This is a genomic window from Pseudomonas sp. TWI923 (genome assembly GCF_039673365.1).
GTDB lineage: Bacteria > Pseudomonadota > Gammaproteobacteria > Pseudomonadales > Pseudomonadaceae > Aquipseudomonas > Aquipseudomonas sichuanensis.
Map to the genome: position 1 here is coordinate 1 of NZ_JBDJLM010000001.1, position 115,343 is coordinate 115,343.

The 115,343-nt window shown below is 62.7% G+C and carries 100 protein-coding genes and 5 tRNA genes (1 of these 105 running past the window's edge); 87 read left to right on the forward strand and 18 right to left on the reverse strand.

What is annotated here, in order from left to right; translation table 11 throughout:
- Nucleotides 1-108 precede the first annotated feature (108 nt).
- A complete protein-coding gene (locus ABE459_RS00005) occupies nt 109-363 on the reverse strand; it encodes a DUF2790 domain-containing protein (RefSeq protein WP_125465032.1) in 255 nt (84 codons plus the stop codon).
- A gap of 409 nt (nt 364-772) precedes the next feature.
- On the opposite strand from ABE459_RS00005, the gene acs reads away from it, so the two are divergent.
- The 13 genes from acs to astE all read left to right on the forward strand — a co-directional run bounded on the left by acs (nt 773) and on the right by astE (nt 15,365).
- Nucleotides 773-2,734 (forward strand): acetate--CoA ligase, encoded by a 1,962-nt coding sequence (gene acs, locus ABE459_RS00010; RefSeq protein ID WP_110991923.1) that lies wholly within the window; start codon nt 773-775, stop codon nt 2,732-2,734.
- 521 nt (nt 2,735-3,255) lie between these two features.
- Nucleotides 3,256-4,041, forward strand: coding sequence for an ABC transporter substrate-binding protein (locus ABE459_RS00015; RefSeq protein WP_125465031.1), 786 nt, complete (start codon nt 3,256-3,258; stop codon nt 4,039-4,041).
- A 91-nt stretch (nt 4,042-4,132) separates the two neighbouring features.
- On the forward strand, nt 4,133-4,822 hold the full coding sequence (locus ABE459_RS00020) for an ABC transporter permease (protein ID WP_110991921.1): 690 nt from the start codon (nt 4,133-4,135) through the stop codon (nt 4,820-4,822).
- Nucleotides 4,819-5,517, forward strand: coding sequence for an ABC transporter permease (locus ABE459_RS00025; RefSeq protein ID WP_110991920.1), 699 nt, complete (start codon nt 4,819-4,821; stop codon nt 5,515-5,517). Before ABE459_RS00020 ends, ABE459_RS00025 begins: the two co-directional genes overlap by 4 nt.
- A gap of 22 nt (nt 5,518-5,539) precedes the next feature.
- Entirely contained in the window at nt 5,540-6,304 is a 765-nt protein-coding gene (locus ABE459_RS00030; RefSeq protein ID WP_110991919.1) for an ATP-binding cassette domain-containing protein, read from the forward strand.
- Nucleotides 6,305-6,406: 102 nt separating this feature from the next.
- Nucleotides 6,407-7,387, forward strand: a complete 981-nt coding sequence (argR, locus tag ABE459_RS00035) for a transcriptional regulator ArgR (protein ID WP_125465030.1) — start codon at nt 6,407-6,409, stop codon at nt 7,385-7,387.
- Nucleotides 7,388-7,730: 343 nt separating this feature from the next.
- Nucleotides 7,731-8,951, forward strand: coding sequence for an aspartate aminotransferase family protein (locus ABE459_RS00040; protein WP_258704880.1), 1,221 nt, complete (start codon nt 7,731-7,733; stop codon nt 8,949-8,951).
- A gap of 149 nt (nt 8,952-9,100) precedes the next feature.
- Nucleotides 9,101-10,120 carry an arginine/ornithine succinyltransferase subunit alpha gene (aruF, locus tag ABE459_RS00045; RefSeq protein ID WP_125465028.1) on the forward strand — a complete coding sequence of 340 codons (1,020 nt, stop codon included), beginning with the start codon at nt 9,101-9,103 and terminating at the stop codon, nt 10,118-10,120.
- A gap of 55 nt (nt 10,121-10,175) precedes the next feature.
- Nucleotides 10,176-11,204 carry an arginine N-succinyltransferase gene (astA, locus tag ABE459_RS00050; RefSeq protein ID WP_125859553.1) on the forward strand — a complete coding sequence of 343 codons (1,029 nt, stop codon included), beginning with the start codon at nt 10,176-10,178 and terminating at the stop codon, nt 11,202-11,204.
- Complete coding sequence (astD, locus tag ABE459_RS00055) at nt 11,205-12,668, forward strand: succinylglutamate-semialdehyde dehydrogenase (RefSeq protein ID WP_346647844.1); 1,464 nt, start codon at nt 11,205-11,207, stop codon at nt 12,666-12,668.
- 23 nt (nt 12,669-12,691) lie between these two features.
- Nucleotides 12,692-14,041 carry an N-succinylarginine dihydrolase gene (astB, locus tag ABE459_RS00060; RefSeq protein WP_323828421.1) on the forward strand — a complete coding sequence of 450 codons (1,350 nt, stop codon included), beginning with the start codon at nt 12,692-12,694 and terminating at the stop codon, nt 14,039-14,041.
- Nucleotides 14,042-14,056: 15 nt separating this feature from the next.
- A complete protein-coding gene (locus ABE459_RS00065; RefSeq protein WP_110991912.1) occupies nt 14,057-14,347 on the forward strand; it encodes a topoisomerase II in 291 nt (96 codons plus the stop codon).
- A gap of 10 nt (nt 14,348-14,357) precedes the next feature.
- Nucleotides 14,358-15,365, forward strand: a complete 1,008-nt coding sequence (gene astE / locus ABE459_RS00070; protein ID WP_125465023.1) for a succinylglutamate desuccinylase — start codon at nt 14,358-14,360, stop codon at nt 15,363-15,365.
- 8 nt (nt 15,366-15,373) lie between these two features.
- Here the strand turns inward: astE and ABE459_RS00075 are convergent, their stop codons facing one another.
- Nucleotides 15,374-16,549: a M91 family zinc metallopeptidase gene (locus tag ABE459_RS00075; protein WP_323828419.1), complete on the reverse strand. Its 1,176-nt coding sequence runs from the start codon at nt 16,547-16,549 to the stop codon at nt 15,374-15,376.
- Between the two features lie 378 nt (nt 16,550-16,927).
- Between ABE459_RS00075 and alaS the strand changes: the two genes are divergently transcribed.
- From alaS to mgtE, 8 genes are all read left to right on the forward strand, one after another.
- Entirely contained in the window at nt 16,928-19,552 is a 2,625-nt protein-coding gene (alaS, locus tag ABE459_RS00080) for an alanine--tRNA ligase (RefSeq protein ID WP_145964611.1), read from the forward strand.
- Nucleotides 19,553-19,635: 83 nt separating this feature from the next.
- Nucleotides 19,636-20,871, forward strand: a complete 1,236-nt coding sequence (locus ABE459_RS00085; RefSeq protein ID WP_125465020.1) for an aspartate kinase — start codon at nt 19,636-19,638, stop codon at nt 20,869-20,871.
- A 169-nt stretch (nt 20,872-21,040) separates the two neighbouring features.
- The gene (gene csrA / locus ABE459_RS00090) at nt 21,041-21,229 is read left to right on the forward strand and encodes a carbon storage regulator CsrA (protein ID WP_003254503.1); all 189 of its coding nucleotides are present in this window, start codon (nt 21,041-21,043) and stop codon (nt 21,227-21,229) included.
- A gap of 72 nt (nt 21,230-21,301) precedes the next feature.
- A tRNA-Ser gene (locus ABE459_RS00095) sits at nt 21,302-21,392 on the forward strand.
- A 48-nt stretch (nt 21,393-21,440) separates the two neighbouring features.
- Nucleotides 21,441-21,517, forward strand: a tRNA-Arg gene (locus ABE459_RS00100).
- 72 nt (nt 21,518-21,589) lie between these two features.
- Nucleotides 21,590-21,666, forward strand: a tRNA-Arg gene (locus ABE459_RS00105).
- A 71-nt stretch (nt 21,667-21,737) separates the two neighbouring features.
- Nucleotides 21,738-21,814, forward strand: a tRNA-Arg gene (locus tag ABE459_RS00110).
- Between the two features lie 376 nt (nt 21,815-22,190).
- Nucleotides 22,191-23,633, forward strand: a complete 1,443-nt coding sequence (gene mgtE / locus ABE459_RS00115) for a magnesium transporter (protein ID WP_110991908.1) — start codon at nt 22,191-22,193, stop codon at nt 23,631-23,633.
- A 65-nt stretch (nt 23,634-23,698) separates the two neighbouring features.
- Here the strand turns inward: mgtE and ABE459_RS00120 are convergent, their stop codons facing one another.
- Nucleotides 23,699-24,025, reverse strand: a complete 327-nt coding sequence (locus ABE459_RS00120) for an Arc family DNA-binding protein (RefSeq protein WP_033699552.1) — start codon at nt 24,023-24,025, stop codon at nt 23,699-23,701.
- Nucleotides 24,026-24,370: 345 nt separating this feature from the next.
- On the opposite strand from ABE459_RS00120, the gene phnN reads away from it, so the two are divergent.
- Both phnN and ABE459_RS00130 read left to right on the forward strand, forming a co-directional pair.
- Nucleotides 24,371-24,973 (forward strand): phosphonate metabolism protein/1,5-bisphosphokinase (PRPP-forming) PhnN, encoded by a 603-nt coding sequence (gene phnN / locus ABE459_RS00125; protein WP_323828386.1) that lies wholly within the window; start codon nt 24,371-24,373, stop codon nt 24,971-24,973.
- Between the two features lie 94 nt (nt 24,974-25,067).
- Nucleotides 25,068-25,144 (forward strand) — tRNA-Arg (locus tag ABE459_RS00130).
- Nucleotides 25,145-25,169: 25 nt separating this feature from the next.
- On the opposite strand, the gene ABE459_RS00135 is transcribed toward ABE459_RS00130, so the two are convergent.
- Nucleotides 25,170-26,378: a benzoate/H(+) symporter BenE family transporter gene (locus ABE459_RS00135; protein ID WP_323828384.1), complete on the reverse strand. Its 1,209-nt coding sequence runs from the start codon at nt 26,376-26,378 to the stop codon at nt 25,170-25,172.
- A gap of 146 nt (nt 26,379-26,524) precedes the next feature.
- Complete coding sequence (locus ABE459_RS00140; protein WP_323828382.1) at nt 26,525-27,043, reverse strand: hypothetical protein; 519 nt, start codon at nt 27,041-27,043, stop codon at nt 26,525-26,527.
- A gap of 270 nt (nt 27,044-27,313) precedes the next feature.
- Here ABE459_RS00140 and ABE459_RS00145 point away from each other — a divergent pair, with 270 nt between their 5' ends.
- The gene (locus tag ABE459_RS00145) at nt 27,314-28,312 is read left to right on the forward strand and encodes a diguanylate cyclase (protein ID WP_346647845.1); all 999 of its coding nucleotides are present in this window, start codon (nt 27,314-27,316) and stop codon (nt 28,310-28,312) included.
- 62 nt (nt 28,313-28,374) lie between these two features.
- Here ABE459_RS00145 and lpdA read toward each other — a convergent pair whose 3' ends face one another.
- From lpdA to ABE459_RS00165, 4 genes are read right to left on the reverse strand one after another with little or no spacing between them, the layout of a single operon-like run.
- Complete coding sequence (gene lpdA / locus ABE459_RS00150; protein ID WP_125859545.1) at nt 28,375-29,754, reverse strand: dihydrolipoyl dehydrogenase; 1,380 nt, start codon at nt 29,752-29,754, stop codon at nt 28,375-28,377.
- Nucleotides 29,755-29,756: 2 nt separating this feature from the next.
- Nucleotides 29,757-31,025, reverse strand: a complete 1,269-nt coding sequence (locus tag ABE459_RS00155; protein WP_258704873.1) for a dihydrolipoamide acetyltransferase family protein — start codon at nt 31,023-31,025, stop codon at nt 29,757-29,759.
- The gene (locus ABE459_RS00160) at nt 31,026-32,084 is read right to left on the reverse strand and encodes an alpha-ketoacid dehydrogenase subunit beta (RefSeq protein WP_110991900.1); all 1,059 of its coding nucleotides are present in this window, start codon (nt 32,082-32,084) and stop codon (nt 31,026-31,028) included.
- Nucleotide 32,085: 1 nt separating this feature from the next.
- Nucleotides 32,086-33,318 (reverse strand): 3-methyl-2-oxobutanoate dehydrogenase (2-methylpropanoyl-transferring) subunit alpha, encoded by a 1,233-nt coding sequence (locus ABE459_RS00165; RefSeq protein ID WP_125465001.1) that lies wholly within the window; start codon nt 33,316-33,318, stop codon nt 32,086-32,088.
- Nucleotides 33,319-33,515: 197 nt separating this feature from the next.
- On the opposite strand from ABE459_RS00165, the gene bkdR reads away from it, so the two are divergent.
- From bkdR to ABE459_RS00180, 3 genes are all read left to right on the forward strand, one after another.
- Nucleotides 33,516-34,004 carry a Bkd operon transcriptional regulator BkdR gene (bkdR, locus tag ABE459_RS00170; RefSeq protein ID WP_125465000.1) on the forward strand — a complete coding sequence of 163 codons (489 nt, stop codon included), beginning with the start codon at nt 33,516-33,518 and terminating at the stop codon, nt 34,002-34,004.
- 204 nt (nt 34,005-34,208) lie between these two features.
- Nucleotides 34,209-35,450, forward strand: coding sequence for a glutamine synthetase family protein (locus tag ABE459_RS00175; protein ID WP_323828559.1), 1,242 nt, complete (start codon nt 34,209-34,211; stop codon nt 35,448-35,450).
- A 129-nt stretch (nt 35,451-35,579) separates the two neighbouring features.
- On the forward strand, nt 35,580-36,923 hold the full coding sequence (locus ABE459_RS00180) for an MFS transporter (RefSeq protein WP_125464998.1): 1,344 nt from the start codon (nt 35,580-35,582) through the stop codon (nt 36,921-36,923).
- Nucleotides 36,924-37,013: 90 nt separating this feature from the next.
- Here ABE459_RS00180 and ABE459_RS00185 read toward each other — a convergent pair whose 3' ends face one another.
- From ABE459_RS00185 to flgA, 4 genes are all read right to left on the reverse strand, one after another.
- A complete protein-coding gene (locus ABE459_RS00185) occupies nt 37,014-37,757 on the reverse strand; it encodes a flagellar brake protein (protein WP_125464997.1) in 744 nt (247 codons plus the stop codon).
- Nucleotides 37,758-37,838: 81 nt separating this feature from the next.
- Nucleotides 37,839-38,306 carry a flagellar protein FlgN gene (locus tag ABE459_RS00190; protein ID WP_323828376.1) on the reverse strand — a complete coding sequence of 156 codons (468 nt, stop codon included), beginning with the start codon at nt 38,304-38,306 and terminating at the stop codon, nt 37,839-37,841.
- Between the two features lie 47 nt (nt 38,307-38,353).
- The gene (gene flgM, locus ABE459_RS00195; RefSeq protein WP_323828373.1) at nt 38,354-38,665 is read right to left on the reverse strand and encodes a flagellar biosynthesis anti-sigma factor FlgM; all 312 of its coding nucleotides are present in this window, start codon (nt 38,663-38,665) and stop codon (nt 38,354-38,356) included.
- 175 nt (nt 38,666-38,840) lie between these two features.
- On the reverse strand, nt 38,841-39,590 hold the full coding sequence (flgA, locus tag ABE459_RS00200) for a flagellar basal body P-ring formation chaperone FlgA (protein WP_323828371.1): 750 nt from the start codon (nt 39,588-39,590) through the stop codon (nt 38,841-38,843).
- Between the two features lie 63 nt (nt 39,591-39,653).
- Here flgA and ABE459_RS00205 point away from each other — a divergent pair, with 63 nt between their 5' ends.
- The 56 genes from ABE459_RS00205 to flhB all read left to right on the forward strand — a co-directional run bounded on the left by ABE459_RS00205 (nt 39,654) and on the right by flhB (nt 101,030).
- Complete coding sequence (locus tag ABE459_RS00205) at nt 39,654-40,583, forward strand: chemotaxis protein CheV (RefSeq protein ID WP_125464994.1); 930 nt, start codon at nt 39,654-39,656, stop codon at nt 40,581-40,583.
- Nucleotides 40,584-40,634: 51 nt separating this feature from the next.
- Nucleotides 40,635-41,462, forward strand: coding sequence for a protein-glutamate O-methyltransferase CheR (cheR, locus tag ABE459_RS00210; protein WP_110991891.1), 828 nt, complete (start codon nt 40,635-40,637; stop codon nt 41,460-41,462).
- A gap of 271 nt (nt 41,463-41,733) precedes the next feature.
- Nucleotides 41,734-42,141 (forward strand): flagellar basal body rod protein FlgB, encoded by a 408-nt coding sequence (flgB, locus tag ABE459_RS00215; RefSeq protein WP_125464992.1) that lies wholly within the window; start codon nt 41,734-41,736, stop codon nt 42,139-42,141.
- A gap of 2 nt (nt 42,142-42,143) precedes the next feature.
- Complete coding sequence (gene flgC / locus ABE459_RS00220) at nt 42,144-42,587, forward strand: flagellar basal body rod protein FlgC (protein WP_110991889.1); 444 nt, start codon at nt 42,144-42,146, stop codon at nt 42,585-42,587.
- 13 nt (nt 42,588-42,600) lie between these two features.
- Nucleotides 42,601-43,299 carry a flagellar hook assembly protein FlgD gene (gene flgD, locus ABE459_RS00225; protein WP_125859539.1) on the forward strand — a complete coding sequence of 233 codons (699 nt, stop codon included), beginning with the start codon at nt 42,601-42,603 and terminating at the stop codon, nt 43,297-43,299.
- 30 nt (nt 43,300-43,329) lie between these two features.
- Nucleotides 43,330-44,652, forward strand: coding sequence for a flagellar hook protein FlgE (gene flgE, locus ABE459_RS00230; RefSeq protein WP_323828369.1), 1,323 nt, complete (start codon nt 43,330-43,332; stop codon nt 44,650-44,652).
- 64 nt (nt 44,653-44,716) lie between these two features.
- Nucleotides 44,717-44,911, forward strand: a complete 195-nt coding sequence (locus ABE459_RS00235) for a hypothetical protein (RefSeq protein WP_189654485.1) — start codon at nt 44,717-44,719, stop codon at nt 44,909-44,911.
- A gap of 162 nt (nt 44,912-45,073) precedes the next feature.
- Nucleotides 45,074-45,814, forward strand: coding sequence for a flagellar basal body rod protein FlgF (locus tag ABE459_RS00240; protein WP_125464988.1), 741 nt, complete (start codon nt 45,074-45,076; stop codon nt 45,812-45,814).
- 48 nt (nt 45,815-45,862) lie between these two features.
- Nucleotides 45,863-46,648 (forward strand): flagellar basal-body rod protein FlgG, encoded by a 786-nt coding sequence (flgG, locus tag ABE459_RS00245; protein WP_125464987.1) that lies wholly within the window; start codon nt 45,863-45,865, stop codon nt 46,646-46,648.
- Nucleotides 46,649-46,727: 79 nt separating this feature from the next.
- Nucleotides 46,728-47,423 (forward strand): flagellar basal body L-ring protein FlgH, encoded by a 696-nt coding sequence (gene flgH / locus ABE459_RS00250; protein WP_125464986.1) that lies wholly within the window; start codon nt 46,728-46,730, stop codon nt 47,421-47,423.
- 6 nt (nt 47,424-47,429) lie between these two features.
- A complete protein-coding gene (locus ABE459_RS00255; protein WP_167409782.1) occupies nt 47,430-48,545 on the forward strand; it encodes a flagellar basal body P-ring protein FlgI in 1,116 nt (371 codons plus the stop codon).
- Nucleotides 48,546-48,556: 11 nt separating this feature from the next.
- On the forward strand, nt 48,557-49,732 hold the full coding sequence (gene flgJ, locus ABE459_RS00260) for a flagellar assembly peptidoglycan hydrolase FlgJ (protein ID WP_323828366.1): 1,176 nt from the start codon (nt 48,557-48,559) through the stop codon (nt 49,730-49,732).
- A 10-nt stretch (nt 49,733-49,742) separates the two neighbouring features.
- Nucleotides 49,743-51,782, forward strand: a complete 2,040-nt coding sequence (flgK, locus tag ABE459_RS00265) for a flagellar hook-associated protein FlgK (RefSeq protein ID WP_323828364.1) — start codon at nt 49,743-49,745, stop codon at nt 51,780-51,782.
- Between the two features lie 12 nt (nt 51,783-51,794).
- Entirely contained in the window at nt 51,795-53,357 is a 1,563-nt protein-coding gene (locus tag ABE459_RS00270; RefSeq protein ID WP_323828362.1) for a flagellar hook-associated protein 3, read from the forward strand.
- A gap of 269 nt (nt 53,358-53,626) precedes the next feature.
- On the forward strand, nt 53,627-54,556 hold the full coding sequence (locus ABE459_RS00275; protein ID WP_323828360.1) for a ketoacyl-ACP synthase III: 930 nt from the start codon (nt 53,627-53,629) through the stop codon (nt 54,554-54,556).
- 243 nt (nt 54,557-54,799) lie between these two features.
- Nucleotides 54,800-56,212, forward strand: a complete 1,413-nt coding sequence (locus ABE459_RS00280) for a flagellin (protein WP_323828358.1) — start codon at nt 54,800-54,802, stop codon at nt 56,210-56,212.
- 75 nt (nt 56,213-56,287) lie between these two features.
- Nucleotides 56,288-56,641, forward strand: coding sequence for a flagellar protein FlaG (locus tag ABE459_RS00285; RefSeq protein WP_110991878.1), 354 nt, complete (start codon nt 56,288-56,290; stop codon nt 56,639-56,641).
- Nucleotides 56,642-56,724: 83 nt separating this feature from the next.
- Entirely contained in the window at nt 56,725-58,110 is a 1,386-nt protein-coding gene (gene fliD, locus ABE459_RS00290) for a flagellar filament capping protein FliD (protein ID WP_110991877.1), read from the forward strand.
- A gap of 128 nt (nt 58,111-58,238) precedes the next feature.
- On the forward strand, nt 58,239-58,640 hold the full coding sequence (gene fliS / locus ABE459_RS00295; RefSeq protein ID WP_125464978.1) for a flagellar export chaperone FliS: 402 nt from the start codon (nt 58,239-58,241) through the stop codon (nt 58,638-58,640).
- 19 nt (nt 58,641-58,659) lie between these two features.
- Nucleotides 58,660-58,956: a flagellar protein FliT gene (gene fliT / locus ABE459_RS00300; RefSeq protein WP_323828356.1), complete on the forward strand. Its 297-nt coding sequence runs from the start codon at nt 58,660-58,662 to the stop codon at nt 58,954-58,956.
- Nucleotides 58,957-59,122: 166 nt separating this feature from the next.
- On the forward strand, nt 59,123-60,598 hold the full coding sequence (gene fleQ / locus ABE459_RS00305) for a transcriptional regulator FleQ (protein ID WP_323828354.1): 1,476 nt from the start codon (nt 59,123-59,125) through the stop codon (nt 60,596-60,598).
- Nucleotides 60,599-60,937: 339 nt separating this feature from the next.
- Entirely contained in the window at nt 60,938-61,708 is a 771-nt protein-coding gene (gene rfbF / locus ABE459_RS00310) for a glucose-1-phosphate cytidylyltransferase (protein ID WP_110991873.1), read from the forward strand.
- A complete protein-coding gene (rfbG, locus tag ABE459_RS00315; RefSeq protein ID WP_258704865.1) occupies nt 61,690-62,766 on the forward strand; it encodes a CDP-glucose 4,6-dehydratase in 1,077 nt (358 codons plus the stop codon). Before rfbF ends, rfbG begins: the two co-directional genes overlap by 19 nt.
- The gene (gene rfbH, locus ABE459_RS00320) at nt 62,759-64,081 is read left to right on the forward strand and encodes a lipopolysaccharide biosynthesis protein RfbH (RefSeq protein ID WP_323828352.1); all 1,323 of its coding nucleotides are present in this window, start codon (nt 62,759-62,761) and stop codon (nt 64,079-64,081) included. Before rfbG ends, rfbH begins: the two co-directional genes overlap by 8 nt.
- A complete protein-coding gene (locus ABE459_RS00325; protein WP_125861369.1) occupies nt 64,081-64,773 on the forward strand; it encodes a sugar phosphate nucleotidyltransferase in 693 nt (230 codons plus the stop codon). The genes rfbH and ABE459_RS00325 overlap by 1 nt, the downstream gene beginning before the upstream one ends.
- Nucleotides 64,770-66,134 (forward strand): CBS domain-containing protein, encoded by a 1,365-nt coding sequence (locus ABE459_RS00330; RefSeq protein ID WP_323828350.1) that lies wholly within the window; start codon nt 64,770-64,772, stop codon nt 66,132-66,134. The genes ABE459_RS00325 and ABE459_RS00330 overlap by 4 nt, the downstream gene beginning before the upstream one ends.
- A complete protein-coding gene (locus ABE459_RS00335; RefSeq protein ID WP_323828348.1) occupies nt 66,131-68,029 on the forward strand; it encodes an N-acetylneuraminate synthase family protein in 1,899 nt (632 codons plus the stop codon). Before ABE459_RS00330 ends, ABE459_RS00335 begins: the two co-directional genes overlap by 4 nt.
- Nucleotides 68,030-68,055: 26 nt before the next feature.
- On the forward strand, nt 68,056-69,861 hold the full coding sequence (locus ABE459_RS00340; RefSeq protein ID WP_323828346.1) for a thiamine pyrophosphate-binding protein: 1,806 nt from the start codon (nt 68,056-68,058) through the stop codon (nt 69,859-69,861).
- The gene (locus tag ABE459_RS00345; protein ID WP_125859527.1) at nt 69,858-70,616 is read left to right on the forward strand and encodes a TylF/MycF/NovP-related O-methyltransferase; all 759 of its coding nucleotides are present in this window, start codon (nt 69,858-69,860) and stop codon (nt 70,614-70,616) included. The genes ABE459_RS00340 and ABE459_RS00345 overlap by 4 nt, the downstream gene beginning before the upstream one ends.
- Complete coding sequence (locus ABE459_RS00350; protein ID WP_258704861.1) at nt 70,606-71,664, forward strand: FkbM family methyltransferase; 1,059 nt, start codon at nt 70,606-70,608, stop codon at nt 71,662-71,664. Before ABE459_RS00345 ends, ABE459_RS00350 begins: the two co-directional genes overlap by 11 nt.
- Nucleotides 71,665-71,734: 70 nt before the next feature.
- Nucleotides 71,735-72,715 carry a hypothetical protein gene (locus tag ABE459_RS00355; protein WP_323828344.1) on the forward strand — a complete coding sequence of 327 codons (981 nt, stop codon included), beginning with the start codon at nt 71,735-71,737 and terminating at the stop codon, nt 72,713-72,715.
- Nucleotides 72,712-73,992 carry a hypothetical protein gene (locus ABE459_RS00360; RefSeq protein ID WP_323828342.1) on the forward strand — a complete coding sequence of 427 codons (1,281 nt, stop codon included), beginning with the start codon at nt 72,712-72,714 and terminating at the stop codon, nt 73,990-73,992. Before ABE459_RS00355 ends, ABE459_RS00360 begins: the two co-directional genes overlap by 4 nt.
- The gene (locus ABE459_RS00365; RefSeq protein ID WP_323828340.1) at nt 73,992-74,906 is read left to right on the forward strand and encodes a hypothetical protein; all 915 of its coding nucleotides are present in this window, start codon (nt 73,992-73,994) and stop codon (nt 74,904-74,906) included. The genes ABE459_RS00360 and ABE459_RS00365 overlap by 1 nt, the downstream gene beginning before the upstream one ends.
- Nucleotides 74,907-74,998: 92 nt before the next feature.
- Nucleotides 74,999-76,318: an FkbM family methyltransferase gene (locus ABE459_RS00370; RefSeq protein WP_323828338.1), complete on the forward strand. Its 1,320-nt coding sequence runs from the start codon at nt 74,999-75,001 to the stop codon at nt 76,316-76,318.
- 62 nt (nt 76,319-76,380) lie between these two features.
- On the forward strand, nt 76,381-77,442 hold the full coding sequence (locus tag ABE459_RS00375) for an NAD(P)-dependent oxidoreductase (protein WP_323828336.1): 1,062 nt from the start codon (nt 76,381-76,383) through the stop codon (nt 77,440-77,442).
- Between the two features lie 49 nt (nt 77,443-77,491).
- Nucleotides 77,492-82,648, forward strand: a complete 5,157-nt coding sequence (locus ABE459_RS00380) for a glycosyltransferase (protein WP_346647849.1) — start codon at nt 77,492-77,494, stop codon at nt 82,646-82,648.
- Nucleotides 82,649-82,894: 246 nt separating this feature from the next.
- On the forward strand, nt 82,895-84,112 hold the full coding sequence (locus ABE459_RS00385) for an ATP-binding protein (protein ID WP_258704855.1): 1,218 nt from the start codon (nt 82,895-82,897) through the stop codon (nt 84,110-84,112).
- Nucleotides 84,112-85,482: a sigma-54 dependent transcriptional regulator gene (locus ABE459_RS00390; RefSeq protein WP_323828334.1), complete on the forward strand. Its 1,371-nt coding sequence runs from the start codon at nt 84,112-84,114 to the stop codon at nt 85,480-85,482. The genes ABE459_RS00385 and ABE459_RS00390 overlap by 1 nt, the downstream gene beginning before the upstream one ends.
- A gap of 106 nt (nt 85,483-85,588) precedes the next feature.
- The gene (gene fliE / locus ABE459_RS00395) at nt 85,589-85,921 is read left to right on the forward strand and encodes a flagellar hook-basal body complex protein FliE (RefSeq protein WP_125464974.1); all 333 of its coding nucleotides are present in this window, start codon (nt 85,589-85,591) and stop codon (nt 85,919-85,921) included.
- A 15-nt stretch (nt 85,922-85,936) separates the two neighbouring features.
- On the forward strand, nt 85,937-87,715 hold the full coding sequence (gene fliF / locus ABE459_RS00400) for a flagellar basal-body MS-ring/collar protein FliF (protein ID WP_125464973.1): 1,779 nt from the start codon (nt 85,937-85,939) through the stop codon (nt 87,713-87,715).
- Nucleotides 87,708-88,727 (forward strand): flagellar motor switch protein FliG, encoded by a 1,020-nt coding sequence (fliG, locus tag ABE459_RS00405; RefSeq protein WP_110991858.1) that lies wholly within the window; start codon nt 87,708-87,710, stop codon nt 88,725-88,727. Before fliF ends, fliG begins: the two co-directional genes overlap by 8 nt.
- Nucleotides 88,728-88,870: 143 nt before the next feature.
- Nucleotides 88,871-89,644, forward strand: a complete 774-nt coding sequence (fliH, locus tag ABE459_RS00410; RefSeq protein ID WP_258704853.1) for a flagellar assembly protein FliH — start codon at nt 88,871-88,873, stop codon at nt 89,642-89,644.
- Nucleotides 89,634-90,989: a flagellar protein export ATPase FliI gene (gene fliI / locus ABE459_RS00415; RefSeq protein WP_110991856.1), complete on the forward strand. Its 1,356-nt coding sequence runs from the start codon at nt 89,634-89,636 to the stop codon at nt 90,987-90,989. Before fliH ends, fliI begins: the two co-directional genes overlap by 11 nt.
- A gap of 6 nt (nt 90,990-90,995) precedes the next feature.
- Nucleotides 90,996-91,448, forward strand: a complete 453-nt coding sequence (gene fliJ, locus ABE459_RS00420; protein WP_110991855.1) for a flagellar export protein FliJ — start codon at nt 90,996-90,998, stop codon at nt 91,446-91,448.
- A 131-nt stretch (nt 91,449-91,579) separates the two neighbouring features.
- Nucleotides 91,580-91,885 carry an STAS domain-containing protein gene (locus tag ABE459_RS00425; RefSeq protein WP_110991854.1) on the forward strand — a complete coding sequence of 102 codons (306 nt, stop codon included), beginning with the start codon at nt 91,580-91,582 and terminating at the stop codon, nt 91,883-91,885.
- Between the two features lie 8 nt (nt 91,886-91,893).
- Nucleotides 91,894-93,585 (forward strand): fused response regulator/phosphatase, encoded by a 1,692-nt coding sequence (locus ABE459_RS00430; protein WP_323828332.1) that lies wholly within the window; start codon nt 91,894-91,896, stop codon nt 93,583-93,585.
- 54 nt (nt 93,586-93,639) lie between these two features.
- Nucleotides 93,640-93,987 carry an Hpt domain-containing protein gene (locus ABE459_RS00435; protein WP_110991852.1) on the forward strand — a complete coding sequence of 116 codons (348 nt, stop codon included), beginning with the start codon at nt 93,640-93,642 and terminating at the stop codon, nt 93,985-93,987.
- A gap of 72 nt (nt 93,988-94,059) precedes the next feature.
- Complete coding sequence (locus ABE459_RS00440) at nt 94,060-95,397, forward strand: flagellar hook-length control protein FliK (RefSeq protein WP_346647846.1); 1,338 nt, start codon at nt 94,060-94,062, stop codon at nt 95,395-95,397.
- A 228-nt stretch (nt 95,398-95,625) separates the two neighbouring features.
- On the forward strand, nt 95,626-96,123 hold the full coding sequence (gene fliL / locus ABE459_RS00445; protein WP_125464968.1) for a flagellar basal body-associated protein FliL: 498 nt from the start codon (nt 95,626-95,628) through the stop codon (nt 96,121-96,123).
- A gap of 10 nt (nt 96,124-96,133) precedes the next feature.
- Nucleotides 96,134-97,102 (forward strand): flagellar motor switch protein FliM, encoded by a 969-nt coding sequence (fliM, locus tag ABE459_RS00450; RefSeq protein WP_110991849.1) that lies wholly within the window; start codon nt 96,134-96,136, stop codon nt 97,100-97,102.
- Nucleotides 97,103-97,149: 47 nt separating this feature from the next.
- A complete protein-coding gene (gene fliN / locus ABE459_RS00455) occupies nt 97,150-97,608 on the forward strand; it encodes a flagellar motor switch protein FliN (protein WP_125464967.1) in 459 nt (152 codons plus the stop codon).
- Nucleotides 97,609-98,055, forward strand: coding sequence for a flagellar biosynthetic protein FliO (gene fliO, locus ABE459_RS00460; protein ID WP_323828328.1), 447 nt, complete (start codon nt 97,609-97,611; stop codon nt 98,053-98,055).
- A gap of 2 nt (nt 98,056-98,057) precedes the next feature.
- Entirely contained in the window at nt 98,058-98,810 is a 753-nt protein-coding gene (gene fliP / locus ABE459_RS00465) for a flagellar type III secretion system pore protein FliP (RefSeq protein WP_110991958.1), read from the forward strand.
- 21 nt (nt 98,811-98,831) lie between these two features.
- Nucleotides 98,832-99,101 (forward strand): flagellar biosynthesis protein FliQ, encoded by a 270-nt coding sequence (gene fliQ / locus ABE459_RS00470; RefSeq protein ID WP_110991846.1) that lies wholly within the window; start codon nt 98,832-98,834, stop codon nt 99,099-99,101.
- A gap of 7 nt (nt 99,102-99,108) precedes the next feature.
- A complete protein-coding gene (gene fliR, locus ABE459_RS00475; RefSeq protein WP_110991845.1) occupies nt 99,109-99,885 on the forward strand; it encodes a flagellar biosynthetic protein FliR in 777 nt (258 codons plus the stop codon).
- 2 nt (nt 99,886-99,887) lie between these two features.
- A complete protein-coding gene (gene flhB / locus ABE459_RS00480; RefSeq protein WP_125859515.1) occupies nt 99,888-101,030 on the forward strand; it encodes a flagellar biosynthesis protein FlhB in 1,143 nt (380 codons plus the stop codon).
- A gap of 6 nt (nt 101,031-101,036) precedes the next feature.
- Here the strand turns inward: flhB and ABE459_RS00485 are convergent, their stop codons facing one another.
- The 4 genes from ABE459_RS00485 to ABE459_RS00500 form a co-directional block, all read right to left on the reverse strand.
- A complete protein-coding gene (locus ABE459_RS00485) occupies nt 101,037-102,365 on the reverse strand; it encodes an MFS transporter (protein WP_125464964.1) in 1,329 nt (442 codons plus the stop codon).
- A gap of 44 nt (nt 102,366-102,409) precedes the next feature.
- Nucleotides 102,410-103,603, reverse strand: coding sequence for an L-2-hydroxyglutarate oxidase (lhgO, locus tag ABE459_RS00490; protein WP_323828326.1), 1,194 nt, complete (start codon nt 103,601-103,603; stop codon nt 102,410-102,412).
- Nucleotides 103,604-103,706: 103 nt separating this feature from the next.
- Nucleotides 103,707-104,417 (reverse strand): FCD domain-containing protein, encoded by a 711-nt coding sequence (locus tag ABE459_RS00495; RefSeq protein ID WP_323828324.1) that lies wholly within the window; start codon nt 104,415-104,417, stop codon nt 103,707-103,709.
- A 197-nt stretch (nt 104,418-104,614) separates the two neighbouring features.
- Nucleotides 104,615-104,968 (reverse strand): hypothetical protein, encoded by a 354-nt coding sequence (locus ABE459_RS00500; protein ID WP_125464960.1) that lies wholly within the window; start codon nt 104,966-104,968, stop codon nt 104,615-104,617.
- A gap of 342 nt (nt 104,969-105,310) precedes the next feature.
- Here ABE459_RS00500 and ABE459_RS00505 point away from each other — a divergent pair, with 342 nt between their 5' ends.
- Nucleotides 105,311-110,176: an NAD-glutamate dehydrogenase gene (locus ABE459_RS00505; protein ID WP_125464959.1), complete on the forward strand. Its 4,866-nt coding sequence runs from the start codon at nt 105,311-105,313 to the stop codon at nt 110,174-110,176.
- A 184-nt stretch (nt 110,177-110,360) separates the two neighbouring features.
- Here ABE459_RS00505 and ABE459_RS00510 read toward each other — a convergent pair whose 3' ends face one another.
- Nucleotides 110,361-111,179, reverse strand: coding sequence for a pyruvate, water dikinase regulatory protein (locus ABE459_RS00510; RefSeq protein WP_110991838.1), 819 nt, complete (start codon nt 111,177-111,179; stop codon nt 110,361-110,363).
- 181 nt (nt 111,180-111,360) lie between these two features.
- Here ABE459_RS00510 and ppsA point away from each other — a divergent pair, with 181 nt between their 5' ends.
- The 3 genes from ppsA to rraA all read left to right on the forward strand — a co-directional run.
- Nucleotides 111,361-113,736, forward strand: a complete 2,376-nt coding sequence (gene ppsA, locus ABE459_RS00515; protein WP_110991837.1) for a phosphoenolpyruvate synthase — start codon at nt 111,361-111,363, stop codon at nt 113,734-113,736.
- A 155-nt stretch (nt 113,737-113,891) separates the two neighbouring features.
- Nucleotides 113,892-114,884: an alpha/beta fold hydrolase gene (locus ABE459_RS00520; RefSeq protein ID WP_323828322.1), complete on the forward strand. Its 993-nt coding sequence runs from the start codon at nt 113,892-113,894 to the stop codon at nt 114,882-114,884.
- 194 nt (nt 114,885-115,078) lie between these two features.
- Nucleotides 115,079-115,343, forward strand: partial view of a ribonuclease E activity regulator RraA gene (rraA, locus tag ABE459_RS00525; protein WP_125464957.1) — the 5' portion only. The gene runs 227 nt beyond the window's last position; 265 of the gene's 492 nt are visible here — the first part of the coding sequence; it begins with the start codon at nt 115,079-115,081; its stop codon lies beyond the right edge, outside the window.

Below are 115,343 nucleotides of genomic sequence, written 5' to 3' on the forward strand. Positions count from 1 at the left end.
GTGGATTACTTAAATTCCGCCCAAAACCCCCCCCCCACATTAATTGTGACCCCTGGGGGGTGGGCTATTCCCCGCGAAAGGGCCCCGGTGGGGCCCCAATTCACGGGATCAGCCGTTGGAACAACCGTTACCCATCACGCGGTATTCGAGAATGTGCTTCTGGCCCTGGGAGTCCTCGTAAGTCATACGGGCCGGCACCACTTCGCAGACATTGGGCACTTCGCTCATGGAAATAACGCGGGCGATGTCCAGGTGCTGCGAATAACTGTACTGTTCAACCGGAATCTGCTCGGCATCTTTTGCCTCGCCGGCCAGTGCCGCGCCGCAAAGACTGCCAAGTACCAATACCAGTAAAGCTTTCATTTTCTATTTACCTGTCTAAGGTCGTGAGGGGGCACGCGGCGCTTGTGGCGCCGCGAGTACAACGGTTGTTCAACTATCAGGATGAGGTGCGGATCAACTTTGCCTTCGTGGGGGCTGTAACCAGAAGTTAATCGCGTTGCCGTTGCTGGCGAGTTGAATTTTAGGAGGGTGGCCGCGGCCGAAACAGAGGGGGTTTTGATAAAGTCTTTTGACAGAATCTGTAACAATCCCTTGGCGGAATGCTCCGATTTTTCTCGAGGATGGCTGTATGCCATGAGTTAGAGCGGTCGGGCCTGATGGGGCGGGCATCGGTGGGGCGCGTTACTACCAACGTCGAATGGCTTTTGCCGCTCTGGTACAGTTACAAACGGTTCCATACAAAAACAACTATTACACCGAGGTAACACAGATGAGTGCGGCTCCACTGTATCCCGTTCGTCCCGAGGTTGCGGCCACTACCCTGACCGACGAGGCCACCTACAAGGCCATGTACCAGCAGTCTGTGATCAACCCGGACGGCTTCTGGCGCGAGCAGGCCCAGCGCCTGGACTGGATCAAGCCCTTCACCAAGGTCAAGCAGACCTCGTTCGACGATCACCATGTCGATATCAAGTGGTTCGCCGACGGCACTCTGAACGTTTCCTCCAACTGCCTGGACCGCCACCTCGAAGAGCGCGGCGACCAGCTGGCGATCATCTGGGAGGGCGACGACCCTTCCGAGCACCGCAACATTACCTACCGCGAGCTTCACGAGCAGGTCTGCAAGTTCGCCAACGCCCTGCGTGGCCAGGACGTGCACCGTGGTGACGTGGTCACCATCTATATGCCGATGATTCCCGAGGCGGTGGTGGCCATGCTGGCCTGTGCCCGTATCGGCGCGATCCACTCGGTGGTGTTCGGTGGCTTCTCGCCGGAGGCCCTGGCCGGGCGCATCATCGACTGCAAGTCGAAAGTGGTGATCACCGCCGACGAGGGTGTGCGCGGCGGTCGTCGTACCCCGCTCAAGGGCAACGTCGACCTGGCCCTGACCAACCCTGAAACCAGCAGCGTGCAGAAGATCATCGTGTGCAAGCGCACCGGCGGCGACATCGCCTGGCACCAGCACCGCGACATCTGGTACGAGGACCTGATGAAGGTCGCCTCCAGCCACTGCGCGCCGAAGGAGATGGGTGCCGAAGAGGCGCTGTTCATCCTTTATACCTCTGGCTCCACCGGCAAGCCGAAGGGTGTGCTGCACACCACCGGTGGCTACCTGGTGTATGCCGCGCTGACCCATGAGCGGGTGTTCGACTACCGCCCGGGTGAGGTGTACTGGTGCACCGCCGACGTGGGCTGGGTGACTGGCCACAGCTATATCGTCTATGGCCCGCTGGCCAATGGCGCCACCACGCTGTTGTTCGAGGGTGTACCGAACTACCCGGACATCACCCGCGTGTCGAAGATCGTCGACAAGCACAAGGTCAACATCCTCTACACCGCGCCGACCGCGATCCGCGCCATGATGGCCGAGGGCGAAGCCGCCGTGGCCGGCGCCGATGGTTCCAGCCTGCGTCTGTTGGGTTCGGTGGGCGAGCCAATCAACCCGGAGGCCTGGAACTGGTACTACAAGACCGTCGGCAAGCAGCGCTGCCCGATCGTCGACACCTGGTGGCAGACGGAGACCGGTGGTGTGCTGATCAGCCCGTTGCCGGGCGCTACCGCGCTCAAGCCGGGTTCGGCGACTCGCCCATTCTTCGGCGTGGTGCCAGCCCTGGTGGACAACCTGGGCAACCTGATCGATGGCGCGGCCGAAGGCAATCTGGTGATTCTCGATTCGTGGCCGGGCCAGTCGCGTTCGCTGTATGGCGACCACGACCGCTTTGTCGACACCTACTTCAAAACCTTCCGTGGCATGTACTTCACCGGTGACGGCGCCCGTCGCGACGAGGACGGCTACTACTGGATCACCGGCCGTGTGGATGACGTGCTGAACGTGTCCGGCCACCGCATGGGCACTGCCGAGATCGAAAGCGCAATGGTTGCCCACCCGAAAGTGGCCGAGGCTGCGGTGGTGGGTGTGCCGCACGACATCAAGGGGCAGGGCATCTATGTCTATGTCACCCTCAACGCTGGCGAGGAATCGAGCGAGCAACTGCGCCTGGAGCTGAAGAACTGGGTGCGCAAGGAGATCGGCCCGATCGCTTCGCCGGACGTGATCCAGTGGGCGCCGGGGCTGCCGAAAACCCGCTCGGGCAAGATCATGCGCCGCATCCTGCGCAAGATTGCCACGGCCGAGTACGACGCGCTGGGTGATATCTCCACCCTGGCCGACCCGGGTGTGGTGCAGCACCTGATCGATACCCACAAGGCGATGAGCCTGGCTTCGGCCTGATCTGCCTGATCGCGGGCTTGCCCCGCGATTGCCTCCCATCAAAGCAAACCCCGCCGGGCAACCGGCGGGGTTTTTGCTTTACTGAATGGACTGTTACCCGACATTCATCGGTAACCGTGCCTGTAGGTGGTTTCGCACAGAAATGGGGCTTGAGGAAACAATCTGTGGCCTATCGCGGTGCGATCTTTCAGCCATTTCATGCACCGTGGCACGCTGCACTTGCCGGAATACAAGGGTTTGCCAATAATAGGCGCGCTTATTGCTTTGGATATAGGTTATTTCTCTTTTGCTCTTGCATAATCAGCGAGAGCTGTCAATATCGCCCGCCGCGGTTTCAAGCGCTTCTGTAACTAGTTGTCGCTTTGAAGAAATATCGACTACCGGGCTGTCGCTAAAATGCCACTCACTCGCTCGTGGTCTGCGACCTTGGTCGAAACCTGCGCGGCTCGCGTTGTACCCATTCGCATATCGGGCAGCCGTTACACCTGCCTTGTATTGCCCCGTACCGATGGAGTTACCTGATGAAGAAGCTTGCACTGCTTGGCGCCCTGGCGCTTTCCGTGTTTTCCCTGGTATCGCAGGCCGATGAGAAGCCGTTGAAGATCGGTATCGAGGCCGCCTACCCACCCTTCGCCTTCAAGCAACCCGACGGCAGCATCGCCGGCTTCGACTACGACATCGGCAACGCCCTGTGCGAAGAGATGAAAGCCAAGTGCACCTGGGTCGAGCAGGAATTCGATGGCCTGATCCCGGCGCTGAAAGTGCGCAAGATCGACGCCATCCTGTCGTCCATGTCGATCACTGACGATCGCAAGAAGTCGGTTGACTTCACCAAACGCTACTACCTCACCCCGGCTCGCCTGGTGATGAAGGAAGGTACGGCCGTCAGCGAAAGCCTGGACGAGCTCAAGGGCAAGAAAATCGGTGTGCAGCGCGGTTCGATTCACGACCGCTTCGCCAAGGAAGTCCTGGCTGCGAAAGGCGCCACCGTCGTGCCTTACGGCACCCAGAACGAAATCTACCTGGACGTCGCGGCCGGTCGCCTCGACGGCACCGTGGCCGATGCCACCCTGCTCGAAGACGGCTTCCTGAAAACCGACGCTGGCAAGGGCTTCGCCTTCGTCGGCCCGGCATTCACCGACTCCAAGTACTTCGGTGACGGTATCGGTATCGCCGTGCGCAAGGGCGACAAGGAAAACGCCGACCGTCTCAATGCGGCCATCGACGCTATCCGCAAGAACGGCAAGTACAAAGAGATCGAGAAGAAGTACTTCAACTTCGACATCTACGGCCCTGACGCTCAGTAAGACGTAGGGTTTCACCTGTGCAATGGTGCAAACAGCAGAATCTCTGAGGTTTGCACCATTTTTCATTCCCAAGCCCTGAGGAATTGCAATCATGTTGAAAGGCTATGGGGCAGTCATCCTCGATGGGGCGTGGCTGACGCTGCAGCTCGCCCTTTCGTCGATGGCCCTGGCCATCGTCCTCGGCCTGATCGGTGTGGCGCTGCGCTTGTCGCCGGTGCGCTGGTTGGCCTGGCTGGGTGACCTTTATTCCACGGTGATCCGTGGTATCCCTGACCTGGTGTTGATCCTGCTGATCTTCTACGGCGGCCAGGACCTGCTCAATCGGCTGGCACCGCTGCTGGGCTATGACGACTACATCGACCTGAACCCGCTGGTGGCCGGTATCGGTACCCTGGGCTTCATCTTCGGGGCCTACCTGTCGGAAACCTTCCGCGGCGCCTTCCTGGGCATCCCCAAGGGGCAGGCCGAGGCCGGTGCGGCGTATGGCATGAGCAACCTGCAGGTGTTCTTCCGCATCATGGTGCCGCAGATGATCCGTCTGGCGATCCCGGGTTTCACCAACAACTGGCTGGTGCTGACCAAGGCGACCGCGCTGATTTCGGTGGTCGGCCTGCAGGACATGATGTTCAAGGCCAAGCAGGCGGCCGATGCCACCCGCGAACCCTTCACCTTCTTCCTGGCGGTGGCGGCGCTGTACCTGGTATTGACCAGTGTCTCGCTGCTGGCGCTGAAGTACCTCGAGAAGCGCTACTCGGTTGGCGTCAAGGTGGTTGAACTATGATCTTTGACTACAACGTCATCTGGGAAGCCATGCCGCTGTACCTGGGCGGCCTGTTGACCACGCTGAAGCTGCTGGCGCTGTCGCTGCTGTTCGGCCTGCTGGCGGCCATCCCGCTGGGCTTGATGCGGGTTTCGAAACAACCGGTGGTGAACATGACCGCCTGGCTGTACACCTACGTCATTCGCGGCACGCCGATGCTGGTGCAGCTGTTCCTGATCTACTACGGCCTGGCCCAGTTCGAGGCGGTGCGCGAGAGCTTCCTGTGGCCATGGCTGTCCAGTGCGACCTTCTGCGCCTGCCTGGCGTTCGCCATCAACACCAGCGCCTACACCGCCGAGATCATCGCCGGCAGCCTCAAGGCCACGCCCCATGGCGAGATCGAGGCCGCCAAGGCGATCGGCATGTCGCGCTTCAAGATGTACCGTCGCATCCTGCTGCCGTCGGCGCTGCGCCGGGCGTTGCCGCAGTACAGCAACGAGGTGATCATGATGCTGCAGACCACCAGCCTGGCGTCGATCGTCACCCTGATCGACATCACCGGTGCTGCGCGCACGGTCAATGCCCAGTATTACCTGCCTTTCGAGGCCTACATCACGGCGGGCGTGTTCTACCTGTGCCTGACCTTCATCCTGGTGCGCCTGTTCAAGATGGCCGAACGCCGCTGGCTCGGCTACCTGGCGCCGCGCAAGCACTGACCGCTCTGTGAGAACCGACAGCATGTACAAACTTCAAATCCAAGACCTGCACAAGCGCTACGGCAGCCACGAGGTGCTCAAGGGCATCTCCCTCGAAGCCAAGGCAGGCGACGTGATCAGCATCATCGGCTCCAGTGGCTCGGGCAAATCGACCTTCCTGCGTTGCATCAACATGCTCGAGCAGCCCCATGCCGGGCGGATCCTGCTCAACAATGAAGAGCTCAAGCTGGTGGCCGGCAAGGACGGCGCGCTCAAGGCCGCCGACCCGAAACAGTTGCAGCGCATGCGTTCGCGGCTGTCGATGGTGTTCCAGCACTTCAACCTGTGGTCGCACATGACTGCGTTGGAGAACGTCATCGAGGCCCCGGTGCACGTGCTGGGGGTGAACAAGAAGGAAGCGCTGGAAAAGGCCGAGCACTACCTGAACAAGGTCGGTGTCGCTCATCGCAAGGACGCATTCCCCGGGCACATGTCCGGCGGCGAGCAGCAGCGTGTGGCCATCGCCCGCGCCCTGGCCATGGAACCCGAGGTCATGCTGTTCGACGAGCCGACCTCGGCATTGGACCCTGAGCTGGTGGGCGATGTGCTCAAGGTGATGCAGTCGCTGGCCCAGGAAGGCCGCACCATGGTGGTGGTCACCCACGAGATGGGCTTTGCCCGGGAAGTCTCCAACCAGCTGGTGTTCCTGCACAAAGGCCTGGTGGAAGAGCGCGGCTGCCCGCGTGAAGTGCTGGTCAATCCGCAGTCCGAGCGACTCAAGCAGTTCCTCTCCGGCAGCCTGAAGTAAAGGCTGCACTTTGCACCATAATGGGGCATGCTGCGCAACGCGCGCGGCATGCCTTGGCGCCACGAGCGCGAACCTTCCCCTCCAGGTTTCGGACCACGCCCTATGACCACCCAGCGAATCGGATTTCTCATCTGGCCCAGCACCAAGCCGCTGACCCTGGCGTTGGCCGACGAGGTGTTGCAGGTGGCCCAGCGGGTGCATCCGGAGGTGGTCTACGAGCTGGTCTATTTGCAGGCCGAAGCCGGGCAGGAGGGCGCCTGGCGCCTGCCGGGCGAGGCCTGGAACGGCCGCCTGGAAGGTTGCCAGAAGTTGTTCCTGCTGGCCGACGAACCGCCGGCTGCGATCAGCTCGGCGCTGTCGGCTGCGCTCAAGCAGCTGGCGCGTAGTGGCTGCATGGTCGGTGGCCTGTCCGCCGGGGTCTATCCGCTGGCGGCGATGGGGCTGCTCGATGGTTACCGCGCTGCGGTGCACTGGCGCTGGCAGGACGATTTTGCCGAGCGGTTCCCCAAGGTGATCGCCACCAGCCACCTGTTCGACTGGGATCGGGACCGCCTGACCGCCTGTGGCGGCATGGCGGTGACCGACCTGTTGCTGGCGGTGCTGGCGCGTGACCACGGCGCCGAACTGGCCGGTGCGGTCTCCGAAGAGTTGGTGGTCGAACGCATTCGTGAAGGGGGGGAGCGCCAGCGTATTCCGCTGCAGAACCGCCTGGGTTCCAGCCATCCGAAGCTCACCCAGGCGGTGCTGCTGATGGAGGCCAATATCGAAGAGCCGCTGACCACCGACGAGATTGCCCAGCATGTGTGCGTGTCCCGTCGCCAGTTGGAGCGGATCTTCAAGCAGTACCTCAACAGGGTGCCCAGCCAGTATTACCTGGAGCTGCGCCTGAACAAGGCGCGTCAGATGCTGATGCAGACCAGCAAGTCGATCATCCAGATTGGCCTGTCATGCGGGTTCTCCTCCGGGCCGCATTTCTCCAGTGCGTACCGCAACTTCTTTGGCGCCACGCCGCGTGAAGACCGCAACCAGCGGCGCAGCAGCAGCCCGTTCGAACTCAGCTCGGCGCCGGCCGAAAAGGGCTGATTTCTGTATTGCCTGTGTCGGCGCCTTCGCGGGTAAACCCGCTCCCACAGGGATCGCACAGGCTTCGAATGCTGCGCAGGCTCCGTGGGAGCGGGTTTACCCGCGAAAGGGCCGGCGCAGGTGAGTCGCCTTTGTTGATGTGAACACCCGTTCACCCATTCCCCCTCTGCCGTTACACTGCGCGATTGCGACACTGTTTGTCGCATTGCCGAAAACCTGCTGAAAACAGGGTTTTGCGCTGTAACAAGTTGTCGCCTGGCAGCAAGGACAGGCGCCGATCAGTCCTTACAATCCCCCCATCGCTCGCCACTTCCAGGCCAGCGTTCCTCTTCAGGAGACTCAGATGTCCGTTGAGCAAGCCCCGGTGCAACGTGCCGATTTCGACCAGGTCATGGTTCCCAACTATTCTCCGGCGGCCTTCATTCCTGTGCGAGGCGAGGGCTCCCGAGTCTGGGACCAGTCGGGTCGCGAACTGATCGACTTCGCCGGCGGTATCGCCGTCAACGCCCTGGGCCACTGCCATCCGGCGCTGGTCAAGGCGCTGACCGAACAGGCCAACACCCTCTGGCACGTCTCCAACGTATTCACCAACGAGCCGGCCCTGCGCCTGGCGCACAAGCTGGTGGACGCGACCTTTGCCGAGCGTGCGTTCTTCTGCAACTCCGGCGCCGAAGCCAACGAGGCCGCCTTCAAGCTGGCCCGTCGCGTCGCCCATGACCGTTTCGGCCCGGAAAAGCACGAAATCATCGCCACGGTTAACAGCTTCCACGGCCGTACCCTGTTCACTGTCAGCGTCGGTGGCCAGCCCAAGTACTCCGACGGCTTTGGCCCGAAGATCACCGGCATCAGCCACGTGGCCTACAACGACCTGGACGCGCTGAAGGCGCAGATTTCCGACAAGACCTGCGCCGTGGTGATCGAGCCGATCCAGGGCGAGAGCGGCGTGGTTCCGGCCGACAAGGCGTACCTGGAAGGCGCCCGCAAGCTGTGTGAAGAACACAATGCTCTGCTGATCTTCGACGAAGTGCAGACCGGCGTCGGCCGCACCGGCTCGCTGTATGCCTACCAGCATTACGGCGTCACCCCGGACATCCTCACCAGCGCCAAGAGCCTGGGCGGCGGCTTCCCGATCGGCGCCATGCTGACCACCAGCGAGATTGCCAAGCACCTGGCCGTCGGCACCCACGGCACCACCTACGGCGGCAACCCGCTGGGCTGCGCCGTCGCCTGTGCAGTGCTGGACGTGATCAACACCCCGCAAACGCTGGCGGGCATCAAGGCCAAGCACGAGCGCTTCAAGACCCGCCTGGAAAAGATCGGCCAGCAATCCGGCCTGTTCACCCAGGTGCGTGGCGTCGGGCTGTTGCTCGGCTGCGTGCTCAGCGACGCCTGGAAAGGCAAGGCCAAGGACATCCTCAACGCCGCCGAGAAGGAAGGCCTGATGGTGCTGCAGGCGGGCCCCGACGTGGTGCGCTTCGCCCCGAGCCTGGTGGTCGAGGATGCCGACATCGACGAAGGCCTGGATCGCTTCGAGCGTGCCGTGGCCAAACTGACTCAGGGCTGATCGCCCGGTAGTCCCTTCGCCCGCCCCGATCACGATCGGGGCGGGCGAATCCTGAATTTCAATGCGGGCACCTGCTTGCAGGTAGTGGCGCGTGCCCGCTGTTTTCCCGTGCCGATTGATCGGCGCGCTTTCCCGAAAGGAGTGACACCATGCTGGTGATGCGCCCCGCGCAAATGGCTGATCTGAACGAAGTGCAGCGCATGGCTGCCGACAGCCCCATTGGTGTCACCTCGCTGCCGGACGATGCCGGCCGCCTGGGCGACAAGATCGCCGCCTCGGAAACCTCCTTTGCCGCTGAAGTGAGCTTCAATGGCGAAGAGAGCTACTTCTTCGTGCTCGAAGACAGCGCCACCGGCAAGCTGGTCGGCTGCTCGGCCATCGTCGCCTCTGCCGGCTACTCCGAGCCGTTCTACAGCTTTCGCAACGAGACCTTCGTGCATGCCTCGCGCGAGCTGAAGATCCACAACAAGATCCACGTCCTGTCGCTGTGCCACGACCTCACCGGCAACAGCCTGCTGACCAGCTTCTATGTGCTGCCGGAGCTGGTCAACAGCGCCTTCGCCGAACTCAACTCCCGTGGTCGCCTGCTGTTCATGGCCGCACACCCGGAGCGCTTCGCCGAGTCGGTGGTGACCGAAATCGTCGGCTACAGCGACGAGCAGGGCGAGTCGCCGTTCTGGGATGCCATCGGGCGCAACTTCTTCGACCTCAACTACGCCGACGCCGAGCGCCTGTGCGGCCTGAAGAGCCGTACCTTCCTGGCCGAGCTGATGCCGCACTACCCGATCTATGTGCCGCTGCTCCACGATGAGGCCCAGGAAGCGATGGGCCAGGTGCATCCGCGTGCGCAGATCACCTTCGACATCCTCATGCGTGAGGGCTTCGAGACCGAGCACTACATCGACATCTTCGACGGCGGCCCGACCCTGCATGCCCGTGCTTCGGGTATCCGTTCGATCGCCCAGAGCCGTGTGGTGCCGGTCAAGCTTGACGAAGCGCCGGTCAAGGGCGGTCGCCCGTACCTGGTGTGCAACGGCCAGTTGCAGGATTACCGCGCGGTGCTGCTGGAGCTGGACTGGGTGCCGGGCAAGCCAGTCTGCCTGAACAGCGAAGCCGCCGATGCCCTGGGCGTCGGCGAGGGCGCCAGCGTGCGCCTGGTAGCGGTCTGATAAGCCGGAACAGAGAGTTTCGCGGCGGGCACAGACCGCCGCACAAGGAGATAGCATGATCGTTCGTCCTGTACGCAGCAGCGATTTACCCGCGCTGATCGAATTGGCCCGCAGCACCGGCACCACCGGGCTGACCACGCTCCCGGCCAACGAAGAGCGCCTCGGCCAGCGTGTCGGCTGGGCCGAGAAGAGCTTCCGCGGTGAAGCCGAGCGCGGCGACACCGACTACCTGTTCGTGCTGGAGAACGACGAAGGCCTGGTGGTCGGCATCAGTGCCATCGCCGGCGCCGTCGGTTTGCGTGAGCCCTGGTACAACTACCGGGTAGGGCTGACCGTCAGCGCCTCGCAGGAGCTGGGCATCTATCGCGAGATCCCCACGCTGTTCCTGGCCAACGACCTGACCGGCAACTCCGAACTGTGCTCGTTGTTCCTGCGCAGCGACTATCGCAGCGGCCTCAACGGCCGGCTGCTGTCCAAGGCGCGGATGCTATTCATCGCCGAGTTCCCGCAGCTGTTCGGCAACAAGATCATCGCCGAGATGCGCGGCATGTCCGATGAGTCCGGGCGCTCGCCGTTCTGGGAAAGCCTGGGCCGGCACTTCTTCAAGATGGAGTTCAGCCAGGCCGACTACCTCACCGGGGTGGGCAACAAGTCGTTCATCGCCGAACTGATGCCCAAGTTCCCGCTGTACACCTGCTTCCTGTCGCAGGCTGCGCGCGACGTGATCGGCCGGGTGCACGCCGACACCGAGCCGGCGCTGGCCATGCTCAAGCGCGAAGGCTTCAACTACCAGGGTTATGTCGACATCTTCGACGCAGGCCCGGCCATCGAGTGCGAAACCTCGAAGATCCGTGCGGTGCGTGAAAGCGAAACCCTGGTGCTGGCTGTCGGCACGCCGGGTGACGACGCCACCCCTTACATCATTCACAACCGCAAGCGCGAAGACTGCCGCATCACTGCCGCGCCGGCGCGCCTTGCCGCAGGCACCCTGGTGGTCGATCCGCTGACCGCCAAGCGCCTGCGCCTGGGCGCCGGCGACAATGTGCGCGCGGTGCCGCTGTCCGCCGGCCGGGAGGCTCAGTAAATGACCACGCATTACATCGCAGGCAAATGGCAGGCTGGCCAGGGCGAAGCCTTGCAGTCACTCAACCCCGTCACCCAGGCGGTGGTCTGGGCCGGACAGGGCGCCGATGCCGCTCAAGTTGCAGCGGCAGTGGAGGCGGCGCGCCAAGCGTTCCCGAACTGGGCGCAGCTGAGCCTGGACGCGCGTATCGCTGTGCTCGAGGCGTTCGCCGAAAAGCTCAAGGCCCGTGCCGATGAGCTGGCGCGGTGCATTGGTGAAGAAACCGGCAAGCCCTTGTGGGAGTCGGCCACCGAAGTCACCAGCATGGTCAACAAGGTGGCGATCTCGGTGCAGAGCTACCGCGAACGTACCGGTGAAAAGAGCGGCCCACTGGCCGACGCCACGGCCGTGCTGCGCCACAAGCCCCATGGTGTGGTGGCAGTGTTCGGCCCGTACAACTTCCCCGGCCACCTGCCCAACGGCCACATCGTCCCGGCCTTGCTGGCGGGCAACTGCGTGGTCTTCAAGCCAAGTGAACTGACCCCCAAGGTTGCCGAGTTGACGGTGCAGTGCTGGATTGAAGCCGGGCTGCCTGCCGGTGTGCTCAATCTGGTGCAAGGTGCCCGCGAAACCGGCGTGGCGCTGGCTGCCAACCCGGGTATCGATGGCCTGTTCTTCACCGGCTCCAGCCGCACCGGCAACCTGTTGCACCAGCAGTTCGCCGGGCGCCCGGACAAGATCCTGGCCCTGGAGATGGGCGGCAACAACCCGCTGGTGGTGGACGAGGTCAAGGACCTGGACGCCGCTGTGTACACCATCATTCAGTCGGCGTTCATTTCCGCCGGCCAGCGTTGCACCTGTGCCCGGCGCCTGCTGGTGCCCCAGGGCGCCTGGGGCGACCAACTGCTCGCGCGCCTGGTCGAGGTCAGCCGCAGCATCAGTGTCGGCGCTTTCGACCAGCAGCCTGCACCTTTCATGGGCTCGGTGATTTCGCTGCAAGCCGCCCGCGCGCTGGTCGCGGCCCAGGCTGATCTGCTCGACAAGGGCGCGGTGGCGCTGCTGGAGATGACCCAGCCACAGGCCAGTGCGGCATTGCTGACCCCGGGCATCATCGATGTCACTGCCGTGACCGGTCGCCCGGACGAAGAGTTCTTCGGCCCGCTGCTGCAGGTGATCCGCTACAGCGATTTCGACGCGGCGATCAATGAGGCCAACAACACCCAGTACGGCCTGGCCGCCGGGTTGCTGTCGGACTCCAATGCCCGTTACCAGCACTTCTGGCTGCGCAGCCGCGCCGGTATCGTCAACTGGAACAAGCAGCTGACCGGTGCCGCCAGCAGCGCGCCGTTCGGTGGTGTGGGTGCCAGCGGCAACCACCGCGCCAGCGCTTACTACGCGGCCGACTATTGCGCCTACCCCGTGGCTTCGCTGGAGACCGCGAGCCTTGCACTGCCGGCGACCCTGACGCCGGGCGTCACCCTATAACAACAGGTCTCGGAGCCTTGCCGATGAAATCCTACGAAGTGAATTTTGATGGCCTGGTGGGGCCGACCCACAACTACGGTGGCCTGTCCTACGGCAACGTGGCGTCACAAAGCAACAGCCAGCAGGGCTCCAACCCGCGCGAAGCGGCGCGCCAGGGCCTGGCCAAGATGAAGGCGCTGATGGAGATGGGCTTCCAGCAAGGCGTGCTGGCGCCGCAGGAGCGCCCGGATGTGGCGGCCCTGCGCAGCCTGGGTTTCACCGGCAGCGACGCTGAGGTGATCCACCGCGCGGCGAAAGACGCCATGCCGTTGCTGGTCGCCAGTTGCTCGGCCTCGAGCATGTGGGTGGCCAACGCCGCCACGGTCAGCCCCAGCGCCGACACCGCCGACGGCCGCGTGCACTTCACTGCCGCCAACCTCAACTGCAAATACCACCGCAGCATCGAACACCCGACCACCAGCCGTGTGCTGGGGGCCATGTTCAATGACGACAAGCACTTCGCCCACCATGCCGCGCTGCCGGCGGTGGCGCAGTTCGGTGACGAAGGCGCGGCCAACCACACGCGGTTCTGCCGAGATTACGGCGATGCCGGCGTCGAGTTCTTCGTCTATGGCCGCAGCGCGTTCGACAGCCGCTATCCGGCGCCGCAGAAGTACCCGGCGCGCCAGACCCTGGAAGCTTCGCAGGCGGTCGCCCGGCTGCACGGCCTGCGCGACGATGGCGTGGTCTACGCTCAACAGAACCCGGCGGTGATCGATCAGGGCGTGTTCCACAACGATGTGATCTCGGTGGGCAACGGCGAGGTGCTGTTCTACCACGAGGACGCCTTCCTCGAGACCGACGCCGTGCTCGGCCAACTGCAGGCTAAACTGGCCGGCAAGGGTGGCCAGTTCCAGGCCATCTGCGTGCCGCGCGCGGCGGTGACGGTGGAGGACGCGGTGCGTTCCTACCTGTTCAACAGCCAGCTGCTCAGCCGCGCAGACGGTTCCATGCTGCTGGTGGTGCCGGAAGAGTGCCGCAATAACGAACGCGTCTGGGCGTATCTGGGGCAATTGACCAGCCAGGGCGGCCCGGTGAAGGAGGTCAAGGTGTTCGACCTCAAGCAGAGCATGCAGAACGGTGGTGGCCCGGCTTGCCTGCGTTTGCGCGTGGCCTTGAAGGAAACGGAACTGGCGGCGGTCAATCCAGGCGTTATCATGACGGCCTCGCTGTACGACACCTTGGTGCAGTGGGTCGACAAGCACTACCGCGATCGCCTTGGCGAGGCGGACCTGGCCGACCCGCAACTGCTGATCGAATGTCGTACGGCATTGGATGAGCTGACCCAGATCATGAAGCTGGGCTCGGTGTATCCGTTCCAACGCCAACCTTGATAGAGAGAAATTGCAATGTCCGACGCCCTGCGCCTGATCCTGGAAGATGAAGACGGCACCCAGCTGGAAACCTCCTGCACGCGCTTTGCCGTGGTCTGGCAAGGCAAGGAAGTGTGGATCCAGCAGGATGGCCGCGGCCAGCTGCTGATCGGTGTCGATGTCGACGAGAACGACACCGAGTACGCCAACCTGCTGTTGCGTCCGATGGCCACCAACCTGGTCAGCCTGCAACTGGAAATGGAACCGGCAGAGGTCGGTGATGACGACGATCACGTCCATGGCCCGGACTGCGGCCACCACCACTAAGGAAGTGCCTATGCTCGCCCTCGGTAAACTGCTTGAGCTGACCCTGACCGATCACGAACCGGCCGAGAAGACCCAAGTGACACCCAAGGGCGCGCGTTTGCGCTGGCTGGGGGAGGGCGCACTGGAAGTGCGTCCGCCCGAAGGCGATGACAGCGGGCTGGATCTGCTGCTCTCGGCCGGGATTCACGGCAACGAGACGGCGCCCATCGAACTGCTCGAGCGACTGCTGCATGGCGTGGCCAATGGCAAGATCAAGCCCCGTGCGCGGGTGCTGTTCCTGTTCGGCAACCCGGCGGCGATCCGCAAGGGCGAGCGCTTCATCGAGCAGGACATCAACCGTCTGTTCAATGGCCGTCATGAGCTTTCCAGCGGCTTCGAGGCATTGCGCGCCGCTGAGCTCGAGCAGTTTGCCCGGGTGTTCTTCAGCAAGCCAGAGCGCACCCGCCTGCATTACGACCTGCATACCGCGATCCGCGGTTCCAAGATCGAGCAGTTCGCCTTGTATCCCTACAAGGAGGGACGCACCCATTCTCGGCGTGAACTGGCGCGCCTGGCTGCGGCAGGGATGGAGGCAGTGCTGCTGCAGAGCAAGTCTTCGATTACCTTCAGTGCCTTCACCTATGAGCAACTGGAGGCCGAGGCCTTCACCCTCGAACTGGGCAAGGCGCGGCCGTTTGGGCAGAACGAAGGCGTCAATCTCGACAAGCTAGAAGAGCGCCTCATCCAGATCATCGAAGGTACCGAGCCTGAGACCGGCGACTCGCTCGACGGCCTGAAGCTGTTCAGTGTCGCCCGCGAGATCATCAAGCACAGTGACAGCTTCCACCTGCATCTGCCGGCAGACATCGAGAACTTCTCCGAGTTGAGCAAGGGCTACCTGCTGGCCGAGGACCTGGCCGAAACGCGCTGGGTCGTCGAAGAGGAGGGCGCGCGGATCATCTTCCCCAACCCGAAGGTCAAGAATGGCCTGCGGGCGGGGATAGTGATCGTTCCGGACAATGGCCAGCGCCTGGCCTGATATCGCCATCAGTAATGCGTGCGGGCCGCCAAGCCCAGCTCCTGGCGCAAGGCGTTTTCGTTGAAGGGATAAGGGTTGCTGGCGGTCGCAGGTGTCTGCGGGTCGTCATCGAAGTCGAATGGCGGTTCGCCGCTGTCCAGCCCGACGGCCTGCTGCTCCGTGTCGCCCATCAGGGTGCCGGTGGCGAAATTCCAGGCATGGCACAGCTCGTGATAGAGGATGATCAGCGAAGGGGCGCCGGTTATGTGGGTCAGCGGGTTGTAAAAGACATTGATATTCAGCGCTGGTGTGCCACGCATGCCGCTCGCGATTCTGGGGGCGGCCTGGCCGTGGCTGAACTCGGCCATGGCGTTGTCCAGGGCTGGATGATGGGTGATGACGATCCTGGCGTGCCTGGCCACCAGGTCCTCCATCAGCGTCGAACCTGTCAGCGTGGCCCGGAGCATCTTGAGCTGGCGGGTGACCTTCTCGACGTAGCGGTAATCGCCCCTGACCTGGAATGTCTGGGCGTGGTCTTCCGGCAGCGGGGTGTTCCATGCCTCGAACATCAGGGGGGCATCCCGGCCGCCCAAGGCATTGATGCTCCCGGGGTGGCCATACATGCGATCGTCCAAGGGGCCGTTGCTCACGGCGTTGAGGCCGCTCATCGCCTCGATGATCGCCCGCCCTCCTTCTATCCATACGGTATCGTCGCCATCTCCGGCGTAGATTGAGCTGTGGGTTGCGTTGCTGCTGATGTTGTCGTTGCCCGCGCCGCCCTCGATCTCCACCTCCTTCAGGTCTTCGGCGACCACTAGGTCATCGCCAGGGCCTGCGTCGACTACGGCGATGCCTGCGCGGTCAGGCCCGCTCGATCCTTCGAGATGCACATCGTCATCGCCGCCCTGCGTTTCAATGACCACGTGAGTCTGCAGACCGGTAAACGTCACCTTGTCGTTGCCGTCGCCAGTGCGTACATGCAGCGGCCAATGCGCTGGAACGGCCAGCTCATAGAGCGTGTGGGCGATCTGCACGCTGATCCCGGTGGCGGTGCCGTGAACGTGCAGTTCGGCACCCCAGTGCAGTGTTTCGATCAGCAGCGACGCCTGGCGCGTTTCGATCGACAGTTGCGGATCGTGGTAGGGCAGGGGGTAGGATTGGCGTGGTAAAGAGGCGTGTGTAATCCAGACGTTTTGCACAGACATGGCCTGCTTCCGTGAGTTTGAAAGGGGCCACAGGCTAGTCTGCCGTCAGGGCGGGCAAGCGGTAAATCTTTAGTGTCTTCGACTCCGGTGCGCGTCTGCTCGATGGCGGTTTTTGGATCCATTCTTGAATGAACGCGATTTAATGAATTTTCCCGGCGAAATTGCCAGGCTCGCGCAGCAATTGGCTTGCCATCAGCGAAACCCTGGCTTTAGCATCGCGGTCATGCCGTTTCCAACTGCTTTAGTCTGATAAACCGCCTTATCGACGGTTTCTATCGCACAAACACACTGCACCCAGACTGCAGGACCGATATAATGCGGCCCTTTGCCGTCGTTTCGTCGATTCGACGTGTGGCCGCCGTTTCCGTGGAAGAACCTATGAAAAGCGCAGAAATCCGTGAAGCCTTCCTCCGCTTCTTCGAAGAGCAGGGACATACTCGCGTTGCCTCCAGCTCGCTGATCCCGGGCAATGACCCGACCCTGCTGTTCACCAACGCCGGCATGAACCAGTTCAAGGACTGCTTCCTCGGCCAGGAAAAGCGCGCATATACCCGCGCTGTCAGCAGCCAGAAGTGCGTACGCGCCGGCGGCAAGCACAACGACCTGGAAAACGTCGGCTATACCGCCCGTCACCACACTTTCTTCGAGATGCTGGGTAACTTCAGCTTCGGCGACTATTTCAAGCGCGATGCAATCACCTTCGCCTGGACTTTCCTGACTTCGGACAAGTGGCTGAACCTGCCGAAGGAAAAACTGTGGGTCACCGTCTACGCCAGCGACGACGAGGCCTACGACATCTGGACCAAGGAAGTCGGCGTGCCGGCCGAGCGCATGGTGCGCATCGGTGACAACAAGGGCGCCCCGTACGCCTCGGACAACTTCTGGACCATGGGCGACACCGGCCCGTGCGGCCCGTGCACCGAGATCTTCTACGACCACGGCGCCGACATCTGGGGCGGCCCACCCGGCTCGCCGGAAGAAGACGGCGACCGCTATATCGAGATCTGGAACAACGTCTTCATGCAGTTCAACCGCACCGCCGACGGCGTCCTGCACCCGCTGCCTGCGCCGTCGGTGGACACCGGCATGGGCCTGGAGCGTATCAGTGCGGTGATGCAGCATGTGCACTCGAACTACCAGATCGACCTGTTCCAGAGCCTGTTGGCCGCAGCTGCCAAGGCCATCGGTTGCAGCAACGACGAGCAACCTTCGCTGAAAGTAGTCGCTGACCACATCCGTTCCTGCGGTTTCCTGATCGCCGACGGTGTGCTGCCGTCGAACGAAGGTCGTGGTTACGTGCTGCGCCGCATCATTCGTCGCGCCTGCCGCCACGGCAACAAGCTGGGCGCCACCGGCAGCTTCTTCCACAAGATCGTTGCCGCGCTGGTCGCCGAGATGGGCGAAGCCTTCCCTGAGCTGAAAAGCCAGCAGGCGCACATCGAGCGGGTGCTCAAGACCGAAGAAGAGCAGTTCGCCAAGACCCTGGAGCAGGGCCTGCGCATCCTCGAGCAGGACCTGGCCCAGTTGCAGGGCAAGGTTGTACCGGGCGACGTGGTGTTCAAGTTGTACGACACCTACGGCTTCCCCATGGACCTCACCGCCGACATCGCCCGCGAGCGCGAACTGACCATCGACGAGGCCGGCTTCGAGCGTGAAATGGAGGCCCAGCGTGAGCGTGCCCGCTCCGCCAGCGCCTTTGGCATGGACTACAACAGCCTGGTCAAGGTCGATACCGCCACTGACTTCCTCGGCTACGATGCCACCGAAGGCCAGGGCAAGGTCATTGCCCTGTACAAGGATGGCCAGGCGGTCGAGCAGTTGGGCGAAGGCGAAGAGGGCGTGGTGATCCTGGATCGCACCCCGTTCTACGCCGAGTCGGGCGGCCAGGTGGGTGACTGCGGTTACCTGCAGGCTGGCGCCGCGCGTTTTGATGTGCGCGACACCACCAAGACCGGTGGCGCCTTCCTGCACCACGGTGTGGTTGCCAGCGGTGCACTGACCGTTGGCGCCGCCGTCGACGCGCGTGTCGATGCCGATGTCCAGCACGCTACCTCGCTGAACCACTCCGCCACCCACCTGCTGCACGAAGCGCTGCGCCAGGTGCTGGGCGAACACGTACAGCAGAAGGGCTCGCTGGTCGACAGCCAGCGCCTGCGTTTCGACTTCAGCCACTTCGAGGCGGTCAAGCCTGAGCAGATCAAGGCGCTGGAAGATATCGTCAACCGTGAAGTGCGCCGCAACACCGAGGTGCAGACCGAGCTGACCGACATCGAGACCGCCAAGGCCAAGGGCGCCATGGCGTTGTTCGGTGAGAAGTATGGCGACACCGTGCGCGTGCTGAGCATGGGCGGTGACTTCTCCGTCGAACTGTGCGGTGGCATCCACGCCAAACGCACGGGCGACATCAGCCTGTTCAAGATCATCAGCGAAGGCGGCGTGGCCTCTGGCGTGCGCCGTATCGAAGCGGTCACCGGTGCCGCCGCGCTGGCTTACCTGAATGCTGCCGAAGAGCAGGTCAAGGAAGCTGCGCAACTGGTCAAGGGTAACCGCGACAACCTGATCGACAAGCTGTCGGCTGTGCTCGAGCGCAACCGTCAGCTGGAAAAGCAGCTTGAACAGCTGCAGGCCAAGGCCGCCAGCGCCGCCGGGGACGATCTCTCCAATGCGGCCGTTGAGGTCAAGGGCGCCAAGGTGCTCGCCGCTCGCCTGGATGGGCAGGATGGCAAGGCCTTGCTGGCGCTCGTCGATCAGCTGAAGAACAAGCTCGGCCATGCAGTGATCCTGCTGGGCAGCGAGCATGAGGGCAAGGTCGTGCTGGTGGCTGGCGTGACCAAGGACCTCTCCGGCCAACTCAAGGCTGGCGATCTGATGAAGCAAGCCGCTGCGGCGGTGGGTGGCAAGGGTGGTGGTCGCCCGGACATGGCCCAGGGTGGTGGCGTCGATGTCGCCGCGCTGGACAATGCCTTGGCCCTGGCTGTGCCGTTCGCCGAGCAGGGACTTTGAGATGAGGCGACCGCCGGTCTAGTCGGCGGCCGCTTCATGTTGGATTGTTTTTTGGGGCCCCTTGGGGCTGAGGCACCTTTGAAATGGCGTTGATCGTACAGAAATTTGGCGGCACCTCTGTCGGTTCCATCGAGCGGATCGAGCAGGTAGCCGACAAGGTCAAGAAATTCCGTGAGCAAGGCACTGACCTGGTGGTGGTGCTGTCGGCCATGAGTGGCGAAACCAATCGCCTGATCGACCTGGCCAAGCAGATTACCGACAAGCCAGAGCCTCGCGAGCTGGACGTGATTGTTTCGACCGGTGAGCAGGTCACCATCGGCCTGTTGACCATGGCGTTGATGAAGCGTGGCGTGCCTGCGGTGTCGTACACCGGCAACCAGGTGCGCATCCTCACCGACAGCGCGCACAACAAGGCGCGCATCCTGCAGATCGACGACCAGAAGATCCGCGCCGACCTCAAGGCCGGCCGCGTGGTCGTGGTTGCAGGTTTCCAGGGCGTTGACGAGCACGGCAACATCACCACGCTCGGCCGTGGTGGCTCCGACACCACCGGTGTGGCACTCGCAGCGGCCTTGAAGGCCGACGAATGCCAGATCTACACCGATGTCGATGGCGTCTACACCACCGACCCGCGTGTGGTGCCCCAGGCCCAGCGCCTGGAGAAGATCACCTTCGAGGAGATGCTGGAAATGGCCAGCCTCGGCTCCAAGGTGCTGCAGATCCGTTCGGTGGAGTTCGCCGGCAAGTACAACGTCCCGCTGCGCGTGCTGCACAGCTTCAAGGAGGGTCCGGGTACCCTCATTACCATTGATGAAGAGGAATCCATGGAACAGCCAATCATTTCCGGTATCGCCTTCAACCGTGATGAGGCCAAGCTGACCATTCGTGGCGTCCCGGACACCCCAGGCGTTGCCTTCAAGATCCTCGGCCCGATCAGTGCGGCGAACATCGAAGTCGACATGATCGTGCAGAACGTTTCGCACGATAACACCACCGACTTCACCTTCACCGTGCACCGCAACGAGTACGAAAAGGCGTTGAGCGTGCTGGAGAACACCGCCCGTGAGATCGGTGCGCGTGAAGTGGTTGGTGATACCAAGATCGCCAAGGTATCGATCGTTGGCGTTGGCATGCGTTCGCACGCGGGTGTTGCCAGCCGCATGTTCGAAGCCCTGGCCAAGGAGAGCATCAACATCCAGATGATCTCCACCTCCGAGATCAAGGTCTCGGTAGTGATCGAAGAGAAGTACCTGGAGCTGGCCGTTCGCGCGCTGCACACCGCGTTCGAGCTCGATGCCCCTGCCCGACAGGGCGAGTAAGGCGTTGCCTGAGAGGGCGCGGCTTGCCGCGCCCTTCGTGTTTCTGGCTGCCGGTCGCACCCTTGTCCAGGTGCTGCTGGTAGTTGGTCCGGGCCAGTGCCGTCGTCCCCGGCCGGGCCCTGCTTAATCAAAGACTGTTGTCCCTGAAGTTACATGTGAGGAGAAAACTATGCTGATTCTGACTCGTCGGTGCGCCGAGAGCCTGATCATTGGTGACGGTGAGATCACCGTGACGGTCCTGGGTGTCAAAGGCAACCAGGTGCGTATCGGCGTGAGCGCGCCAAAAGAAGTGGCCGTTCACCGCGAGGAAATCTACCTGCGGATCAAGAAAGAGAAGGACGAGGAGCCAAGCCTTTAATTTTTTTGAAGTTTTTTTCAAAAAAAGGGTTGCAAACGAGGAAGGGTGTGTTTAATATTCGCCTCGTGTTGCGGTGAGGTGGCCGAGTGGCCGAAGGCGCTCCCCTGCTAAGGGAGTATACCTCATAAGGGTATCGGGGGTTCGAATCCCCCCTTCACCGCCATTATTTGCCTAGAGCGCTTCTAGCGATCTGAATGGCACAGCAAGACACGGACTCATAGCTCAGCTGGATAGAGTACTCGGCTACGAACCGAGCGGTCGCAGGTTCGAATCCTGCTGAGTCCGCCACTTTTGAAGTGGTTTTGCTTGCAAAGGCACTTCAACAAGCCAGTGGTGATCTGGTCTAAAAATACCAACTACGGACTCATAGCTCAGCTGGATAGAGTACTCGGCTACGAACCGAGCGGTCGGAGGTTCGAATCCTCCTGAGTCCGCCACTTATTGAAGTGGCTTTGCTTGCAAGGCGATTTCAAAGCCAGTGGTAATCTGGCATAAAACTACCAACCACGGACTCATAGCTCAGCTGGATAGAGTACTCGGCTACGAACCGAGCGGTCGGAGGTTCGAATCCTCCTGAGTCCGCCATACCTGAAAAGCCCGCTTATTAAAGCGGGCTTTTTCTTTTTCGGCATTCACTGATTCTGTCTACGCGCGACTAGACTCACGTTGATAGCCCGATCCCGAACAGCCCTTATGTGCATGTGATTTTTGTGAGCCTCAGGCCGTCGCACTGTTGGCTTCGAGTGTTGTCACAGCTTTATTGCGCAAACGATTGTTCTGGCCAAAATTTTAAGCGATCCGACAGCTGACACCGTGTATGATTGCGCCCGTCAGCCCCGCCGGGGCTTGTGGAATACCACCATGGACTTACCCAGTAGTTACTTCCTAACACGCTTCATGCAGCAAGATCTGATCGATTGATTCTCCCGGCGTGCTCCGCTGCTGGGGGTGGAGTTCGCCTATGACCGAAGTAGAAGTAAAGAAAGCTCAAGACAGCCTGCAGGATCGCCTTGCCCAGGTGATCGAACTGCTGCAGCGCCAGCGCGTGGTTGAGGACCTGACGCACCGTCAGGAAGGTCATCACCACGACCTCGTGGAAAACCTCGTCCACCGGCAGAACCTCGTCGAACTGCAGCGCAAGCTCGATGACCTGCACCTCGCCGACATTGCCTACATCCTCGAAGCCTTGCCGCTGGAAGATCGCCTGACGGTCTGGCAGCTGGTGCGCTCTGATCGTGATGGCGACATCCTGCTGGAGGTTTCCGACGCCGTCCGCCAGTCCCTGATCGCCGACATGGACGATCACGAACTGCTCGCCGCCGCCAAGGAAATGGACGCCGACGAACTCGCCGACCTGGCGCCGGAGCTGCCGCGTGACGTCGTCCATGAGTTGATGGAAAGCCTCGACGCCCAGCAACGTGAGCGCGTGCGTTCGGCGCTGAGCTATGACGAGGAGCAAGTTGGGGCACTGATGGACTTCGAGATGGTGACCATCCGCGAAGACGTCAGCCTGGAAGTGGTACTGCGCTACCTGCGTCGGCTCAAAGAGCTGCCGGGGCACACCGACAAGCTGTTCGTGGTCGACTACGACGGTATGCTCAAGGGTGTGCTGCCCATCAAGCGGTTGCTGGTCAACGACCCGGACAAGAAAGTCGCGGAGGTCATGGCCAATGACCCGGTGGTTTTCCACCCCGAGGAAGATGCCTATGACGCAGCCCTGGCATTCGAGCGTTACGACCTGGTGTCCGCGCCGGTGGTGGACAAGAACGAGCGCCTGATCGGCCGACTGACCATTGATGAAATGGTCGACCTGATCCGTGAGGAGAGCGAGAGCGAAGTGCTCAACATGGCAGGTCTGCGCGAAGAGGAAGACATCTTCGCCTCGGTCTGGCGCTCGCTGCGCAACCGTTGGGCCTGGCTGGCCATCAACCTGATAACGGCCTTCCTGGCGTCCCGGGTGATCGGTCTGTTCGAAGGCTCGATCGAGAAGCTGGTGGCCCTGGCCGCGCTTATGCCGATCGTTGCCGGTATCGGTGGTAACTCAGGTAACCAGACCATCACCATGATCGTGCGCGCGATGGCGCTGGATCAGGTGTCGCCGGGCAATACCAGTCGCCTCATGCGCAAGGAGTTGGCGGTTTCACTGCTCAACGGCCTGATATGGGGTGGGGTGATCGGCGCAGTAGCATTCATGCTCTACGGCAGTTGGTCATTGGGCCTGGTGATGACGGCGGCCATGACCCTCAACCTGTTGCTGGCGGCCCTGATGGGGGTCTTGATTCCGATGACGCTGACCCGCCTGGGTCGCGATCCGGCCATGGGCTCCAGCGTGATGATCACTGCTGTGACTGACAGCGGCGGTTTCTTCATTTTCCTGGGATTGGCAACGCTGTTCCTGCTCTGATTGGTGGGACAGCGGCAACAAAAAAGCCAGCTTGCGCTGGCTTTTTTGTGTGTCGATGCTTTGTGTCAGGACGCGTCAGCAGCCATTTCCACATCGTGTGCGATCAACGCAACCAGTGCGTTCTGCTGGCGATGGGACAGTTGGCGGAAGCGTTGCAGCAGTTCGCGCTCGTGCAGGCTGAGCTCTGGGCTGTCCAGGCGCATGCTCAGTTCGTCGCCCAGCGCGCCTTCCTGGATAAGGCTCTGTTCCAGGCGCGCGATGATCTCGGAGTTCATGCTGCGGTGATGGTTGCGCGCTACCTCGGCAATGCGCTCACGCATTCCGTCTGGCAGGCGGACGACGAACTTGTCAGCGGTGCGGCTCGAATAAATAGCCTGTTTCAATGGGCGCATATAAATTGACCGGTTGTTCTGGTTCAGGGGAAGCGGTTCGCAAATTGGCCGCACGGTGGAAGTACGACCGCGGCGACGACAAAATGTTCAACCGTAATGTGGTTTCGGGTTTTCATCTTGCCTCATGTCGCCGATTCCTTGGCGTCAATTCTGTGACAAATAGTGGCTCCGGTACAGGCTTTTTGCCAGTACCAATTATCAGAAATGAGTACTGGTTTGAAAAGATTCACATTGACGCAGAATGCAGTTGCGTCAGACCTTTGTCGTCAAAATCTGGTAACTGGCAGCAAAGGTTAGGGAAAAACCCTAGAATGCGCAGGTTCCCACACCTTGAGCATAGTGGCTATGCAATATGACGCAAGCGACGCACCGTCCTCAAGAGGGCGGTTGATATTCCTGATGGGACCATCGGGATCGGGCAAAGATTCCCTTATTGATGCCGCGCGAGAGCGGCTTGCCAAGTACGGTGTGGACGTTGCCCGAAGGGTCATAACCCGTTCCGCCGAGGCCAAAGGGGAGAGTGCGCTGGGAGTGACCCTCGAGCGCTTCGAGGCCATGCGTGCTGCGGGCGAGTTTGCCCTGTGCTGGGCGGCCAATGGCCTGTGCTATGGCATTCCTGCCCAGGTGGAGGAGCGCCTCGCCGCCGGCCGTTCGGTGCTGGTGAACGGCTCGCGGGGGTACTTGGACGAGGCCCGGCAACGCTACCCGGATTTGCTGGCGGTCGGCCTGACCGTACTACCTGGCGTACTGCGCAAGCGCTTGATTGCTCGCGGTCGGGAAAGCGCCGAGGAAATCGAACAACGCCTGGCCCGTGGCGCCCGGCTGCAGGCCTACGATCCCTCGGTGCATGTGCTGGATAACTCGGCAGCGCTCGATGTCGCCGTCGAGGCGCTGTTCGGGGTGCTGCGTCAGGAGGGTGTCATCGGCCAGGCGCAGGGAAACGACTGACGTGCAAAATGCCCGATAGAAACATGACAAATGCCGATGCGCTGGGTAACATGCTCGCCGTCCCTGCCGTGCAACGTCCGTTGCCGGCCCCTGTGTCTCAGTAGCTCAATTGGATAGAGCATCCCCCTCCTAAGGGGAAGGTTGGCAGTTCGAACCTGCCCTGGGACGCCATACACACCCTCCTTTACCAACCAACTCAACGTTGTTCGCCGACGCGCGCTCCTGTGTGGGCGGTTTGCGGTCGGGTGTAACCGAGCGCGAAGAAGGCGACCAGGCCGAAGATCAGCCCCCAGAACGCGGCGCCCAGGCCAAGGAAGCTCATGCCAGAGGCCGTGACCAGGAACGTGATCAACGCAGGCTCACGCTGCTTTTCATCGGCCATAGCACCGGTCAGCCCGGTTGCGATGGCGCCGAACAGCGCCAGGCCGGCGAGGGCGGCGATCATTTCCCGGGGCAGGGCGGCGAACACCGAGGCCAGGGTGGCGCCGAAGGTGCCCATCAGCAGATAGAAGGCGCCACAGGCAATGCCGGCGATATAGCGTTTGTCGGGGTTCTCGTGGGCCTCGCGGCCGGTGCAGATGGCTGCGGTGATCGCTGCCAGGTTGACCCCGTGGCAGGCGAACGGTGCCAGTAGCAGCGAGCCGATGGCGGTCACCGAGACGATTGGGCGCGCGGCGGTCTGGTAACCGGCGGTACGCAGCACGGCGATACCCGGCACTGACTGGCCTGTGAGTGACACCAGCGCCAGCGGCAGGCCAATATTGACGATGGCGTTCCAGCTCCACTGCGGCGCGGTCCAGAGCGGGACGGCCAGCTCCAGCACCAGTGCGCCGGTATTGAGTTGGCCCATGCTGGTGGCGAGCCCGCAGCCAACCACCAGCACCGAGAGGATGGCGTAGCGGGGCGACAGGCGCTTGAACAGCAGGTATGCCGCGAGCATCGAGAGGACCAGCAAGGGTTGCAGGCGTATGGAGCTGAACAGCTCGGCACCGAAGCGGAACAGGATGCCGGCGAGCATGGCGGCGGCAATCGACTTGGGCAGGCGGCGCATCAGTTTGTCGAACGCGCCGCTCAGTGCGATCACGGCGATCAGCAGCGAAGCAACGATGTAGGCCCCCACTGCCTGCGCCAGTGACACCGTCGGCAGCATCGATACCAGCAGCGCCGCGCCGGGTGTCGACCACGCGGTGATCACCGGCACTCGCAGTTTCCAGCTCAGCAGCAAGCCGGTCAGGCCACTGCCGATGGAGATCGCCCAGATCCACGAGGCGGTCGCCTCATTGCTGAGCTGGGCCTGATGGGCGGCCTGGAACACGATGATCAACGGGCCGGCGTAGGAGATGATCACTGCGATCAGGCCGGCGACCAGCGCCGAAAGCGAGAAGTCTTGTCTGAGTCTGTCCATGACGAATTGCTGATTCCCTGTAGCAAGGCGATTGAGGAGGGCTGGATTGAATCCCGATACTTGCCCGCTGTCGAGTGCTGCGGGGGCGCCAAGGGCAGCCTGCGCAGCCTCGAGAGGCGTGGCCCTGGGGAGGCCACGCGCCTGGCTTAGAACTCGATAGCCTTGAGCTCGTCGCTTTGCTGCGCGCCCTGCGCCTGCTGGTCGAGCTTGGCCAAGGCCTTGGACTCGGCATCATCCTGCATTCGCTGAGCGATCTGCTCATCGATCAGCGCTTTCTTTTCCGGTGGCAGCGCGTCGTACTCCTCCTCGGTCAGGCCTAGCTCCTGGAGGTATTTCTCCTTGATCTTCTCCGCCGGCGACTTGTCCATGTAGTCGCGGAACTCCTGCAGAGCATCGCTGGGCTGCTGCTTGTCGACGCTGGCCTGTTGGCGTGCGGCGACGTCCGGGTTCTGCAGCATGACCATGAGCTTGGCAAAGGCCTCCTTGCGGTTGTCTTCGCTGTTCTGCTGCGAGGTGCTGCCCTGGCTGTTCTGCTGTGCGGTGGTGCCGCTGGCGGCGGCGATCGGCTGGAACGGCAGCGCCTGTGCCAGCGCCTGTTCGTTGCCGGTGCGGTTGTATGTTTGCACTGCGGGCTGCCAAGGCATCCCGCTGACTGAAGTGAGCATGTCTCCTCCTTGAATGTTTCGCCCCTGCGACATATCCGCAGAAGTGTTGTTGGATGTACCGACGCATTCGCGGGTAAATCGCTCCCACAGGGGCAAAAGCTGTGCCAGCGCGCCAACTCGTCGAAATAGCCCGCCCGGGCTATTCCGGCAGCGCTGTACTGGGCATATGCTTGCCCCCCAGAGGAACAGGATTGCCGACTGCGGCAATCACGATGAACATCCGCAGCACCGTGACCGGGGCGCAGTTGCCGGATACCAAGGAGAGCGTCCATGAGTCAGGCACCAAGGCCGGTACCGGCCGGTTTCAGCGAGCAGCAACTTCACACTTTGTTCGACCTGATCAGCGATGGCATCTGGGACTGGGATGCCAACACCGGCTACGTCTACCGCAACCCAGGCTGGTACGCGATGCTGGGTTACGTCAGCCACTCGATGGCCAATTCCGTCCTGGCCTGGGAGAGCGTGATTCACCCGGAAGACTTCCCCCGGGTGATGGCCCACTTCGAGGCCTACATCAACCAGCGCAATGAGCGCTACCGTATCGAGTACCGCTGCCGCTGCCAGGACGGCAGCTACCTGTGGATCGAGGACAGCGGCCACATCATCGCCCGTAACGAGGATGGCTCGGTGGCACGCATGCTCGGAGCCCATCGCAACATCGATGCCGGCAAGCGCCTGGTCGCCGAACTGGAGCAACGCAATCAGTCGCTGGAAAGCCAGGTGGCCGAGCGCACTCGCGAGTTGTCCTGGGTCAACCAGCAGTTGCAGCGTCAGCTCGACGAGAACCGTGAGCTGGCCGAGCGTGATGCGTTGACCCGTACCGCCAATCGCTATCGGCTGGAAAAGACCCTGGAGCAGGAATGCGAGCGCGCCCGTCGCTACCGCCAGCCCCTGGCGGTCATCGCCATGGACCTGGATGACTTCAAGCCGATCAATGACCTGCACGGTCACGCCCGTGGCGATGCTGCGCTGGTCGAGGTGACCAAGTGCATCCGCGAGTGCCTGCGCGCCCAGGACCTGCTGGCGCGTTGGGGCGGGGATGAGTTCGTGGTGGTCCTGCCGCAGACGACCCTGGAGGAAGCACGCGAAGCCGCGCGCCGGATACGCCAGGCCGTGGCGTCCATCGCACCGGTGGGCGATTGCCAGCTGACCATGAGCTACGGCGTGGTGCAATGGCAGGGCGGGGAGGATCAACGCGCCGTGCTGGCCCGTGCCGACAAGGCGCTGTACCGGGCCAAGGCGGCCGGCAAGAACGCCATCGTCGAATAAAAAAATGCCCGCAGCGCCTGGTAACGCTGCGGGCCAAATCGGCTATCGCCGCTTCAGTGTCTCTAGATGTGCAGTGCGTGGCCAAGGGCGCGCAGCGCCGCTTCCTGCACGGCTTCACCCAGTGTCGGGTGGGCGTGGATGGTGCCGGCGATATCTTCAAGTCGAGCGCCCATCTCCAGTGACTGGGCAAAGGCGGTGGACAGCTCGGACACCGCCACCCCCACTGCTTGCCAGCCGATGATCAGGTGATTGTCGCGGCGCGCCACCACCCGCACGAAGCCGCTCTTCGACTCCAGGCTCATGGCCCGGCCGTTGGCGGCAAACGGGAATTGCGCAACGATGCAGTCCACGCCCTGTTGGCTGGCCTGTTCCGGCGTAGTGCCGGCCACCACCACTTCCGGGTCGGTGAAGCACACGGCGGCGATTGCGCTGGGCTCGAAGCGTCGCGCCTTGCCGGCGATGATTTCCGCCACCATCTCGCCCTGGGCCATGGCCCGGTGCGCCAGCATCGGCTCGCCGGCCACGTCGCCGATGGCCCAGACGTTGCGCATGCTGGTCTGGCAGCGCTCGTCGATGGCGATGGCCGCACCGTTCATCTTCAGGTCCAGGCTTTCCAGGCCAAAGCCCTGGGTACGTGGGCGACGACCCACGGCCACCAATACCTGGTCGGCCTCCAGGCGCAGTTGTGCGCCCTGGCCATCGCGCGCCAGCAGGCAGCCGTCGGAATAGCCTTCGACGCTGTGGCCCAGGTGAAGCGCGATGCCCAGCTTCTTGAGCGAATCGGCCACCGGTGCGGTGAGCTCGGCGTCGTAGGTGGGCAGGATGCGTTCACGGGCTTCCACCACGCTGACCTTGGCGCCCAGCTTGCGGTAGGCGATGCCCAGCTCCAGGCCGATATAGCCGCCGCCGACCACCACCAGGTGCTGCGGCAGGGCCTTGGGCGCAAGGGCTTCGGTGGACGAGATGATCGGCCCGCCGATCGGCAGCATCGGCAGTTCCACGCTGTTCGAGCCGGTGGCCAGCAACAGGTGTTCGCACTGGATGCGTTGGCCGTCTACCTCGACGCTCTTGCCATCGAGGATCTTTGCCCAGCCGTGGATCACTTTCACGCCGTGTTTTTTCAGCAGGGCGGCGACGCCACTGGTGAGGCGGTCGACGATGCCGTCCTTCCACTCGACGCTGCGGCTGATGTCCAGGCGTGGCGAAGATACGCTGATGCCCAGTGCCGACGGTTCGGTGTAGCGGCTGGTCTGGTGGAACTGTTCGGCCACATGGATCAGCGCCTTGGACGGGATGCAGCCGATGTTCAGGCAGGTGCCGCCCAGCGCCTGGCCTTCGACCAGCACGGTGGGGATGCCCAGTTGCCCGGCGCGGATGGCGGCCACATAGCCGCCAGGGCCGCCACCGATGATCAGCAGGGTGGTGTCGATGATCGGTTGCATGGTCACTCCACGAACAGGCAGGCAGGTTGTTCCAGCAGGCCGCGCACGGCCTGGATGAACAGTGCGGCATCCATGCCGTCGACCACGCGATGGTCGAACGAGCTGGACAGGTTCATCATCTTGCGCACGACGATCTGGCCATCGATCACCACCGGCCGTTCGACCATGCGGTTGACGCCGACGATCGCCACTTCCGGGGTGTTGACCACTGGCGTGCTGACAATGCCGCCCAGCGCGCCGAGGCTGGTCAGGGTAATGGTCGAGCCGGACAGTTCTTCACGGGTGGCTTTGTTGTTGCGTGCGGCATGGGCCACGCGGGCGATCTCGCTGGCGTTGCTCCACAGGCTGCCGGCTTCGGCATGGCGCAGCACCGGTACCATCAGGCCATTGTCGCCCTGGGTGGCGATGCCCACATGCACCGCACCGTGGCGGGTGATGACCTGGGCCTCGTCGTCGTAGGTGGCGTTGATCTGCGGGAAGTCGCGCAGGGCGACCACCATGGCGCGCACCAGGAACGGCAGCAGGGTCAGCTTGCCACGGCTGTCGCCGTGCTTGGCGTTGAGTTGCTGGCGCAGGGCTTCGAGCGCAGTGACGTCGATTTCCTCGACATAGCTGAAGTGGGCGACGCGACGTTTGGCGTCCTGCATGCGCTGGGCGATCTTGCGGCGCAGGCCGATCACCGGCACCTGTTCGCTGTCGGTGCGTTTGCCGTAACCGCCCGGTGCTTGGCCGCTGGTGCTCTGTGGCTTGCTGATGAAGGCGTCGAGGTCCTCATGCAGGATGCGCCCGGCAGGGCCGCTGCCATGCACGTAACGCAACTCGATACCGGCATCCAGCGCGCGTTTGCGCACGGCGGGCGAGGCCAGTGGTTTCTCGTGCGCTTCGCGCGGCACGATCGGTGCTGCGGTGTGGCCCGCTGCAAGCTGAGGCGCTGCTTCGACGCGGGGCTCGGGCTTGGCTTCGGTCTTCACTGGCGCGGCAGGCGCCTCCACCGGCTTGCTTTGTGGCGTATCGACATGGTTGCCGCTGCCTTCGACTTCGATGCGGATCAGCTCGCTGCCGACCGCCATCACTTCACCCGGCTGGCCGCCCAGGGCCAGCACCTTGCCGCTGACCGGCGAAGGGATTTCCACGGTGGCCTTGTCGGTCATGACATCGGCCACCACCTGGTCTTCGGCGATCATGTCGCCGACCTTGACGAACCACTCGACCAACTCGACCTGCGCGATGCCTTCACCGATATCCGGCATCTTGATGACGTGCGTGCCCATTCAGACCTCCATGACCCGTTTCAATGCCGCGCCTACCCGTGAAGGGCCAGGGAAGTAGGCCCATTCCTGTGCGTGGGGGTAGGGGGTGTCCCAACCGGTGACGCGCTCGATCGGCGCTTCGAGGTGATGGAAGCAATGCTCCTGAACCAGCGATACCAGTTCGGCACCGAAGCCGCAGGTGCGGGTCGCTTCGTGCACGACCACGCAGCGGCCGGTCTTTTTCACCGACTCGACGATGGTCTCCAGGTCCAGCGGCCAGAGGCTGCGCAGGTCGATGACTTCGGCGTCGACGCCGGTTTCTTCAGCGGCCACTTGCGACACGTACACGGTGGTGCCGTAGGTCAGCACGGTGACGTCGTTGCCTGGGCGGGTGATCGCTGCCTTGTCCAGCGGCACGGTGTAATAGCCATCCGGTACGCTGCTGTGCGGGTGCTTGGCCCAGGGGGTAACCGGGCGGTCGTGGTGGCCGTCGAACGGGCCGTTGTACAGGCGCTTGGGCTCGAGGAAGATCACCGGGTCATCGCACTCGATCGAGGCGATCAGCAGGCCCTTGGCGTCATAGGGGTTGGACGGCATGACGGTGCGCAGGCCGCACACCTGGGTGAACATCGCTTCCGGGCTCTGGCTGTGGGTCTGGCCGCCATAGATGCCGCCGCCGCAGGGCATGCGCAGGGTCAGCGGCGAAATGAACTCGCCGGCCGAGCGATAGCGCAGGCGCGCCATCTCCGAGACGATCTGGTCTGAGGCCGGATAGAAGTAGTCGGCGAACTGGATCTCGACCACCGGGCGCAGGCCATAGGCGCCCATGCCCACGGCGGTGCCGACGATGCCGCTTTCGGAGATCGGCGCATCGAACACCCGCGACTTGCCGTACTTGGTCTGCAGGCCCTCGGTGCAGCGGAACACGCCGCCGAAGTAGCCAACGTCCTGGCCGTAGACCACCACGTTGTCGTCGCGCTCGAGCATGACATCCATGGCCGAGCGCAGGGCCTGGATCATGGTCATGGTGGTGGTGGACATGGCGTTTTCCAGGTCAATGCTGTTGTTGTGATCGTTCATCTCAGACCCCCAGTTCCTGGCGCTGACGGCGCAGGTGGTCGGGCATTTCCTTGTACACGTCCTCGAACATCGAGGCCGCGCTGGGGATATGGCCATTGCTCAGGGTGCCGAACTGCTCGGCGTCCTTCTGCGCCTTGATCACCTCGGCCTCCAGCTGTGCGCTGACCGCCTGGTGCTCCTCTTCGGACCAGTGCCCGGCCTTGATCAGGTGCTGCTTGAGGCGGGCGATCGGGTCGCCCAGCGGGAAGTGGCTCCAGTCGTCCGCAGGGCGGTACTTGGACGGGTCGTCCGACGTGGAGTGCGGGCCTGCGCGGTAGGTGACCCATTCGATCAGCGTTGGGCCCAGGCCGCGGCGGGCGCGTTCGGCGGCCCAGCGCGAGGCCGCGTAGACGGCGATGAAGTCGTTGCCATCGACCCGCAGCGAAGCGATGCCGCATCCGACGCCACGGCCGGCGAAGGTGGTCGACTCGCCACCGGCGATGGCCTGGAAGGTCGAGATCGCCCACTGGTTGTTGACCACGTTGAGGATGACCGGGGCGCGGTACACATGGGCGAAGGTCAGCGCGGTGTGGAAGTCGGACTCGGCGGTGGCGCCGTCGCCGATCCAGGCCGAGGCGATCTTGGTGTCGCCCTTGATCGCCGAGGCCATGGCCCAGCCGACCGCCTGGACGAACTGGGTGGCGAGGTTGCCGCTGATGGTGAAGAAGCCGGCTTCGCGTACCGAGTACATGATCGGCAGCTGGCGGCCCTTGAGCGGGTCACGGGTGTTGGACAGCAGTTGGCAGATCATCTCCACCAGCGACACGTCGCGGGCCATCAGGATGCTCTGCTGGCGGTAGGTGGGGAAGCACATGTCGGTGCGGTTCAGGGCCAGCGCCTGGCCGCTGCCGATGGCTTCCTCGCCCAGGCTCTGCATGTAGAAGGACATTTTCTTCTGGCGCTGGGCCACGACCATGCGGCTGTCGAAGATGCGCGTCTTGAGCATGGCGCGCATGCCTTGGCGCAGCACTTGCGCGTCGATGCCCTCGGCCCATGGGCCAACGGCGTCGCCGTGCTCGTTGAGCACGCGGACCAGGCTGCCGGAAAGGTCGGCAGTGTCGGCAGGTTCTACATCGATGGGCGGTTTACGGACTTGACCCGCGTCGTTCAGGCGCAGGTAGGAGAAATCGGTCTGGCAGCCTGGCCGGCCTGTAGGCTCGGGCACATGCAGACGCAGGGGGGCGTACTCGTTCATGCTTTTTACGCTCGCTCGGCTGTTGTTTTTGTGAGCTTTGAAGCGGTCGCCGCTGAGTGCCGGCTTGTGACTGGCAGGTCAGCGTCTGTTACATCATAGGGGGACGGCAGGAGAATTTTTCTCTCATGTTCATTGCCTTTGTCCGACGGTGGAGATAAACATTCCGTACAAACACAAAAACCAGGTGAATTTGTCTCATGCGTAAACTGGATCGCACGGATATCGGCATTCTCAACAGCCTTCAGGAAAACGCGCGGATCACCAACGCCGAATTGGCGCGCTCGGTCAATCTGTCCCCCACCCCCTGTTTCAACCGGGTCAAGGCCATGGAAGAGCTGGGGGTGATCCGTCAGCAAGTCACCCTGTTGTCGCCCGAGGCGCTGGGGCTGGACGTCAACGTGTTCATCCATGTCAGCCTGGAGAAGCAGGTGGAGCAGTCGCTGCACCGTTTCGAAGAAGAGATCGCCGAGCGCCCCGAGGTGATGGAGTGCTACCTGATGACCGGCGACCCGGATTACCTGCTGCGGGTGCTGCTGCCCAGCATCCAGGCGCTGGAGCGTTTTCTCGATTACCTGACCCGCTTGCCGGGGGTGGCCAACATCCGCTCCAGCTTTGCCCTCAAGCAGGTGCGCTACAAGACTGCGCTGCCGTTGCCGGCCAATGGCATGACCTTGCGTGAACACTAGCGGCGCACGCATTGCCCATCTGCTTGAAGTTTCCAACGGCCCAAGCCAATGTTGCGCCCGGTGCCATTCCCGGCACGCCCATACCCCAAGAAGGACAGCGTCATGACGACCGAAGGCCCGTACAACCAGGCAGAGCACCTGAAGGGTATCGACGAGATCGAGTGCGTTACCCCCGACTTCAACGGCGTGGCTCGCGGCAAGGTCATGACCGCCGAAGGCTTCCTCGAAGGCCGGCGCCTGCAGATGGCGCGTGGGGTGCTGCTGCAATGCATCATGGGTGGCTACCCGGCGGCGAAATACTATGGCAGCGACGACAGCGACCTGGCGCTGGTGGCCGACCTTGCGCAAATCCATCGCCTGCCCTGGAGTGACGAGCCTCGAGCGCTGGCCATCTGCGACGCGGTCGAACTCGACGGCACGCCGTCGCGGCTGTCGAGCCGCGGCCAGCTCAAGACGGTGATTGCCCGCTACGCCGAGCATGGCCTGGCGCCGGTGGTGGCGACCGAGCTCGAATTCTTCGTGTTCGCCCCCAACAGCGACCCGCAGCAGCCGTTCCAGCCGCCGCTGGGCAAGGATGGCCGCCGGGAGATGGGCCATTCGGCATTCAGCGTCAGCTCCAACAACGGCCTGCGGCCGTTCTTCAGCGAGGTGTACCGGTGCATGGCGGCGCTGGGCCTGCCGCGCGACACCTTCATGCACGAGATGGGTGTCAGCCAGTTCGAGATCAACCTGTTGCATGGCGACCCGCTGCTGCTGGCCGATCAGACCTTCCTGTTCAAGCACCTGCTCAAGGAAGTGGCGCTGCGCCATGGCCTGACCGTGGTGTGCATGGCCAAGCCGCTGGCGCATACGCCCGGCAGTTCGATGCACATTCACCAGAGCCTGGTGGACATCGCCAATGGGCGAAACGTGTTCAGCGATGAGCAAGGCAGGGCGACCGACACCTTCCATCATTTCATTGGTGGCCTGCAGGCCTGTCTGGCCGACTTCACCGCGCTGTTCGCGCCCAACGTCAATTCGTACCAGCGCTTGTGCCACCCCTACGCTTCGCCGAACAACGCCTGCTGGTCGCACGACAACCGCGCCGCGGGCCTGCGCATTCCGGCCAGCTCGCCAGTGGCGCGGCGGGTGGAAAATCGCTTGCCCGGCGCCGACGCCAACCCTTACCTGGCTATTGCCGCCAGCCTTGCCGCCGGCCTGCATGGCATCGAGCAGCAGATCGCCCCCACGCCCGCGATCCAGGGCGAATTCGAAGTGCCCGAGCACCTGAGCCTGCCCTGCACCCTGCATGCAGCGCTGCAACGCCTCAAGCACAGTGCGCTGGCCCATGAGCTGTTCGGCAACGAGTTCATCGAAGGCTATATCGCCACCAAGACCCTCGAACTGAGCGACTTCCTCGACGAGATCACGCCCTGGGAGCGGCGGGTGCTGGCGGCGCAGGCCTGAGCGCGACGCAAGCTGTAACGGGCCCGCCGTTGGCGATCTTTTTCGCCTGCGGGGGCCTGCGTCGCGGCGGATTTGCTTTTATGCTTGCCTGCAACCCACCGCCACCTGCGCCAGGAGCCCACGGGACGTATGCGAAATATCTGGAAGCCGTTTCAGTCGTTGTACTTCGCTGCCTTGATGATGCTGATCGGCTCGGGCCTGCTCAGTACCTACCTGGCCTTGCGCCTCGCCGCCGATCACGTCGACAGCCTGTGGATCGGCGCGCTGATGGCGGCCAACTATTTCGGCCTGGCGGTAGGCGGCAAGGTCGGCCACCGGCTGATTGGCCGGGTCGGGCATATTCGTGCCTATGCCACCTGTGCCGGTATCGTCTGTGCGGCGGTGCTCGGGCATGGCCTGACCAGCTGGCTACCGGCCTGGATCGGGCTGCGGATGATCGTCGGCCTGGGGATGATGTGTCAGTACATGGTCATCGAAAGTTGGCTCAACGAGCAGGCCGATGCCAAGCATCGAGGCGCGGTGTTCAGCGGCTACATGATCGCTTCTTATCTGGGGCTGGTGCTGGGCCAGCTGATTCTCGTGGTGCACCCGCAGTTGGGGCCGGAGCTGCTGATGCTGGTAGCCATGTGCTTCGCGCTGTGCCTGGTGCCCGTGGCCATGACCCGGCGCATCCACCCCGCACCCTTGCGTCCGGCACCGATGGAGCCGAAGTTCTTCATCAAACGGGTGCCGCAATCGCTCTCCACCGTGCTGGGTTCAGGGCTGATCGTTGGTTCGTTCTATGGCCTGGCGCCGCTTTATGCCACCAGTCAGGGCATGTCCACCGAGCAGATCGGCCTGTTCATGGGTAGCTGCATCCTGGCCGGCCTGGTAGTGCAGTGGCCGCTGGGCTGGCTGTCCGACCGCTATGACCGCGCGGTGTTGATCCGCAGCGTGGCAATCGGCCTGGCGCTGGCCTCGGCGCCCCTGGCGATCCTGCCGGGTGTGCCGCTGGAGCTGTTGTTCGGTATCGGCTTCGTGATCTCGCTGCTGCAGTTCTGCCTGTATCCACTGGCCGTGGCGTTTTCCAACGACCATGTGGAAAGCGAACGGCGGGTATCGCTGACCGCCATGTTGCTGGTGACCTACGGGGTGGGTGCCTGTATCGGGCCGCTGGCGGCCGGGGTGCTGATGAAGCTGCTGGGCCCGCAGATGCTGTATGCGTTCTTCGTGTTCTTTGCGCTGGTGCTTGTCTGGCGTATCCGGCCCAAGGCGGTTACCGGGCTGCACCAGGTACAGGATGCGCCGCTGGGGCACGTGGCCATGCCGGCGGCCGGTTCGCCACTGTCGGCGGCCCTTGACCCACGGGTCGATGAGCAGACCGTGCAGGAGGTGATGCAGACACCGGTGGCGGCAGAGGATACCGAAGCGGATGAGAAGGGCGTCGAGCCGTCTGTGCAGCCTGGCGCCGAGGTCGACAAGTCGGTCAGTTGAGTTGTGGCGGCCGACCTTCGTTTCGGTCGGTCGCTGCGCTGCAAACAAAAACGCCACCCTGTGGGTGGCGTTTGCATGTCTGATGGTTGATCAGTAGTCGTCTTTGTCGAAGCGTCGTGCTTCGCGCTGCAACTGATACACGAAACTCTCGATCTTGCGCTGTGCCTGGCCGTTGAGGTTGTGGAAGCGTACGCCGGCGAAGGTGGTGTTGATGCGCTCTTCGAAGTGCAGGTGGCGCAGTTCGACCATGGTGTCGGCCAGGCCCAGGGGGTTGGCGGCCTTGAAGCGTTCGTACACCTGGCCCAGTTGCAGGCGCTCCTCGACGTTGCCTTCAAAGCGCAATTTGCAGCCGGTGGCAGAGATGTCCAGCAGCTTGCCGCGCAGTGCGCCGTTACCTTTCAAGTGGGTGCCGTCGAGGACGATGTCGACCAGCTGCGACAGCTTGAGTGCAGCACGGAAGGCGCTGCGGCGCTGATGGTAAGTGACTTCGGCGGGCAGCGGGCCGCGGTAGCAGCGGTGGCCGTCGATCTCGGTGATGGTCAGCGGTGTGTCGCACTCCCAGGCGATGCGTACGCCGTCATGGAAGCCTTCGACGCGGAACGGTTCGCCGTTCTCGATGTACTTCTCGCCATCGCGGGGGATCATTTCATCCAGGGCCAGAACGCCGTTGTCGCGGTCGATGTGCACCACATAGCTCTGGAACCGCTGGCTGCGCTCATGGAAGCTGATGATCAGCGGGTCGTGGCTCTCCAGCAGCTGGCGCAGGTTGGCCGCGATTTCCAAAGGGGTAGTGAGCACCTTTGGTGGCTGGGGGGCATCGGTTTCATTGAACACGGGTTCTCAATCTCCAGGCAAAAACGACACACGCAAGTTACGGCATTTTGCCAGTATGCTCCGTGCCTTGAACAGGGAAAATCACACTTGGCTGAGCGCCCGGGGCTTGGCCATCGGCGAGGTGGTGCCACGGCTGTCGTACAGCGAAGGAGAATCGCCGCCCATGAGGATGCTGACCTGGTTGGCCGTGGCGCGCTGCTGTATCTGGATGACCTGGCCATTGGTCTCGTTGGCCTTCTGGCAGGCATCCATCAATGCGCTGAGCGCATCGAGCCGTTGCAGCAGGGCCTCGCCATTGGGCGACTGTGCGGCCAGGGCCTGCACGCCTGCGCGATCGGTGCTGAGGCCGATGTCGCGCAGCAACTGGCTGCGTCGGCGACCCTGCTGCTCGAGCAAGATGATCAACGACTGCTTGCGGGCCAGGATCTGTTCCAGTAGCGGCATGTCCCGCCCGTGCAGGGCGACCGTCTCGCTCTGGAGCAGGTCGAGCAATTCCTGCGTTGGCGCGATGTCGTTTTCGATCAGTTGCAGCAGAGTGATGTCGTGCATGGCTAACTCTTGGCGTGTTGCGTCCTTGAAGTCAGCGCACCTGGAGGTTAGCGCTGGGCTTCGAAATCAAGCAGTTTACTGGCGACACGGTCGGCGTCGACCTTGTAGCTGCCGTCCGCGATCGCTTGTTTCAACTCGGCCACGCGGGCGCTGTTGACGGTCGGCTGGTCGCGCAGGCTGTCGCTGATCTTCTGCAGCTGCTGGGCTTCTGGGCTGAAATGTACCGCTTCCCCGCTGGCATTGGCGTTGGGCGCTACGCTGTTGGCGTCGGTTTTGTCGACGTTGCCAGGCGCGGCATTGCCGCGAACGCCCCCCGTGCTGGGCGGAGAATTATTCACACGACTGAAGTCGATGACCATGATCAAAACCTCTGGGTATTTGTACGCATACCCTGTTTTCGGCCAGCCCGAAAAAAACTTTAGGCAGGAATGCGGTGCTGTCTGGCAGCACGCTTGCGCACCCGATTTGTGACACAGTTTAGGGGGAGCGGTTCCCTGCCGCCAGCCTTCTGTCGTGATCCGGCGGTGAATATTGCTACATGGCCACCTCGACCTGCCCGGGCCCTGTGACCCGCGCTTTCACCACGCGCTTGGAGTTCAGGTTGCGCACCCGGATCTGTTCCTGCAGGCCGCCTTTGCTCAGGGCTTCGCCTGGCATGCGCACGCTGAGGGTGCCGCTGCGCGCGACAATCACCACGTGATCGCCTTTACGCACCACCTCCGCCTGTTCCAGGTGTTGCTGGGTCAGTACCTGGTCAACCACCGTGGGGCGCAGCAGCTTCATGCCCACTGCCTGGTCCATTTGCGTCAGGTAGCCTGGGCCCAGCGTGCCGACATCGCGTTCGCGCAGGGCAATATCGCCTTCGCCGACCACGCTTTCGCGCTTGAGCGGCCGGGTCATCACCACCACATCGCGCAGCAGCCGTACCTGGGCGGGCACGAAGATCGTCCACGGAGCCGCGCTGTCGCAACGCACCTTCACTGTGACCCGGCCCAGCGGGGTCGGGCTTTCCAGTGATGCGTCAAGTTGCTGGCTGCACAGCGGCATGCGCAGGCGCGGGTCGAGCCTGTTGACCTGGATCTCGTAGCGGCCACCGGTCTGGGTGGTCGCCAGATAATCTTCCACGGTGAATTCAAGAAACCCTTGGGTGACACCGATAAGCTGTTCAGGCAAGGTGAATGCATCCGCCTGGACGCGAACACTGGATGCCATGAGGCACAGGGCTGCCAGTGAACCGGTCAGCAGGCGCGTCAGTCGTCGGGAAAATGTCGTTTTCGTATACATGGCGCTCAAAAAAGCAAAGCCCGTGCCGATTCGGTATACAGGCAATCGTTGGAGGGGTCCGGCATGGCTGGAGTGATGGATTCGGTCAACCAGCGCACGCAGCTGGTGGGGCAGAATCGCCTGGAGCTGTTGTTGTTTCGCCTCAATGGCGACCAGCTCTACGGCATCAATGTGTTCAAGGTCCGGGAGGTGCTGCAGTGCCCGGAACTGACAGTGCTGCCGAAGTCTCATCCGGTGGTGCGTGGGGTGGCCAACATTCGCGGGGCGACCATCCCGATCCTGGACCTGTCGATGGCAACGGGGTTGCCGGGGTTGAAGGAAGACACGCGTAACAGCTTTGTGATCATCACCGAGTACAACACCAAGACCCAGGGTTTTTTGGTGCACTCGGTCGAGCGCATCGTCAACATGAACTGGGAAGAGATCCATCCGCCACCCAAGGGGACCGGGCGCGATCACTACCTGACCGCGGTCACCCGGGTCGACAATCGCATGGTCGAGATCATCGACGTGGAAAAGGTGCTGGCGGAAGTGGCGCCGTCGTCCGAATCGGTGTCCGAGGGTGTGATCGATGCCGAGGTGCAGGACAAGGCCGTGCTGCTGCGGGTGCTGACCGTCGATGATTCGTCGGTGGCGCGCAAGCAGGTCAGCCGCTGTCTGCAGACTGTCGGGGTTGAGGTGGTGGCGCTCAATGATGGTCGCCAGGCGCTGGATTACCTGCGCAAGCTGGTCGATGAGGGCAAGCGGCCGGAGGAGGAATTCCTCATGATGATCTCGGATATCGAGATGCCGGAAATGGACGGCTACACCCTGACGGCCGAGATCCGCAGCGATCCACGCATGCAAAAGCTGCACATCGTCCTGCATACTTCGCTGTCCGGGGTCTTCAACCAGGCCATGGTCAAGAAGGTCGGGGCCGATGATTTCCTGGCCAAGTTCAGGCCGGACGACCTTGCCCAGCGGGTAGTCGACCGGATCAAGGCGACGCATTGAAACGGCCGGGGCCAGTCCCCGGCGCTAGCGATTTAGAAAGAGGCGGCACCATTGTCTACGGGTAATTTGGATTTCGAACAGTTCCGGGTCTTCCTGGAGAAAGCCTGTGGCATCCTGCTGGGCGAGAATAAGCAGTACCTGGTCTCCAGCCGTCTCAACAAGCTGATGGAGCAGCAGGGCATCAAGTCGTTGGGTGAGCTGGTGCAGCGTATCCAGGCACAGCCGCGGGGTGGTTTGCGCGAGCAGGTGGTCGATGCCATGACCACCAACGAAACCCTGTGGTTTCGTGATACCTACCCCTTCGAGGTGCTCAAGAACAAGGTCATCCCCGAGTTCATCAAGGGCAACCCGGGCCAGCGCCTGCGCATCTGGTCGGCGGCCTGCTCGTCGGGGCAGGAGCCGTACTCCATCTCCATGGCCATCGACGAGTTCGAGCGCAGCAACCTTGGCCAGCTGAAGATGGGCGCGCAGATCGTTGCCACTGACCTGTCCGGCTCGATGCTCAACAACTGCAAGACCGGCGAATACGACAGCCTGGCCATCGCCCGCGGCCTGTCGCAGGAGCGCCTGCAGCGTTACTTCGACCCCAAGGGGCCGGGGCGCTGGGCGGTCAAGGCGCCGATCCGCAGCCGCGTCGAGTTCCGCTCGTACAACCTGCTGGACAGCTATGCGCCCTTGGGCAAGTTCGACATCGTGTTCTGCCGCAACGTGCTGATCTACTTCTCGGCCCAGGTCAAGAAGGACATTCTGCTGCGTATCCATGGCACGCTGAAGCCCGGTGGCTATCTGTTCCTTGGCGCATCCGAGGCGCTCAACGGTTTGCCGGACCACTATCAGATGGTCCAGTGCAGCCCGGGCATCATCTATCAGGCCAAGTAACGCCTGAGGCTGCAAGTGAAGGCCGGTGTCGTGAGACACCGGCCTTTTTCATGGGCGATTCAAATGACGTCAATTTTTTGGTTTGCCGCTTTTGCCGGGTGGCAATTGCCGCTTGCCTGCTGCGCGGCGGAAGCGATTTGCCGCTTTTCTGGCAATGGCGGCAGGTCGAAAAGCCCCGGGGCCCAGTGAATGCGGGGCTTTGCAAAGCTGGCACAGGCCTTGCTAAAGCTTAGCCAACGAAATTCTGGTCACCTATGAAGGTTTCCCTGATATGAGCATCAGCTTCGACAAGGCGCTTGGCATACACGAAAAGGCATTGGGCTTCCGCGCCCAGCGTGCCGAAGTGCTGGCCAACAACATCGCCAACGCCGATACGCCGAACTACAAGGCGCGTGACATGGACTTCTCGTCCGTGCTCGCCGCCGAGGCCGACAAGCAGCAGAAAGGGCGCATCGCCCTGGACCGCACCAACAATCGGCATATCGAGGCCGAAGGGCTGGCAATGGCCGACGACACCTTGCAGTACCGTACCCCGATGCAGCCGTCGATCGACCAGAACACTGTCGATGCCCAGATCGAACAATCGAACTACACAGAGAACGCGATCGGCTTCCAGGCCAGCTTCACGTTGCTCAACAGTAAATTCAAAGGGCTGGTTTCGGCCCTGCGCGGAGAGTGACCATGTCCCTTGCCAGTGTTTTCAATATCGCCGGTAGCGGCATGAGCGCGCAGAACACGCGCCTGAACACCGTTGCCTCGAACATCGCCAACGCCGAGACCGTCTCCTCGAGCATCGACCAGACCTACCGTGCACGCCACCCGGTGTTCGCCACCACCTTCCAGAACGCGCAGGCCGGCACCAGCCAGTCGCTGTTCGAAGACCAGGGCGAGGCCGGGCAGGGCGTGCAGGTCAAGGGCATCATCGAGGACCAGAGCAACCTTGAGGCGCGCTACGAGCCGAACCATCCGGCGGCCAACAAGGACGGCTACGTCTACTACCCGAATGTGAATGTGGTCGAGGAGATGGCCGACATGATCTCCGCCAGCCGCGCGTTCCAGACCAACGCCGAGCTGATGAACACCGCCAAGAACATGATGCAGAAGGTGCTGACCCTGGGTCAGTAAGCACGGAGCCGCCATGACCACAACCAATACCAGTAACGAAGTCGGTAGTTCCTACCTGAAATCGTTGCAGAAGCCCGACAGCAAGAACAGCAGCACCACCGGTCAGGCCGGCAGTGCGCTGGGCAAGGATGCGTTCCTGCAGCTGCTGGTCACGCAGATGAAAAACCAGAACCCGCTCGATCCGCAGGAGAACGGTGAGTTCGTCGCGCAGTTGGCGCAGTTCAGCAGCCTGGAAGGTATCCAGTCGCTGAACGATTCGGTCAACGGGATCCTGACCGGTATTGGCTCGTCCCAGGCGCTGCAGGCCACCTCGCTGGTCGGTCGCTCGGTGATCGTGCAGACCGACAAGGCCGTGGTGGACACCACCGCCAGCTTCAATGGCCAGGTCGTGGTGCCGCAGAGCATCAGCGATGGCAAGGTCAGCATCAAGGACAAGGACGGTAACGTCGTCAAGACCATCCAGCTGGGTTCGCAAAAAGCCGGTACCGCCGACTTCATCTGGGATGGCACCAATGAGAAGGGCGAGAAAGTCGCCCCGGGCACTTACACCTTCACGGCTGAGACCACGGTCGAGGGCAAGGCCAAGACGCTGTCCACCTTGCTCCCGGCAAGGGTCAACAGTGTCAGCTTCCAGAACGGCAGCGAGATGATGCTGGACCTGGCCGGCATCGGCAAGATCGGCATCTCCAAAGTCACCAGCATCGGAATCTAACGCCGCAGAATCGGCACAAGGAGCGAGTCAATGTCTTTCAATATCGGCCTTAGCGGTCTCTACGCGGCGAACAAGGCTCTGAACGTTACCGGCAACAACATTGCCAACGTCGCCACCACCGGTTTCAAATCGTCGCGCGCCGAGTTCGCCGACCAGTATTCGCAGTCGATCCGCGGTACCTCCGGCGGCAAGACCCAAGTCGGCAGCGGCGTGAAAACCATGGCCGTTTCGCAGATGTTCAACCCGGGCAACATCAATGGCACCGGCCAGGCGCTGGACATGGCCATCGACGGCAACGGTTTCTTCGCCCTGAGCGACAACGGTTCGCGCATCTATACCCGTGCCGGCGCCTTCTACAGCGACAAGGACGGCTACGTCGTCAACTCCAGCGGTGCCAACCTGCAGGGTTATGCGGTGGACGCCAACGGCAAGGTCGTCAAGGGTGTGCTGACCGATCTGAAAATCGACACTTCGAACCTGAAGCCCAACCCGACCGGTCGTGTCTCCGAGACCGTCAACCTCAACTCCAGCGCCACCGCGCCGAGCGTTGCAGTGTTCGATCCGGCCAACGTCAACAGCTACAACTACACCTTCAACACCGATGTCTATGACAGCCAGGGCAACGCGCACCAGCTCAACCAGTACTTCGTCAAGGATGCCGGCACCAACTCCTGGACCATGTACACCACCATCGACGGTCGTAACCCGGCCGACCCGACCTTGACCACGCCGCTGGTCAACAAGCTGCCGTTCAATACCGACGGCACCTTGAATACCGGAGCCATGACGGCAGGTCCGGTAGCCGGCGGCCTGACCATTGGTGCCGACAAGACCTTCCAGCTCACCGGTTGGGTGCCGGCGGAGAAGACTGCGGCGGGCGCCTGGGTTGCCAACGGCGCCACCGCGCGCCCGGGTGGCGTCACCCTCGATATGCTGGCTACCACCCAGTACAACTCGGCGTCGGCCACCACCGCCAAGAGCCAGGACGGCTATGCCACCGGTGAGCTCGCCGGCCTGACCGTCGACCAGAGCGGCAACCTGTTCGCCAACTTCACCAACGGCCAGGATAAGGTCATTGGCCAGGTGGCGATCGCCAACTTCGCCAACCTGCAAGGCCTGACTCCGGTGGGCGGCACGGCCTGGAAAGAGTCCTACGCTTCGGGTGTGCCGATCATCGGCGAGCCGGATACCGGCACCCTGGGCCGCATTGCCGGCAGCTCCCTGGAAGACTCCAACGTCGACCTGACCGGCGAGCTGGTCAACCTGATCAAGGCGCAGAGCAACTACCAGGCCAACGCCAAGACCATTTCCACTGAAAGCACCATCATGCAGACCATCATCCAGATGACCTGATGATCGTGGTTGGGCAAAGCCCCTGCTTGCAGGGGCTTTTTCATATCTGGCGGAGGGTGATGCCATGAGGACAGTGTCGAGGATTGTTGGGGTGCTGCTGGCGCTGCTGGTTGCGTCCTCGCTGCAGGCCGCGCCGGCGCCCTGGTACCAGTGGCAAAGCCTGGCGACCGGGCGCTACCTGTGTTCGGCAACCAACCCGGGCGATGGCTGGAAGCTGCACTCGGGGCCCTACAACAATGGGGCATGCCGTAATGACTGATTCGGCGCTTGCCGCCAGCGGCAAACATTCGCCGACAAACTGACGCTCAGCAGGCCTGCGCGGCCTTGAAAGCCCCGTATTGAAAGGCTTTGTCAGTGTGGTTCGATAATTGCTTAAGCCTTGCCAACGACAGCGCGGCAAGGTTCGCGCAGAGGAGATGCTGTGGACAAGATGCTTTATGTGGCCATGACCGGTGCCAGTCAGAACGCGCTGGCGCAGAAGGCCCATGCCAACAACCTGGCGAACGTTTCCACCAATGGTTTCCAGCGTGACCTGGAGCAGGCGCGTTCCATGCCGGTGTTCGGTGACAGCTTTCCGGCGCGAGCCTTCGCCATGAGCGAGCGCCCGGCCACCGACTTCAGCGGTGGTGCCCTGGTCGAGACCGGGCGTGACCTGGACGTGGCGGTCAGTGGTCAGGGTTTCATTGCCGTGCAGGCGCCCGATGGCAGCGAAGCCTATGTGCGTACCGGCAGCCTGAACATTGACGCCCTCGGTATCCTGCGTGCCGGCAATGGTATGCCGGTGATCGGCAACGGCGGCCCGATCGCGGTCCCGCCCGAGCAGAAGGTCGAAGTCGGTGATGACGGCACCATCAGCATTCGCGCCATGGGTGAAGACCCGCGGGCGCTGGCGCAGGTCGACCGGATCAAGCTGGTCAACCCGGACATCAAGGGCCTGACCAAGGGGCTCGACGGCATGATCCACACGGCCAACGGCCAGCCCGCCAATGCCGACGTCAACGTTCGCGTGGTTTCGGGGTTCCTTGAGTCGAGCAACGTCAATGCGGTCGAGGAAATGACCTCGGTGCTGGCTCTGTCCCGCCAGTTCGAACTGCACGTCAAGATGATGAACGCGGCCAAGGAAGGCGACGAAGCCATGGCTCGGGTTTTGCAAATCGGCTAATCACATTTGAACGGGTGCCGTAAAACAGGCGCACGAGGAGAACACTAGATGCTTCCGGCTCTTTGGGTCGCTAAAACCGGCCTGTCCGCCCAGGACACCAACCTCACGGTCATTTCCAACAACCTGGCCAACGTCTCGACCACGGGCTTCAAGCGCGACCGCGCCGAGTTCCAGGACCTGCTGTACCAGATCAAGCGCCAGCCTGGCGCGCAGTCCACCCAGGACAGCGAGCTGCCTTCGGGCCTGCAGGTCGGTACCGGTGTGCGCATCGTCGGCACCCAGAAGAGCTTCACCGCCGGCAGCCTGCAAACCACCGAGAACCCGCTGGACATGGCGGTCGATGGCCGTGGTTTCTTCCAGATCCTGCAGCCCGACGGCACCGTGTCGTACACCCGTGACGGCACCTTCCACCTGAACTCCGACGGCCAGATCGTCACCGCCAACGGTTTCGCTCTGGAACCGGCCATCGTCGTGCCGCCGGACGCCCAGACCTTCACCGTTGGCCGCGACGGCACCGTGTCGATCACCACGGTCGGCAACCCGGCAGCGCAGATCATCGGCAACATCCAGACCGCCGATTTCATCAACCCGGCTGGCCTGCAGGCGATCGGCGGCAACCTGTTCCTCGAGACCGCCGCCAGCGGCGCGCCGCAGGTCGGCACCCCGGGCCTGAACGGTTTCGGCACCACCCAGCAACAGACCCTGGAAAACTCCAACGTCAGCACCGTCGAGGAGTTGGTCAACATGATCACCACCCAGCGTGCTTACGAGATGAACTCCAAGGTCATCTCGACGGCCGACAAGATGCTGTCGTTCGTCACCCAGCAGCTGTAAGCCCTGATGGCCCGCCGGGTGCGGGCCATTGACCATTCGCTCGCTGTAGCAGCGCCCGTTACACCATGAGGTAAGCGTCATGAATCGTCTGTTGTCCGTTTTCGCCCTTGGGGGGGCGGTGTTGCTGGCCGGTTGCGTCGCGCCGACGCCCAAGCCAAACGACCCGTACTATGCGCCGGTGTTGCCGCGCACCCCGTTGCCGGCGGCGGCCAACAACGGCTCGATCTACCAGGCCGGCTTCGAGCAGGGCCTGTATACCGATCGCAAGGCGTTCCGGGTCGGTGACATCATCACCATCACCCTCAACGAGCGCACCTCGGCGAGCAAGAATGCCGGCTCGCAGATCCAGAAGAACAGCAAGGCCGATATCGGCCTGACCTCGTTGTTCGGCACCATCCCCAATACCAACAACCCGCTGGGCAGCGGCGACCTCACCCTCGAGGCCGGTTACAGCGGTGATCGCACCACCAAGGGCGACAGCAAGGCGACCCAGGGCAACACCCTGACCGGCTCGATCACCGTCACCGTTGCTGAAGTGCTGCCCAACGGCATCATCGCCGTGCGTGGCGAAAAGTGGATGACCCTGAACACCGGTGAAGAGCTGGTGCGTATTGCCGGCCTGGTGCGTGCCGATGACATCGCCACGGACAACACCGTGCCGTCCACTCGCGTGGCCGACGCGCGCATCACCTATTCGGGTACCGGCTCGTTCGCCGATGCCAGCCAGCCCGGTTGGCTGGACCGTTTCTTCATCAGCCCGCTCTGGCCCTTCTGAGTACGGATGACCATGTTCAACGCTAGGCGGTTGATTGCCGCGACACTTCTTCTGTCCTGTGCGTTCGGCGCCCACGCCGAGCGCTTGAAGGACATCGCCAGTATTTCCGGCGTGCGTGCCAACCAGCTGATCGGTTACGGTCTGGTGGTGGGGCTCAACGGTACGGGCGACCAGACCACCCAGACCCCGTTCACCCTGCAGACCTTCAACAACATGTTGTCGCAGTTCGGCATCAAGGTGCCGCCGGGTTCGGGCAACGTGCAGTTGAAGAACGTTGCCGCGGTGTCGGTGCATGCCGACCTGCCGGCTTTCGCCAAGCCCGGCCAGGTGGTCGACATCACCGTGTCGTCGATCGGTAACTCCAAGAGCCTGCGCGGCGGCAGCCTGCTGATGACCCCGCTCAAGGGTATCGACGGCAACGTCTACGCCATCGCCCAGGGCAACCTGGTGGTCGGTGGTTTCGACGCCGAAGGTCGCGATGGCTCGAAGATCACCGTCAACGTCCCGTCGGCTGGCCGCATTCCGGGCGGTGCGAGCGTCGAGCGCGCAGTGCCGAGCGGTTTCAACCAGGGCAACAGCCTTACGCTGAACCTCAACCGGCCCGACTTCACCACGGCCAAACGCATCGTCGACAAGGTCAACGAGCTGCTCGGCCCAGGGGTTGCCCAGGCCCTGGACGGTGGCTCGGTGCGGGTGACCGCGCCGATGGACCCGAGCCAGCGTGTCGACTACCTGTCGATCCTGGAAAACCTCGAGATCGACCCAGGCCAGGCCGTGGCCAAGGTCATCATCAACTCGCGTACCGGCACCATCGTGATTGGCCAGAACGTCAAGGTGTCGCCGGCGGCGGTTACCCACGGCAGCCTGACCGTGACCATCACCGAAGACCCGATCGTCAGCCAGCCGGGGCCGTTCTCCAATGGCGAGACGGCCGTCGTGCCACGCTCGCGGGTCAATGCCCAGCAGGAAGCCAAGCCGATGTTCAAGTTCGGCCCGGGTACCACCCTGGATGAAATCGTCCGTGCGGTGAACCAGGTCGGCGCGGCGCCAAGCGACCTGATGGCCATCCTTGAAGCCCTGAAACAGGCCGGCGCGTTGCAGGCCGACCTGATCGTGATCTGAGGACGCCTGGGATGAATCCGAAAAGCCAGGTTTCCGGCCATGTCGACAGCGGTGCCTACACCGACCTCAATCGCCTGAGCTCGCTCAAGCGCGGTGATCGCGACAGCGAGGGCAACATCCGCAAGGTGGCCCAGGAATTCGAGTCGTTGTTCGTCAGCGAGATGCTCAAGGCCTCGCGCAAGGCCAGTGATGTGCTGGCCGACGAAGAAAACCCGATGAACAGCGATACGACCAAGCAGTACCGTGACATGTACGACCAGCAGCTGGCCGTGAGCATGTCCCGCGAAGGGGGCGGCATCGGCCTGCAGGATGTGCTGGTGCGCCAGCTGAGCAAGCGCAAGGCCAGCACGGTCAATACCAGCCCGTTCCCGCGTATCGATGGGCCGGCCCCGGCGCTGTGGGGTGGCCGGGTGGGCGAGCCTGCGCGGGCCGAACAGCCGGCTGCCGGGCGCAACGATGTGGCGGCCCTCAACTCGCGGCGCCTGGCCTTGCCAGGCAAGCTCACCGACCGCCTGCTGGCCGGTATCGTGCCTTCCTCGGCCACTGGCGATGCGGCCCAGAATGCGCCGTCGCTGGCCGGTGTCGCCCGCGGCGACTGGCAGCCGGCGCGGACCTATGCCGCACCCGCCGAGGGCATGCGTATCGTCGGGCGTGCGGTGGCTCAGCCACCGTTGGCGCCCAACAAGGCCTTTGGCAACAGCGATGCCTTCGTCAGCACCATGCTGCCGATGGCCGAGCAGGCGGCCAAGCGCATTGGTATCGATCCGCGTTACCTGGTGGCCCAGGCGGCGCTGGAAACCGGTTGGGGCAAGTCGGTCATGCGCAACCCTGACGGCAGCAGCAGCCACAACTTGTTCGGCATCAAAGCCACCGGCAATTGGCAGGGTGGCGAGGCGCGGGCGATCACCAGCGAGTTCCGTGGCGGTCAGTTCGTCAAGGAGACTGCGGCATTCCGCTCGTACGACTCGTACCAGGACAGCTTCCACGACCTGGTCAGCCTGTTGCAGAACAACAGTCGCTATAAAGATGCGGTCGGTGCAGCCGATAACCCAGAACAGTTTGCAAGAGAGCTGCAGAAGGCCGGTTACGCAACCGACCCGGACTATGCCCGCAAGATCATCAGCATTGCCCGGCAACTGCAGCCCACCCAGCAATACGCCATGGCTGGCACTACCACGAATCTATAAGGATTGAACCATGTCTCTGATCTCGATCGGGCTGTCCGGCCTGAGTGCCAGCCAGGCGGCGCTGTCGGTCACCAGTAACAACATCGCCAACGCTGCGACCTCCGGCTACTCGCGCCAGCAGACCGTCCAGGTCTCGGGGCCCTCGCACAACATCGGCTCGGGTTTCATCGGTACCGGTACTCAGCTTGCGGATGTGCGCCGGGTCTACAACGCCTACCTGGACAACCAGCTGCGTACCGCGACCTCGCTGAGCACCGATGCGGCCACCTACCTTGATCAGATCGGCAGTGTCGACAAACTGCTGGGCGACAGCAGCACCGGTATCAGCTCGGTGCTGACCGCATTCTTCTCGGCCCTGCAGACCGCTGCGGCCAAGCCCGGTGACGTGGCGTCCCGCCAGTTGCTGCTGACCCAGGCGCAAACCCTGAGCAACCGTTTCAATTCCATCTCCAGCGAATTGAACAAACAGAACGAGAGCATCAACAGCCAGCTCGATACCCTTGCCGGCCAGGTCAACAAGCTCACCTCGAACATTGCCGACCTGAACAAGCAGATCACCCAGCTGTCGGCGTCCGGCGCCACGCCGAACACCCTGCTGGATGCGCGCAGCGAAGCGGTGCGCCAGCTCAACGAGCTGGTGGGTGTCACCGTGCAGGAGCGTGACGGCAACTACGACGTGTACCTGGGTACCGGCCAGTCGCTGGTCACCGGCAATCGGGCCAACACCCTGACCGCCGGGCCGAGCGCCGCCGACAAGAGCCAGTACAGCCTGCAGGTCAACTACCCGACCTTCTCGTCGGATGTCACCTCGGTCATCACCGGCGGGCAGATCGGCGGCCTGTTGCGCTATCGCCAGGACGTGCTCAACCCGTCGATGAACGAACTGGGGCGTGTGGCCCTGGTGGTGACCGACAGCATCAACAGCCAGCTGGGGCAGGGCCTGGATGCCAACGGCCAGTTCGGCAGCGCGCTGTTCTCCAGCATCAACAGTGCCGCGGCGATCAGCCAGCGCAGCCTGGGTGCCACCGGCAACAGCGCTGGTTCCGGCAACCTGGACGTAACCATTGCCAACAGCAGCCTGCTGACCACCCACGACTACCAAGTCACCTTCACCAGTGGCACCCAGTACAGCGTGCGTCGCTCCGACGGCACCGACATGGGCAGCTTCGACCTGAGCACCACGCCACCGCCGGTCATCGACGGCTTCACCCTGAAGCTCAACGGTGGCGGCCTGGCGGCTGGTGACAGTTTCAAGGTGATCCCCACCCGCGCGGCGGCGGGCTCGATCAGCACCACCCTCACCGATGCCAACAAGCTGGCGTTCGCCGGGCCGATCAATGCCACCATCGGCAGCGGCAACGACGGAACCGGCACCATCAGCCAACCGAATCTGGGGACCAGGCTGGATATCTACGGCGGTGCCGACACCGCGTTGATCCAGGATTCGATCAAGCACTCGATGCCGGTACGCATGGTGTTCAGTGCGGCCAGCGGCGGCACCCAGGGCTACACCCTGTTCGATGCCAAGGGCAACAGCATCGGTACCGGCACCATCGTGCCCGGCCAGGAAAACAAGCTGACCATCAACGTGCCGATGGTCGATGCGGCCGGGGCGCCCATTCTCGACGGTAGCGGCAACCCGCGCTCGTTCAGCCTGGAGACCTCGGTCGGCGGCAGCCCGGCGGAGGATGACTCGTTCAGCATGGGCTTCAACGTCAACGGCAAGTCCGATAACCGCAATGCCCAATCGTTGCTCGACCTGCAGACCAAAGCCACGGTCGGTGTCGATTCCGGTGGCGGTAGCAGCTTCACCTCGGCCTATGCCTCGATGGTGGAACGGGTCGGTGCCAAGGCCAACCAGGCCGAAATCGATACCACGGCAACCAAGGCCGTGTACGACTCGGCCAAGGAAGCCCGCAACGGGGTTTCCGGTGTCAACCTGGACGATGAGGCGGCCAGCCTGATCAAGTTCCAGCATTACTACACCGCATCTTCACAGATCATCAAGGCGGCGCAGGAAACCTTCGCCACCCTGATCAACGCATTGTAAGGAGTAGCCATCGTGCGTATTTCCACCGCTCAGTTCTATGAGTCGAGCGCTACCAGCTACACCAGCAACTTTGCCAACCTGATGAAGGTCAAGCAGCAGATCGACTCCGGCGTGCGCATCCAGTCCGCTGGTGACGACCCGGTCGGCGCCGCACGCCTGCTGTTGCTGCAGCAGCAACAGGCCCTGCTCAAGCAGTACGACGGCAACATGACCACGGTGAATAACTCGCTGCTGCAGGAAGAAAGCGTGCTGGCCACCATCAACGACGCCATGCAGCGCGCCAGCGACCTGGCCATTCGTGCAGGCGGCGCCGGGATCAGTGCGGCCGACCGCACCTCCATCAGCAGCGAGCTCAAGGAGATCGAGGCGAACATCTTCGGCCTGCTCAACTCGCGCGATGCCAACGGCGACTACATGTTCGGTGGCACCAAGACCTCGTCGCCGCCCTATGTGCGCAATGCCGACGGCAGCTACAGCTACCAGGGTGACCAAACCCAGCTGAGCCTGCAGGTGTCCGACACCCTGAAACTGGCGACCAACGACACCGGCTTCAGCATCTTCGATTCGGCCAAGAACAAGAGCCGTACCGAGTCCGCCCTGGTGGCGCCGCCGGTCGATGATGGCCGCGTCGCGGTCTCGCCGGGCCTGCTGACCTCGAGCAGTGCGTACAACAGCAACTTCAACGCCGGCCAGCCGTACAAGGTCACCTTCACCAGTGGCACCCAGTACACCGTGACCGATGCCCTGGGTAACGACATCACTGCCGAAACCCCGACCAACGGCACCTTCGACAGCAAGGCCGAGGGCGGTAACCGCATCGCGTTCCGGGGTGTCGAGTTCGAGATCAGCGTCACGCTGCAGGAAGGTGATGACCCCAATGCTGCCGTCGCCGGCCATGAGTTCTCCTTGCAGGCGCGTCCCGACACCCTGACCACCGTCCGTGGCGCCGGTAACCCTTCGAGCGCGCAGATCACCAGCGGTGCGGTGACCGACCCGACGGCCTACCGCAGCACGTTCCCCGACAGCGGTGCGCTCATCAAGTTTACCGGCGCCAACACTTACGAGCTCTATGCGCAGCCCCTGACCGCCGACAGCAAGGTAGTGGCCAGTGGCACCTTTACCGCGCCGGCGCTGACAGTGGCGGGCGTTACCTACCAGGTGTCCGGCACGCCGCAGGCGGGTGACCAGTTTGCGGTCAATGCCAACACCCACCAGAACCAGAGCGTGCTGGAGACCATCAGCCAGCTGCGTACCGCGCTGGATGCGCCGGGCACTGGTGATGCGGCGAATACCGCGCTGAAGAACTCCATCGCTTCGGCGGTCGCCAACCTGGCCAGTGCGCGCGAGCAGGTCGATATCACCCGCGGCTCCATTGGTGCGCGTGGTAACTCGCTCGATATCCAGCGCCAGGAAAACACCAGCCTGACCACCGCCAACAAGGCGACCCAGGACGCCATCGGCAACACCGACATGGCCGATGCGTCGATCATGCTGGCACTGCACCAGGCCATGCTGCAGGCTTCGCAGCTGAGCTTCACGCAGATCTCCAAGCTGAGCCTGTTCAACCAGATGTAACTGAGCGGGTAGCCAAAAGCCCTGGCCAGCCCCGTGCTGCCGGGGCTTTTTTGTGCCTGGCGCACGGCGCTGAGCGGCAGTTGGCAATAAATGAGTGTGACCAATGAGTCAAATCGCGCATCTTCCCTGTATTCTATGCGGCAGCTGCTGCAGCAATTTGTTACCGGTTCGCCAGTGACCTGCCCGAAGTCGGCTTGTCACGGATCCGGTAGTGGGCGCCCTCAATTCACCGAGTGGCGGTCTTTGCCTGTTTTCATTGGGAAGCCAGAATGATTGGCATCAAAAGCATCGCGAGTTACGTGCCCACCGCTGGCCTGGACAACTACGTCCAGGGTGCGAAGTTCGGCAAGGACGAAGAGTTCATGTTCGGCAAGATCGGCGCGTCGTTCCTGCCGCGCAAGGCCGAAGAGCAAGAAACCTCCGACCTGTGCGTCGAGGCCGCCCGTGCCTTGTTCGCCAGCAACCCCGAGCTCGATCCGCAGTCGATCGATGTGTTGATCGTGGTCACCCAGAACGGTGACGAAGAGGGGCTGCCGCACACCGCGGCCATCGTCCAGCACAAGCTGGGCCTGTCCACCCGGGTGGCGGCGTTCGACGTTTCGCTGGGCTGCTCCGGCTACGTCTATGGCCTGTACGCGATCAAGGGCTTCATGCAGGCGGCGGGGTTGAAGAACGGCCTGCTGATCACCGCCGACCCGTATTCGAAGATCGTCGACCCGGAAGACCGCAACACCACCATGCTGTTCGGCGATGCCGCCACCGCCACCTGGATGGGTGAGGGCGCGGTATGGCAACTGGGTGAGGCGCGTTTCGGTACCGACGGTTCCGGTGCCGAGCACCTGAAGGTCACCAACGGCAATTTCTTCATGAACGGCCGCCAGGTGTTCAACTTCGCCCTGGTCAAGGTGCCGGCGCACCTGCATGAGCTGCTCGATGCCAGCGGCCTGCAGTCGGCCGATATCGATGCCTTCTGCATCCATCAGGGCAGCGCGGCGATCGTTGATGCGGTGGCGCGACGCTTTGAAGAGCAGCACCCGGAGAAGTTCGTCAAGGACATGCTCGAAACCGGCAATACAGTGTCCTCCAGCGTGCCGCTGCTGCTGCAGAAGCACATGCTCGACAGCAGCTGGAAGCGCGTGGCCATCAGTGGCTTTGGCGTGGGCCTGTCGTGGGGCTCGGCGATTCTCTATCGCGGCTGATCCGGCACGGTCAAAAAAAGCGCCTGGCGTATTCCGTCAGGCGCTTTTTTTTGCCTTCGAATACCTGTTGAAAAGCCATAAGCCCCTGATTTCGTAGGGGTGGCAGCGTGATGGCATTTTTTTTTTGCAAATGCCCTCAAGCAACCCCCGCAAACGACGATAAACATTACGAAGGTTCTCTAGGCCATACCCGGCGGATGCCAGGGCCGGAAGCCGCAGTACCCATCCAACGAGGATTTCGTCATGGCTTTAACTGTAAACACCAACATTGCTTCGGTTACTACTCAGGTTAACCTGAACAAGGCCAGCAACGCTCAGACCACTTCGATGCAGCGCCTGTCTTCCGGCCTGCGCATCAACAGCGCCAAAGACGATGCTGCCGGCCTGCAGATCGCCAACCGTCTGACCAGCCAGATCAACGGCCTGGGTCAGGCAGTTAAGAACGCCAACGACGGTATCTCGATCGCCCAGACCGCCGAAGGCGCGATGCAGGCTTCGACCGACATCCTGCAAAAAATGCGTACCCTGGCTCTGTCCTCGGCTACTGGCTCCCTGAGCGCCGATGACCGTAAGTCGAACAACGACGAATACCAGGCTCTGACTTCCGAGCTGAACCGTATCTCCGCTACCACCACTTTCGGTGGCCAGAAGCTGCTGGACGGCTCGTACGGCACCAAGGCCATCCAGGTCGGCGCCAACGCCAACGAAACCATCAACCTGAGCCTGGAAAACGTTGCTGCCAGCAACATCGGTTCGCAGCAGGTCAAGTCCACCGCCATCGCCCCGAGCGCGAGCGGCCTGGCTGCTGGCAGCCTGTCCGTTACCGGTAACGGCCAAACCGCCACTGTCGCCTACGCTGCTGGTGCCTCCGCCAAGCAGATCGCCAGCGACCTGAACGGCTCGATCGGTGGTCTGACCGCATCCGCCAGCACCGAACTGCAACTGGACGTAACCGGCGCTACTCCGGCCAACTTCAAGCTGTCTGTCGGTTCCAGCGGCACTGTTGACTTCGTAGGCGTGACTGACAAGGCCGGCCTGGCCGACCAGCTGAAATCCAACGCTGCCAAGCTGGGTATCAGCGTCAACTACGACGAAGTCAAGAAAACCCTGAGCATCAAGTCGGACACCGGTGAGAACATCAGCTTCTCGGGTGCTGACGCCAACGCCCAGGCCAACATCTCGATCGCTGCCAAAGACGGCTCCGGCGCTTACGCTACTCCTGCTGCTCTGGGTGCTGCCGCCGTTGTTGTCACTGGTCAGGTTTCGCTGGACTCGGCCAAAGGCTTCTCGCTGGGCGGCGCTACTGCTCTGTTCGGTGCTGCAACCGTTACCTCGACCAAGACCACCATCTCGCAAACCGACGTCACCGACGCCACCAAGGCTCAGAACGCCCTGGCCGTTATCGACAAGGCCATTGGTTCGATCGACAGCGTCCGTTCGGGCCTGGGTGCTACCCAGAACCGTCTGACCACCACCGTCGACAACCTGCAGAACATCCAGAAGAACTCCACCGCTGCCCGTTCCACCGTGCAGGACGTGGACTTCGCTTCGGAAACTGCAGAGCTGACCAAGCAGCAGACCCTGCAGCAGGCTTCGACTGCGATCCTGTCGCAGGCTAACCAGCTGCCATCCTCGGTCCTGAAACTGCTCCAGTAATTCAGGCGCCTGAGTAAGAGGTGGAAGGGCGCGTTTACGTGCCCTTTCACCTTTTTGACATGAGGAGTTCGAAGCATGGACATGAGTGTCAAGTTGAACCAGATGTACCCTTCGATGCCGCCCCAGGCAGCAGCGACGGCCAAGGACCCGCTGGTGGCACCTGCCAAGGTGCAGGAGGCTGCGCCTTCTGAAGACAAGCCGCACACCCGCGAGGACCTGGAGAAAGCAGTGGGCGATATCCGCGATTTCGTCCAGTCGAGCCAGCGCAAGCTGGACTTCTCCATCGATGATTCAACCGGCCAGGTAGTGGTCAAGGTCATCGCCACCGAATCCGGTGACGTGATCCGCCAGCTCCCGTCGGAAACCGCGCTGAAGCTGGCACAAAGCCTCAGCGAAGCTGGCAGCCTGCTGTTCGACGGCAAGGCATAGGCTGGCATGATTTTTGTTGCTGTCGGTCATTTGATGGATTTATCCGCCAAGGATCCGGCAGCTACTGAACAAGGAGAGCAATGATGGCAGGTACAACAGTCAGCGGTATCGGATCGGGCATCGATACCCAGGCGATTGTGAAGTCTCTGGTGGACGCGCAAAAGGCGCCGAAGCAGACACAGATCAATACCCAGACACTGAAGGCAACCACCACGTTGTCCTCTATCGGCAAGATCCAGGCAGCGCTGGATGCCTTCCGTGGCGCCCTGACCAGCATGACTACCGGCAACAGCTTCGGTGGCCTGAGCCTGAAGTCCTCGGATGAAAAGGTTGCGACCATCACCGCAGGGGCGGGCGCAGCCAACGGCTCCTTCAACCTGGTGGTGACCCAGCTGGCGTCGGCTTCCAAGGTCTCCACCAAGGTGTATGCCGGTGGCGCGACCAGCGTGGTCAACGCCGGTACCAGTACGACCAAGTTGACCATCACCCAGAACGGCAAGGCTCACGACGTCAGCATTCCCCCAGGGGCAACGCTGCAAGATGTGCGTGAGAACATCAACAGCCAGTACGGCACGGCGGGCTTCAGTGCCAACATCCTGACCGATGCCTCGGGTTCGCGCCTGGTCATTACGTCCACCAAGATGGGCGAGGGCTCCGAGATCACGCTGGGCGGGAACTCAGGTGTCGACGTCGGGTATACCGAGGTGGATAAGCCCAAGAACGCCGAATATACGCTCGATGGCATTGCCATGAAGTCCAAGAGCAATGACATCACCGATGCGGTGAGTGGGCTGAACATCAAGCTGGTAGGCACGTCGCCGGAAGATACCAAAGGCAATATCACGCCAACCACGCTTTCCCTGACCACCAGTTCCATTGCATTGAAATCGGGTCTCAAGGGCTTCATCGACACCTACAACGCATTGATCAAAGTGGTCAACGCGGAGACCAGGGTCACCAAGAATGCCGATGGCACCGTGACTGCGGCAGCCCTTACCGGTGATGCATCCATGCGTGCGCTGATGACTTCCATCCGTGAAGAAATGAATGCGCTGTCCGGCAACGGCACCCTGAAGTCGCTTGCTGCGTTTGGCGTCACGACCGCCCAGGACGGCGGTGCGCTGAGCCTGGACGACAAGAAGTGGGATAAAGCCGCTGCCACCAACGCCGCTGACCTTACCAGCATCTTCAACGGCAAGGACGGCTTGATTGCGCGCCTGCAGAGCGTCACCGAGCCCTACGCCAAGGCCGCCACCGGCACCCTGGCCGAGCGCAGCAAGACCCTGACCGAAAGCCTGACCAAGCTCAAGTCCGAACAAGACACCTTGGACACGCGCATGGAGGCCTTGCAAAAGAGCCTGCAGGACAAGTACAACAACATGGACACCCTGGTCACCCAGTTGCGCCAGCAGCAGAACAACGTGCTGGGCACGCTCAACGCCCTGAACAACGCCAAGAGCGACAAGTAATCAGTGATTGATGCGAATGGCCGGGCCTGATGCCCGGCCTTTTTGCACCGGCCGGTAAAGTTTTGACCTTCCGGCCCGATACAGGGACTATCGAACCTTAAGTTTTTTGCCCGTTACGAGGTCGCAAGATGAATCCCATGAGAGCCCTTCGTCAGTACCAGAAGGTCAATTCCCATGCCCAGATTTCCGAAGCCACACCCCATCGCCTGGTGCAGATGCTGATGGAAGGTGGGCTCGATCGCATGGCTCAGGCCAAGGGCGCGCTGGCCCGTGGCGACATCGCCGAGAAAGGCCTGATGCTGGGCAAGGCGATCGACATCATCATCGGCCTGAGCGACGGCCTGGATGCGCAGAAGAGCCACGATCCGGCCTATATCGAGCAGCTGTCCAGCCTGTACGCCTATATGACCAACCGCTTGATGCAGGCCAACATCGACAACGATCCGGCGATCATCGACGAAGTTGCGCAACTGCTGATCACCGTCAAGAGTGGTTGGGATGCCATCGCCGACGCACAGCAGGCCGGCTGAGCCGGTGGGAGAGAGCAAGGTGAATTGCGAGCTGCAACGATTCGACGAAACCCGTGAAGCGCTGCTCGCCGCGTTGGGCGCGCGCGACTGGGACGCGATCAGCAGGCTCGATGAGAGCTGCCGTGGCTGTATCGACGACATGCTTAAGGCGCCGGAGCTCGACGAAGCGGTGGTCAAGGCGCGTCTTGAAGACTTGCTGCACGTCTACCGCGAACTGCTCGACGTTACAATGGGCGAGCGGCAGGCCATCGCCGATGAAATGACGCAGATCAATCAAGCAAAGAATGCGTCGAAGGTTTACCATTTGTTCAGTTAAGATGCACCGAACTGGGGAAAAGGCGCCATAAATTTGACTATGCAGGCCTTTTTGACTTAACTAGTGGCTGTTTTCGAAATTCAGACGTCCGAACACTGACCATTCAGTCGGGATGATGTCGCGCACGCCCGCCGGGCGCCGATATGACTAGGGAAGTTGCTATTGCATGTGGCGTGAAACCAAGATTCTCCTGATCGATGACGACAGCGCTCGCCGCCGCGATCTGGCGGTGGTCCTGAACTTTCTCGGCGAAGAAAACCTCCCGTGCTCCAGTGATGACTGGCAGCAGACGGTCGAGTCTCTTGCCTCCAGCCGCGAAGTACTGTGCGTGCTGATCGGGGCGGTGAAAGCGCCGGCCAGTGTGCTGGGGCTACTTAAGACAGTGGCAGCGTGGGATGAGTTCCTTCCGGTGCTGTTGTTGGGCGAAATTTCTTCCGCCGAGTTCCCCGAGGAACTGCGCCGTCGCGTGCTGTCCAACCTCGAGATGCCGCCGAGCTACAGCCAGGTACTCGACTCGCTGCACCGCGCCCAGGTGTACCGCGAGATGTACGACCAGGCCCGCGAGCGCGGCCGCCAGCGCGAGCCCAACCTGTTCCGCAGCCTGGTAGGCACCAGCCGTGCTATCCAGCATGTGCGGCAGATGATGCAGCAGGTGGCCGATACCGACGCCAGCGTGCTCATCCTCGGCGAGTCCGGCACCGGCAAGGAGGTGGTGGCGCGTAACCTGCACTACCACTCCAAGCGCCGTGAAGCACCCTTTGTGCCGGTCAACTGCGGGGCGATTCCGGCAGAGCTGCTCGAAAGCGAACTGTTCGGCCACGAGAAAGGCGCCTTCACCGGGGCCATCACCAGCCGTGCCGGGCGTTTCGAGCTGGCCAACGGCGGTACGCTGTTCCTCGACGAAATCGGCGACATGCCGCTGCCCATGCAGGTCAAGCTGTTGCGGGTACTGCAGGAGCGCACCTTCGAGCGCGTGGGCAGCAACAAGACGCAAAGCATCGATGTGCGCATCATTGCCGCAACCCACAAGAATCTCGAGAACATGATCGAGGACGGGACCTTCCGCGAGGACCTGTACTACCGCCTCAACGTGTTCCCCATCGAGATGGCACCGCTGCGTGAGCGCGTCGAAGACATCCCGCTGCTGATGAACGAACTGATCTCGCGCATGGAGCACGAGAAGCGCGGTTCGATCCGTTTCAACTCCGCCTCGATCATGTCGCTGTGCCGACATGGCTGGCCGGGCAACGTGCGCGAGCTGGCCAACCTGGTGGAGCGCATGGCGATCATGCATCCATATGGGGTGATCGGCGTGTCGGAGCTGCCCAAGAAGTTCCGCTATGTCGACGACGAAGACGAGCAGTTGGTGGACAGCCTGCGCAGCGACCTCGAAGAGCGCGTGGCCATCAACGGCCATACGCCGAACTTCGCCAACCACGCCATGCTGCCGCCAGAAGGGCTGGACCTCAAGGACTACCTTGGCAGCCTGGAGCAGGGTCTGATCCAGCAGGCACTGGACGATGCCAACGGTATCGTTGCGCGTGCGGCTGAACGTTTGCGTATTCGTCGTACCACCCTGGTCGAGAAAATGCGCAAGTACGGCATGAGCCGCCAGGGCGGCGAGGACCAGGCGGAGGATTGACGCCCGGTCTTGCGCCTGTACCAGTCACTTCACGGGCATGCCCGCGAAGTGACTGGTACAGGTAGCCTGCATCCCCATCTGTGCCACGGTTATCGCTTTACTGCTGGCAGCAATCGATTCTGTGACGGAAGGCCGTGCGAGAGAGCGCGATGCCCCTGGCTGTGCCGCGCGCGCTGAGTCGCCGGACCTGCGTTGGCATTCATCAAAAAGTCCGCAGGGACAAAGCCGACTCCATAGCGTCCGCCTTCGTAAAGCAGGCATGCGTTTTGCTTTGGCTAGCATAAAGGGCCAGGGGACAGTTTTTTGTCACCCCTCCGACCAATGCGGACCAACAGCATAATGAAAGCAGTCATTCTGGCCGGTGGGCTGGGCACACGCATCAGCGAAGAATCCCACCTGCGCCCCAAGCCGATGATCGAGATAGGCGGCAAACCGATCATCTGGCACATCATGAAGATCTACTCGCATTACGGTATCAACGACTTCGTCATTTGCCTGGGCTACAAGGGGTACGTGATCAAGGAGTATTTCGCCAACTACTTCCTGCACATGTCGGACGTGACCTTCGACATGGCGCAAAACCGCATGGACATCCACAACCGCCATGCCGAACCTTGGCGGGTGACGCTGGTGGATACCGGCGAAAACACCGCCACCGGTGGCCGCCTCAAGCGCGTCCGTGAGTACGTTGGCGATGAAACCTTTTGCCTGACTTACGGCGACGGTGTATCCGACGTCGACCTTCCCCGACTGATCGACTTCCACCGGCAGCACGGCAAGCTGGCCACGGTTACCGCCGTGCAGCCGCCGGGGCGTTACGGCGCGTTGGATGTGCAGGGCGAACAGGTACGCGGCTTCCAGGAAAAACCGCTGGGCGACGGTGGCTGGATCAATGGCGGCTTCTTCGTGCTCGAGCCGGCCGTGCTCGATTACATCGCCGGCGATGGCACCACCTGGGAAAACGAGCCCATGCGTCGTCTGGCCGAGGACGGCCAGCTGATGAGCCACCTGCACCGTGGCTTCTGGCAACCGATGGATACCCTGCGTGATCGCATGCTGCTCGAAGCACACTGGAAGAACGGCGAAGCCGCATGGCAGCTATGGCGCTGAATCCTGCATTCTGGGCGGGGCGCCGAGTTCTGCTGACCGGGCATACCGGCTTCAAGGGCGGTTGGCTGGCCGTATGGTTGCGTCAGTTGGGCGCCGAACTGCGCGGCTTCGCCTTGCCTGCCGCAACCACGCCATCGCTGTGGCAAGTTGCGCAGCTGCAGCAGCAGGTACCCGGCGATTTCGCCGATATCCGTGATGCCTCGGCCCTGGCCCGAGCGCTGCAGGATTTTCAGCCCGAACTGGTGCTGCATCTGGCGGCTCAGCCACTGGTGCGTGAATCCTATCGTGCGCCTGCGGACACCTACGCAACCAATGTCATGGGTACGCTCAACCTGCTCGAAGCGGTGCGGGCCACGCCGTCCGTGCGTGGCGTGCTGGTGGTGACCACGGACAAGTGCTACGAGAACCGCGAGTGGCCCTGGCCCTACCGGGAGCAGGATGCCCTGGGCGGCTTCGATCCCTATAGCAGCAGCAAGGCCTGTGTCGAGCTGCTGTGCGCGAGTTACCGCGACTCTTTCCTGCGTTCCTCTGGCGTTGCCCTGGGCACTGCGCGCGCAGGCAACGTGCTGGGGGGCGGGGACTGGTCTGCCGACCGCTTGTTGCCGGACATCTTTCGCGCCTGGCAGGACGGTCAAGAGGTGACCTTGCGTTATCCCGATGCGACGCGGCCCTGGCAGCACGTGCTCGACCCGCTGATGGGCTATCTGCAGCTGGCGCAGGGCTTGCTCACTGACGCCGAGCAGCATGCCGCAGCCTGGAACTTTGGCCCTGACAGCGCAGGGCTGGCCACCGTCGGCGAAATCGTCGAACGCCTTGCCGACCGTTGGCCAGGCGAGGCTCGCTGGTCGGTTGCCAGCGATGCCCAGCCGCACGAAGCCGGTCTGCTGGCCCTGGACTCCAGCAAGGCCCGGCAGAGGCTTGGCTGGGCGCCGCGCTGGTCGCTGGATGACACCCTGAGACATACCCTGGACTGGCATCTGGCCTGGCGCGCAGGGCGTGATATGAACATCGTTACCCGCGAGCAGCTCGCGGTTCACCAAGGCGGAACCCATGAGTGACAGTACGGCGCAGCAGTTGCGCCAACAGATTGCCGAACTGGTCGGGCGCTACGCCGAGCTGCAGATGGCGCCCAAACCCTTCGTGGCCGGGCAGAGCAGCGTTCCGCCAGCCGGCAAGGTGATCGGTGCGGGCGAACTGCAGGCCATGACCGAGGCCGTGCTGGATGGCTGGCTGACCACCGGGCGCTTCAACGAGGCGTTCGAAAAGCGCCTGGGCAAGTACCTGGGGCGCCGCTGCGTACTCACCACCAACTCCGGCTCGTCGGCCAACCTGCTGGCGTTTTCCGCCCTGACCTCGCCACGTCTCGGCGACCGGGCGATCAAGCCTGGCGACGAGGTGATCGGCGTTGCCGCCGGTTTCCCGACCACCGTCAACCCTATCCTGCAGTTCGGCGCGGTACCGGTGTTCGTCGATGTCGAGATGGGCACCTACAACATCAACCCGGCGCTGATCGAAGCGGCCATCGGCCCGAAGACCAAGGCCATCATGCTGGCCCATACCTTGGGCAACCCCTTCGACCTGAGTGTGATCCGCGCCCTGTGCGACAAGTACGGCCTGTGGCTGATCGAAGACTGCTGCGATGCCCTGGGTTCCACTTACCAGGGGCGCATGGTCGGCACCTTTGGTGATATCGGCACCCTCAGCTTCTACCCTGCGCATCACATCACCATGGGCGAGGGCGGAGCGGTGTTCACCGACTCCCCGTTGCTCAAACGCATCATTGAGTCGTTCCGCGACTGGGGCCGCGATTGCTACTGCCCCCCGGGCGAGGACAACACCTGTGGCAAGCGCTTCTGCTGGCAACTGGGTAGCTTGCCGGAAGGCTACGACCACAAGTACACCTACTCGCACCTGGGCTACAACCTGAAGATCACCGACATGCAGGCCGCATGCGCCCTGGCGCAGATGGATCGGGTCGATGATTTCGTTGCCGCGCGCAAGCGCAACTTCGCCTGGCTCAGCGAGCGCCTGGCCGGTTGTGCGGACAAATTGATCCTGCCGCAGGCCACTCACGAAAGTGATCCTTCCTGGTTCGGCTATCCGCTCACCCTGCGCGACGGCTGTGGGGTAAAGCGCGTCGAGCTGTTGCGCTACCTGGACGAGCAGGCTGTGGGTACACGCCTGCTGTTCGCTGGCAATCTGACCCGCCAGCCCTACATGCAGGGGCAGCAATATCGGGTTGCCGGCGAACTGCCGGTAACCGACAAAATCATGAGCGACACGTTCTGGATCGGCCTCTGGCCGGGCTTGAGCGATGACCATCTGGAGCATGCGGCGCGCAGTCTCGAAACCTTCCTGCAGAGGCTGTGCTGATGCGCGCCTATGTCCTGTGTGGTGGTTTCGGTACACGCCTGCGCAGCGTCACGGACGCGCAGAAGGCCCTGGTGCCCGTTCACGGTGAGCCCTTTCTGGCGCGCGTATTGAGCCAGTTGGCCCGTGCCGGCATCAGCGAAGGCGTACTGTGCGCGCATTACCGCGCCGAGCAGGTGGCCGAGCAGCTTGCCGAGTTGTCTCGCCATGCGGGTCTGCCACTGTCGCTGGTGGTGGAGCAGAGCCCACTGGGCACGGGCGGCGCACTGCTCAACGCGTTGCGCGAGCAACCAGCTCAAGGGCGGTATCTGGTACTCAACGCCGACACCTTTGTCGACGCGCAAGGTTATCGGCAGATGATGTTGAGCGAAGGCAATGCCGTGCTGGCAGCGCGGGTCGATGACCGCGGCCGTTATGGCAGCCTGGCGCTCAATGCCACGGGGCACCTGGCTGGCTTGCAGGAAAAAGGCCTGCAGGGGCCCGGCCTGATCAACGCGGGGGTTTATGCCTTCACCGCGCCGGCCTTCGCCGCCACGCCCGTTGGCGCCTGCTCCATGGAGCACGATCTGTTGCCCGAGTTGCTCCAGCGCGAGGCCGTTTCCGTTGTCGATTACAGCGGGCGCTTCATTGATATCGGCACGCCAGAATCGCTCGCGCGCTACACCGACGAATTTTTTCCGGATACATCGCTATGAGCCTGCTGGTGCAGACCCTGAGCATAGGCGAACGCCAGAGCATTCTTGATGCGGTCAAGTGCATCGAGGCCGGCGCCTTGCAGATCGCCTTCGTGGTGGCCGACGATCAGCGTTTGCTGGGTGTGGTCACCAACGGTGACGTACGTCGCCACCTGCTGCAGGGCGGCCAGACCGACCTGCCGGTAACCACCTGCATGAACAGCCATTACCGCGCTGTTCAGGCCGATGCATCGCGCGAGGAGTTGCTCAAGGCATTCGACCTTGGTTTCAACGCCATCCCGGCCGTGGACGAGCAAGGGCGCCTGGTCGAGGTCTACACCCGCCTGATGGCGGCCAGCCCGGAAGTGCCGGTGCTGGCACGGGCCCGTGCGCCGGTACGCATGAGCTTCTGCGGCGGCGGTGCCGACCTGACCTATTTCTTCATCGACCACCCGGCCGCGGTGCTCAGCTGTACCGTCGGCCTGTATGCCCATGCCACCCTGGTTCCCCGGGGCGACCGTGGCATCCGCATCTTCTCCGAGGACCTGGGGCGCGAGGAGGACTACGACTCCCTGGCCGACCTGCTGGCCGCCAGTGAAAAAAGCCTGTTGGCGACCATCGTTTCGGTGATCAAGCCGCAATACGGCTTCGACCTCTACCTGCGTTCGGACTTTCCGGTGGGCTCTGGGCTGGGCGGCTCCTCCGCGGCCACCACGGCCACCATCGCGGTATTCAACGAACTGCGCCAGGATCGCTGGAGCACCTACGAGATCGCCGAACTGGCGTTCCAGGCCGAGCGCCTGTGCTTCGGCATCGCCGGTGGCTGGCAGGACCAGTACGCCTCGGCCTTCGGCGGCTTCAACCTGATCGAATTCGAGAACCAGCGCAACCTGGTGCACCCGATTCGCCTGGAAGAGGCGATCCGCAATGAGCTGGAGTCCTGCCTGGTGTTGTGCGACACCGGCATCTCCCACGACTCCGGTCGCCTGCATGATCTGCAGCGCGAGGAGATGCAGGCCGAGGCCTCGCAAACCGACCTGCTCCATGCCAGCGTGGCGCTGTGCCGGCGCATGCACCGCTATCTGATTCGCGGCGAGCTGCGCGATTTCGGCCTGTGCCTGGACGAAGCCTGGCGCCTGAAAAAGCGTTTTTCCTCGGCCATCAGCCATGGGCGCCTCGATGAAATCTACGCCGCTGCACTGGCGGCCGGCGCGCTCGGCGGCAAGCTGCTCGGCGCCGGCGGCGGTGGCTTCTTCCTGTTCTACGTACAACCCCAGCATCGCCAGCGGGTGGTGCATGCGGTGCGCGCACTGGGCTGCCAGACTCAAGGCTTCCGCTTCGAGTCCTGCGGTGTTACTTCCTGGCGGACGAAAATCCAATGACCCCGATTATTCTCGACGGCATCGCCCTGGGTGGCGAGCGCGTCTATGTCATCGCCGAAGCCGGCAACAACCACAACGGCTCGCTGGCATTGGCCAAACAACTGGTGGATGCCGCCATTGCGGCGGGCGCCGACTGCGTCAAGTTCCAGTTGCGCAACCGCGAGGCGCTGTACCGGCGCAAGGCCGATGGCTCGCGCGCCGAAGACCTCGGCGTGGAGTACATCCAGGACCTGCTGGACAAAGTCGAGCTGAGCCTCGACGAGCACCGCCAGCTGCGTGCCTACTGCGCGCAACAGGGCATCACCTACCTGTGTACCCCCTGGGATGAACCCAGTGTCGATGCCCTGGCAGCGTTCGACGTAGCGGCGCTGAAAATCGCCTCGGCGGACCTGAGCAACCCCTACCTGATCGCCAAGGCCGCCAGCCTGGGCAAGCCGCTGATCCTGTCCACCGGCATGTCCTTCGAGCACGAAATCATCCGTGCCATCGAACAGCTCAATGCCCTGGGCACGCCCTTCGCGCTGCTGCACTGCAACAGCGCCTATCCGGCGCCGGAAGGGGATATCCAGCTTGGCTACCTGCGCCGCCTGCAGGAGTTGCACGGCCTGATCGGCTATTCCGGGCATGAGCGCGGTATCGCCATTACCCTCGGTGCCGTGGCCCTGGGTGCCAAGCTTGTGGAGCGCCACATTACCCTGGACCGCAACATGGAAGGCCCGGATCACCTGGCCAGCCTGGAGCCTACCGAATTCCGCCAACTGGTGGACGGCATTCGCCAACTGGAACTGGCGCTGCCATGGCAAGGCCCTGGCCGTCATGCCAGCCAGGGGGAACTGCTGAACCGCGAGAACCTCGGCAAGAGCGTGATCGCCGCACGCGAGATCCCCCGTGGTGCAGTCCTGGAGCCGGGCATGCTGCGTATCGCCAGCCCCGGCCAGGGCTTGGCGCCGTACCGGCTGCCGGAGCTGCTGGGCAAGCCCGCCCAGCGCGACATCGCCCAGGGCGATTTCTTGTTCGAGAGCGACCTGCAGGAACAACCCGCCGAGCAGAAACTGGCGTTCGACATGCCGATTCGTTGGGGTGTGCCGGTGCGCTATCACGACTTCCTCGATTACCGTCGGCGCATCGAGCCGGACCTGTTCGAGTTCCACCTGTCCTACCGCGACCTCAGCCTGAAACCGCAGCCCTTCCTGGCCCAGGTGGAATGCTCGCGCCTGGTGGTGCACGCCCCGGAGCTGTTCGAGAACAGCGAACTGCTGGACCTGGTGGCGGACGACCCGGCCTATCGCCGGCGCTCCATCGACAACCTGCAGCGCGTGGTCGATGCCACCCTGCAGATCGGCGAGTTCTTCCCCGCCGCCGATGCCCGGCTGATCGTCGCCAACATCGGTGGTTTTTCTGCCGATGCGCCACGCCCGCTGGCCATGCGCCCCGAGCTCTACGAGCGTTTCCATGAGGCCTGCCGCCAGGTGGATTTCGCCGGCACGGAGCTGATCCCGCAGAACATGGCGCCGTTCCCCTGGCACTTCGGCGGCCAGCGCCACCAGAACATTTTCATGATGCCCGACGAACTGGCGGCCCAGGCCCGCGAGCACCGCCTGCGCTTGTGCCTGGACCTGTCGCACCTGCAGATGACCTGCTTCCACTTCGGCCTCGACTTCCAGGCCGCACTGGCGCTGCTGCTGCCGCACTCGGCGCACCTGCACGTGGCCGACGCCAAGGGCACCAACGGCGAAGGCGTGCTGATGGGCACCGGCGACATCGACTGGCCGGCCAGCTGGGCACAGATTCGCCAACATCCCGAGGTCAGCTTCATTCCTGAAGTCTGGCAAGGGCACAAGGATCATGGTGCCGGCTTCTGGTCGGCACTGCAGTATTTGACGCGGCTTGCTTAAGCGCCGGTTTCGAGGGGGAATTCAAGGTGACACAGACTATCCGTGTAGCGGACTACATCATGGAGCGCCTGGCGCGTCTGGGCGTGGGGCAGGTCTACTTCCTGCCAGGCGGCGGTGCCATGCACCTCAACGACGCGTTGGGGCGCCACCCTGAACTCGAGCCGGTGCTGTGCCTGCACGAGCAGGCGGCGGCGATTGCCGCTGAAGCCGCCGGCAAGCTCACCGGTGGGCCGGCGGCGTGCATGACCACCTGTGGCCCGGGGGCGACCAATACGGTTACCGCAGTGCTCGGTGCCTGGCTGGACTCGACACCGGTGTTCTTCGTGTCCGGCCAGGTCAAAAGTGCTGACCTCAAAGCCGGCACTGGCCTGCGCATGCTTGGCGTGCAGGAAGCCGACATCGTTTCGATTGTCGAGCCGATTACCAAGGCGGCGGTCACCCTGACCGATCCCGAGGCGGTAGCCGAGGTCTTCGACCAGCTTGAACATGCCGCGCTCAGCGGCCGTCGTGGCCCGGTATGGCTGGATGTACCGCTGGACGTGCAGGCCGCCCGGATTGACCCGGCGACCTTGCGCCGGGCGCAGTTGCCTGCGGCCAGCGAGCAAGCGGACATCAGCGCGGCGGTTGCGCAAACCCTGAGTTTGCTGCGCCAAGCCAAACGCCCAGGCATCATCGCCGGAAGCGGCATTCGCATGGCAGGTGCGGTTGACGCATTCAACCAGTTGATCGAAGCCGCAGGCGTACCGGTCATGCCGACCTGGCTGGCCATGGACATCATCGAAGACGAGCATCCACTTTACGGTGGCCGTCCCGGCTCCATTGCACCGCGCTGGGCCAACTTTGCGCTGCAGAACTGCGACCTGCTGATTGTCCTTGGCTCGCGCCTGGACATGGCGTTGACCGCTTACAACCATGCTCACTTCGCGCCCTATGCGAAGAAAGTCGTGGTGGATATCGACCCTGCGGAAATCGCCAAGCTGCAGATGCCCATCGAGGTTTCGGTAGTCTCCGACGTCAAACCCTTCATCGAAGCCTTGGCTGAGCAAATCGGCCGTGATCGCCTGCCGTCCTACGCTGACTGGCTGGCGCGCATCGCGCAGTGGCGCGAACAGTACCCACTGCTGCAGAGCGAGCACGCCGACGACAGCCAGGGCGTGAGCATGTACTACTTCACTGACCAGCTGTCCTCGCTGCTCAATGAAGGTGACGTGATCGCGCCGGGCAGTTCGGGCTTCGCTTCCGAATTGTTCCTGCTCAATCTGCGCCTCAAGAAGGGCCAGCGTTGCTTCCACAACCGTGGCACGGGCTCGATGGGCTTCGGCATTCCGTCGGCAATCGGCGCGTGCCTGGCCTCTGGGCGCCAGCCGACCGTCTGTGTTGAGGGTGACGGTGGCTTGCAGTTGAACATCCAGGAGCTGGCGACCCTGGCCGCGCACAAGCTGCCGGTCAAATGCTTTGTCATCAACAATCAGGGCTATGCCTCGATTCGTGCATCGCAAAGTGCGCACTTCAACCTGCTGGTCGGTGCCGATGCCACCAGCGGCCTGCAACTGCCGGACCTGGCCCAGCTGACCAGTGCGTATGGCGTGGGTTACGCGCGCATCGAGTCGCATGCCAACCTGCAGGCCAACCTGCAGGCTGTGCTGGAGCGCGATGGTCCGGTGATCATCGAGGTGCTGGTCCAGGTCGAAGAGCCACGGATTCCGCGGGTCATGACTCGCATGGATGAAAATGGCAAGCCGGTAACCGGTGCCCTGGAAGACCTGTATCCGTTCCTCAGCCGCGAAGAGCTGGCGCAGCAGATGGCCGTTTCGCTGGATGCCGGGGCATGAAAGTGTGGCTCAAGCGCCGCTTGACCGGGTTGTGCTACGGCTACCTGCGTAGCCAGCGCGATTGGGCGCATGAAAAATCGCCGCGGGTGCGTCATGCCCGCGTGCTGCCCATGGCCAGCCACGCGCCCTGGGTCAATGACAGCGCATTTCTGAACACGTACGAGAGCGTGCGTCAGCACACGCTGGTCGACATCATGCGCTTGTACGAGCTGTGGACGCTGGCGCGTCAGCTTGAGCGCGTCGAGGGTGATTTCCTCGAGGTTGGCGTGTGGCGCGGTGGCTCGGGGTGCTTGCTGGCAACGGCCGGTCAGCGTGAGGGGCGCAGGGTGTTCCTGGCTGATACGTTCACTGGCGTAGTCAAGGCCGGGGCGCGCGACACCCAGTACAGCGGCGGCGAGCATGCCGACACCGATGTTGATCTGGTCCTGGAGTTGGCCAAGCGTTGCCAAGTGCAAGACAGCGTGCGCGTGCTGGTCGGCATGTTCCCAGAGCGCAATGCCGAGCAGGTCAGTGACAGGCTGGCGTTACTGCATATCGATGTGGACGTTTTCGAGTCCGCCCGCGATGTATTGCTTTGGGCTGCCCCCAGGCTTGTGCGCGGCGCCGTGGTGGTGTTCGACGATTACGGGTTCTACGGCTGCGAAGGGGTAACGCGCATGGTCGATGAGTTCGTCGCGCAGAACAGCGGGTATCGCTTCCTGCATAACCTCAACGGGCATGCCGTGCTGATCAAGGTAGCGGATCATGGCGAATGAGTTCGGCTACGACCACCTGCTGATCTACGGGGGCAGGCTCGCCGGGCGGCGTGTACGGGACTACCTGGCTGCTCGTGGGCAGCGCGTGGATGCTTTTCTCGATCGCGATGAAAGCCTGGGTGAAGTGGACGGTGTGCCGGTCTTCAGCGCTCAGGGCTGGGCTGCCAGGCATGACCCGGCCAAAGCCTGTGTGTTGATCGGTGTATTCAACGCCCATGTGGATACCAAGACCATTTTCGATGATCTGGAGGCGTTGGGGTTTGGCCGTCTGGTCAGCCTGGTCGAGTTCGTACGCCTTTATCCAGAAGACCAGCCATTTCGTTACTGGCTGGTTGCCCCCGCATTCTATGAACAGCATGCACCGCGTATTGCAGCGTTGCGCGCTGCGCTTGAGGATGAAGCCAGCAAACAGTTGTTGGACGCTATAGTCGAGTACCGCACCCTGGGTGATCCGCGTTGCCTTCCTGCGGTTACCGGCCAGCAGTATTTCCCGGCAGACCTGCCGCGCTTGCCGGAACCACTGCGATTTATCGATTGCGGTGCCTACGTCGGCGACACGGTTGAGGAATTGCTGGCTGCCGGGTTCGCCTTCACCAGCCTTGCGACATTCGAACCGGATCTGGATAACTACCGCCAGCTGACGGCTCAGCTTGGCAAGGTGCCGGGTGCGATCCACTTTCCTTGCGGCGTGTCCGACAGCAACCGCTTGAGCGGATATGACCCCAGCCTGGGGGCGGGTGGTCACCTGGTCGAGTCTGGCGGCAATCCGGTGTGCTGTGTGCGCCTGGATGATGCCTTGCCGGGATTTGCGCCGAACTTCCTCAAGATGGATATCGAAGGCGAAGAGCCGGCAGCGCTACGCGGCGCGCAGGCGCTGCTGCGTGCACATCGCCCGCACCTGGCCATCAGCATCTACCACCGTGCGGAGCACCTCTGGGAAATAGCCGAGCAGTTGCAAGGCTATGAGTTGGGCTACCGCTTCTACCTGCGCTGTCACTCGCCCAGTACCTTTGATGCAGTGCTCTACGCGGTACCTGGAAAACCGTGAGCAGCATCTCTGCTTTTTCATCAGCGAAATGCCTGGCGGTCGCTTTGCAAGGAAATTGGACGTGCGGTCAATGAATAAACCTTCGACGATAGACGAGCCAGTCGTTATCTACGGTGGCGGTCAGATAGGTGTTGGTTTTTGCCGGCGCTTGATGCAAAGCGGCGTGAATGTGCGCGCCATCATCGATCGCAACCCGCAAGGCGTAACGAATGCGCCGGTCCCGGTGATGACGGTGGAGGCGTGCATTCAAAGCACTGGCAATGCGCTGGTGTTCGTGGCGATAGGCAATGGCCTTGCCCACCCGGCCATTGCACGTGCCTTGCACAGCGTCGGCTACGACAGGTTATTGCACCTGCCCGTGTTTCTTCGTGGGGAAAGGGCGGCGGCCATGACGCAGGCATGGAACGCATTTTATTCGGGTGATTATGCAGTGCCGTTCTGCAGTTTTGACGAACTGTATACCGTACGTGCCGGCGACTACCTGTTGAGCGCGTTTTCAGATTATGTGACTGCCATCGTGCACAAGGACTATGTCTACACCGTAAGGCGATCCTACGAAGGCATCGAGCACGATTACGCTGATTACTTCAAATGGCAAGGCCAGGAGCAGGACGTTATCGACAAGGCGACCAATGTCCGGCTGGATGATCCGGCGGTCAAGGCGCTACTGCCTTGTGATGAACTGTTTACCCAAGAGCAATTGGATTTCTATCGCGCGAAAACCTTCTTCGATATGGGGCACTATTATCGCGAGGCTGCGTCGGTCGCGGTGTTTGATGGCGCCTTGCATCGCTTCAATATCCTCGATGGCTCTCATCGTGCTTTCTATCTGGAGCGTCAGGGCTTCGATGGCATTCCGCTGAAAATGAAGCGAGCGGAGTGGGACGCTTATTTCAGAGAGCACCAGGCGCAGGCGCTGATGGATTACTGCAGGCAGTTGCAGTCGCTCCCGGCTGTCGTCAAGCATCCTGCGTTCATGTCGTTCCCGGTACTCGAGCGTGAGCCAGACGCTGAGTTCCTGCGCCTGCTCGAAGGGGTATGCCCGCTATGATGCTGACGTCTGATACGCCGGTAGTTCTGTACGGTGCCGCCCATCGTGGAACGATGGTCTCGCGCTATCTGAAGGGGCGCTGCAATGTTATCGGCTTTATTGACAAGCGTGCTGCCGAGATAACCCATCATGAGGGGCTGCCGGTCAGCCGTGTCGCCGATGCAGACAAAGCGGCACTCGTTATCGTCTGCGTAAACAATATTTTCGAGCACGAAAGCATTGCACTGAGTTTGGCGGCAGAGGGTTTCGAGCGGGTTGTCTTTTGCCCGGTAAACGGCTCCAACATGGCGTGGCGATCCGCTGAAGAGCGGGCGCAGATGGCAAGTGTTCACAACGCTATCATCGACGAGCAGCTGACCTTGCCCGTCGAAGTTCCCGCGTTGCATGGGCTGTTTCGTCCGGAGTACAAGGATGATGCGCTGATCAGTGCCGAAGACGGTGAGGTGCTGGCGTGGATACCCGCCTGGTTGGTCTGTGCACGGCGAAACGGTAATGGGCTGTTCAAGGACAGCCCGGTGTTTACCCTGTTCCCCTACCTGGAGCTGTTCAAGTGGTTCGATGGCGAGGCTGACGCAACCCCGAACCATTACATGGACCTCTACTGTCGCAACGCGGCTGATCAATTCGGCATCGCGCAGACAGACGCGTGGGTGGAAAACGTGCTTAGCAGCCGTAGGCAGGTGTATGAGCGCATGCGGCAAACCGAGTCGGTCGATCCCTTGTTCTTTGTGAATCATGCGGTCAACGCGGATTGGAACAGTGATGAAAGTCACTTCAACATGGACAGCGGCAAGCACCGTGCAGCGTTCCTGATCCATCGCAAGCGATCACTGGTTCCGCTCAAGCTGGACAATGCGGACTATGAGGCATACCTCAATCGGCCTGCGTTGAAAGCACTGATCGATTGCATGCTGCGCTCAAATATCACCGAGCTGCCTTATCCGGTGATGCATGCGTACTTTCTGAGAGTTCCCTATCGGGCAGACAGTGCTTTTTATGAGACGTTGCTGAAGTCATGCCGCGCCCTCGTGCTGAAAAATTTCAGTGAGACCGGCAGGGTTAGCCTCAGCGGCGTTCGACTACGGGCAGAAAGCGCTGATCTTGAGCCATTGGCGCAAGCGTTTGCCGTGCTGGGGTGTTCAGTTCAGCACGGTTATCAAGAAAGCGAGTTTGATCGCGCTGTCCGGGATTTGTATCGCATTTCCGATCGCTTCGCACGGGCGGGCAGTGTGCCACAGGCGTGTGATTTTGTACTGGATGAGTGGGTGGCTCGATAATGCGTGCGCAACTAATTGATGTGTGTTCGAAGCCTGATTTGCAGCAGCAGGTGGACGATGTCATTGAGCGAATGGAGCGGCACTGTCCGGTGCGCATCTTGTGCTACTCGCTGATGGGCTCCATTCCTCTTGGTATGGGCAATGCGTCGTCTGATTATGATTTGCTGGCATTTTACCAGCCACTGAAGGCCATAAGCTCGGATCAGTACGACGTCATCAATAATAAAACCCCTCTGCTGGGGGCGGCGCATATTGCCGGGCAGGTGAATTTGCTGCTGGCTGATAGTGAGTTGTGTTCCTTGAAGTTTGTGGATATGCCTGAGGCGGTTTTCGCTCAGGACTACCCTCATCACCTGAATTCACTGACAGTTCATGATCGTGCGTTTGATATCTCGGTGGTGCCTGGTAACACCTCACCCAAGGTGGCCTCGATTTTTTCCGATATGTTTTATTACGGTGGCGGTGTGCTGACCGATCGGCTGGGTACCGTTCGAGATAATTTTTCGGAGATGAAGCACTTTCTGCGCGTCTATGATTTTTGCAAACGCCGGTTTGTAACAACGTATGGACGGCTTCAGTACTACCTTGTCGAGCCAGGCAATGTCAGGCTGCGTACCTATTTGCAAAGCATCAACGATATATTGGCGATTGAGTATGCGCTCGATCGTCTCGATGTGCCGCCGGCTGATGTTTCGGTGATGTTGAATTATCTTGATGATGCGCAGGTGCTGGATATTGCCCGGCGCTATGTCGAGATTAACAGTAGCGCCACGATTGCAAAGGAAAAGCTACTGCTCGATCCAAACCCGATCTTGAATCAATGGATTGCCGAGAGGCTGGAGCGTATAAGGCCGCGCTTGGTGGATTTGTACCCGCAACGCGCCCATGCACTTTTCAACGTCGTTATTGATTGACAAGGGCGAGCGCATTTTTTCAGGTGCTTGGTTTGATTTTTGTTGCAGGATGGCAGCCCCTGGCCGTTCTGATCTGTTAGGCAGGTAATAAGATGAATGCTGGCTTGTCCTTGTGCGGTGCCGATTTTTCCAAGATGCAGAAAGGTGGCATCTATTCCTTCGCACTTGCGTCAGGCCAGCGTGTGCCGGTTTGCTGGTCGGATGCGCTTCTGCGTGATGCTCAAGACCATATCGTGGTCAGGCAGCCATCAAGGCTGCAGGCGCTATCGCGCCTTGATGACTACCCCAATATCAAGCGCTTGCTGGACTCGCAGGCCGGCCTGGCCGATTTGGCGGCGTTCAAGCGCCAGGCATGCGACTGGCTGAATGAGGGGTTCTATATCTTTGGCGCCTTCAAGGTCGGTTTGCGCTTGGCACGTCACGCGCAATTGCTGAATCTTGAGGTCAAAGGATTTATCGACAATGACCGCGCCAAGGACGGAGGTTCATTGGAAGGGCTTTCGATCTCTCATCCTTCCAGTCTTTCACTTGAGAACGCCGTCGTCGTTATTGCCAGTGGCCGGCATGGCAACGCCATTTCCAGGCAATTGAGCCAGGTGCCGGGGATTCGCCTGGTCAACATGCATGAGTTTCTGTACGCACTTGATGGCCCGGGGCCGGGCTTGGGTAGCGAGCAATTTTCAAGTTTTGTCGAAGCGCCGTTGCGTGACCCTTGGCGCTTCATCTCTGCGTTCCTGTGCCTGGACGATGAGCCGTCACGCCAGGTTTTTGATGCGTTGATCGGCATGCGAATTCGCCTGTCGATCGCCTGTGCAGAACAGGCCAAGTCGCCTTGGGATGAAGAGTATTTCGACAAGGTATTTGTACGGCCAGAACAAGCGGCGCGCTTTGTCGACGCCGGTGCAGCAGCGGGCGATACCCTGCATCGCCTGGAGAAACATTTTGGGCCGGTCGAGCAGGCTTGGCTGTTCGAGCCCGAATTACCGGCGTACTACGAAGCGCTCAAGAGTGTCGCCAATCGCCCTGATGTCTGGCTGTTCAACATGGGGCTGGACGAAGTGCCCAGCCGAGCGGTCTATCAGCCTGAGTTGACCTATGACATTGCCGGCGAGTTGAGCAGTGATGTGCCCGCAAACATCACCTCTTTCATACAGGGCGTGCCGCTGGATGCCGTGGTGCCGGGCAAAGTTGGCTTGTTCAAGCTCGACATCGAGGGCATGGAAGCCTCTGCCTTGCGGGGGGCGCGTACGATCATCGAGCGCGACAAGCCCGTGTTGGCTGTCTGTGCCTACCATCGTTCCGACGATTATTGGTGCTTGATGGATGAAGTGCAGTCCATCCGCGGTGACTACAGAGTGGGCATGCGTCTATACGCGGACATCCTGGAAGACATCACCTTGTATTTCTATTAGGGCAGTGGGCTGCGGCGGCATTTCCACCCCTCGTTTCAGATATCCATGAGTCCCTGACGCCCATGCCTAGTTTTTCCTTGCAATCACCCATTATCAGCAGCGCGTTGCAGGCCATTCCCTCCACCTTGGGTTTGCACAAGGCGCTGGCTGGGCAGCATGTGTTGGTCACCGGCGGTACAGGTTTTTTTGGCTTGTGGTTGTTGGCGTTGTTTCAACAACTGAACCAGCAAGGCGCAGGGGTGACGGTCACGGTACTGTCACGCAACCCATCGCGTTTTCTCGATGCACAGCCCGGTTACCGTGATTGCGCCTGGCTGCATTGGGTCAGTGGTGACGTGCGTGAGCTGCAGGGCGTTGCGGGGCAGCCTGTGAGCCTGATCATTCATGCGGCAACCGAGACGTCCTCGGCGGCTCATGGCAAGCCGTTGGAAATCTTCGACACCATCGTCACCGGTGCGCGCCGGGTATTCGACTTGGCGGTGCGTACTCAGGCCCGCGTGCTCCTGACAGGCTCGGGTGCACAGTATGGGGCTTTGCGGGCAGGTGCAGATCAGGGCCCCGGGGTCGCCGAAGGCTTCACTGGCGCTTGTGCCAGCAACAGCGCAGGGAGTGCCTATGCCGAAGGTAAGCGGGCACAGGAAACCTTGGGCGCGATTTATGCACAGACTCACGGCATTGACGTAATCATGGCGCGTTGCTTTGCCTTTTCCGGGCCAGGCCTGCCGCTCGATGGCCATTTTGCCATTGGCAACTTTGTTCGTGATGCCCTGTGTGCGGATCAGGTCGTGATCCGCTCTTGTGGCACCGCAGTCCGCAGTTACTTGCACGGTGCAGATTTGGCCGCCTGGCTGCTGGCGTTGCTGGTGAACGGCAAAGCCGGCGAAGCCTACAACGTGGGCTCCGATCAGGCGATCAGCATTGCTGATCTGGCACATCGCGTTGTCGCGCGAGTGGCACCAGGAAAACAGGTGTTGATCATGGGGCGTACCGAGGGTACGGCTCCTTCGTTTTATGTACCGGATATCAACCAGGCCCGCGGGGTGGGGCTGGATGTCTGGACCACCCTGGATCAGTCGATCGACAGCATGGCTGTCTGGGCGAAATCCATGGGTTATGGCATTTGAATTTCAACGAGGCTGCGTGTGAGCGAGGCCGTTAAAGAGGGGATGCGTGATGGATTGGGCCTCAATTGCAGGCGGTAGTTGCCAGGGTGCGCCTTGGCGAGTGGGTATCGCCGGGGTTCAGCTGGGGCAGGAGCAAAAGCCATTCCTCATCAGCGATGAGCAATGGCAGAAGCTGCAGGCCCTGTTTCCTCTCGGCCCGTTGCAGGCCTATGGCAACGGCAACGGCCTTGTCTTCGAACGAATTGCTGCATCGGACGTCGCCGGTCACCATGACAGTGTGCTGCTGATCGAGCTGGCTTATGCAGGTACGGGGGAGCTGACTTTATCCTCCGGTACGCGTCGCTATCTGATGCGGCTAGAGAGCTCGGTGGATGACGCGCAGTTGTGCGAGCAGTTCGACAGAGTCTTTTTACCTGCCAAAGAGGCTTTCACAGGCCAGCACCTGGTGCGACTCAATCAGCCGCTGGAACTGCCGCTTGCTGAATTGGACCCGCGCCCTGCTTTCAACGGTAAGGCCTGTGTGCTTGGGCGCGACGATATCGAGTTGCAGCGGGCGCACTTCGCGCTTTGCGATCATGAGCCTGAATTAGCTGATTGGTTGTCCCCTCAGTGGCAGTCTTGCCTGTTGTCGGGCACCGTGCCTGTGCATACCGCAGCCACTTCGCTGCCAGAGTGGTTTCCGCGTGATTGCTATGTAGACGGCAGTGCATTTAGCAATAGGGCAGACTTGTTCGCCTACCTAGATGGCATGGCATGGGCGGAATACGAGGCACTGGCGAGTCGCCTGCGCTCGTTTCTCATGCAGGGCAGTGCTCGGCCGGATGAGCGAATTTATCCTTACACCGTCGATTTCTGGATCAATGCGCTGACGTCGGGCATTGCGCTGGACGCCTCTGAGGTGCGTGGTGTTGCGCCGTTGCTGAGCGTCGTTATTCCGGCCTACAACTATGGTCGGTATTTGGGGCAGGCGGTACGGTCTGTATTGGATCAGGGTGTCGAGGGTATTGAAGTCCTGGTTGTGGACAATGCTTCGACGGACAACACGCAATCGGTCATGGCCGAGTTTTCGTCTGATGCGCGGGTGCGCTATATGCGCAACCGACGAAATTTCGGGGCCGGCAACAGTTCTCAGAATGGCTTTTGGGTCGCCAAGGGCAAATACATAGTCTTGTTCATGGCCGACGACTATATGAATCCCGGTCATGTCATGCGCCTGCTCCCCATTCTGGAAAGCAATGCGAAGCATGCCCTGGGTTACAGCCCAATCTGTTGGGTTGATGAGCAGGGCGATGCCGTAGAAGGGCCTAGCCACCCCGGCCATCGCAGCGAAGATTACAGTGGCGGGCGTAATGAAGTTGCGGACCTTCTGATTTACGACAGCTATATCACCCCCTCTGCGGCCATCATTCGCCGGGACGCTTTTTTCAAGGCGTGGCGCCGTGATGTCAGAATTCGTGGATCGGGTGACTGGCAGCTCATGGTTCAGCTTGGGGAGTTGTTCCCTGACTTCGTCTTCACCACCGTGCCGGGTGTGAGCTATCGCGTTCATGCGGCGCAGCACTCCCATGAGTTCTATGTTTCCTCGGCACCGCTGGAAGGGCATACCTGTATTCTCGAGGGCGTATTCGAACGGGGCAACGAGGGGCGCCTGCAAGGCTATGAGCGTGAGGTTGCCGCGCATCTCAAGCGCAGGCTGACGCTTTATCCGCGCGAGCAGGGGACTGCGTTGGGCAAACGGGTACGGCAGCTGTGCGGGCGTCTGGAAGCCTTGGCTGAAGACGCTGAGCGAGCGATGTTCTCCATCATTGTCACCACCTTCAACCGTCCCGAACTGCTCAGGGATGCGCTGAACAGTATTGGCCGGCAGTCCTTCAAGGACTTCGAAGTCATCCTGGTCAATGACAACGGCACCCCGGTCGAATCGCTGCTGACTGAGTACGATTTTCCTGTCACCTATATCCGCCAAGGCCGTAACCGCGGCCCAGCCGCTGCCCGTAATAGCGCCTTGCGATTAGCCCGTGGCCGGTATGTCGTCTATCTGGACGATGACGACCTGTATCTGCCTGACCACCTTGAAACATTGGCTACAGCCCTGGCTGAGCACCCCGACACCGTGGTTTATACGGATGCAGTGTTCGTTGAGGAAACGATAGCGGCGGGCAAGCGCAGCGAGGTGGCGCGTGAGCAACGCTATCCCCACGAGGCGTACTCCAGGGAGCGTTTGCTGGTTAACAACTACATCCCGGTCAACACCTTTGCCTGCCCACGTGTGCTTGCCCTTGCGGTGGGCGACTTCGACGAATCGCTGGCAGGTTTGGAGGATTGGGATTTCCTCATGCGCTTGAGCGCTCGCAGCGCATTCCACCATATTCATTGCGAGACAGTGGAAGTGCGCATGCGCCGGGATGTCAGTGCACCTGCACGGCGTTCGGAACAGGCACTCAAAGATTACCCCGCGCTTTACCGCGAGTTGTATGCACGCCATTGCGACAACGGTAGCGAAGAAATCAAGCGCGGGCGCCAGCAAATGCTGGAGCATTTGAGTGGAAAGCCCAAGGCAGCGACACTGCAGGACTGGCTGGACGAACGCGTTCCGGATGCCATGCAGAGCCGTGTGATCGAACATCGTCTGCAAGCGCATCAGGGCGGTCCGGTGATCGGGGTCATCGTGCTGGACGCTGATGGCCGCTTGGATGCATTGAATGCCTCCGTGCAAAGCCTGAGTCGCGATAACTGCCTCTATGCCACAGTGAAAATCATCGCGTTGACAGCAGGGGAGGCACCCTCGACCGGGCTGCAGAACGAACTGCATTGCCTGCGTCTGACTGATGCCAGTCTGAGCGATCAGCTCAACCAGGTGGTTCAGGCAGGTGAGTTCGACTGGTTCATGCTGGTAGAGGCGGGGAGTGAGTTCACTGCGAGCGGCTTGCTGATTGCCGCGCTTGATCTGTTGGCAGCGCCAGGCTGTCGGGCAGTTTACGGTGATGAAGCGCTGCGTGCCGGTGGCGCGGAAATTGGCGCTGCGCTGCGTCCTGATCTGAATCTTGATCTGCTGCTAAGTCTGCCGGCCAGCATGTCGCGCCACTGGCTGTTCAACCGTCAGGTGTGGTTGGAGATGGGTGGCTTCCGTCAGGAGGCGGGCCAGGCTATCGAACTGGATTACATCCTGCGCCTGATCGAGTCGGCCGGTTTCGAGGGGCTGGGGCATATCAGCGAACCGTTGTTGATCAGCAATGCCCCGTCGCTACGCGACTGCCCGGATGAGCGCGGGGTGATCCTGCGTCATCTGCATGCGCGCGGTTTTGCCCAGGCTCGCGTCGAGTCTCGTTTGCCCGGGCGTTATGACCTCGACTACGGCGCCTCCGGCGACGTATCGGTCAGCATCCTGATCCTGCTCCAGGGCAACAGCCCGGAGCGGGCGCAGCGTTGCATGGAAACCATTCTGGAGAAGAGCACCCATCGCAACTACGAGGTGCTTCTGCTGGCGTCGAATGATGCCGGCCCTGCGGTGAACGGCTGGCTCGACGGCGTTGCCCAGCTCGGTGTCGATAGCATTCGTTGCATACGTTTCCCTGCCGGGACGGCACCGGCGCGCATGCGCAACCAGGCCGCCGCGCAGGCCCGTGGTGACTTCCTGCTGTGGCTGGACGAAGGCGCTGCCGTACTCGATAGCGATTGGTTGCAGCAGATGCTCAACCACGGCATGCGCCAAGAAGTCGGCGTAGTGGGGGCCAAGCTGGTAGCGGGGGAGGCGACCATCAGCCATGCCGGTTTCGTGCTCGGCCTGAACGGCCCGGTTGGCGAAGCCTTTGCCGGTCAGCCGATGGATGCTCCTGGCTATATGCAGCGCCTGCAGATCGACCAGAACTATGTGGCGGTGAGCGGCAAGTGCCTGCTGGTGAACAAAGGCCTGTTCCAGGAGCTGGGCGGTTTCGACGAGACGCCTGAGCTGCAGCGTTGGACCGATGTCGACCTGTGCCTGCGTCTGCACCGTGCCGGCTACCTGAACGTCTGGACGCCGCGTGTGCAGATGCTGCTCAGCGAGGATGCCGCAACGCCGGCCAGCGCCGAGGAAGAAGACGCCTTGTATGCCCGCTGGCTACCTGCACTGGCGCGAGATCCGTTCTACAACCCGAACTTCTCGCTGTCGTGCGCCAATGGCTTCGGCCTGGAGTGCGCCGAGCTGAGCTGGCGACCGTTGTCGTCCTGGAAGCCGCTGCCGACGATCCTGGCCCATGCGGCGGATGAAGGCGGGTGTGGCAATTACCGGGTGATCCAGCCGCTCGATGCGCTCAAGCGCGAGGGGCTGGCCGAGGGGCAGCTGTCCTGGGCTCACCTGACGCCAGCTGAACTTGAGCGTTTCCAGCCGGACAGTATCGTGCTGCAGCGCCAGATCGGCGACCAGCAGATTGAGCACATGCGCCGGATGCACGCGTTTTCAGGGGCGTTCAAGGTCTTCGAGCTGGACGACTATTTGCCTAACCTGCCGCTGAAGAGCGTGCACAGGGCGGACATGCCCAAGGATATTCTGCGCGCCCTGCGCCGTGGCCTGGCGTATGTGGACCGCTTCGTCGTCTCTACGCAGCCGCTGGCCGAGGCCTTCGCTGGTCTGCATGGCGACATCCGGGTGGTGCACAACACCTTGGATGGCCGTTTCTGGAAAGGCCTCGAAGCCCAGCGCCGGCAGTCGCGCAAGCCGCGTGTCGGCTGGGCGGGTGGGGCGAGCCACTCCGGCGACCTGGAAGTGATCGCCGACGTAGTCAAGGAATTGGCCAACGAGGTGGAGTGGGTGTTCTTCGGCATGTGCCCGGATAAGTTGCGGCCCTATATCCATGAGTTCCACGAGAGTGTTTCGCTTGAGAATTACCCGCAGACGCTGGCCAGAATGAATCTGGACCTGGCCCTGGCGCCCGTGGAGCAGAACCTGTTCAACGAGTGCAAGAGCAACCTGCGCCTGCTGGAGTACGGCGCCTGTGGTTTCCCGGTTATCGCCAGCGACCTGCGTTGCTACCAGGGATACAACGACTTGCCAGTGACTTTGGTGAAGAACCGTTTCCGTAGCTGGGTTGAGGCCATCCGCATGCACATCAGCGATCTGGACGCCACGGCCAAGGCGGGCGATGCACTGCGCAATGCAGTGCTGAGTGGCTGGATGCTCGAAGGCGATAACCTGAGCAATTGGCACAAGGCCTGGCTGGCGGACTGAACCCGGCTTGAGGCCCTCGCCCTTTCCGGCGAGGGCCTGGCGGTGAGCCTGTTCCGGCCTCTTCGCGGGTAAATCGCATCGGCGCACCGCCGCTCCCACAAGGACAACGCAGTACTCGCATGTGGGAGCGGGTTTACCCGCGAAGAGGCCGGCGCAGTCTCCGCAAATCCCTATCTCCGGCACGGCTATTGCTTTACCGCTGGCAACATACCGTTTTTATGACGGTTAGCCACGCGAGAGAGCACGATGCCCCAGGCCGCCCACGTAACCCGAGCCCCCGATCAGCAGGGGCGGACCCCGGTCGAGCAGGACAGCCGCCAGGGTATCGAGCAAGCCTTTGCCCTGTTCAATCAGGTGTCCAGCCAGCTGAGCCAGTCCTACAGCATGCTTGAAGCCCGGGTCAGTGAACTCAAGGGCGAACTGGCCGTGGTCAGCGCCCAGCGCATCGACGAACTCAGTGAAAAGGAACGCCTGGCCAACCGCCTGCAGAACTTGCTGGACCTGTTGCCCGGCGGGGTGATCGTGATCGATGGCCAGGGCCTGGTGCGCGATGCCAACCCGGCCGCCTGCGAGCTGCTCGGCGAGCCACTGATCGGCCAGTTGTGGCGCCAGGTGATCGCCCGGAGCTTTGCCCCGCGCAAGGACGACGGCCATGAAGTCTCGCTGCGCGACGGCCGCCGCCTGTCGATCGCTACCCGCTCGCTGGATGCCGAACCCGGCCAGTTGGTGCTGCTCAATGACCTGACTGAAACCCGTCGCCTGCAAGACCAGCTGGCTCGCCACGAACGCCTGTCGTCACTGGGGCGCATGGTCGCCTCGCTGGCCCATCAGATCCGTACGCCGCTGTCGGCGGCCATGCTTTACGCCAGCCACCTGGCCGATAGCGAGCAAGACCTCAGCGCGCAAACCCGCCAGCGCTTCGCGGGCAGCCTGAAGGAACGGCTGCACGAACTGGAACACCAGGTGCGCGACATGCTGGTGTTCGCCCGTGGCGAGCTGCCGCTGGGTGACAGGGTCACACCTAAAGCGCTGTTCCAGGCCCTGCAGCAGGCGGCGCAGGCCCATGTGCAAGGGCATGCGGTGCGCTGGCAGTGCGACAGCCACCTGGGCGAGTTGCTGTGCAACCGTGACACCCTGGTCGGCGCCTTGCTCAACCTGATCGAAAACGCCCTGCAGGCCAGCCAGGAGCCGGCGCGTCTGAAGGTGCATCTGTACCGTCGCGAGCAGTCGCTGCACCTGTGCGTCAGTGATGCAGGCTGCGGTATCGACGCCGAGTTGCTGACGCGCCTGGGCGAGCCGTTCCTGACCACCAAAGCCGCTGGCACCGGGCTTGGCCTGGCGGTGGTCAAGGCCGTGGTGCGTGCCCATCAGGGGCGTTTGCAACTGCGTTCGAAGGTGGGCCGTGGTACCTGCGTGCGGGTGGAGCTGCCGTTGATCGACGGGCAACTGGCGGAGGCCTTGTGATGGCAATCAAGGTGCTGCTGGTCGAGGATGATCGCGTCCTGCGACAGGCGCTGTGCGACACCCTGGAAATCGGCGGCTTCGCCTACCAGGCCGTGGGCAGTGGCGAAGAGGCGTTGGAGGCGGTGCTCAAAGAGGTGTTCAGCCTGGTTGTCAGCGATGTGAACATGCCGGGTATGGACGGGCACCAGTTGTTGGCCAGGCTGCGCCGCCAGCAACCACAGTTGCCCGTGTTGCTGATGACTGCGCATGCTGCCGTGGAGCGGGCCGTCGAAGCGATGCGCCAGGGCGCATCCGATTACCTGGTCAAGCCGTTCGAGCCCAAGGCGTTGCTCAACCTGGTCGAGCGGCATGCTGCCGGGCGTGTGGTTGATGATGAAGGCCCGGTGGCATGCGAGCCGGCCAGCCGACAGTTGCTGGAGTTGGCGGCGCGGGTTGCGCGCAGCGACTCGACCGTGCTGATCTCGGGCGAGTCCGGCACTGGCAAGGAAGTGCTGGCACGCTACATCCACCGGCAGTCGCCACGGGCACAGGCGCCGTTCGTGGCGATCAACTGCGCGGCCATCCCCGACAACATGCTCGAGGCCACGCTGTTCGGTCATGAAAAGGGTGCCTTCACCGGCGCCATCGCTGCCCAGGCCGGAAAGTTCGAGCAGGCCGAAGGCGGCACCTTGCTGCTGGATGAAGTTTCGGAAATGCCGCTGGCGTTGCAGGCCAAGCTGCTGCGCGTGTTGCAGGAGCGCGAGGTCGAACGCGTTGGCGGGCGCAAGCCCATCGCCCTGGATATCCGCATTCTCGCCACGACCAACCGTGATCTGGCAGGGGAGGTGGCGGCGGGGCGCTTCCGCGAAGACCTCTACTATCGCCTGTCGGTATTCCCCATGGCCTGGCAGGCCCTGCGCGAGCGCCCAGCCGATATCGTGCCGCTGGCCGAGCGCCTGCTGGCGCGCCATGCCCGCAAGATGTGCCATGCCCAGGTGCGCTTGTCCGCCCAGGCGCAGGCTAGCCTGCAGGCCTATGCCTGGCCGGGTAACGTGCGTGAGCTGGACAACGCGATTCAGCGCGCACTGATTCTGCAGCAGGGCGGCGTGATCGAGGCGGCGGATTTCTGTCTGGCTGGCGCCATTCCGTTGTCGCCTTCGAGCGAGGCCACTATTGCGCCATCATGCCTGGATTCAGGCGCCGAGGCGGGTGGACTGGAGGGCGACATGCGCCGTCACGAATTCCAGATGATCATCGACACCTTGCGCGCCGAGCGCGGGCGTCGCAAGGAGGCCGCCGAACGTCTGGGCATCAGCCCGCGTACGCTGCGCTACAAGCTGGCGCAGATGCGTGACGCCGGGTTCGATGTCGAGGCCAGCCTGTTCGGCTGAAGCGTTGTTTTGAATCGTTTGCGGGCTGGCTGGCACTGCTCTTGCTAGTTTCAGCCCATTCGCTGCATGAGTGTCAAAAAAATGCGGCCGCCGGAGAGAGAAGTCCATGACCCAAGGTGTTGAATTCAATCGTCTGATGCTGGACATGCGCGCCATGCAGGCCGATGCCATGTCCATGCCCAAAGCGGCTGCCGCCCCTGAGCTGGCGCCTGGGCAAAGCACTTTTGCCGACATGCTCGGCCAGGCCATTGGCAAGGTGAGCGAGACCCAGCAGGCCTCCACTCAACTGTCCAACGCCTTCGAAATCGGCAAGAGCGGCGTCGACCTGACCGATGTGATGATCGCCTCGCAGAAGGCCTCCGTGTCGTTCCAGGCGCTGACCCAAGTGCGTAACAAGCTGGTGCAAGCGTACCAGGACATCATGCAGATGCCGGTTTAAGGCGAGAGTTGATTCATGGCCGAAGCAGTCGTCGATAACGCCCCCGCAAAAAGCGGCCCGCCAGCAGCCAAGCCGCCGCTGTTCGGCCTGTCGTTCCTGGAAAACATCTCGCAGATGCCCATGCTGCGTCAGATCGGCCTGCTGGTCGGCCTGGCCGCCAGCGTGGCCATCGGCTTCGCCGTGGTGCTCTGGTCGCAGCAGCCGGACTACCGGCCGCTGTACGGCAGCCTGGCGGGCATGGACACCAAGCAGGTCATGGACACCCTGGCCTCTGCCGATATCCCCTACACCGTGGAGCCGAATTCCGGCGCGCTGTTGGTCAAGGCCGACGATCTCTCCCGTGCGCGCCTGAAGCTTGCCGCCGCCGGCGTGGCGCCAAGCGATGGCAACGTCGGCTTCGAGCTGCTCGACAAGGACCAGGGCCTGGGTACCAGCCAGTTCATGGAGGCCACCCGCTACCGCCGTGGCCTTGAAGGCGAACTGGCGCGCACCGTGTCCAGCCTCAACAACGTCAAGGCTGCCCGCGTGCACCTGGCCATCCCGAAAAGCTCGGTGTTCGTGCGTGACGAGCGCAAGCCAAGCGCTTCGGTGCTGGTCGAACTGTATCCGGGGCGCGCCCTGGAGGCCGGCCAGGTAATGGCCATCGTCAACCTGGTGGCCACCAGCGTTCCTGAACTGGACAAGTCCCAGGTGACCGTGGTCGACCAGAAGGGCAACCTGCTCTCCGACCAGTTGCAGGACACCGCGCTGACCATGGCCGGCAAGCAGTTCGACTACAGCCGCCGCATGGAAGGCATGCTCACCCAGCGCGTGCACAACATCCTGCTGCCGGTACTGGGCAACGACCGCTACAAGGCCGAAGTGTCTGCCGACATCGACTTCAGCGCCGTCGAGTCCACCTCCGAGCAGTTCAACCCTGATCAGCCGGCGCTGCGCAGCGAGCAGTCGGTCAACGAACAGCGCGCCAGCAGCCAGGGCCCGCAAGGCGTGCCGGGTGCGCTGAGCAACCAGCCGCCGGCCGGCGCCAGTGCGCCTGAGAATGCCAAAACTGCTGCAACCCCCGCCGGTGCCGTCCAGCCCGGGCAGCCGCTGGTGGATTCCAACGGCCAGCAGATCATGGACCCGGCCACCGGCCAGCCGATGCTGGCGCCGTACCCGTCCGACAAGCGCCAACAGTCGACCAAGAACTTCGAGCTGGACCGTTCCATCAGCCACACCCGTCAGCAGCAGGGTCGTCTGACCCGCCTGTCGGTGGCGGTGGTGGTGGACGACCAGGCCAAGATCGACGCCGCCAGCGGCGAGATGACCCGCACGCCCTGGGGCGCTGAAGACCTGGCGCGCTTCACCCGCCTGGTGCAGGACGCGGTGGGCTTCGATGCCAGCCGTGGCGACAGTGTCACCGTGATCAACGTGCCGTTCGCCGCCGACCGTGGCGACGAACTGGTGGACATTCCGTTCTACTCGCAGCCCTGGTTCTGGGACATCGTCAAGCAGGTGCTGGGCGTGGTGTTCATCCTGATCCTGGTGTTCGGCGTGCTGCGTCCGGTGCTCAACAACATTACCGGTGGCGGCAAGCAGGCTGCCACAGACAGCGACATGGAGCTGGGCGGCATGATCGGTCTGGATGGCGAACTGGCCAACGACCGCGTCAGCCTGGGTGGCCCGACAAGCATTCTGTTGCCGAGCCCTAGCGAGGGTTACGAGGCACAGCTCAACGCAATCAAAGGCCTGGTGGCCGAAGACCCGGGCCGCGTGGCCCAGGTCGTGAAAGAGTGGATCAACGCCGATGAGTGACAACCGAGCCGTTACCGCCAAGCTGAGCCGCGTCGACAAGGCGGCCATCCTCCTGCTGTCGCTCGGCGAGACCGACGCCGCGCAGGTCCTGCGCCACATGGGGCCAAAGGAAGTGCAGCGGGTCGGTGTGGCCATGGCGCAAATGGGCAATGTGCACCGCGAGCAGGTCGAGCAGGTGATGAGCGAGTTCGTCGAGATCGTCGGCGACCAGACCAGCCTGGGCGTGGGCTCCGATGGCTACATTCGCAAGATGCTCAACCAGGCACTGGGTGAGGACAAGGCCAATGGCCTGATCGACCGCATCCTGCTCGGTGGCAACACCAGCGGCCTGGACAGCCTCAAGTGGATGGAGCCGCGTGCCGTGGCCGACGTCATCCGCTTCGAGCACCCGCAGATCCAGGCCATCGTGGTCGCCTACCTCGACCCCGACCAGGCCGGCGAAGTGCTGAGCAACTTCGACCACAAGGTGCGCCTCGACATCGTCCTGCGCGTATCGTCGCTCAACACCGTGCAGCCTGCGGCGCTCAAAGAGCTCAACCAGATTCTCGAGAAGCAGTTCTCTGGCAACTCCAACGCTGCCCGCACCACCTTGGGCGGCATCAAGCGTGCCGCCGACATCATGAACTTCCTCGACAGTTCGGTGGAAGGTGCGCTGATGGATGCGATCCGCGAGATCGACAGCGACCTGTCGGAGCAGATCGAAGACCTGATGTTCGTCTTCAACAACCTGGCCGATGTCGACGACCGGGGTATCCAGGCGCTGTTGCGCGAGGTGTCCTCGGATGTGCTGGTGGTATCGCTCAAGGGCGCCGACGAGCGGGTCAAGGACAAGGTGTTCAAGAACATGTCCAAGCGCGCCTCGGAACTGCTGCGCGACGACTTGGAGGCCAAAGGGCCGGTACGGGTCAGCGACGTGGAGACCGCGCAGAAGGAAATCCTCACCATCGCCCGACGCATGGCCGAGGCCGGCGAGATCGTGCTGGGCGGCAAGGGTGCCGAGGAAATGATCTAAGCCACCGACTGGCGCCGCCCCTGTGGGAGCGGGCTTGCCCCGCGAGGCGTCCGAGCCGGCGAAAGAGATTGCCAGGGCGGGCACAATCGCGGGTCAAGCCCGCTCCCACAGGGACCTGTTAAGGTTTTCGAGAAGCTCACAGCATGTCCACCACCGAACACCCCAGCGAACTGATCCGCGCCCGCGACCTCGAGGGCGTCGACGTCTGGGCGCTGCCCAGCTTCGATCCTGAGCCCGAACCCGAGCCTGAGCCCGAACCGGAAGTCATCGAGGAAGAAGTCGAGGAAGTGCCGCTGGAGGAAGTCCAGCCGCTCACCCTCGAAGAGCTCGAGGCCATCCGCCAGGAGGCCTACAACGAAGGCTTCGCCACTGGCGAGCGCGAAGGCTTCCACAGCACCCAGCTCAAGGTTCGCCAGGAAGCCGAAGTGGCCCTGGCCGCCAAGCTGGCCAGCCTGGAACAGGTCATGCTGCACCTGCTCGACCCGATCGCCGAGCAGGACACCCAGATCGAAAAAGGCCTGGTGCAACTGGTCGCGAACATTACCCGCCAGGTCATCGGCCGTGAATTGCGCAGTGATTCCAGCCAGGTCACCCATGTCCTGCGTGAGGCCCTCAAGCTGTTGCCGATGGGCGCCGACAACATCCGTATCCACCTCAACCCCCAGGACTTCGAACTGGCCAAGGCCCTGCGCGAGCGCCACGAAGAAAACTGGAAGCTGCTGGAAGACGAGGCCCTGCTGCCTGGCGGCTGCCGCATCGAAACGGCGCACAGCCGCATCGATGCAACCATGGAAACGCGGATCGAGAAGGCCGTGGCGCAGTTGTTCGACCAGTCCCATGACCAGTTCCTGCACCCGGCGGCGCCGGACATCGCGGTCGAACTGGATGTGTCGGCGGGTGGCAACGATGCGCCTTGATCGCACCAGCTTCGGCAAGCGCCTGGCCGGTTACAACGATGCGGTGCGGTTGCCCGACCAGCCGGTGGTCGAAGGCCGCCTGCTGCGTATGGTCGGCCTGACGCTCGAGGCGGAAGGCTTGCGCGCCGCCGTCGGTAGCCGCTGCCTGGTGATCAACGACGACAGCTATCACCCGGTGCGGGTGGAGGCTGAAGTCATGGGTTTTGCCGGTAGCAAGGTGTTCCTGATGCCGGTTGGCAGCATCGTCGGGCTCGCCCCCGGCGCGCGCGTGGTGCCGCTGGACGACGGCGGCCGCCTGCCCATGGGCATGAGCATGCTCGGGCGGGTGCTCGACGGCGCCGGGCGGGCGCTGGATGGCAAAGGCGGCATGAAGGCCGAAGACTGGGTGCCGATGGACGGGCCGGTGATCAACCCGCTCAATCGCGACCCTATCAGCCGGCCGCTGGATGTCGGCATTCGCAGTATCAATGGCCTGCTCACCGTCGGCCGCGGCCAGCGCCTGGGGCTGTTCGCCGGTACCGGTGTGGGTAAGTCGGTGCTGCTGGGGATGATGACCCGCTTCACCGAGGCCGAGATCATCGTGGTCGGGCTGATTGGTGAGCGGGGTCGCGAGGTGAAGGAGTTCATCGAGCACATCCTCGGCGAAGAGGGGCTCAAGCGCTCGGTGGTGGTGGCCTCGCCAGCGGACGATGCGCCCTTGATGCGTCTGCGCGCGGCGATGTACTGCACGCGCATTGCCGAGTACTTCCGCGACAAGGGCAAGAACGTCCTGCTGCTGATGGACTCGCTGACCCGTTTTGCCCAGGCGCAGCGCGAAATCGCCCTGGCCATCGGCGAGCCGCCGGCCACCCGTGGGTATCCGCCGTCGGTGTTCGCCAAGCTGCCCAAGCTGGTGGAGCGTGCCGGTAATGGCGAGGCGGGCGGTGGTTCGATCACCGCGTTCTACACCGTGCTCTCCGAAGGCGACGACCAGCAGGACCCGATCGCCGACTCGGCGCGCGGTGTGCTCGACGGTCACTTCGTGCTGTCCCGGCGCCTGGCCGAGGAAGGTCACTACCCGGCCATCGACATCGAAGCTTCGATCAGTCGGGTCATGCCCCAGGTGGTCGACGCCGATCACCTGCGCCAGGCGCAGAAATTCAAGCAGTTGTGGTCGCGCCTGTCGCAGAGCCGTGACCTGATCAGCGTGGGGGCCTATGTCGCCGGTGGCGATCCGGAGACGGATCTGGCCATTGCGCTGCAGCCCAAACTGGTGGACTTCCTGCGCCAGGGCCTGCAGGAGAACGTCGGCATGGCGCAGAGCCGCGACCAACTGGGCGCGATCTTCGTGCCGCCGGCAGGCTGATAGGCCATGGCTCAGCCCGGTCGAGCAGCGCGCCTTGCGCCCGTCGTGGATATGGCCGAGGAGGCCGAGCGCAAGGCTGCCCAGCGCCTGGGGCATTTCCAGCAGCAAGTGGTGCAGGCGCAGGCCAGGCTCGATGAGCTGGCGCAGTTTCGTGAGGGCTATCAGGCGCAGTGGATAACCCGGGGCGGGCAGGGGGTGGACGGCAACTGGCTGCTCAATTACCAGCGCTTTCTCGGCCAGCTGGAAACCGCCATGACCCAGCAGCGCCAGAGCCTGAATTGGCACCAGAACAACCTCAACAACGCCCGCAACATCTGGCAGCAGGCCTATGCGCGGGTCGAAGGGTTGCGCAAGTTGGTCCAGCGCTATATCGATGAGGCCCGTCGGGCGGAAGATAAGCGCGAACAGCGGCTGCTCGACGAGCTGTCCCAGCGCTTGCCGCGGCACGGGCCGCTTTAGCTGCAGGCTTCAAGCGCCATTGCCGGCCAGAGCCAGGCCCTGCACGCCACGCTCTTTGTGGTTTGCAGCATGGGGCTGTGGCTGCTAAACCTTCAGGAGCCGCATTCGCCATCATCGAAGGAATCGCTCGCATGGCAGTCGAAACCGATTTTTCACAGGAAGGGAAAAAGCTGACGATCAAGGTCAAGGGTCGCTTCGATTTCGGTAAGCATCAGGAATTCAGGGATGCTTACGAGCGTCAGCGCCTGCGACCGGAGACAGTGGTCGTCGACTTGAAGGATGCCACCTATCTGGACAGTTCGGCGTTGGGCATGCTGCTGTTGCTGCGTGACCACGTGGGCGGGGACGATTCGGATATCCGAGTGGTCCATGCCAGCCCGGATGTGCGCAAGATTCTGGCCATCTCCAACTTCGACAAGCTGTTCGATATCGGTTGATCGCGGCCATGCCTGCCGAACAGGCGTTGACCGTACTGGTCGCCGAGGACGGTGCCGCAGATCGCATGCTGCTGGCGCAGATCGTGCGGCGCCAGGGGCATGAGGTGTTCACCGCCGAAAACGGTGAGCAGGCCGTGGCGCTGTTTGCCGAGCGCCGGCCGCAACTGGTATTGCTCGATGCCTTGATGCCGGTGATGGATGGCTTCGAGGCCGCGCGCCAGATCAAGGCACTGGCCGGCGAGGCATTGGTGCCGATCATCTTCCTGACCTCGCTCAACGAGGAGCAGGCGTTGGTGCGCTGCCTGGAAGCCGGTGGCGACGACTTCATGGCCAAGCCCTATAGCGCGGTGATTCTTGCCGCCAAGATACGTGCGATGGACCGCCTGCGTCGCCTGCAGGCCACGGTCCTGGCGCAGCGTGACGAAATAGCCCGGCATCACCATTACCTGCTCAACGAGCAGCGTGTGGCCAAGGCTGTGTTCGACAAGGTCGCCCATTCCGGTTGCCTCAGTGCATCGAACATCCGTTACCTGCAGTCTCCCTACGCGCTGTTCAATGGCGACCTGTTGCTGGCGGCGTTCACCCCGTCCGGCGACATGCATGTGCTGCTCGGCGACTTCACCGGCCATGGCCTGCCGGCGGCGGTCGGCGCCATGCCCCTGGCGGAGGTGTTCTACGGCATGACCGCCAAGGGCTACGGGCTGGTCGAGACGCTGCGGGAAATGAACGCCAAGCTCAAGCGTATCCTGCCGGTGGACATGTTCTGTTGTGCGCTGCTGCTAAACCTGAGTTTTCAGCGCGGTACCGTGGAAGTGTGGAATGGCGGCATGCCCGATGGCTACCAGCTGTCCGCCCGGGGCGAGGTGCTGGCGGTGCTGCCTTCGCAGCATCTGCCGCTGGGGATCCTTGCCCCGGAGAAATTCGACGACACCACGCAGGTGATGCCCCTTGCCGTAGGCGAACGCTTGCTGCTGCTGTCCGATGGCGTGGTCGACAGTGGTGACGGGCAGGAGCGCCTGTTCGGCGTGCAGCGGCTGCTCGAGGTGTTGGCAGCCAATCGGCAGCCGGCACACTTGCTCGATGAGGTCATGGGCGCGCTGCAGGCCTTTGGCGGGCAGTCGCGGGATGACATCAGCCTGTGCGACATTCGCATGCTGGCGCCAGACCAGCCCGTGCCGCAGGCCATGGTCTATTCGGATAGCGGGCGCTCGAGCCCGCTGGAATGGTCGTTGAACTTCGAGTTGCGCGGTGAAAGCCTGAGGCGCTTCAACCCGGTGCCTTACCTGGTGCAGCTCTTGCTGGAAATCCACGGCCTGAGGCCGAGCAGCGGTAAGCTGCACAGCGTGCTCAGCGAGTTGTACTCCAACGCGCTGGAGCACGGTGTGCTGGGGCTCGACTCGCGGCTCAAGTGCGACTCGCAGGGTTTTGCCGAGTACTATCGCCAGCGCAGTCAGCGCTTGGCCGAACAGTTGCAGGGTTTCGTCGGTATCAGCCTGCGGGTGGAACCGCGCAGTGAAGGTGGTCGTCTGATGATCGAGGTCCGCGACAGTGGCGCAGGGTTCGATGTGGCCAAAGTGCTTGCCCGTTCACCGCACCAGCAGGGCTTGAGTGGCCGTGGTCTGAGCCTGGTGACCCGCCTGGGGCACCGCGCCCGGTGGCTGGAAGGCGGGCGATTGGCGCGGGTGGAGTTCGATTGGTGAGCCCGGGATTCTCCCGGGCTTGGATGCGACAAGGCTTGATCAGGGAGTGAGCAAGTGGTGGACATGCATATCGATCACAAGGTGCTGCGTGACCTGCGTGAGGTCATGGAGGGGGGCTACCTGCAGTTGCTGGAAACCTTCCTTGAAGACTCCGAGCGGCGCCTGAGCCAGTTGCACAAGGCCAAGGATGCCGCCGAGCTGGGCTTGGCGGCGCACAGCTTCAAGGGCAGCAGCAGCAACATGGGGGCTGTCGAGTTGGCGCGGCTTTGCCAGCAACTGGAGGAGCGCGCACGGCAGGTTCCGTTGTATGGCATAGAAGACCTGATCAACCGTATCGACCAGGAGTATCAGGCCGTCGAGCTGTTCTATCGCAGTGAAAGCCAACGTATTTCAACTGACTGAGGGTGTCCTGGCGCGAGTTTTGCGTGTCTTTGCCCATTCGATTTTTTGAGTTTCGGCGCGGAGACCTTTTCTATGCCTGTCGCACCCAATCCATTGTTGCAAACCGGCCTTGCGAGCAGCGCCTCGCGCCCGTCCGCCAGTGTGGCGGACAAATCGCCCAAGGCGGCGGATAGCCGTGGTGCCGGCTTCGATCAGGTGATGTCCAGGCAGGGTCGCGACAGCGTGCCAGCCCGTGACGACAAGGCCAGCCAAGGCCCTGCGCAAGCAACCTCCAGCAATAAGCCGGGGGCGGTTGCCGGCGGCAAGAAAGAGGCTGGCGCCTCGAAAGACCTTGCCGATGACGGCAATAACTTGCCAGCGGCCCTGCCTGATGGCAGCGCGACTGCTGATAGCACTGCTACCGCCGATACGACGATCATCGATGCCAGCCTGGTCGCAGGCCAGGTCACCGATGCCCAGACGGGCGCCCAATTGATCCAGGCCCAGGCCGAGGTGGTCGCGCCGGTGTTGCAGGCAGCCATGCAGCCATCACCGCAGCCAGCGCCGCCCGTGACCGAGGCAAAGGTGTCGGCACCGGTTGCCGAGTTCGACCCTGATGCCGACCCGCTCGCCGACATGCCGGCCCTGCGCCTGGCGCTGGAGCAGAGCGCCAAGGCCCAGGGGACGACCTCGGCCCATGCCAGCAGTGCACGCGCCGAGACGAGTCAGCAACCTGCCGAGCCTGACCCGATTGCCGTCAATACCTTGGCGAATGTGGTCGGCAAGGCGGAGGCCGAGCCTGGCCATGCCGAGCAGGGCGACAAGGCATTCGCCGGGCTGCTTGATAGCGGCCTCAAGGACCTCAAGGGCGCCAGCAGCGACACGCGGGTGGATGACTTTGCCGATCGCCTGGCCAACCTCACCCAGGCCGCCACCGCCAAGACCGCCAATGCCGTGCCGGTAACCCCCAGCCCGCTGCAACAGCCGCTGGCGATGAACCAGGGTGCCTGGACCGAGGGCCTGGTGAACCGCGTCATGTACCTGTCCAGCCAGAACCTCAAGTCGGCGGATATCCAGCTTGAGCCCGCCGAACTTGGCCGCCTCGACATCCGGGTCAATGTGGCGGCGGATCAGCCCACGCAGATCCACTTCGTCAGTGGCCATGCCGGCGTGCGCGAAGCCCTCGACAGCCAGGTCCACCGCCTGCGTGAACTGTTCACCCAGCAGGGCCTGGCCCAGCCCGACGTGAGTGTCGCTGACCAGTCCCGTGGCCAGCAGCAACAGCAGGCCCAGCAGGACGCTTCGAACCTGTCCGGCGTGGCGGCCCGCCGTGCCGCTGCCGCAGGCGAGGGTGGTGAACTGGCTGATGCCGGCCAGCCGGTGGAGCAGCAGGTAGTGGTGGGCGACAGCGCGGTCGACTACTACGCCTGATGCTTTGCACACCCCCTGTAGGAGCGGCCTTGTGTCGCGAACGGGCCGCAAAGCGGCCCCGGGATCTCAGTAGTGATGCATGAGTGCCGGAGGCCGCGCCGCGGCCTTTTCGCGACACAAGGCCGCTCCTACAAGGGGCGTGCGGCATGCTCCTGACAAATCTGGCATAACACTTGCTCAAGCCACGTCATCCTTCTTTGAAACCTCGATGGACGACGGATTATTGGCATGGCGAAGAGCGACGCAGTGAAAGACCCCGCCACTAAAGGCAAACTCAAGCTGATCCTGCTGCTGGTGCTGGCCCTGCTGCTGGCAGTCGGCCTGTCGGTGGGCGCCACCTGGTTCTTCATGAACAAGGGCGAATCCGCTCCGGCGCCGGACCCAGCCCTGGCCAACGTCAAGCCGGCGGCTATCTACGAGCCGCTGGCGCCGGCCTTCGTGGTCAACTTCAACCAGAACGGCCGCCAGCGCTACATGCAGGTGAGCATCACCATGCAGGGCCGCAGCCAGGCCGACCTGGACGCGCTCAAGGTGCACATGCCGGTGATCCGCAACAACCTGGTCATGATGTTCTCCGGGCAGGGTTTCGACACCCTCGCCAGCAGCCCGGTAGGCCAGGAGATGCTGCGCCAGAAAGCCACCGCGGTGGTTCAGGAAGTGGCGCAGAAAGAAGTCGGCAGGCCGGTCGTCGACCAGCTGTTGTTCACCAATTTCGTATTGCAGTAGGAGCACATAGATGGCCGTGCAGGACCTGCTGTCCCAGGATGAAATCGACGCCTTGTTGCATGGGGTGGACGATGGTCTGGTACAAACCGAAAGTGCCGGCGAGCCCGGCAGCATCAAGAGTTACGACCTGACCAGTCAGGACCGTATCGTCCGGGGGCGCATGCCGACCCTGGAAATGATCAACGAACGTTTCGCCCGCTATACCCGCATCAGCATGTTCAACCTGCTGCGCCGCTCCGCCGACGTGGCGGTGGGTGGCGTGCAGGTCATGAAGTTCGGCGAGTACGTGCATTCGCTGTACGTGCCCACCAGCCTCAACCTGGTCAAGATCAAGCCGTTGCGCGGTACCGCGCTGTTCATCCTCGACGCCAAGCTGGTGTTCAAGCTGGTGGACAACTTCTTCGGCGGCGACGGCCGCCACGCCAAGATCGAGGGCCGTGAGTTCACCCCCACCGAGCTGCGCGTGGTGCGCATGGTGCTGGACCAGTGCTTTATCGACCTCAAGGAAGCCTGGCAGGCGATCATGCCGGTCAACTTCGAGTACATCAACTCCGAGGTCAACCCGGCCATGGCCAACATCGTCGGCCCCAGCGAGGCGGTGGTGGTATCGACCTTCCACATCGAACTGGACGGCGGCGGCGGCGACCTGCACGTGACCATGCCGTACTCGATGATCGAGCCGGTGCGCGAGATGCTCGACGCAGGTTTCCAGTCCGACCTGGACGACCAGGACGAACGCTGGGTCAAGGCCCTGCGCGAGGACGTACTGGACGTGGCCGTGCCGGTGTCGGCCACCGTTGCCCGTCGCCAGCTCAAGCTGCGCGACATCCTGCACATGCAGCCTGGCGATGTGATTCCGGTGGAGCTGCCGGAGCATCTGGTGTTGCGCGCCAATGGCGTGCCAGCGTTCAAGGCGCGGTTGGGTTCGCACAAGGGCACCCTGTCGCTGCAGATCATCGACCCGATCGAGCGCCGCTGACGGCGGGCCGGTCGCTTTAAACGTATTGAAAGGTTGTCGAGGAAATCATGGCTAACGAAAACGAGATCAACTCCCCAGAGGAACAGGCGCTGGCCGATGAGTGGGCTGCAGCGCTCGAGGAAACCGGCGATGCCGGCCAGGCGGACATCGATGCACTGCTCGGTGGCGACAGCGGCGCCAGCAACCGCCTGCCGATGGAAGAGTTCGCAAGCTCCCCCAAGCCCAACGAGCACGTCAGCCTCGAAGGCCCGAACCTGGACGTGATCCTGGACATCCCGGTGAGTATCTCCATGGAAGTGGGCAGCACCGAGATCAACATCCGCAACCTGCTGCAGCTCAACCAGGGTTCGGTGATCGAACTCGACCGCCTGGCTGGCGAGCCGCTGGACGTGCTGGTCAACGGCACCCTGATCGCCCACGGCGAGGTGGTGGTGGTCAACGAGAAGTTCGGCATCCGCCTGACTGACGTGATCAGCCCCAGCGAACGTATCAAGAAGCTGCGCTGAGTGAAGGCCATGGTGCGGGCCGTTTCGGCCCTGGCGGCGCTGCTGGCCAGTGAAGCGGTGATCGCCGCCGGCGAAACGGCTGCGGCACCCACCGCGGTACCGGGCGGCCTGGGGGCGCAATTGGCGCAGATGGTCTTCGGCCTGCTGCTGGTGGTGGGCCTGATCTTCTTCCTGGCCTGGCTGCTGCGGCGCATGCAAGGCAGCGCGCAGCGCGGTGCCCAGGTGATCGAGATCGTCGGCAGCCGCGCCATCGGCCCGCGCGACCGGTTGCTGCTGGTGCAGGTCGGCAAGGAGCAGATTCTCATCGGCCATACGCCGGGCAGCATCGAAGCCCTGCATGTCATGGCCGAGCCTGTCGAGGTGCCCACAGCGGCACGCCAGGCCACGCCGGAGTTCGCCCAGCGGCTGCTCGAGCTGATGGGCAAGGATCAGAAGGACAAGAAGTGATGATGGGCGCCCTGCGCATGCTGTTCACCCTGGCGCTGCTGCTGGCTGCGCCATTGGCCCTGGCCGCCGACCCTTTGTCGATACCGGCCATCACCCTGTCCAGCGGGGCGGACGGGCAGCAGGAGTACTCGGTCAGCCTGCAGATCCTGCTGATCATGACGGCGCTGAGCTTCATCCCGGCGTTCGTCATCCTGATGACCAGCTTCACCCGCATCATCATCGTCTTCTCCATCCTGCGTCAGGCGCTGGGCTTGCAGCAGACCCCGTCCAACCAGGTGCTCACCGGCATGGCGCTGTTCCTGACCATGTTCATCATGGCGCCGGTGTTCGACCGGGTGAACAAGGACGCCCTGCAGCCGTACCTGGCCGAGCAGATGACCGCCCAGCAGGCGATCGACAAGGCCCAGGGGCCGCTGAAGGACTTCATGCTGGCGCAAACCCGGCAGAGCGACCTCGACCTGTTCATGCGCCTGTCCAAGCGCACCGATATCGCCGGCCCCGACCAGGTGCCGCTGACCATCCTGGTGCCGGCCTTCGTCACCTCGGAGCTCAAGACCGCGTTCCAGATCGGCTTCATGATCTTCATCCCATTCCTGATCATCGACATGGTGGTCGCCAGTGTGCTGATGGCCATGGGTATGATGATGCTGTCGCCACTGATCATTTCGCTGCCGTTCAAGATCATGCTGTTCGTGCTGGTCGATGGCTGGGCGCTGATCATGGGTACCCTGGCCGGCAGTTTCGGCGGTGTCTGACACCCACAAGGAGAGCCTGACATGACGCCAGAAGTCGCAGTCGACCTGTTTCGTGACGCGTTGTGGCTGACCACGCTGATGGTGGCGGTGCTGGTGGTGCCGAGCCTGCTGGTCGGCCTGGTGGTGGCGATGTTCCAGGCCGCCACCCAGATCAATGAACAGACCCTGAGCTTCCTGCCACGCCTGCTGGTGATGCTGATCACGCTGATCGTCGCCGGGCCCTGGCTGGTGCAGAAATTCATGGAATACATCACCGGGCTGTACACCAACATCCCGCACCTGATCGGTTGACGCCGCCATGCTGGAGTTGACCAACGCGCAGATCGGCACCTGGGTCGCCACCTTCATCCTGCCGCTGTTCAGGGTGACGGCGGTGCTGATGACCATGCCGATCTTCGGCACCAAGATGCTGCCGGCCCGGGTTCGCCTTTACGCGGCCGTGGCAATCACCGTGGTGATCGTGCCGGCCCTGCCGCCCATCCCCGAATTCGAACCGCTTAGCCTGCGCGGCCTGCTGCTGTGCGCCGAGCAGGTTATCGTCGGGGCGTTGTTCGGTTTCTCCTTGCAGCTGTTGTTCCAGGCCTTCGTGATTGCCGGGCAGATCGTCGCGGTGCAGATGGGCATGGCCTTCGCGTCGATGGTCGACCCGGCCAACGGCGTCAACGTCACGGTGATCAGCCAGTTCCTGACCATGCTGGTGAGCGTGCTGTTCCTGTTGATGAACGGGCATCTGGTGGTGTTCGAGGTGCTGACCGAGAGTTTCACCACGCTGCCGGTGGGCAGCGCCCTGGTGGTCAATCACTTCTGGGAGATGGCCGGGCGCCTGAGCTGGGTGATGGGCGCCGCATTGCTGCTGATCCTGCCGGCGATCGCCGCGTTGCTGGTGGTAAACATCGCCTTTGGCGTGATGACCCGTGCCGCACCCCAGTTGAACATCTTTTCCATCGGTTTCCCGCTCACCCTGGTGCTGGGCATGGGCATCTTCTGGGTCGGCCTGGCCGACATTCTTTCTCACTACCAGGCACTGGCCAGCGAAGCGCTGCAGTGGCTGCGTGAACTGGCACGGGCGCGCTGAGCATGGCCGAAAGCGAGAGCGGGCAGGACAAGACAGAGGAACCCACCGAAAAGCGCAAAAAAGACGCGCGGGAAAAGGGTGAGATCGCCCGTTCCAAGGAGCTGAACACGGTTGCCGTGACCCTGGCGGGAGCGGGCGGCATTCTGGCCTTCGGCGGCAGTCTGGCCGAAAGCCTGATGAACCTGATGCGCATGAACTTCACCCTGACCCGCGAAGTGATCGTGGATGAGCGCAGCATGGGGGCGTTCCTGCTGGCATCGGGCAAGATGGCCATCTGGTCGGTGCAGCCGATCCTGATCCTGCTGTTCGTCATTTCGTTCGTCGCGCCCATCGCCCTGGGCGGTTTCCTGTTCTCCGGCAGCCTGATGCAACCCAAATTCAGCCGCTTGAACCCGCTGTCGGGGATCAAGCGCATGTTCTCGATGAATTCGCTGACCGAGCTGCTCAAGGCCCTTGCCAAGTTCATCATGATCCTGGTGGTGGCGCTGGTGGTGCTGGTCAGTGACCGTGAGGCGCTGCTGGCCATCGGCAAGATGCCGATGGAGATGGCGATCATCCAGGCGCTCCAGGTGGTCGGTTGGAGTGCCTTGTGGATGGCCGCGGGGTTGCTGCTGATCGCCGGGCTCGACGTGCCGTACCAGCTTTGGCAGTCGCACAAGAAGCTGAAGATGACCAAGCAGGAAGTGACCGACGAGTACAAGAACTCCGAGGGCAAGCCCGAGGTCAAGCAGCGCATACGCCAGCTGCAGCGCGAGATGTCGCAGCGGCGCATGATGGCGGCGGTGCCCGATGCCGACGTGATCATCACCAACCCGACCCACTATGCCGTGGCCTTGCAGTACGACCCGGAAAAAGGCAGTGCGGCGCCGCTGCTGCTGGCCAAGGGCACTGACTTCATGGCCTTGAAGATTCGCGAGATCGGCGTCGAACACAAGGTGCAGATCCTCGAATCGCCGGCCCTGGCGCGGGCGATCTACTACTCCACGGAAATCGAGCAGGAAATCCCCGCCGGGTTGTACATGGCGGTGGCGCAGGTGCTGGCGTACGTGTTCCAGATTCGCCAGTACCGCGCCGGCAGGGGCAAGCCGCCGGAGCCGTTGAAGAAGGACCTGCCCATCCCCGACGACCTGCGGCGCGACAGCTGAGCCCGCTCAGTTCTTGGTGCGTGAGTGCCGCCAGCCTTGATCGAAGAAGGCGGCGACCACCACCAATGCACCGGCCACTGCAAGCATCAGCGCCACGCCATCCGTCGAGTGAGTGGCCGAGCTTGCCACCAGCGCCAGCCCGCCCAGTGGGGCCAGGCCGCCCGCTACTGCGGTACCGACCTCACGCCCGGTGCCAAAACCCGAAGAGCGCGTCTGGGTCGGGAACTGGCGGCTGAGGAACGAGCCCTGGGGTGCGAACATCATCGGCGCCAGGATGCCGGTGCCGACGGCGATGGCCACATAGATCAGCATCGGCTCGCCGGTCGACAGCAAGCGCAGGAAGGGGTAGGCGAACAGCGCCGACAGCAGCCCGCCGAGCATCAGCACGGTCTTGCTGCTCCACTTGTCGCACAGCCAGCCGAAGAACGGCACGGCAAAGATCGCCACCAGGCTGGCCAGGGTCACCGACAGGGAAGTGACGTGCGCCTCGACGCCCTTGAACTGGGTGAGATAGGCCAGCGAGAACGTCTTGAAGATGTAGCTCAGCGCGTTGTAGCCGATAGCGACGAAGAACACCACGGCCAGGCCCTTGAGGTCGTTCTTGAACAGCAGTTTCAGGGGCGAGACTTTGGGTTTGTCATCGGCGTGGTCGAGTTCCTTGAAGTCCGGAGTCTCGGGGATGCTCTTGCGCACCCACAGGCCTACCGCTACCAGGGCGATGCTGGCGATGAAGGGGATGCGCCAGCCACCGGCAAGCAGGAATTCATTGCCGTTCATGGTCAGCAGGTAGACGGTCAGTGACGACAGCAACAGGCCCAGGTTCAGCCCCAGCGCCGGCCAGGCACCCTGGCTGCCGCGCTTGCCTTCGCTGGCATGTTCATAGGAGGTCACCGCCGCGCCGGACAGTTCGGCGCCGGCGCCCAGGCCCTGGATGATGCGGATCACCACCAGTAGGATCGGTGCCCAGATACCGATGGTGGCGTAGCCGGGGATCAGGCCGATGAGCATGGTGCACACGCCCATCATGCAGAAGGTGATCACCAGCACGTGCTTGCGCCCGAAGCGGTCGCCCAGGTAGCCGAACAGCACGCCGCCGAAGGGGCGGGCGATGAAGCCGATGGCGAAGGTGGAGAACGCCAGCAGCGAGGCCACCGCCGGGTTGCTCGGGTCGAAGAAGATCTTCGAAAAGACGATCGCCGCCATGGTGGCGTAGAGATAAAAGTCGTACCACTCCAGCATCGAGCCGAAGATGGTCGCCGCTGCCACCTTGCGCAGGCGTTTGCGTTGCTGTTCGGGTGTCTCGCTTGCGGCCGGGGCCGCCTCGTGTACCGACATGGGGGTTTCCTTATTGTCTTTGTAATGGGGTGTGCAGCGGTGAATCAGCGGGCCTTGAGGATCTTCTCGGCGATCATCTGGCCAATCGGGATGGCCGAGGTGGCAGCCGGCGACGGGGCATTGCAGACATGCACCATGCGCGGGGTCTCGGCGAACAGGAAGTCATGCACCAGGGTGCCGTCGCGCATCACGGCCTGGGCGCGGATGCCGGCTTCATAGGGCAGCAGGTCTTCGACCTGCAGGGACGGGCAATACTTGCGGCACTGTTCCAGGTAGCCACGCTTGAACAGCGAGTTCTTCATCTCGGCGGTGCCGGAACCGAGGTTGTTCCAGATGGTTTTCCAGAACCCCGGGAAGCGCGCGTACTCCGCGACATCGCGCCAGTTCACCGAGAACTTTTGGTAGTTCTCCCGGCCAAAGCCCAGCACCGCGTTGGGGCCGACGGTGACGCTGCCATCGATCATTCGCGTCAGGTGCACCCCCAGGAACGGCAGCTCCGGGTCGGGGATCGGGTAGATAAGATGGTTGACGATCTGGTTCTTGCTCGCCGGCAAGCGGTAGTACTCGCCGCGGAAGGGGATGATCTGGTGCTCGATCTTCACCCCGGCCAGGCGTGCCAGGCGGTCGGACTGCAGGCCGGCGCAGGCCACCAGTTGGCGGGCGTGCCAGGTATTGCCGTCGCTGCTGATGCTGACGTGCTCGGCATGCTCCTGGATCGCGCGCACCGGGGTGGACAGGTGCAGCTCGCCACCGGCCTGGCGAATCACCTTGGCCATGGCATTGCACACCTGCTTGTAATCGACGATGCCGGTGGCGTCGAGGAACAGCGCACCTTTGCCGACGATATTCGGCTCACGCTGGCGCAGCTCGGCGGCGTCCAGGCGTTCGACCTTCAAACCGTTCTGTTGCGAACGCTCGTAGAGCGCCTGCATGCGCTGCATTTCCAGGTCGTTGGAGGCTACCAGCAGCTTGCCGCAGACTTCGAAGGCGATGCCGTGCTCGCGGCAAAAGTCTTTGGTGGCCTGGGCGCCGCGTTTGCACAGGTCAGCCTTGAGACTACCGGGTGCGTAGTAGATGCCTGCGTGGATCACGCCACTGTTGTGGCCTGTCTGGTGACGGCCGAGGCTGGCTTCCTTTTCCAGGACCAGCAGTGAGGCCCCTGGGCGCTGTTGCAGCAGGGCCATGGCGGTAGCGAGGCCGACGATGCCGCCGCCGATGATGCAGTAGTCGTAAGTCATGCAGGATTACCTTGGTGTTCTTGTCGGTGGATCTGCTTATCAGGTTGTCAGACTAAGTAATGCGCGAGAAAACCTCGCGGGAATGCGATGAGGTTCTCCGGGTTCAGTCGAGGGTGGGTAGGTCGAGTTTCAGGCGCTTGGCCGAAGCCCGCAGGTGTGCTTCGGCACAAGCGGCGGCGGCTTGGCGGTCGCCAGCGTAGATGGCTTGGTACAGTGCCCGGTGCTCACTCAGGGCATCGGCCGAGCCGCCTACCGAGTGTGCGGCGGAGTTTTCCCAGGCGGTGCGACGTGCGGCGGCCAGCTGGCCCCCGAGAAAATCATGGAAGGCCACGAAGTAGTCATTCTTGCTGGCCTCGGCGATAGCGCGATGGAAGGCCACGTCGGCGGCAGAGGCGGTGGCGAAATCGCTGCGCTGGTCTTCCATGGTGCCCAGGGCGAAGGCCATGCGGTTCAGGTCATCGGCATCACGGCGGCGCGCGGCGATGGCGGCGGCCTGGGTTTCTATCCACAGGCGCATCTCGAACATCTGCACCAGGTCCGGTTTGCGCCCTTGGCTGTCGGGGAAGCGGAATACCGTGCCGTGCGGCGTCTGCGAGATATACGAGCCGAGCCCGCGGCGGGCGATCAGCACGCCATCGGCCTTGAGCTGTGCCACGGCCTCACGTACCACCGAGCGGCTGACGTTCAGCTGTTCAGCCAGTTGCTGTTCGGTGGGCAGGCGCGATTCGGCGGCCAGGCGGCCGGCATCGATCTCGCCGCGGATGGCGCTGACGACCCGTTCGACCAGGGTGTCGGGGCGCTGGAGTTCTAGCATGGAGGAGGAGCCAATTGATCAGGTTGTCAGACAATGCCCGTTCCGAGGGTTCCCTGTCAACGGAGGCGCTGCTGGCAAAGTCGCCTGTTGCAACCTCTTCGCGGGTAAACCCGCTCCCACAGGCTTACTGCAAGCCCCGAGGGCGGCACTGCACCTGTGGGAGCGGGTTTACCCGCGAAGAGGCCGGCGAACCACCTTCACAGTTCGTTGTTGAATGTCCCGGTACCTTCAAGGATGTTGCGCAATGTCAGCGCCACTTCCTCCATATCACTGCCTTGCGAAGTCAGGATGATCTCCAGCGCTTCATCGCCCTTGAGCGCATCGCGGTCCCCCGCAGCCACCTCGATCAGCAAGCGTTCGGCACTCAGCGTCACCTTCAGCCCGTCCAGGGTCGACGGCTCGTCATCCAGGGTCAGGTCGACCGTGTCCTCGTCCGGGTAACGGGTCAGCAGGAACATCTGGCCCTTGTCGCTGTGGCAGCACAGGGTCGCCATGTTGTCTTCCTCGTCGTCACAAGGGGTGGCGAAGAGCAGGGCGGTTTTCAATTGCATGGGCGGCTCGGGTCGGTAGTCAAAGGCGCAAGCTTCAGCTTCAAGGTTCGGCAGGTCAAGCGCGGCGGCGCAAATCTCGGATTTTGCTGATTGCGGCGCGAAGCTTGCAGCCCGAGGCTTGCTGCCGGTCATTGACCGAATATGTCGCAGCGCTGCAAGCCGGAGTGACCGTTCAGTCGTTAAGCTCCCCAGTCGATGGGTTCCCGTAAAGGCACAGCCACCGGGCAGTCGCTTTTGCAGGTACCCAACGCTTCCGTCTTGCCACGGGTTGGCTATGGTTGATCCGTACAAGGCGCACGCACGCGACGCTTCACCTATAAAAGCCCAAGCGGAGTACCACAGATGGCGTTCTTCACCGCAGCCAGCAAAGCCGACTTCCAGCATCAACTGCAAGCGGCCCTGGCGCAGCACATCAGCGAACAGTCCCTGCCACAAGTTGCACTGTTCGCCGACCAGTTCTTCGGCATCATCTCTCTGGACGAACTCACTCAGCGGCGGCTTTCCGACCTCGCCGGCTGCACGCTTTCCGCCTGGCGCATCATCGAGCGCTTCGACCCCGAACACCCGCAGGTGCGGGTCTACAACCCTGATTACGAACGCCACGGCTGGCAATCCACCCACACCGTGGTCGAGGTGCTGCACCACGACCTGCCGTTCCTGGTCGACTCGGTGCGTACCGAACTCAACCGCCGCGGCTACAGCATCCACACCCTGCAGACCACCGTGCTCAGCGCACGCCGAGGCAGCAAGGGCGAACTGGTCGAGCTGCTGCCCAAGGGCACCCAGGGCGAGGGCGTCAGCCACGAATCGCTGATGTACCTGGAGATCGACCGCTGCTCCAACAGCGCCGAGCTCACGACCTTGACCAAGGAGCTGGAGCAGGTGCTGGCCGAAGTGCGCGGCGTGGTCGCCGACTTCGAGCCGATGAAGGCCAAGATCCATGAACTGCTGGCACTGGTCGAACAGAACGCCTTTGGCCCGGAGCAGAACGACAAGGCAGAGGTGAAGAGCTTCCTGTCGTGGCTGCTGGACAACCATTTCACCTTCCTCGGCTATGAAGAGTTCACCGTCCAGGCCGATGCCGACGGTGGCCATCTGGTCTACGACGATGCCTCCTTCCTCGGCCTGACCCGCCTGCTGCGCGCCGGCCTGGGTGCCGACGACCTGCGCATCGAGGACTACGCCGTCGCCTACCTGCGCGAGCCGCGCCTGCTGTCGTTCGCCAAGGCCTCCCAGCCAAGCCGCGTGCACCGCCCGGCCTACCCGGACTACGTGTCGATCCGCCAGATCGACGCAGACGGCAATGTGCTCAAGGAATGCCGCTTCATGGGCCTGTACACCTCGTCGGTGTACGGCGAGAGCGTGCATACCATCCCTTACATTCGCGGCAAGGTGGCCGAAGTCGAGCGCCGCTCGCACTTCGATCCCAAGGCCCACCTGGGCAAGGAGCTGGCGCAGGTACTCGAAGTGCTGCCGCGCGACGACCTGTTCCAGACCCCGGTCGACGAGCTGTTCAGCACCGCCATGTCGATCGTGCAGATCCAGGAGCGCAACAAGATCCGCGTGTTCCTGCGCAAGGACCCGTACGGCCGCTTCTGCTACTGCCTGGCCTACGTGCCCCGCGAGATCTACTCCACCGAAGTTCGGCAGAAGATCCAGCAGGTGCTGATGGAGCGCCTGAAGGCCACCGACTGCGAATTCTGGACCTTCTTCTCCGAATCGGTTCTGGCCCGCGTGCAGTTGATCCTGCGCGTCGACCCGAAGAACCGCATCGATATCGACCTGCAGCAGCTGGAAAACGAAGTGATCCAGGCTTGCCGCTCGTGGCATGACGATTACTCGGCGCTGGTGGTGGAAAACTTCGGCGAAGCCCAGGGCACCAACATCCTCGATGAGTTCCCGAAAGGCTTCCCGGCCGGCTACCGCGAGCGCTTCGCCGCCCATTCGGCGGTGGTCGACATGCAGCACGTGCTGAACCTGTCGGAACAAAAACCGCTGGCCATGAGCTTCTACCAGCCGCTCACGCAACTCGGCGAACGCACGCTGCACTGCAAGCTGTACCACGCCGATACGCCGCTGGCGCTGTCGGACGTGCTGCCGATCCTGGAAAACCTCGGCCTGCGCGTGCTTGGCGAGTTCCCTTACCGCCTGCGCCATGCCAGCGGCCGTGAGTTCTGGATTCACGACTTCGCCTTCACCTACAGCGAAGGCCTGAACCTGGATATCCAGCAGCTCAACGACACCTTCCAGGACGCCTTCGTCCACATCGTCAAGGGCGACGCCGAGAACGACGCCTTCAACCGCCTGGTGCTGACCGCCGGCCTGCCGTGGCGCGACGTGGCACTGCTGCGCGCCTATGCCCGCTACCTGAAGCAGATCCGCCTGGGCTTCGACCTGGGTTACATCGCCAGCACCCTGAACAACCACACCGACATCGCCCGCGAGTTGACCCGGTTGTTCAAGACCCGTTTCTACCTGGCGCGCAAGCTCACCCAGGAAGACCTCGACGACAAGCAGCTGCGCCTGGAGCAGGCGATCCTCACCGCCCTGGACGACGTGCAGGTGCTCAACGAGGACCGCATCCTGCGGCGCTACCTGGACCTGATCAAGGCCACCCTGCGCACCAACTTCTACCAGCCGGACGCCAACGGCCAGAACAAGTCGTACTTCAGCTTCAAGTTCAACCCCAAGCTGATCCCCGAGCTGCCCAAGCCGGTACCGAAATTCGAGATCTTCGTCTATTCGCCGCGAGTCGAGGGCGTGCACCTGCGCTTCGGCAACGTTGCTCGTGGCGGCCTGCGCTGGTCGGACCGCGAAGAAGACTTCCGCACTGAAGTACTGGGCCTGGTCAAGGCCCAGCAGGTGAAGAACTCGGTGATCGTGCCAGTGGGCGCCAAGGGCGGCTTCCTGCCGCGCCGCCTGCCGCTGGGCGGCAGCCGTGACGAGATCGCCGCCGAGGGCGTGGCGTGCTACCGCATCTTCATCTCCGGCCTGCTCGACATCACCGACAACCTCAAGGACGGTGGCGTGGTGCCGCCTGCGAACGTGGTGCGTCACGATGACGACGACCCGTACCTGGTGGTCGCCGCGGACAAAGGCACCGCGACCTTCTCCGACATCGCCAACGGCATCGCCATCGACTACGGCTTCTGGCTGGGCGATGCGTTCGCCTCGGGCGGCTCGGCCGGCTATGACCACAAGAAGATGGGCATCACTGCCCGTGGCGCGTGGGTGGGCGTGCAGCGCCACTTCCGCGAGCGCGGCATCAACGTGCAGGAAGACCCGATCACCGTGGTGGGTGTGGGCGACATGGCCGGTGACGTGTTCGGCAACGGCCTGCTGATGTCGGAAAAACTGCAGCTGGTGGCCGCGTTCAACCACCTGCACATCTTCATCGACCCGAACCCGGACCCGGCCACTAGCTTCGTCGAGCGCAAGCGCCTGTTCGACCTGCCGCGCTCGGCCTGGAGCGACTACGACACCAGCATCATGTCCGAAGGCGGCGGGATCTTCCCGCGCAGTGCCAAGAGCATCGCCATCAGCCCGCAGATGAAGGAACGCTTCGCCATCGAAGCCGACCGCCTGACCCCGACCGAGCTGTTGCACGCCCTGCTGCAGGCGCCGGTCGACCTGCTGTGGAACGGTGGTATCGGCACCTACGTCAAGGCCAGCAGCGAAAGCCACGCCGATGTCGGCGACAAGGCCAACGATGCCCTGCGCGTCAACGGCAACGAGCTGCGCTGCAAGGTGGTGGGCGAGGGCGGCAACCTGGGCATGACCCAACTGGGCCGTGTCGAGTTCGGCCTCAATGGCGGCGCCACCAACACCGACTTCATCGACAACGCCGGTGGTGTGGACTGCTCCGACCACGAGGTCAACATCAAGATCCTGCTCAACGAAGTGGTGCAGGCCGGCGACATGACCGAGAAGCAGCGTAACCAGCTGCTGGGTAGCATGACCGACGAAGTGGCCGGGCTGGTGCTGGGCAACAACTACAAGCAGACGCAAGCGCTGTCGCTGGCCGCGCGCCGCGCCCGCGAGCGGATTGCCGAGTACAAGCGCCTGATGGCCGACCTCGAGGCCCGTGGCAAGCTGGATCGCGCCATCGAGTTCCTGCCCAGTGAAGAGCAACTGGCCGAACGCCTGGCCGCAGGCCAGGGCCTGACCCGCGCCGAGCTGTCGGTGCTGATCTCGTACAGCAAGATCGACCTCAAGGAGCAACTGCTCAAGTCGCTGGTGCCGGACGATGACTACCTCACCCGCGACATGGAGACCGCCTTCCCGCCGTCGCTGGTGACCAAGTACGCCGACTCCATGCGCGGCCACCGCCTGAAACGCGAGATCGTCAGCACCCAGATCGCCAACGACCTGGTCAACAACATGGGCATCACCTTCGTGCAGCGCCTGAAGGAGTCCACCGGCATGAGCCCGGCCAACGTGGCCGGCGCCTATGTGATCGTGCGCGACATCTTCCACCTGCCGCACTGGTTCCGTCAGATCGAGGCCCTCGACTACCAGGTCCCGGCCGAGATCCAACTGACCCTGATGGACGAGCTGATGCGCCTGGGTCGCCGCGCTACCCGCTGGTTCCTGCGTAGCCGGCGCAACGAGCAGGACGCTGGCCGTGACGTCGCCCACTTCGGGCCGAAGATCGCCCAGCTTGGGCTCAAGCTCGACGAACTGCTCGAAGGCCCGACCCGCGAGCGTTGGATGGTCCGCTACCAGGGCTTCGTCGAAGCCGGTGTGCCGGAGCTGCTGGCGCGTATGGTTGCCGGCACCACGCACCTGTACACCCTGCTGCCGATCATCGAAGCGTCCGACGTGACCGGGCATGATCCTGCGCAGGTGGCCAAGGCGTTCTTTGCCGTGGGCAGCTCGCTGGACCTGACCTGGTACCTGCAGGAAATCAGCAACCTGCCGGTGGAAAACAACTGGCAGGCCCTGGCCCGCGAAGCGTTCCGCGATGACATCGACCTGCAGCAGCGGGCAATCACCATCTCGGTATTGCAGATGGCCGATGCGCCGGACGACATGGACGCCCGCGTGGCCCTGTGGTGCGAGCAGCACCGGGTGATGGTGGAGCGCTGGCGCGCCATGCTCGACGACCTGCGCAACGCTACTGGTACCGACTATGCGATGTACGCGGTGGCCAACCGCGAGCTGGTCGACCTGGCGATGAGCGGGCAGGCGGCGGTGATTCCGTCCTGAGCCTTGCGTTGAGGTAGTTGAGGTAAAAGAAAGCCCCGGCAGTGATGTCGGGGCTTTTCTTTACGCCTTGTGTTGAAAGTGTTGGCCTCTTCGCGGGTAAACCCGCTCCCACAGGGGCCTCGCTGGTTTTGAATGTGCTGTGCCTGTGGGAGCGGGTTTACCCGCGAAGCAGGCGACGCTGGCCTTACTTGAACCGCCGTTCCACGCCTTTTTCCACCAGGATTTTCGCCGAAATCTCTTCCACCGAAAAATGCGTGGAGTTGATGTTGGGAATGTTCTCCCGGCGGAACAGGCTTTCCACCTCGCGCACCTCGAACTCGCACTGGGCGAAGCTCGAATAGCGGCTGTTGGGTTTGCGTTCGTGGCGGATGGCGGTCAGGCGGTCGGGGTCGATGGTCAGGCCGAACAGCTTGTTGTGGTGCTTCTTCAGCACCGCCGGCAGCTGCAGGCGCTCCATGTCGTCCTCGGTCAACGGGTAGTTGGCGGCGCGAATACCGAACTGCATGGCCATGTACAGGCAGGTCGGGGTCTTGCCGCAGCGTGACACGCCCACCAGGATCAGGTCGGCCTTGTCGTAGTAATGGGTCCGCGCGCCGTCGTCGTTGTCGAGGGCGAAGTTGACCGCCTCGATACGCTCCATGTAGTTGGAATTGCCGCCGATCGAGTGGGATTTGCCCACGGAATACGACGAATGGGCGGTCAATTCCTGCTCTAGTGGGGATAAAAACGTCGAAAAGATGTCGATCATGAAGCCATTGGACGTGGCCATGACTTCGCGGATGTCCTGGTTGACGATGGTGTCGAAGATGATCGGGCGCACCCCGTCACGCTCGGCCGCCGCGTTGATTTGCTGGACCATGGCCCGGGCCTTGTCCAGCGTATCGATGTAGGGGCGGGTGAATTTATTGAACGGAATGCTCTCGAATTGTGCGAGCAGGCTCTGCCCCAACGTTTCTGCAGTGATGCCGGTACCGTCGGAGATGAAAAACGCGGTTCGTTTCATTTGCACCTGGGGCCTTAAGCTGCCGAAGATTTCTGGATATGATAGGTTCGGTTTGCCGAACGCGGTTGCTCGGCATTCTCACTTATTTTCCAGGTCCAGGCCACAAGCGTCCCGGCCCAGTCGCAGAGCAGACAGGCGGGCGCCCTTGAGCTTTTCCAATACAGTTAGTGGAGAGATCACCTTGGTAGAGTACGTAGTTTCCCTCGATAAGCTCGGCGTCCATGATGTGGAGCATGTGGGGGGCAAGAACGCATCCCTGGGCGAGATGATCAGCAATCTTGCCGGTGCCGGCGTTTCGGTGCCGGGCGGCTTTGCCACTACGGCTCAGGCGTACCGCGACTTTCTCGAACAGAGTGGCCTGAACGACCGTATCCACGCCGCGCTCGACGCGCTGGACGTCGATGACATCAATGCCCTGACCAAGACCGGCGCACAAATCCGCCAGTGGGTCATGGAAGCCGAGTTCCCGGCACGCCTCGATTCGGAAATCCGTACGGCCTTCGCCGAAATGGCCGCCGGCAACGACAACATGGCGGTCGCCGTGCGTTCCTCGGCCACCGCCGAAGACCTGCCGGACGCCTCGTTCGCCGGCCAGCAGGAAACCTTCCTCAACATCCGTGGCGTCGACAACGTGATCCGCGCGGCCAAGGAAGTCTTCGCCTCGCTGTTCAACGACCGTGCCATCGCCTACCGCGTGCACCAGGGCTTCGACCACAAGCTGGTCGCCCTGTCCGCCGGCGTGCAGCGCATGGTCCGCTCCGAAACCGGCACCGCCGGCGTGATGTTCACCCTCGACACTGAGTCGGGCTTCCGTGACGTGGTGTTCATCACCGGCGCCTACGGCCTGGGTGAAACCGTCGTGCAGGGTGCGGTCAACCCGGACGAATTCTACGTACACAAGAACACCTTGCAGGCGGGTCGCCCGGCGATCCTGCGCCGCAACCTGGGCAGCAAGGCGATCAAGATGGTCTACGGCGACGAAGCCAAGGCCGGCCGTTCGGTCAAGACCGTCGAAGTCGACCGCGCCGAACGCGCACGCTTCTGCCTGAGCGACGCCGAAGTGGCCGAGCTGGCCAAGCAGGCGATGATCATCGAGCAGCACTACCAGCGCCCGATGGACATCGAGTGGGCCAAGGACGGTGACGACGGCAAGCTGTACATCGTTCAGGCCCGCCCTGAGACCGTGAAGAGCCGTGCCAGCGCCAACGTCATGGAACGTTACCTGCTCAAGGAGAAAGGCACCGTGCTGGTCGAAGGCCGTGCCATCGGCCAGCGCATCGGCGCCGGCAAGGTGCGCGTGATCAAGGACGTGTCGGAAATGGACAAGGTCCAGCCCGGCGACGTGCTGGTCTCGGACATGACCGACCCGGATTGGGAGCCGGTGATGAAGCGCGCCAGCGCCATCGTCACCAACCGCGGCGGGCGTACCTGCCACGCGGCGATCATCGCGCGTGAACTGGGTATCCCGGCTGTGGTCGGTTGCGGCAATGCCACCCAGGTGCTCAAAGATGGCCAGGGCGTGACCGTGTCCTGCGCCGAAGGCGACACCGGCTTCATCTTCGAAGGCGAGCTGGGCTTCGACGTCAAGCAGAACTCGGTGGACGCCATGCCGGAGCTGCCGTTCAAGATCATGATGAACGTGGGCAACCCGGACCGCGCGTTCGACTTCGCCCAGCTGCCCAACGAAGGTGTGGGCCTGGCGCGCCTGGAGTTCATCATCAACCGCATGATCGGCGTGCACCCCAAGGCGCTGCTGAACTACGCGGGCCTGCCGCCGGAGCTCAAAGAGAGCGTCGACAAGCGCATCGCCGGCTACAGCGACCCGGTCGGTTTCTATGTCGAGAAGCTGGTCGAGGGCATCAGCACCCTGGCCGCAGCCTTCTACCCGAAAAAGGTCATCGTGCGCCTGTCGGACTTCAAGTCCAACGAATACGCCAACCTGATCGGCGGCAAGCTGTACGAGCCGGAAGAAGAAAACCCGATGCTGGGCTTCCGCGGCGCCTCGCGCTACATCAGCGAGTCGTTCCGTGACTGCTTCGAGCTCGAGTGCCGCGCCCTCAAGCGCGTGCGCAACGAGATGGGCCTGACCAACGTCGAGATCATGGTGCCGTTCGTGCGCACCCTGGGCGAAGCCAGCCAGGTCGTCGACCTGCTCGCCGAAAACGGCCTGGCCCGTGGCGACAACGGCCTGCGCGTGATCATGATGTGCGAGCTGCCGTCCAACGCCATCCTGGCCGAGGAGTTCCTCGAGTACTTCGACGGCTTCTCGATCGGTTCCAACGACCTGACCCAGCTCACCCTGGGCCTGGACCGCGACTCGGGGATCATCGCCCACCTGTTCGACGAGCGTAACCCTGCGGTCAAGAAACTGCTGGCCAACGCCATCGCCGCGTGCAACAAGGCTGGCAAGTACATCGGCATTTGCGGCCAAGGCCCATCGGACCACCCGGACCTGGCCAAGTGGCTGATGGAGCAGGGCATCGAGAGCGTGTCGCTGAACCCGGACTCGGTGCTCGAGACCTGGTTCTTCCTGGCCGAAGGCCAGGGCGCAGCCTGATGTGATCGACGAGGGCGCATGACGCCCTCGTGTTTATGCGTGGGAGCGGGCTTGCCCCGCGATGGCGTCAGCCAGGACACCTCTGTAGCCTGTCCCGACGCCATCGCGGGGCAAGCCCGCTCCCACGTTGTCGTCTTTTATCTGTTCGTGAAGCCATGCAAAGCAGCAGCACCCAATTTCCCGTCGCGTTGCTCAGTGCCGAGCGCCGCGGCGACCTCAGCGAAGACGTCTACCGGATCAAGGCCGGCAATAGTCCCGATTCGAGCGTCGAGCTGGCCGTCACGCGTCTGGGCCTGGCCGACCAGGGCCCTGCTCAAGGCGTACCGGTCATTCTCCTGCACGGCAGTTTTTCCAATCGGCGCTTCTGGTACTCACCCAAGGGCATCGGCCTGGGTGCCTACCTCGCCCGTGCCGGTTTCGATGTATGGATCCCGGAGATGCGCGGCCATGGCCTGTCGCCACGCAACCGCGCCTGGCAGCACAACCGTGTGGCCGACTATGCCCGCTATGACCTGCCGGTGATTGGTGCTTTTGTCCAGGAGCAGGCCGGGCAGGCGCCGCACTGGCTCGGCCACTCCCTGGGCGGCACCACCCTGGCCGCTGCGCTGGGCGGTGGCTACCTGGCCAGTGCGCAGGTGGCCAGCGCGGCCTTCTTCGGCGCCCAGGTCAGCCGCGTGTACTGGCCGCTCAAGGTGCCGCCGGTGGCGTGGGGCGCGAAGCTGCTGCTCAAGCGCTTTGACCAGATCAGCGGTTCGCGGCTCAAGCGTGGCCCGGAAGACGAACCGATTGGCCTGGCGCTTGAAAGCCTGCGCTGGAATGGCCTGTTCGGCCGGTTCGGCGACAAGGACCGCGATTGGTGGGCGGGGCTGGCCGAGGTCGATGTGCCGGTATTGGCCGTGGCCGGGGCAGGGGATTTCCAGGACCCGGTGTGGGCTTGCCGCAAGCTGTTCGATCAGTTGGGCGGTGACAACAAGCAGTTCCTGCGCCTGGGGCAGGAGCAGGGCTTCGATGCCTTCGGGCACGTCGACATGCTGGTCAGCAAGGCGGCGCAGGCCCAGGTGTGGCCGTTGGTGGAGCGCTGGCTGAGGGATCCGCAGGTGCCGGTGCATGCCTCGACGGTGGTGATGGAGCCGGTGCCTGCCAGTTGATTCTGCGTTGCCCTCTTCGCGGGTAAACCCTCTCCATCAGTATTTCACACCTCTCTTTTGGGAGCGGTTTTACCCGCGAAGAGGCCGGAGCAGGCAAAAGTAAATTGACTGCTCGGTCCCGGATGACTGCCGTACCTTGCAAGGTGTAGCCTTGATCCCACTTTCGCTTTCGTTGTGACTGACAGGAGTTTCCCATGCAGCATTACGTAACGCCCGACCTGTGCGACGCCTACCCAGATCTCGTCCAGGTGCTAGAACCCATGTTCAGCAACTTCGGTGGCCGCGACTCGTTCGGCGGCCAGATCGTCACCATCAAGTGCTTCGAGGACAACTCGCTGGTCAAGGAGCAGGTCGAACTCGACGGCAAGGGCAAGGTGCTGGTGGTCGATGGCGGTGGTTCGCTGCGCCGTGCGCTGCTGGGCGACATGCTCGCCGAAAAAGCGGCGAAGAGCGGCTGGG

Excerpts from the sequence above, each read along its gene's own strand:
- ABE459_RS00005 (WP_125465032.1), bottom strand. The coding sequence starts at position 363 with ATGAAAGCTTTACTGGTATTGGTACTTGGCAGTCTTTGCGGCGCGGCA.
- acs (WP_110991923.1), top strand. The coding sequence starts at position 773 with ATGAGTGCGGCTCCACTGTATCCCGTTCGTCCCGAGGTTGCGGCCACT.
- ABE459_RS00015 (WP_125465031.1), top strand. The coding sequence starts at position 3,256 with ATGAAGAAGCTTGCACTGCTTGGCGCCCTGGCGCTTTCCGTGTTTTCC.
- ABE459_RS00020 (WP_110991921.1), top strand. The coding sequence starts at position 4,133 with ATGTTGAAAGGCTATGGGGCAGTCATCCTCGATGGGGCGTGGCTGACG.
- ABE459_RS00025 (WP_110991920.1), top strand. The coding sequence starts at position 4,819 with ATGATCTTTGACTACAACGTCATCTGGGAAGCCATGCCGCTGTACCTG.
- ABE459_RS00030 (WP_110991919.1), top strand. The coding sequence starts at position 5,540 with ATGTACAAACTTCAAATCCAAGACCTGCACAAGCGCTACGGCAGCCAC.
- argR (WP_125465030.1), top strand. The coding sequence starts at position 6,407 with ATGACCACCCAGCGAATCGGATTTCTCATCTGGCCCAGCACCAAGCCG.
- ABE459_RS00040 (WP_258704880.1), top strand. The coding sequence starts at position 7,731 with ATGTCCGTTGAGCAAGCCCCGGTGCAACGTGCCGATTTCGACCAGGTC.
- aruF (WP_125465028.1), top strand. The coding sequence starts at position 9,101 with ATGCTGGTGATGCGCCCCGCGCAAATGGCTGATCTGAACGAAGTGCAG.
- astA (WP_125859553.1), top strand. The coding sequence starts at position 10,176 with ATGATCGTTCGTCCTGTACGCAGCAGCGATTTACCCGCGCTGATCGAA.
- astD (WP_346647844.1), top strand. The coding sequence starts at position 11,205 with ATGACCACGCATTACATCGCAGGCAAATGGCAGGCTGGCCAGGGCGAA.
- astB (WP_323828421.1), top strand. The coding sequence starts at position 12,692 with ATGAAATCCTACGAAGTGAATTTTGATGGCCTGGTGGGGCCGACCCAC.
- ABE459_RS00065 (WP_110991912.1), top strand. The coding sequence starts at position 14,057 with ATGTCCGACGCCCTGCGCCTGATCCTGGAAGATGAAGACGGCACCCAG.
- astE (WP_125465023.1), top strand. The coding sequence starts at position 14,358 with ATGCTCGCCCTCGGTAAACTGCTTGAGCTGACCCTGACCGATCACGAA.
- ABE459_RS00075 (WP_323828419.1), bottom strand. The coding sequence starts at position 16,549 with ATGTCTGTGCAAAACGTCTGGATTACACACGCCTCTTTACCACGCCAA.
- alaS (WP_145964611.1), top strand. The coding sequence starts at position 16,928 with ATGAAAAGCGCAGAAATCCGTGAAGCCTTCCTCCGCTTCTTCGAAGAG.
- ABE459_RS00085 (WP_125465020.1), top strand. The coding sequence starts at position 19,636 with ATGGCGTTGATCGTACAGAAATTTGGCGGCACCTCTGTCGGTTCCATC.
- csrA (WP_003254503.1), top strand. The coding sequence starts at position 21,041 with ATGCTGATTCTGACTCGTCGGTGCGCCGAGAGCCTGATCATTGGTGAC.
- mgtE (WP_110991908.1), top strand. The coding sequence starts at position 22,191 with ATGACCGAAGTAGAAGTAAAGAAAGCTCAAGACAGCCTGCAGGATCGC.
- ABE459_RS00120 (WP_033699552.1), bottom strand. The coding sequence starts at position 24,025 with ATGCGCCCATTGAAACAGGCTATTTATTCGAGCCGCACCGCTGACAAG.
- phnN (WP_323828386.1), top strand. The coding sequence starts at position 24,371 with ATGCAATATGACGCAAGCGACGCACCGTCCTCAAGAGGGCGGTTGATA.
- ABE459_RS00135 (WP_323828384.1), bottom strand. The coding sequence starts at position 26,378 with ATGGACAGACTCAGACAAGACTTCTCGCTTTCGGCGCTGGTCGCCGGC.
- ABE459_RS00140 (WP_323828382.1), bottom strand. The coding sequence starts at position 27,043 with ATGCTCACTTCAGTCAGCGGGATGCCTTGGCAGCCCGCAGTGCAAACA.
- ABE459_RS00145 (WP_346647845.1), top strand. The coding sequence starts at position 27,314 with ATGAGTCAGGCACCAAGGCCGGTACCGGCCGGTTTCAGCGAGCAGCAA.
- lpdA (WP_125859545.1), bottom strand. The coding sequence starts at position 29,754 with ATGCAACCGATCATCGACACCACCCTGCTGATCATCGGTGGCGGCCCT.
- ABE459_RS00155 (WP_258704873.1), bottom strand. The coding sequence starts at position 31,025 with ATGGGCACGCACGTCATCAAGATGCCGGATATCGGTGAAGGCATCGCG.
- ABE459_RS00160 (WP_110991900.1), bottom strand. The coding sequence starts at position 32,084 with ATGAACGATCACAACAACAGCATTGACCTGGAAAACGCCATGTCCACC.
- ABE459_RS00165 (WP_125465001.1), bottom strand. The coding sequence starts at position 33,318 with ATGAACGAGTACGCCCCCCTGCGTCTGCATGTGCCCGAGCCTACAGGC.
- bkdR (WP_125465000.1), top strand. The coding sequence starts at position 33,516 with ATGCGTAAACTGGATCGCACGGATATCGGCATTCTCAACAGCCTTCAG.
- ABE459_RS00175 (WP_323828559.1), top strand. The coding sequence starts at position 34,209 with ATGACCGCCGAAGGCTTCCTCGAAGGCCGGCGCCTGCAGATGGCGCGT.
- ABE459_RS00180 (WP_125464998.1), top strand. The coding sequence starts at position 35,580 with ATGCGAAATATCTGGAAGCCGTTTCAGTCGTTGTACTTCGCTGCCTTG.
- ABE459_RS00190 (WP_323828376.1), bottom strand. The coding sequence starts at position 38,306 with ATGCACGACATCACTCTGCTGCAACTGATCGAAAACGACATCGCGCCA.
- flgM (WP_323828373.1), bottom strand. The coding sequence starts at position 38,665 with ATGGTCATCGACTTCAGTCGTGTGAATAATTCTCCGCCCAGCACGGGG.
- flgA (WP_323828371.1), bottom strand. The coding sequence starts at position 39,590 with ATGTATACGAAAACGACATTTTCCCGACGACTGACGCGCCTGCTGACC.
- ABE459_RS00205 (WP_125464994.1), top strand. The coding sequence starts at position 39,654 with ATGGCTGGAGTGATGGATTCGGTCAACCAGCGCACGCAGCTGGTGGGG.
- flgB (WP_125464992.1), top strand. The coding sequence starts at position 41,734 with ATGAGCATCAGCTTCGACAAGGCGCTTGGCATACACGAAAAGGCATTG.
- flgC (WP_110991889.1), top strand. The coding sequence starts at position 42,144 with ATGTCCCTTGCCAGTGTTTTCAATATCGCCGGTAGCGGCATGAGCGCG.
- flgD (WP_125859539.1), top strand. The coding sequence starts at position 42,601 with ATGACCACAACCAATACCAGTAACGAAGTCGGTAGTTCCTACCTGAAA.
- flgE (WP_323828369.1), top strand. The coding sequence starts at position 43,330 with ATGTCTTTCAATATCGGCCTTAGCGGTCTCTACGCGGCGAACAAGGCT.
- ABE459_RS00235 (WP_189654485.1), top strand. The coding sequence starts at position 44,717 with ATGAGGACAGTGTCGAGGATTGTTGGGGTGCTGCTGGCGCTGCTGGTT.
- flgG (WP_125464987.1), top strand. The coding sequence starts at position 45,863 with ATGCTTCCGGCTCTTTGGGTCGCTAAAACCGGCCTGTCCGCCCAGGAC.
- flgH (WP_125464986.1), top strand. The coding sequence starts at position 46,728 with ATGAATCGTCTGTTGTCCGTTTTCGCCCTTGGGGGGGCGGTGTTGCTG.
- ABE459_RS00255 (WP_167409782.1), top strand. The coding sequence starts at position 47,430 with ATGACCATGTTCAACGCTAGGCGGTTGATTGCCGCGACACTTCTTCTG.
- flgJ (WP_323828366.1), top strand. The coding sequence starts at position 48,557 with ATGAATCCGAAAAGCCAGGTTTCCGGCCATGTCGACAGCGGTGCCTAC.
- flgK (WP_323828364.1), top strand. The coding sequence starts at position 49,743 with ATGTCTCTGATCTCGATCGGGCTGTCCGGCCTGAGTGCCAGCCAGGCG.
- ABE459_RS00275 (WP_323828360.1), top strand. The coding sequence starts at position 53,627 with ATGATTGGCATCAAAAGCATCGCGAGTTACGTGCCCACCGCTGGCCTG.
- ABE459_RS00280 (WP_323828358.1), top strand. The coding sequence starts at position 54,800 with ATGGCTTTAACTGTAAACACCAACATTGCTTCGGTTACTACTCAGGTT.
- ABE459_RS00285 (WP_110991878.1), top strand. The coding sequence starts at position 56,288 with ATGGACATGAGTGTCAAGTTGAACCAGATGTACCCTTCGATGCCGCCC.
- fliD (WP_110991877.1), top strand. The coding sequence starts at position 56,725 with ATGGCAGGTACAACAGTCAGCGGTATCGGATCGGGCATCGATACCCAG.
- fliS (WP_125464978.1), top strand. The coding sequence starts at position 58,239 with ATGAATCCCATGAGAGCCCTTCGTCAGTACCAGAAGGTCAATTCCCAT.
- fleQ (WP_323828354.1), top strand. The coding sequence starts at position 59,123 with ATGTGGCGTGAAACCAAGATTCTCCTGATCGATGACGACAGCGCTCGC.
- rfbF (WP_110991873.1), top strand. The coding sequence starts at position 60,938 with ATGAAAGCAGTCATTCTGGCCGGTGGGCTGGGCACACGCATCAGCGAA.
- rfbG (WP_258704865.1), top strand. The coding sequence starts at position 61,690 with ATGGCAGCTATGGCGCTGAATCCTGCATTCTGGGCGGGGCGCCGAGTT.
- rfbH (WP_323828352.1), top strand. The coding sequence starts at position 62,759 with ATGAGTGACAGTACGGCGCAGCAGTTGCGCCAACAGATTGCCGAACTG.
- ABE459_RS00325 (WP_125861369.1), top strand. The coding sequence starts at position 64,081 with ATGCGCGCCTATGTCCTGTGTGGTGGTTTCGGTACACGCCTGCGCAGC.
- ABE459_RS00330 (WP_323828350.1), top strand. The coding sequence starts at position 64,770 with ATGAGCCTGCTGGTGCAGACCCTGAGCATAGGCGAACGCCAGAGCATT.
- ABE459_RS00335 (WP_323828348.1), top strand. The coding sequence starts at position 66,131 with ATGACCCCGATTATTCTCGACGGCATCGCCCTGGGTGGCGAGCGCGTC.
- ABE459_RS00345 (WP_125859527.1), top strand. The coding sequence starts at position 69,858 with ATGAAAGTGTGGCTCAAGCGCCGCTTGACCGGGTTGTGCTACGGCTAC.
- ABE459_RS00350 (WP_258704861.1), top strand. The coding sequence starts at position 70,606 with ATGGCGAATGAGTTCGGCTACGACCACCTGCTGATCTACGGGGGCAGG.
- ABE459_RS00355 (WP_323828344.1), top strand. The coding sequence starts at position 71,735 with ATGAATAAACCTTCGACGATAGACGAGCCAGTCGTTATCTACGGTGGC.
- ABE459_RS00360 (WP_323828342.1), top strand. The coding sequence starts at position 72,712 with ATGATGCTGACGTCTGATACGCCGGTAGTTCTGTACGGTGCCGCCCAT.
- ABE459_RS00365 (WP_323828340.1), top strand. The coding sequence starts at position 73,992 with ATGCGTGCGCAACTAATTGATGTGTGTTCGAAGCCTGATTTGCAGCAG.
- ABE459_RS00370 (WP_323828338.1), top strand. The coding sequence starts at position 74,999 with ATGAATGCTGGCTTGTCCTTGTGCGGTGCCGATTTTTCCAAGATGCAG.
- ABE459_RS00375 (WP_323828336.1), top strand. The coding sequence starts at position 76,381 with ATGCCTAGTTTTTCCTTGCAATCACCCATTATCAGCAGCGCGTTGCAG.
- ABE459_RS00380 (WP_346647849.1), top strand. The coding sequence starts at position 77,492 with ATGGATTGGGCCTCAATTGCAGGCGGTAGTTGCCAGGGTGCGCCTTGG.
- ABE459_RS00385 (WP_258704855.1), top strand. The coding sequence starts at position 82,895 with ATGCCCCAGGCCGCCCACGTAACCCGAGCCCCCGATCAGCAGGGGCGG.
- ABE459_RS00390 (WP_323828334.1), top strand. The coding sequence starts at position 84,112 with ATGGCAATCAAGGTGCTGCTGGTCGAGGATGATCGCGTCCTGCGACAG.
- fliE (WP_125464974.1), top strand. The coding sequence starts at position 85,589 with ATGACCCAAGGTGTTGAATTCAATCGTCTGATGCTGGACATGCGCGCC.
- fliF (WP_125464973.1), top strand. The coding sequence starts at position 85,937 with ATGGCCGAAGCAGTCGTCGATAACGCCCCCGCAAAAAGCGGCCCGCCA.
- fliG (WP_110991858.1), top strand. The coding sequence starts at position 87,708 with ATGAGTGACAACCGAGCCGTTACCGCCAAGCTGAGCCGCGTCGACAAG.
- fliH (WP_258704853.1), top strand. The coding sequence starts at position 88,871 with ATGTCCACCACCGAACACCCCAGCGAACTGATCCGCGCCCGCGACCTC.
- fliI (WP_110991856.1), top strand. The coding sequence starts at position 89,634 with ATGCGCCTTGATCGCACCAGCTTCGGCAAGCGCCTGGCCGGTTACAAC.
- fliJ (WP_110991855.1), top strand. The coding sequence starts at position 90,996 with ATGGCTCAGCCCGGTCGAGCAGCGCGCCTTGCGCCCGTCGTGGATATG.
- ABE459_RS00425 (WP_110991854.1), top strand. The coding sequence starts at position 91,580 with ATGGCAGTCGAAACCGATTTTTCACAGGAAGGGAAAAAGCTGACGATC.
- ABE459_RS00430 (WP_323828332.1), top strand. The coding sequence starts at position 91,894 with ATGCCTGCCGAACAGGCGTTGACCGTACTGGTCGCCGAGGACGGTGCC.
- ABE459_RS00440 (WP_346647846.1), top strand. The coding sequence starts at position 94,060 with ATGCCTGTCGCACCCAATCCATTGTTGCAAACCGGCCTTGCGAGCAGC.
- fliL (WP_125464968.1), top strand. The coding sequence starts at position 95,626 with ATGGCGAAGAGCGACGCAGTGAAAGACCCCGCCACTAAAGGCAAACTC.
- fliM (WP_110991849.1), top strand. The coding sequence starts at position 96,134 with ATGGCCGTGCAGGACCTGCTGTCCCAGGATGAAATCGACGCCTTGTTG.
- fliN (WP_125464967.1), top strand. The coding sequence starts at position 97,150 with ATGGCTAACGAAAACGAGATCAACTCCCCAGAGGAACAGGCGCTGGCC.
- fliP (WP_110991958.1), top strand. The coding sequence starts at position 98,058 with ATGGGCGCCCTGCGCATGCTGTTCACCCTGGCGCTGCTGCTGGCTGCG.
- fliQ (WP_110991846.1), top strand. The coding sequence starts at position 98,832 with ATGACGCCAGAAGTCGCAGTCGACCTGTTTCGTGACGCGTTGTGGCTG.
- fliR (WP_110991845.1), top strand. The coding sequence starts at position 99,109 with ATGCTGGAGTTGACCAACGCGCAGATCGGCACCTGGGTCGCCACCTTC.
- flhB (WP_125859515.1), top strand. The coding sequence starts at position 99,888 with ATGGCCGAAAGCGAGAGCGGGCAGGACAAGACAGAGGAACCCACCGAA.
- ABE459_RS00485 (WP_125464964.1), bottom strand. The coding sequence starts at position 102,365 with ATGTCGGTACACGAGGCGGCCCCGGCCGCAAGCGAGACACCCGAACAG.
- lhgO (WP_323828326.1), bottom strand. The coding sequence starts at position 103,603 with ATGACTTACGACTACTGCATCATCGGCGGCGGCATCGTCGGCCTCGCT.
- ABE459_RS00495 (WP_323828324.1), bottom strand. The coding sequence starts at position 104,417 with ATGCTAGAACTCCAGCGCCCCGACACCCTGGTCGAACGGGTCGTCAGC.
- ABE459_RS00500 (WP_125464960.1), bottom strand. The coding sequence starts at position 104,968 with ATGCAATTGAAAACCGCCCTGCTCTTCGCCACCCCTTGTGACGACGAG.
- ABE459_RS00505 (WP_125464959.1), top strand. The coding sequence starts at position 105,311 with ATGGCGTTCTTCACCGCAGCCAGCAAAGCCGACTTCCAGCATCAACTG.
- ABE459_RS00510 (WP_110991838.1), bottom strand. The coding sequence starts at position 111,179 with ATGAAACGAACCGCGTTTTTCATCTCCGACGGTACCGGCATCACTGCA.
- ABE459_RS00520 (WP_323828322.1), top strand. The coding sequence starts at position 113,892 with ATGCAAAGCAGCAGCACCCAATTTCCCGTCGCGTTGCTCAGTGCCGAG.